111 protein-coding genes and 2 pseudogenes (1 of these 113 running past the window's edge) are annotated in these 112904 nt (G+C 64.0%); 32 read left to right on the forward strand and 81 right to left on the reverse strand.

Annotated features, from left to right (window positions below; all coding sequences use genetic code 11):
- On the forward strand, nt 1-279 hold a 279-nt coding region (locus tag AB7849_RS09275; protein ID WP_369500945.1), incomplete at its 5' end, for a hypothetical protein.
- Between the two features lie 121 nt (nt 280-400).
- Here AB7849_RS09275 and AB7849_RS09280 read toward each other — a convergent pair.
- The 7 genes from AB7849_RS09280 to AB7849_RS09310 form a co-directional block, all read right to left on the reverse strand.
- The gene (locus tag AB7849_RS09280) at nt 401-724 is read right to left on the reverse strand and encodes a hypothetical protein (RefSeq protein WP_369500946.1); all 324 of its coding nucleotides are present in this window, start codon (nt 722-724) and stop codon (nt 401-403) included.
- Nucleotides 725-783: 59 nt separating this feature from the next.
- Nucleotides 784-1176 (reverse strand): hypothetical protein, encoded by a 393-nt coding sequence (locus tag AB7849_RS09285; RefSeq protein ID WP_369500947.1) that lies wholly within the window; start codon nt 1174-1176, stop codon nt 784-786.
- Between the two features lie 300 nt (nt 1177-1476).
- Nucleotides 1477-2019 carry a hypothetical protein gene (locus AB7849_RS09290; RefSeq protein ID WP_369500948.1) on the reverse strand — a complete coding sequence of 181 codons (543 nt, stop codon included), beginning with the start codon at nt 2017-2019 and terminating at the stop codon, nt 1477-1479.
- A gap of 82 nt (nt 2020-2101) precedes the next feature.
- A complete protein-coding gene (locus AB7849_RS09295; protein WP_369500949.1) occupies nt 2102-4906 on the reverse strand; it encodes an autotransporter domain-containing protein in 2805 nt (934 codons plus the stop codon).
- Nucleotides 4907-5103: 197 nt separating this feature from the next.
- Nucleotides 5104-5571, reverse strand: a complete 468-nt coding sequence (locus AB7849_RS09300) for an H-NS histone family protein (RefSeq protein ID WP_369500951.1) — start codon at nt 5569-5571, stop codon at nt 5104-5106.
- Nucleotides 5572-5648: 77 nt separating this feature from the next.
- A complete protein-coding gene (locus tag AB7849_RS09305) occupies nt 5649-6014 on the reverse strand; it encodes a hypothetical protein (protein WP_369500952.1) in 366 nt (121 codons plus the stop codon).
- Between the two features lie 160 nt (nt 6015-6174).
- Nucleotides 6175-7572: a DNA cytosine methyltransferase gene (locus AB7849_RS09310; protein ID WP_369500953.1), complete on the reverse strand. Its 1398-nt coding sequence runs from the start codon at nt 7570-7572 to the stop codon at nt 6175-6177.
- Between the two features lie 164 nt (nt 7573-7736).
- On the opposite strand from AB7849_RS09310, the gene recD2 reads away from it, so the two are divergent.
- Genes recD2 through AB7849_RS09325 form a run of 3 tightly spaced genes read left to right on the forward strand, consistent with a single transcriptional unit; the run spans nt 7737 to nt 11536 of the window.
- Nucleotides 7737-9974, forward strand: a complete 2238-nt coding sequence (recD2, locus tag AB7849_RS09315) for an SF1B family DNA helicase RecD2 (protein WP_369500954.1) — start codon at nt 7737-7739, stop codon at nt 9972-9974.
- Nucleotides 9975-9996: 22 nt separating this feature from the next.
- Complete coding sequence (locus tag AB7849_RS09320; protein ID WP_369500955.1) at nt 9997-10995, forward strand: hypothetical protein; 999 nt, start codon at nt 9997-9999, stop codon at nt 10993-10995.
- Nucleotides 10985-11536, forward strand: a complete 552-nt coding sequence (locus AB7849_RS09325) for a hypothetical protein (protein ID WP_369500956.1) — start codon at nt 10985-10987, stop codon at nt 11534-11536. Before AB7849_RS09320 ends, AB7849_RS09325 begins: the two co-directional genes overlap by 11 nt.
- A gap of 28 nt (nt 11537-11564) precedes the next feature.
- Here AB7849_RS09325 and repC read toward each other — a convergent pair whose 3' ends face one another.
- Both repC and AB7849_RS09335 read right to left on the reverse strand, forming a co-directional pair.
- Nucleotides 11565-12596 (reverse strand): replication protein C, IncQ-type, encoded by a 1032-nt coding sequence (repC, locus tag AB7849_RS09330; protein ID WP_369501032.1) that lies wholly within the window; start codon nt 12594-12596, stop codon nt 11565-11567.
- Nucleotides 12494-13696, reverse strand: a complete 1203-nt coding sequence (locus tag AB7849_RS09335) for a hypothetical protein (protein WP_369501035.1) — start codon at nt 13694-13696, stop codon at nt 12494-12496. The genes repC and AB7849_RS09335 overlap by 103 nt, the downstream gene beginning before the upstream one ends.
- Between AB7849_RS09335 and AB7849_RS09340 the strand changes: the two genes are divergently transcribed.
- Nucleotides 13668-14603, forward strand: a complete 936-nt coding sequence (locus tag AB7849_RS09340) for an EAL domain-containing protein (protein ID WP_369500957.1) — start codon at nt 13668-13670, stop codon at nt 14601-14603. The two genes, AB7849_RS09335 and AB7849_RS09340, sit on opposite strands and share 29 nt — an antisense overlap.
- 371 nt (nt 14604-14974) lie before the next feature.
- On the opposite strand, the gene AB7849_RS09345 is transcribed toward AB7849_RS09340, so the two are convergent.
- The gene (locus AB7849_RS09345) at nt 14975-15802 is read right to left on the reverse strand and encodes a hypothetical protein (protein WP_369500958.1); all 828 of its coding nucleotides are present in this window, start codon (nt 15800-15802) and stop codon (nt 14975-14977) included.
- Nucleotides 15803-15999: 197 nt separating this feature from the next.
- On the opposite strand from AB7849_RS09345, the gene AB7849_RS09350 reads away from it, so the two are divergent.
- Nucleotides 16000-17178, forward strand: a complete 1179-nt coding sequence (locus tag AB7849_RS09350; protein WP_369500959.1) for a DUF1071 domain-containing protein — start codon at nt 16000-16002, stop codon at nt 17176-17178.
- 376 nt (nt 17179-17554) lie between these two features.
- Here AB7849_RS09350 and AB7849_RS09355 read toward each other — a convergent pair whose 3' ends face one another.
- From AB7849_RS09355 to AB7849_RS09380, 6 genes are all read right to left on the reverse strand, one after another.
- Nucleotides 17555-17764: a hypothetical protein gene (locus AB7849_RS09355; RefSeq protein WP_369500960.1), complete on the reverse strand. Its 210-nt coding sequence runs from the start codon at nt 17762-17764 to the stop codon at nt 17555-17557.
- The gene (locus tag AB7849_RS09360) at nt 17761-18117 is read right to left on the reverse strand and encodes a hypothetical protein (RefSeq protein WP_369500961.1); all 357 of its coding nucleotides are present in this window, start codon (nt 18115-18117) and stop codon (nt 17761-17763) included. Before AB7849_RS09360 ends, AB7849_RS09355 begins: the two co-directional genes overlap by 4 nt.
- 15 nt (nt 18118-18132) lie before the next feature.
- Nucleotides 18133-18408, reverse strand: a complete 276-nt coding sequence (locus AB7849_RS09365; protein WP_369500962.1) for a hypothetical protein — start codon at nt 18406-18408, stop codon at nt 18133-18135.
- Entirely contained in the window at nt 18405-18734 is a 330-nt protein-coding gene (locus AB7849_RS09370) for a hypothetical protein (RefSeq protein ID WP_369500963.1), read from the reverse strand. The genes AB7849_RS09365 and AB7849_RS09370 overlap by 4 nt, the downstream gene beginning before the upstream one ends.
- Before the next feature lie 61 nt (nt 18735-18795).
- Nucleotides 18796-19275, reverse strand: a complete 480-nt coding sequence (locus AB7849_RS09375; RefSeq protein ID WP_369500964.1) for a hypothetical protein — start codon at nt 19273-19275, stop codon at nt 18796-18798.
- Nucleotides 19276-19323: 48 nt separating this feature from the next.
- Nucleotides 19324-19554: a hypothetical protein gene (locus AB7849_RS09380; protein ID WP_369500965.1), complete on the reverse strand. Its 231-nt coding sequence runs from the start codon at nt 19552-19554 to the stop codon at nt 19324-19326.
- A gap of 105 nt (nt 19555-19659) precedes the next feature.
- Here AB7849_RS09380 and AB7849_RS09385 point away from each other — a divergent pair, with 105 nt between their 5' ends.
- A complete protein-coding gene (locus AB7849_RS09385; protein WP_369500966.1) occupies nt 19660-19995 on the forward strand; it encodes a hypothetical protein in 336 nt (111 codons plus the stop codon).
- A gap of 3 nt (nt 19996-19998) precedes the next feature.
- A complete protein-coding gene (locus AB7849_RS09390; RefSeq protein ID WP_369500967.1) occupies nt 19999-20739 on the forward strand; it encodes a hypothetical protein in 741 nt (246 codons plus the stop codon).
- A 100-nt stretch (nt 20740-20839) separates the two neighbouring features.
- Here the strand turns inward: AB7849_RS09390 and AB7849_RS09395 are convergent, their stop codons facing one another.
- Both AB7849_RS09395 and AB7849_RS09400 read right to left on the reverse strand, forming a co-directional pair.
- On the reverse strand, nt 20840-22009 hold the full coding sequence (locus AB7849_RS09395) for a tyrosine-type recombinase/integrase (RefSeq protein WP_369500968.1): 1170 nt from the start codon (nt 22007-22009) through the stop codon (nt 20840-20842).
- Between the two features lie 39 nt (nt 22010-22048).
- Nucleotides 22049-22600, reverse strand: a complete 552-nt coding sequence (locus tag AB7849_RS09400) for a JAB domain-containing protein (protein ID WP_439822713.1) — start codon at nt 22598-22600, stop codon at nt 22049-22051.
- A gap of 169 nt (nt 22601-22769) precedes the next feature.
- Here AB7849_RS09400 and AB7849_RS09405 point away from each other — a divergent pair, with 169 nt between their 5' ends.
- Nucleotides 22770-22994, forward strand: coding sequence for a hypothetical protein (locus AB7849_RS09405; RefSeq protein ID WP_369500969.1), 225 nt, complete (start codon nt 22770-22772; stop codon nt 22992-22994).
- Nucleotides 22995-23097: 103 nt separating this feature from the next.
- Here AB7849_RS09405 and AB7849_RS09410 read toward each other — a convergent pair whose 3' ends face one another.
- From AB7849_RS09410 to AB7849_RS09435, 6 genes are all read right to left on the reverse strand, one after another.
- Nucleotides 23098-23643, reverse strand: coding sequence for a hypothetical protein (locus AB7849_RS09410; protein ID WP_369500970.1), 546 nt, complete (start codon nt 23641-23643; stop codon nt 23098-23100).
- A gap of 116 nt (nt 23644-23759) precedes the next feature.
- Nucleotides 23760-25154, reverse strand: coding sequence for a replicative DNA helicase (locus AB7849_RS09415; protein WP_369500971.1), 1395 nt, complete (start codon nt 25152-25154; stop codon nt 23760-23762).
- Nucleotides 25151-25714: a PH domain-containing protein gene (locus AB7849_RS09420; protein WP_369500972.1), complete on the reverse strand. Its 564-nt coding sequence runs from the start codon at nt 25712-25714 to the stop codon at nt 25151-25153. The genes AB7849_RS09415 and AB7849_RS09420 overlap by 4 nt, the downstream gene beginning before the upstream one ends.
- Nucleotides 25715-25716: 2 nt before the next feature.
- Entirely contained in the window at nt 25717-26028 is a 312-nt protein-coding gene (locus AB7849_RS09425; RefSeq protein WP_369500973.1) for a hypothetical protein, read from the reverse strand.
- 28 nt (nt 26029-26056) lie between these two features.
- Nucleotides 26057-26506, reverse strand: a complete 450-nt coding sequence (locus tag AB7849_RS09430) for a hypothetical protein (RefSeq protein WP_369500974.1) — start codon at nt 26504-26506, stop codon at nt 26057-26059.
- Between the two features lie 65 nt (nt 26507-26571).
- Complete coding sequence (locus AB7849_RS09435; RefSeq protein WP_369500975.1) at nt 26572-26991, reverse strand: hypothetical protein; 420 nt, start codon at nt 26989-26991, stop codon at nt 26572-26574.
- A gap of 126 nt (nt 26992-27117) precedes the next feature.
- Here AB7849_RS09435 and AB7849_RS09440 point away from each other — a divergent pair, with 126 nt between their 5' ends.
- The 6 genes from AB7849_RS09440 to AB7849_RS09465 all read left to right on the forward strand — a co-directional run bounded on the left by AB7849_RS09440 (nt 27118) and on the right by AB7849_RS09465 (nt 29528).
- Nucleotides 27118-27420 carry a hypothetical protein gene (locus tag AB7849_RS09440; RefSeq protein ID WP_369500976.1) on the forward strand — a complete coding sequence of 101 codons (303 nt, stop codon included), beginning with the start codon at nt 27118-27120 and terminating at the stop codon, nt 27418-27420.
- Between the two features lie 11 nt (nt 27421-27431).
- The gene (locus AB7849_RS09445; protein ID WP_369500977.1) at nt 27432-27692 is read left to right on the forward strand and encodes a hypothetical protein; all 261 of its coding nucleotides are present in this window, start codon (nt 27432-27434) and stop codon (nt 27690-27692) included.
- Nucleotides 27682-27900, forward strand: coding sequence for a hypothetical protein (locus tag AB7849_RS09450; RefSeq protein WP_369500978.1), 219 nt, complete (start codon nt 27682-27684; stop codon nt 27898-27900). The genes AB7849_RS09445 and AB7849_RS09450 overlap by 11 nt, the downstream gene beginning before the upstream one ends.
- Complete coding sequence (locus AB7849_RS09455; protein ID WP_369500979.1) at nt 27887-28087, forward strand: hypothetical protein; 201 nt, start codon at nt 27887-27889, stop codon at nt 28085-28087. Before AB7849_RS09450 ends, AB7849_RS09455 begins: the two co-directional genes overlap by 14 nt.
- Before the next feature lie 666 nt (nt 28088-28753).
- Nucleotides 28754-29008, forward strand: coding sequence for a hypothetical protein (locus AB7849_RS09460; RefSeq protein ID WP_369500980.1), 255 nt, complete (start codon nt 28754-28756; stop codon nt 29006-29008).
- Between the two features lie 43 nt (nt 29009-29051).
- Nucleotides 29052-29528, forward strand: a complete 477-nt coding sequence (locus AB7849_RS09465) for a hypothetical protein (protein WP_369500981.1) — start codon at nt 29052-29054, stop codon at nt 29526-29528.
- Here AB7849_RS09465 and AB7849_RS09470 read toward each other — a convergent pair.
- The 27 genes from AB7849_RS09470 to AB7849_RS09600 all read right to left on the reverse strand — a co-directional run bounded on the left by AB7849_RS09470 (nt 29515) and on the right by AB7849_RS09600 (nt 57498).
- Nucleotides 29515-29748, reverse strand: coding sequence for a hypothetical protein (locus AB7849_RS09470; protein ID WP_369500982.1), 234 nt, complete (start codon nt 29746-29748; stop codon nt 29515-29517). The genes AB7849_RS09465 and AB7849_RS09470 overlap by 14 nt on opposite strands.
- A 25-nt stretch (nt 29749-29773) precedes the next feature.
- Nucleotides 29774-30088, reverse strand: coding sequence for a hypothetical protein (locus tag AB7849_RS09475; RefSeq protein ID WP_369500983.1), 315 nt, complete (start codon nt 30086-30088; stop codon nt 29774-29776).
- Nucleotides 30085-32055 (reverse strand): PcfJ domain-containing protein, encoded by a 1971-nt coding sequence (locus tag AB7849_RS09480; RefSeq protein ID WP_369500984.1) that lies wholly within the window; start codon nt 32053-32055, stop codon nt 30085-30087. Before AB7849_RS09480 ends, AB7849_RS09475 begins: the two co-directional genes overlap by 4 nt.
- A 291-nt stretch (nt 32056-32346) precedes the next feature.
- Entirely contained in the window at nt 32347-32655 is a 309-nt protein-coding gene (locus AB7849_RS09485) for a DUF4031 domain-containing protein (RefSeq protein WP_369500985.1), read from the reverse strand.
- A gap of 6 nt (nt 32656-32661) precedes the next feature.
- Nucleotides 32662-34683, reverse strand: coding sequence for a type I DNA topoisomerase (gene topA / locus AB7849_RS09490; protein WP_369500986.1), 2022 nt, complete (start codon nt 34681-34683; stop codon nt 32662-32664).
- 64 nt (nt 34684-34747) lie between these two features.
- Nucleotides 34748-35164, reverse strand: a complete 417-nt coding sequence (locus AB7849_RS09495) for a hypothetical protein (protein ID WP_369500987.1) — start codon at nt 35162-35164, stop codon at nt 34748-34750.
- Nucleotides 35165-35268: 104 nt separating this feature from the next.
- Nucleotides 35269-36189 carry a recombination-associated protein RdgC gene (locus AB7849_RS09500; protein ID WP_369500988.1) on the reverse strand — a complete coding sequence of 307 codons (921 nt, stop codon included), beginning with the start codon at nt 36187-36189 and terminating at the stop codon, nt 35269-35271.
- Between the two features lie 37 nt (nt 36190-36226).
- The gene (locus AB7849_RS09505; protein ID WP_369500989.1) at nt 36227-36496 is read right to left on the reverse strand and encodes a hypothetical protein; all 270 of its coding nucleotides are present in this window, start codon (nt 36494-36496) and stop codon (nt 36227-36229) included.
- Between the two features lie 10 nt (nt 36497-36506).
- Nucleotides 36507-36872, reverse strand: a complete 366-nt coding sequence (locus tag AB7849_RS09510; protein ID WP_369500990.1) for a hypothetical protein — start codon at nt 36870-36872, stop codon at nt 36507-36509.
- Nucleotides 36869-37075 (reverse strand): hypothetical protein, encoded by a 207-nt coding sequence (locus AB7849_RS09515; RefSeq protein WP_369500991.1) that lies wholly within the window; start codon nt 37073-37075, stop codon nt 36869-36871. The genes AB7849_RS09510 and AB7849_RS09515 overlap by 4 nt, the downstream gene beginning before the upstream one ends.
- A gap of 88 nt (nt 37076-37163) precedes the next feature.
- Nucleotides 37164-37640, reverse strand: a complete 477-nt coding sequence (locus tag AB7849_RS09520; RefSeq protein ID WP_369500992.1) for a hypothetical protein — start codon at nt 37638-37640, stop codon at nt 37164-37166.
- A 2-nt stretch (nt 37641-37642) separates the two neighbouring features.
- Nucleotides 37643-38104: a hypothetical protein gene (locus AB7849_RS09525; protein WP_369500993.1), complete on the reverse strand. Its 462-nt coding sequence runs from the start codon at nt 38102-38104 to the stop codon at nt 37643-37645.
- Nucleotides 38097-38834, reverse strand: coding sequence for a hypothetical protein (locus AB7849_RS09530; RefSeq protein ID WP_369500994.1), 738 nt, complete (start codon nt 38832-38834; stop codon nt 38097-38099). Before AB7849_RS09530 ends, AB7849_RS09525 begins: the two co-directional genes overlap by 8 nt.
- Nucleotides 38831-40060 carry a DNA-methyltransferase gene (locus AB7849_RS09535; protein ID WP_369500995.1) on the reverse strand — a complete coding sequence of 410 codons (1230 nt, stop codon included), beginning with the start codon at nt 40058-40060 and terminating at the stop codon, nt 38831-38833. Before AB7849_RS09535 ends, AB7849_RS09530 begins: the two co-directional genes overlap by 4 nt.
- Nucleotides 40061-40256: 196 nt before the next feature.
- Nucleotides 40257-40538 carry a hypothetical protein gene (locus AB7849_RS09540; protein ID WP_369500996.1) on the reverse strand — a complete coding sequence of 94 codons (282 nt, stop codon included), beginning with the start codon at nt 40536-40538 and terminating at the stop codon, nt 40257-40259.
- Between the two features lie 77 nt (nt 40539-40615).
- Nucleotides 40616-41734, reverse strand: coding sequence for a DUF5131 family protein (locus AB7849_RS09545; protein WP_369500997.1), 1119 nt, complete (start codon nt 41732-41734; stop codon nt 40616-40618).
- Complete coding sequence (locus AB7849_RS09550) at nt 41727-42113, reverse strand: hypothetical protein (protein WP_369500998.1); 387 nt, start codon at nt 42111-42113, stop codon at nt 41727-41729. Before AB7849_RS09550 ends, AB7849_RS09545 begins: the two co-directional genes overlap by 8 nt.
- On the reverse strand, nt 42110-43273 hold the full coding sequence (locus AB7849_RS09555) for a phosphoadenosine phosphosulfate reductase domain-containing protein (RefSeq protein WP_369500999.1): 1164 nt from the start codon (nt 43271-43273) through the stop codon (nt 42110-42112). Before AB7849_RS09555 ends, AB7849_RS09550 begins: the two co-directional genes overlap by 4 nt.
- Before the next feature lie 123 nt (nt 43274-43396).
- A complete protein-coding gene (locus tag AB7849_RS09560; protein WP_369501000.1) occupies nt 43397-43747 on the reverse strand; it encodes a hypothetical protein in 351 nt (116 codons plus the stop codon).
- A gap of 731 nt (nt 43748-44478) precedes the next feature.
- Complete coding sequence (locus AB7849_RS09565; RefSeq protein ID WP_369492417.1) at nt 44479-47472, reverse strand: Tn3 family transposase; 2994 nt, start codon at nt 47470-47472, stop codon at nt 44479-44481.
- 108 nt (nt 47473-47580) lie between these two features.
- On the reverse strand, nt 47581-50667 hold the full coding sequence (locus AB7849_RS09570; RefSeq protein WP_369501001.1) for an efflux RND transporter permease subunit: 3087 nt from the start codon (nt 50665-50667) through the stop codon (nt 47581-47583).
- Between the two features lie 102 nt (nt 50668-50769).
- Nucleotides 50770-51777, reverse strand: coding sequence for a hypothetical protein (locus AB7849_RS09575; RefSeq protein WP_369501002.1), 1008 nt, complete (start codon nt 51775-51777; stop codon nt 50770-50772).
- Nucleotides 51767-53263 (reverse strand): TolC family protein, encoded by a 1497-nt coding sequence (locus tag AB7849_RS09580; RefSeq protein ID WP_369501003.1) that lies wholly within the window; start codon nt 53261-53263, stop codon nt 51767-51769. Before AB7849_RS09580 ends, AB7849_RS09575 begins: the two co-directional genes overlap by 11 nt.
- 141 nt (nt 53264-53404) lie before the next feature.
- Entirely contained in the window at nt 53405-54871 is a 1467-nt protein-coding gene (locus tag AB7849_RS09585; protein WP_369501004.1) for a heavy metal sensor histidine kinase, read from the reverse strand.
- Entirely contained in the window at nt 54861-55541 is a 681-nt protein-coding gene (locus tag AB7849_RS09590; protein WP_369501005.1) for a heavy metal response regulator transcription factor, read from the reverse strand. Before AB7849_RS09590 ends, AB7849_RS09585 begins: the two co-directional genes overlap by 11 nt.
- 68 nt (nt 55542-55609) lie before the next feature.
- A complete protein-coding gene (locus tag AB7849_RS09595; protein WP_369501006.1) occupies nt 55610-56227 on the reverse strand; it encodes a cation transporter in 618 nt (205 codons plus the stop codon).
- Nucleotides 56228-56334: 107 nt separating this feature from the next.
- The gene (locus tag AB7849_RS09600; protein WP_369501007.1) at nt 56335-57498 is read right to left on the reverse strand and encodes a tyrosine-type recombinase/integrase; all 1164 of its coding nucleotides are present in this window, start codon (nt 57496-57498) and stop codon (nt 56335-56337) included.
- A 170-nt stretch (nt 57499-57668) separates the two neighbouring features.
- On the opposite strand from AB7849_RS09600, the gene AB7849_RS09605 reads away from it, so the two are divergent.
- Nucleotides 57669-58652 carry a DNA-binding protein gene (locus AB7849_RS09605; RefSeq protein WP_008214616.1) on the forward strand — a complete coding sequence of 328 codons (984 nt, stop codon included), beginning with the start codon at nt 57669-57671 and terminating at the stop codon, nt 58650-58652.
- Nucleotides 58653-58760: 108 nt separating this feature from the next.
- Here AB7849_RS09605 and guaA read toward each other — a convergent pair whose 3' ends face one another.
- The 3 genes from guaA to folD all read right to left on the reverse strand — a co-directional run bounded on the left by guaA (nt 58761) and on the right by folD (nt 63022).
- Nucleotides 58761-60341, reverse strand: a complete 1581-nt coding sequence (gene guaA / locus AB7849_RS09610) for a glutamine-hydrolyzing GMP synthase (RefSeq protein WP_008214614.1) — start codon at nt 60339-60341, stop codon at nt 58761-58763.
- Nucleotides 60342-60566: 225 nt separating this feature from the next.
- Nucleotides 60567-62024 (reverse strand): IMP dehydrogenase, encoded by a 1458-nt coding sequence (gene guaB, locus AB7849_RS09615; protein WP_092700859.1) that lies wholly within the window; start codon nt 62022-62024, stop codon nt 60567-60569.
- Between the two features lie 143 nt (nt 62025-62167).
- On the reverse strand, nt 62168-63022 hold the full coding sequence (gene folD, locus AB7849_RS09620; RefSeq protein WP_008214609.1) for a bifunctional methylenetetrahydrofolate dehydrogenase/methenyltetrahydrofolate cyclohydrolase FolD: 855 nt from the start codon (nt 63020-63022) through the stop codon (nt 62168-62170).
- A 73-nt stretch (nt 63023-63095) separates the two neighbouring features.
- Between folD and AB7849_RS09625 the strand changes: the two genes are divergently transcribed.
- Nucleotides 63096-63698 carry a GNAT family N-acetyltransferase gene (locus tag AB7849_RS09625; protein ID WP_008214607.1) on the forward strand — a complete coding sequence of 201 codons (603 nt, stop codon included), beginning with the start codon at nt 63096-63098 and terminating at the stop codon, nt 63696-63698.
- Here AB7849_RS09625 and moeB read toward each other — a convergent pair.
- From moeB to ndk, 8 genes are all read right to left on the reverse strand, one after another.
- On the reverse strand, nt 63659-64828 hold the full coding sequence (gene moeB / locus AB7849_RS09630) for a molybdopterin-synthase adenylyltransferase MoeB (RefSeq protein WP_369501008.1): 1170 nt from the start codon (nt 64826-64828) through the stop codon (nt 63659-63661). The genes AB7849_RS09625 and moeB overlap by 40 nt on opposite strands.
- A gap of 128 nt (nt 64829-64956) precedes the next feature.
- On the reverse strand, nt 64957-66357 hold the full coding sequence (der, locus tag AB7849_RS09635) for a ribosome biogenesis GTPase Der (protein WP_008214605.1): 1401 nt from the start codon (nt 66355-66357) through the stop codon (nt 64957-64959).
- Between the two features lie 36 nt (nt 66358-66393).
- Complete coding sequence (gene bamB / locus AB7849_RS09640) at nt 66394-67611, reverse strand: outer membrane protein assembly factor BamB (protein WP_037101595.1); 1218 nt, start codon at nt 67609-67611, stop codon at nt 66394-66396.
- Nucleotides 67608-68258 carry a YfgM family protein gene (locus AB7849_RS09645; protein ID WP_008214601.1) on the reverse strand — a complete coding sequence of 217 codons (651 nt, stop codon included), beginning with the start codon at nt 68256-68258 and terminating at the stop codon, nt 67608-67610. Before AB7849_RS09645 ends, bamB begins: the two co-directional genes overlap by 4 nt.
- A 166-nt stretch (nt 68259-68424) precedes the next feature.
- A complete protein-coding gene (locus AB7849_RS09650; protein ID WP_081491834.1) occupies nt 68425-69390 on the reverse strand; it encodes a helix-turn-helix domain-containing protein in 966 nt (321 codons plus the stop codon).
- 26 nt (nt 69391-69416) lie between these two features.
- The gene (gene pilW, locus AB7849_RS09655; protein WP_369501009.1) at nt 69417-70193 is read right to left on the reverse strand and encodes a type IV pilus biogenesis/stability protein PilW; all 777 of its coding nucleotides are present in this window, start codon (nt 70191-70193) and stop codon (nt 69417-69419) included.
- The gene (gene rlmN, locus AB7849_RS09660) at nt 70183-71337 is read right to left on the reverse strand and encodes a 23S rRNA (adenine(2503)-C(2))-methyltransferase RlmN (protein ID WP_092700841.1); all 1155 of its coding nucleotides are present in this window, start codon (nt 71335-71337) and stop codon (nt 70183-70185) included. The genes pilW and rlmN overlap by 11 nt, the downstream gene beginning before the upstream one ends.
- A 2-nt stretch (nt 71338-71339) precedes the next feature.
- Entirely contained in the window at nt 71340-71765 is a 426-nt protein-coding gene (ndk, locus tag AB7849_RS09665) for a nucleoside-diphosphate kinase (RefSeq protein ID WP_092700839.1), read from the reverse strand.
- Between the two features lie 217 nt (nt 71766-71982).
- On the opposite strand from ndk, the gene AB7849_RS09670 reads away from it, so the two are divergent.
- The 6 genes from AB7849_RS09670 (at nt 71983) to AB7849_RS09695 (ending at nt 79307) form a co-directional block, all read left to right on the forward strand.
- Nucleotides 71983-72618 carry a TetR/AcrR family transcriptional regulator gene (locus tag AB7849_RS09670; RefSeq protein WP_037101613.1) on the forward strand — a complete coding sequence of 212 codons (636 nt, stop codon included), beginning with the start codon at nt 71983-71985 and terminating at the stop codon, nt 72616-72618.
- A 90-nt stretch (nt 72619-72708) separates the two neighbouring features.
- The gene (locus AB7849_RS09675) at nt 72709-75099 is read left to right on the forward strand and encodes a 3-hydroxyacyl-CoA dehydrogenase/enoyl-CoA hydratase family protein (RefSeq protein ID WP_008214588.1); all 2391 of its coding nucleotides are present in this window, start codon (nt 72709-72711) and stop codon (nt 75097-75099) included.
- A gap of 151 nt (nt 75100-75250) precedes the next feature.
- On the forward strand, nt 75251-76456 hold the full coding sequence (locus AB7849_RS09680; protein ID WP_369501010.1) for an acetyl-CoA C-acyltransferase: 1206 nt from the start codon (nt 75251-75253) through the stop codon (nt 76454-76456).
- Nucleotides 76457-76829: 373 nt separating this feature from the next.
- On the forward strand, nt 76830-78416 hold the full coding sequence (locus tag AB7849_RS09685) for an SDR family NAD(P)-dependent oxidoreductase (protein WP_008214584.1): 1587 nt from the start codon (nt 76830-76832) through the stop codon (nt 78414-78416).
- Between the two features lie 303 nt (nt 78417-78719).
- Entirely contained in the window at nt 78720-78998 is a 279-nt protein-coding gene (locus tag AB7849_RS09690; protein ID WP_008214582.1) for a type II toxin-antitoxin system RelE/ParE family toxin, read from the forward strand.
- Nucleotides 78999-79007: 9 nt separating this feature from the next.
- Nucleotides 79008-79307 (forward strand): HigA family addiction module antitoxin, encoded by a 300-nt coding sequence (locus AB7849_RS09695; protein WP_008214581.1) that lies wholly within the window; start codon nt 79008-79010, stop codon nt 79305-79307.
- Nucleotides 79308-79523: 216 nt separating this feature from the next.
- Here AB7849_RS09695 and AB7849_RS09700 read toward each other — a convergent pair whose 3' ends face one another.
- Nucleotides 79524-80525 carry an MBL fold metallo-hydrolase gene (locus tag AB7849_RS09700; RefSeq protein WP_369501012.1) on the reverse strand — a complete coding sequence of 334 codons (1002 nt, stop codon included), beginning with the start codon at nt 80523-80525 and terminating at the stop codon, nt 79524-79526.
- A gap of 311 nt (nt 80526-80836) precedes the next feature.
- On the opposite strand from AB7849_RS09700, the gene AB7849_RS09705 reads away from it, so the two are divergent.
- From AB7849_RS09705 to AB7849_RS09715, 3 genes are all read left to right on the forward strand, one after another.
- A complete protein-coding gene (locus AB7849_RS09705) occupies nt 80837-81751 on the forward strand; it encodes a LysR family transcriptional regulator (RefSeq protein WP_369501013.1) in 915 nt (304 codons plus the stop codon).
- A gap of 103 nt (nt 81752-81854) precedes the next feature.
- A complete protein-coding gene (locus AB7849_RS09710) occupies nt 81855-83639 on the forward strand; it encodes an Eco57I restriction-modification methylase domain-containing protein (protein ID WP_369501014.1) in 1785 nt (594 codons plus the stop codon).
- Nucleotides 83636-84424: a PaeR7I family type II restriction endonuclease gene (locus tag AB7849_RS09715; RefSeq protein ID WP_081491832.1), complete on the forward strand. Its 789-nt coding sequence runs from the start codon at nt 83636-83638 to the stop codon at nt 84422-84424. The genes AB7849_RS09710 and AB7849_RS09715 overlap by 4 nt, the downstream gene beginning before the upstream one ends.
- 8 nt (nt 84425-84432) lie before the next feature.
- On the opposite strand, the gene AB7849_RS09720 is transcribed toward AB7849_RS09715, so the two are convergent.
- The 4 genes and pseudogenes from AB7849_RS09720 to AB7849_RS09735 all read right to left on the reverse strand — a co-directional run bounded on the left by AB7849_RS09720 (nt 84433) and on the right by AB7849_RS09735 (nt 88238).
- Complete coding sequence (locus tag AB7849_RS09720; protein ID WP_157618184.1) at nt 84433-85530, reverse strand: hypothetical protein; 1098 nt, start codon at nt 85528-85530, stop codon at nt 84433-84435.
- Nucleotides 85531-85735: 205 nt separating this feature from the next.
- Nucleotides 85736-87019 (reverse strand): type II toxin-antitoxin system HipA family toxin, encoded by a 1284-nt coding sequence (locus tag AB7849_RS09725; RefSeq protein WP_008214571.1) that lies wholly within the window; start codon nt 87017-87019, stop codon nt 85736-85738.
- Complete coding sequence (locus AB7849_RS09730; RefSeq protein WP_008214569.1) at nt 87016-87273, reverse strand: helix-turn-helix transcriptional regulator; 258 nt, start codon at nt 87271-87273, stop codon at nt 87016-87018. Before AB7849_RS09730 ends, AB7849_RS09725 begins: the two co-directional genes overlap by 4 nt.
- 109 nt (nt 87274-87382) lie before the next feature.
- Nucleotides 87383-88238, reverse strand: a pseudogene (locus AB7849_RS09735) (LysR family transcriptional regulator).
- Between the two features lie 110 nt (nt 88239-88348).
- Between AB7849_RS09735 and AB7849_RS09740 the strand changes: the two are divergent.
- Both AB7849_RS09740 and AB7849_RS09745 read left to right on the forward strand, forming a co-directional pair.
- Entirely contained in the window at nt 88349-89224 is an 876-nt protein-coding gene (locus AB7849_RS09740; RefSeq protein WP_008214562.1) for an aldo/keto reductase family oxidoreductase, read from the forward strand.
- Nucleotides 89225-89626: 402 nt separating this feature from the next.
- Nucleotides 89627-91090 (forward strand): DHA2 family efflux MFS transporter permease subunit, encoded by a 1464-nt coding sequence (locus AB7849_RS09745; protein ID WP_008212864.1) that lies wholly within the window; start codon nt 89627-89629, stop codon nt 91088-91090.
- A 71-nt stretch (nt 91091-91161) separates the two neighbouring features.
- On the opposite strand, the gene AB7849_RS09750 is transcribed toward AB7849_RS09745, so the two are convergent.
- Entirely contained in the window at nt 91162-91425 is a 264-nt protein-coding gene (locus tag AB7849_RS09750) for a DksA/TraR family C4-type zinc finger protein (RefSeq protein WP_008212863.1), read from the reverse strand.
- Nucleotides 91426-91642: 217 nt separating this feature from the next.
- On the opposite strand from AB7849_RS09750, the gene AB7849_RS09755 reads away from it, so the two are divergent.
- The 3 genes from AB7849_RS09755 to AB7849_RS09765 all read left to right on the forward strand — a co-directional run bounded on the left by AB7849_RS09755 (nt 91643) and on the right by AB7849_RS09765 (nt 94395).
- Nucleotides 91643-92344: a pirin family protein gene (locus AB7849_RS09755; RefSeq protein WP_008212862.1), complete on the forward strand. Its 702-nt coding sequence runs from the start codon at nt 91643-91645 to the stop codon at nt 92342-92344.
- Between the two features lie 275 nt (nt 92345-92619).
- Nucleotides 92620-93627, forward strand: a complete 1008-nt coding sequence (locus tag AB7849_RS09760; protein WP_008212860.1) for an NAD(P)H-quinone oxidoreductase — start codon at nt 92620-92622, stop codon at nt 93625-93627.
- Nucleotides 93628-93741: 114 nt separating this feature from the next.
- Nucleotides 93742-94395: a thiopurine S-methyltransferase gene (locus AB7849_RS09765; protein WP_008212858.1), complete on the forward strand. Its 654-nt coding sequence runs from the start codon at nt 93742-93744 to the stop codon at nt 94393-94395.
- 94 nt (nt 94396-94489) lie between these two features.
- Here the strand turns inward: AB7849_RS09765 and AB7849_RS09770 are convergent, their stop codons facing one another.
- From AB7849_RS09770 to AB7849_RS09785, 5 genes and pseudogenes are all read right to left on the reverse strand, one after another.
- Nucleotides 94490-96925 (reverse strand): GH92 family glycosyl hydrolase, encoded by a 2436-nt coding sequence (locus tag AB7849_RS09770; protein WP_008212857.1) that lies wholly within the window; start codon nt 96923-96925, stop codon nt 94490-94492.
- Nucleotides 96926-96983: 58 nt separating this feature from the next.
- On the reverse strand, nt 96984-98438 hold the full coding sequence (locus tag AB7849_RS09775) for a glycoside hydrolase family 125 protein (protein ID WP_037100451.1): 1455 nt from the start codon (nt 98436-98438) through the stop codon (nt 96984-96986).
- Nucleotides 98439-98466: 28 nt separating this feature from the next.
- Entirely contained in the window at nt 98467-99927 is a 1461-nt protein-coding gene (locus AB7849_RS19535) for a glycoside hydrolase family 3 C-terminal domain-containing protein (RefSeq protein WP_439822715.1), read from the reverse strand.
- Between the two features lie 228 nt (nt 99928-100155).
- A pseudogene (locus tag AB7849_RS19540) lies at nt 100156-101073 on the reverse strand (glycoside hydrolase family 3 protein); the annotation flags it as partial.
- On the reverse strand, nt 101070-103670 hold the full coding sequence (locus tag AB7849_RS09785; RefSeq protein WP_439822716.1) for a beta-mannosidase: 2601 nt from the start codon (nt 103668-103670) through the stop codon (nt 101070-101072). The gene AB7849_RS09785 and the pseudogene AB7849_RS19540, both read right to left, overlap by 4 nt.
- 416 nt (nt 103671-104086) lie before the next feature.
- On the opposite strand from AB7849_RS09785, the gene AB7849_RS09790 reads away from it, so the two are divergent.
- A complete protein-coding gene (locus tag AB7849_RS09790) occupies nt 104087-105007 on the forward strand; it encodes an MBL fold metallo-hydrolase (RefSeq protein ID WP_008212853.1) in 921 nt (306 codons plus the stop codon).
- Nucleotides 105008-105020: 13 nt separating this feature from the next.
- On the opposite strand, the gene bla is transcribed toward AB7849_RS09790, so the two are convergent.
- The 8 genes from bla to AB7849_RS09830 form a co-directional block, all read right to left on the reverse strand.
- Nucleotides 105021-105854: a subclass B3 metallo-beta-lactamase gene (gene bla, locus AB7849_RS09795; RefSeq protein WP_008212851.1), complete on the reverse strand. Its 834-nt coding sequence runs from the start codon at nt 105852-105854 to the stop codon at nt 105021-105023.
- A gap of 250 nt (nt 105855-106104) precedes the next feature.
- The gene (locus tag AB7849_RS09800) at nt 106105-106464 is read right to left on the reverse strand and encodes a tRNA-binding protein (protein ID WP_369501016.1); all 360 of its coding nucleotides are present in this window, start codon (nt 106462-106464) and stop codon (nt 106105-106107) included.
- Nucleotides 106461-107750 carry an NAD(P)/FAD-dependent oxidoreductase gene (locus AB7849_RS09805; protein WP_008212846.1) on the reverse strand — a complete coding sequence of 430 codons (1290 nt, stop codon included), beginning with the start codon at nt 107748-107750 and terminating at the stop codon, nt 106461-106463. Before AB7849_RS09805 ends, AB7849_RS09800 begins: the two co-directional genes overlap by 4 nt.
- A 111-nt stretch (nt 107751-107861) precedes the next feature.
- Nucleotides 107862-108734 carry a UTP--glucose-1-phosphate uridylyltransferase GalU gene (gene galU, locus AB7849_RS09810; protein ID WP_008212843.1) on the reverse strand — a complete coding sequence of 291 codons (873 nt, stop codon included), beginning with the start codon at nt 108732-108734 and terminating at the stop codon, nt 107862-107864.
- Nucleotides 108731-110629, reverse strand: coding sequence for a polysaccharide biosynthesis protein (locus AB7849_RS09815; protein ID WP_008212841.1), 1899 nt, complete (start codon nt 110627-110629; stop codon nt 108731-108733). Before AB7849_RS09815 ends, galU begins: the two co-directional genes overlap by 4 nt.
- The gene (locus AB7849_RS09820) at nt 110616-111647 is read right to left on the reverse strand and encodes an MraY family glycosyltransferase (RefSeq protein ID WP_037100447.1); all 1032 of its coding nucleotides are present in this window, start codon (nt 111645-111647) and stop codon (nt 110616-110618) included. Before AB7849_RS09820 ends, AB7849_RS09815 begins: the two co-directional genes overlap by 14 nt.
- A 7-nt stretch (nt 111648-111654) precedes the next feature.
- On the reverse strand, nt 111655-112827 hold the full coding sequence (gene lapB, locus AB7849_RS09825; RefSeq protein ID WP_008212838.1) for a lipopolysaccharide assembly protein LapB: 1173 nt from the start codon (nt 112825-112827) through the stop codon (nt 111655-111657).
- Nucleotides 112824-112904, reverse strand: the 3' end of a protein-coding gene (locus AB7849_RS09830; RefSeq protein ID WP_008212836.1) for a LapA family protein. It continues 180 nt past the right edge of the window; only the last 81 of its 261 coding nucleotides appear in the window; its start codon lies off the right edge, out of view; it ends in the stop codon at nt 112824-112826. Before AB7849_RS09830 ends, lapB begins: the two co-directional genes overlap by 4 nt.

A 112904-nucleotide genomic window follows, 5' to 3' on the forward strand; every position in this document is an offset into this window, starting at 1 on the left:
GAGAGCAAGGTGATGTGGAAGAACCTCGACGGATGGTTGCGGCGTCGGCTGCGTTGTCTGCTATGGCGACAGGCCAAAACGCATCAGCGGCGTACCGCGATGCTACACAAACGAGGGCTGGCGGAGGCGCGGGCCTGGCACTCGGGACACAACGGGCAAGGCCCGTGGTGGAACAGTGGTGCCAGTCACATGAATCACGCCTTCCCGAAAGCCTTCTTCGACCGGTGTGGGTTGGTCTCCATGATCGACACCAGCCGATACCTCCAGCGTCACTCGTGAACCGCCGTATGCGGAACCGCACGTACGGTGGTGTGGGAGGGGGCCGGATGATTCCGGCTCCCTACCCGATGTGCGATGCACTCGCCGGAGCCGAGCACGATGCACTCGCCGGAGCCGAGCACTAGGCTCGGAAGATTTTCCATAAAAGCGCGCAGGTGAGCGCACATGCGCACGCGGCGAAGGTCGGGCTGACCAGGCCAGGCAAGTACCACGCAGTCGCGCCCCAGGCCACGGCATTGAAGGCCATGCCAGCAACCAGGGCCGGCATCATTTCTTTGTTCGCCGCAGCGGCGTATTCAACACGTTGACGCTGCAACTCTGGGTCGCTTGCGAGGCGAGCTTCTATTTTCTCAGCCTGGCCGAGAAGCGTGCCTTCATCGAAGGCATGTTTGTCCCCTGCGAGGATGATGGCTTTCGTTACTTTCTGGCGCAGTGTCTGTGGCATTGGAATATCCCTTTAGCGGCGTTCAGCGGGGTTAATGTGGATTGCGGTGCAGTCCGCCTTTATACGGCCCACGATGGCCCGTAGCGGGCCTCCCGCTCTGCCCGTGCGGTTTCCAGCTCGTCGACGTGCCCGATGACGTGGCGTGCCTCGACGCTCCCGAGCACTGCCCACGCCAACGTCATGCGGTTACGAGGTGCTTTGGGTCGATCCACCTGCAATGCGTCCAGAAGTGCGCAGGTGGCCATGCCATTGAAGCTGTTACGGCGCCCCGTGCTGAGCGCCAAGCCAGGCTTACGAGAGCCCTTGGCCCGCCACTTTCCAAGTTCCTCCAGCACCCACTGCTTGCTCGTAGGAGACCAATCCATTTCAGGGTAGAGCGCCTGCATTGCCAGCAGGAGCCGGTCATTGGTGCAGTGGTCGATCACCTGCGCCAGGTACGGATCAAGAAGCATGTGCAGCAACCTCTCTGCGCGGGAAGGGGTGGATTGGGATGGGTGGTGGCTTGTGTGCCTTCGGCTGCACTATCGCGGTGTCATGATGCGAGCGCTGTAGTGCAACCATCTTATGAGCTTCCACGCATGGCGCAACACATCTGCGCAACACATCTGCAATGGCGGGTGGTACGGGTCTCTGCCAAACACACAAGGTCTCATCGAGGGTTGCCGAGAAGCCATAAAAAAGCCGCCCGAAGGCGGCTCAAGTGGACTGCAACGTCCGTGGGCGGTTGAAGCCTCCAACCAAAGTGAAGCGCGTTATGCCTTGCTGATGGTGATCGTCACCACCTTGTCGCCGGCCTTGAAGGTCAGCGGCGAACCGACGCCGACGATGCCGGCTCCGTTGCCGTTCGCGTAGTCGATCGTCGGGAGCTGGATGGTTTTTCCCTTCACGGTGATCGACTTCATCGCTACGAGGCTGGACAAGTCATACGCGTACTCGACCTTGACGGCACCGTTCGGCATCGTGATCGGCGTCACGCTCATTTTGAGTCCGGCTTCCGCATGACCGGGGACAATGCTTTCGCCGATGTTTTTGCCTTTGGCATCGATGGTGGCCGTGACGGACGCGACGTAGGCGGTGTCCTGCAGCATCTTGAAGGGAACGGCTTTGCCGCTCAGCGTTGAAAGGTTCGCATCGCTCAAGACCGCGACCTTTCCGCTGTTGCTATCGACCTTGATGATGTGGACGTGGACGCTGTACTCGGTCGGGGCGGCATGGGCTTCGTTGGCTGACGCGATGGACATGGAGCCGAAGGCGAGCAAAGCGGAAGCGATGATCGCGAGCGAAGTGTGTTTCATCCTGGAACTCCTTTGGGTTGGTTTGGTGGGTGAAAAGCCGGGGCGGTCGCCCGCCCCGTCATACTCCTTGCGTTGCGCTTCGTCAGAAGCGGTAGGTCAGCCCGGCGTTCGCCGTCACGTCGTGCTCGCGGCCACGCGCGGCCTGCGCGTCGGCGTTGATGTACCAGCTCCAGCGGCCATTGATCTGCGTGGAGAGCGTCGCGCCGATCTCGCCGGTGTTGCGGGCCAGGCCCTGGCCAATCGCGTTGAAGTCCGAGCCCGGCGCGCCCACGAAGGCGGCGGTCATGCCGAGGTTCACGCCCGAGAGGGTGCGGCGCCACGCGAGGTAGCCGGTCAGCACACTCTGACCACCCGACCAGGTGAAGCCGTGGCCGAAGCGGGCGCCCAGCGTGGCGAACGAGGCCGTGTGCGACTGGCGGGCCACCGAGAGGCCGAAGCCGCCGGCGCCGTTCTCGGTGAAGCTGTCCGTGTCCAGCCGCAGGCCGGTCACGCTCAGGTACGGCGTGATGGTGGTCTGCCCGGTGGCGAAGTTCTTGCCCAACTCCAGCGTGCCGCGGTACAGGTCATCGGTACGGTTGCCCGTGATGGTCTGCGCCGAGCCGCCCAGCAGTGCAGTGCGGCTCACATCCATCTTGTCGCTCGTCCACGAGGCGCGGCCGGACAGGTAAGCGCCGTTGCCGAAGCTGGCCTTGCCGTACAGCGCGAACGTGTTGGCCTGGCCGTTGGTGTGGCCGGCAAGACCCGCCAGGGTGGCGTTCATCGCCGTATGGCCGAAGGCCACGCCACCGGACAGGTTGCCGTAGATCGGGGCGTCGATGCCGAGCAGGGCGCCGCCCATCGTGTACTTCGCCGAAGCGAAGCTGGTCTGCGACAGGCCACCGTCCGAACCCAGCACCTGCACCCACGCGCCGGGCTGCTTGTTGGACGCAAGGGTCTGGTGCAGGGCGATCGCATCGTCGGTCACCTGCGACTGCTGCGCCTCGATGGCGTTGGACGTGCCGTAGATCTCGCCGTTCAGGCTGGCCACGCTGGTGATCGCCTGCGACATCGTGCGCGCCGAAAGCAGCTGCGCCGCCGAGCCGAGGAATTGGCTGTGCGCCGCGGCGCTGGCCGGGCTGCTGCTCCACTGGTCGGCGGTGTTGAGCGCGCTGTCCAGACCTTGTGCGACGTTGACCGTGGCGGCGGTGAGCGGGATGGACTGTGCCACCGCGGCACGCGTCACATTCGCGGTGAGGGAGGTCGCGCCGTAGGTCAGGCCCGAGACCTGGTAGAACACGTTGGAGCCGTAGGTCTGGCTGGCGAACGTACCCGAGACGCTGCCGTAGTTCAGCAGCGTTTCGGTGCTGCTGGGCGTGTACGTCGATGCCGGCGCGTCAATCTCCAGCGTGCCATCCAGCGTGGCCTTGCCACCGATCTTGAGCGGCTGGCCCAGTGGCACGGCCGTGGTGGCATTCACGCCAGCAGTGTAGTTGCCGGTGATGGTCAGACCCTTGCCCTGGGCGGCGCCCCACAGGTTGCTCACTTCGCCGCCGGTGTTCGACACGTTGCCATTGATCGTGCCCGTACCCCACAGCGTGCCGCCGAGGATCGACACGTCCGACGCCAGCGAGCCGGTCAGCACCAGCTGAGGGCCATTGACCGTCGTGCCGCCGGTGTAGGTGTTGGCGCCGGAGAGCGTCAGCGAGCCCGTGGTTCCCGTCAGCGACAGGGAGCCGCTGCCGCTGATGGCGTTGGCGAAGGTGCTGTTGTAGGTGCCCACGTTGGCGTCGAACTCGCCGAAGGCGAACTGTGCCGGGCCGTAGACGGCCTTGTCCGCGTTGACGATGCCCCAGCCGAAAGTGGCGTTAGGGCCGGAACCGCCCAGCGGCGTGGCGGTGGTCAGCAGGGTCTGCTGCACGTCGGTGCCACTCATCCACGGATACGCCTGCCACACGAGCGCTGCGGCGCCGGAGACAATCGCCGTCGCCGCCGACGTACCATCGGAGAGGCCGGAGGAGAAGATCGTACCCGGCACGCCGAGCGTTTGGACGGTGCCCGGTGCCGCCAGACACCACATTTCAGCGACGCCGCAGGCGGCCGAGGTCGAGTCCAGCGTGGTCGGATTGCCGTTGCTATCCACCTGCACGTTGACCACGGCCAGCCAGCCCTTCTGGAGGGAGGACGCGTAGGACGGCAGGGCGGCCTCGTAATCCAGGTTGTTCGCGCCGGAATTGCCGCCAGCGAACACGAACAGGTCGCCGGCGGCCACCATCGGGCCGTAAAGGGACGTCGAGCCCTGGATGTCGAACGTGGAAGGGGAGGATAGCTGCGCGCCCCACGACTGGTTGTAGAGCTTGACGCCGGCGTTCGACAGATCCGCGTATGCCTGTGCATAGGGCAGGCAGTTATCGGACTTGTCGCAGATCTGTGCGACAGCCATGCTCGCACCGGGCGCCACGCCACCCACGAAACCGCCGGCGGCAGCGCCGGTCATCACCTGCTCGATCGTGCTGCCGTGGCCGGAGGCATCGTTCGGCGTCTGGCTACCGCCCGTGATGTAGGACTTGAACGACACCACGTTGCTGGCCAACGGCGCCAGGGATTCATCCACGCCCGAATCCAGGACGCCGATCGTCACGCCCTTGCCGGTGAAGCCGGCCTTCTGCGCAGCAAGGGCGCCAGTCGGCACGAGGTGGCTGTACTGCGGATAGGTGTACGTCGGCGTGGTGGTGCCGCCACTGGTGCCGCCACCGCCACCGCCGCCACCACCCGCGGGTGCAGGGGTCGGGCGGACGTTGCCGCCGCCACCGCCGCCGCTGCAGGCGGACAGGGCGAGAGCCGCCGAGAGGGCGATGGCCGTAGCGACGGCCTTGGAGAGAGTCTGGTGACGTTGCAGGGGGTGGTTCATGTGGAGTCCTTTTTCTGATTGTGAGAGCAAGTCGATGCGTTGCCCGAGATCCATGATCCCGACTTGTTCCGCGGCGTCATTACAAGAACGACGGTAACGGATGTTACACGTTTACACGTCATTCATATTACGGGCACAACAAAAAGCCCGCCGCGGCAAGGCCGCGGGCGGGCAGACGGTGATGCGTGCTGGAGGGGTTACTTGCGGGGCTTGGAACCGTGCGGGGAAGCGAGCAGCTCGCTCATCTTGCCGCCGGGGTGCGCTGCGAGCCAATCGGTCACCCAGGTCGGGCGATTGCCGCGGCCCGTCCACATCTGCGCGGGGTTCGCAGGATTCCGGTACTTGGGCGGAACGACCTGATGCTTCTTCACGCTGCCGCCGGGCCTATCGGCATCCTGCGAGGCGAAGGTCTTCATCTGCGACAGCAGCTGCGCGGGGGTACTCGCCAGCATGCGATTGAGCGTGATGCCGTATTCCGCGCCGATGGCGGTCATCTGCCCGATGACGCGAGCATATTCGGAGCGAAGCTGCTCCGCGCGTTCGGCGGCTTTTTCAGCCAGGCTAACGGCGGCGGCTTTCTGCAATTCGCGCAACTGCGACGTACTCATCTCTGAGACGTTTACGTTGATCGCGCCACGTTGCTCTTTACTCGCCTTGGACACCATATCCGTTATTCGCCTGTCGGAGACTCATCCTGAGTCTACCAAAAAAAAGAGCACCCTTTGGAGGGTGCTCTTTCGGTTCATGCTGCCAGTGGCAGGCGGCGGAGTGCCATTCGTGCGCAACGCATGGACGCAGCCATGCCCTTCACGCGAGAGAGCACCTTGTCGGCCAGTGCTTCCATTTCAGCGACGCGCGAGGGTGCGCTTGTCGCGTCGTAGGCGTAGCACAAGCGCTCCGCGTCACCGCAACGTACCCACTGCGCCGCATCCACGGCTACGCCGATTTGGCGCGAGGTGGGCGACGTGCGATTGGTGACACCGCGCAAGTCAATCATTGCCTGTGCGACAACGGCTGCCGCAATTTGCCCCACAATGGAATCACGAAGGACGGTGGAGGAATCGCGGCCTTCGATGGCCAGCGAAGTGTTCTGTGTATCGAAAGCCATGATGCTTCTCCTCGTTGCCGGCTCCTGGCCGGGTTCGAGGGGTAGCGAGGCAAGGGGTTCGGGGCGCTTGTTGCACGTTCGTGCCGTGGATCTGTAGGGGTAAAAATCTGGGTGGGGGAAAGAAAAACCCCGCCGTTTCCGGCGGGGCTGTAAGGCATGGTCAAGCAGCGGCCAGCGCGAGCTGGGGCTGCTGTCGCAGCAAGGCCAACATGGCACCCAGCGCCCTGCCGAGGGCCTTGAAGGTCTGGACGGACACGCCGTTTCCAAGCAGGTGATGCGCACGCGTGGCCGGGAGCCCCGCGATCATCGACTCAGGGACACCCTTGATACGAGCGTGCTCACGTGGCGTGAGCAGTCGAAGCAGGGCGTCGCCTTCGATCGGGTGCCGCACCTTGACCTCAGTGCTCCTGCACTTGCTATAGGCGGCCCCCACCGTGCCGATCTTGGTCGACGACGCATCCGCGATCTGCATGCGGAAGCCTTTCCCGGCTTCCTTGTCGCGGAGTTCCTTTTCACGCAGGTAATCCATCGCCCTCCACGAAGGATCGTCCACAGGCACGTCCTCCAGCACGTCGCCGAGCGTGTGCTGCCCGCCGGCCAACGACGGGCGCACCGTCTCGAAGTCGAACGCGAGGCCCGCCGTGGTGGCCACCAGGGCCAGGCGCTTGCGCGCCTCGATGGAGCCGAAGTCCTGTGCGTCCAGCACGGCTTCGCTGATCGTGTAGCCCCAGTCGCGGAGCGTGTTGCGGATCAGGTGCGCACTTGCCGTGTTCTGGTATGGCGGCACGTTCTCGACCACCACCACTGCCGGCTGGAAGGCTTCCACCAGCCCGAGGAAGGCCACCACTAGGTGACCCGCGTTCGGATCGGCTTCGGCCATGTCGAGTCCTTTCTTTGCTCGACCCGCGAGGCTGGCCGCTACGCAAGGAATGCCCGCTTCGAGTATGTCCATGCGGCCCAGGCTCGACAGTAGCCAGTTGTCGGCGACCATCTCCTGCATCGGTGCTGCGATCGCCGCGGTGTCGGTACGCCACACCGGGTTGTTTGCCTGCGCGTGGTGCAGTACGTCGGGATCGATGTCCGCTGCGAAAGCCAGCCGTGTCGGCACGCCTGCCTCGGCCATGCCCGTCTCCACCGCGAACGACGTGGTGCCGCCCCCATGGCAAAGGGAGCCCACCGTCAGCGGTTCGCCGCGCCGCATCTTGTTGGTGATGCGTGCGAGGCGTTCCCGGGCTTTCACCTGCGTGGCCAGCGGGAGCAGGGTGATCTCGTTGGCCCGCACGATGACCCGGATACGCTCCAGGCCGTCGAACACACCCAGCGCCTTGGCGCTGTTGAGGTCGATCACCGGCAGCTCCGCCTCGCCGCGGCGCTTGAGGCTCACCGAGCGCTCGCCACTCTCGGCGATACGGAGGACAACGCGCACGCCGGCCACCTCGATGGCGTACTTGGTGCCGGGCATGAACCCGGCACGAGCCAGCTTCATACCCTCCATCCACACCCGCGGTGCACCGTGCGCCGAGCCCACCTTCACCTCACCCACTTCATAGTCCAGCATGGTCTTGCCCTCTCAAATGCGGCCTCGCCGCGTCTGCCAGGGGGTGGGGTTTTGCCGAGGCATGGACTGTTGCGCCAGGGTGCCAGGTGCCGCGAAAGGCGGCATGGAATGGGTTCCATTTCTGTATAGCGGTAGCGTTACCGTGTAAGTATGATGTTTGCGCAATGGATACGCTCACGAGCCCACCCGAAGCCACCGTCGCGCCCACCGGCGCGCCGGTGTCGTTTACAGGGACGATTCTCGCGATCTCGTATCGGAACGAGGAAACCGGGTACACGATCATGCGGGTGCAGCCCGCGGATCTGACCATGGGGGCATCCGTCGCCGTCGTCGGCCTCACGCTCGCCGATCTGGGCGATGAGGTGAATGTGGTTGGCGCCTGGAACAACCACCCGAAGTTCGGCAGCCAGGTCAAGGCGGACACGATCACGGCCGTGCGCCCGTCGACACCAGAGACGATCGAGAAGTATCTGGCATCAGGCGTGCTGCCCGGCGTGGGCGCGGGCCTCGCCAAGCGCATCGTCAAGGTCTTCGGCGCCGAGACGCTCGACGTGCTCGATGCCGACCCCGAGCGGCTGCTGGAAGTGCAGGGCATTGGCGAGCGCAAGATCGACGCGATCGCCGAAGCGTGGAAGGAACAGAAGTCCGCGCAGGACATCATGGTGTTTCTCGCGGGACAGGACATCTCGCCCGCCATGGCCATCCGCATTTTCAAGCGCTACGGCCCCATGGCGCCGGAAGTGATCCGGCAGAATCCCTACCGCCTGGCCACGGATGTGCGCGGCATTGGTTTTCTGATGGCGGACAAGATCGCCGCGAGCCTGGGAATACCCAAGAACAGTCCCCAGCGCATTGAGGCGGGGCTGCGCTACGTCGTCCAGCAGGCCACTGGCCGCGGGCACTGCGGCATCACGCACGCGGATGCGCTCAAGGCCGCCGGCGTGGTACTGGGACAGCCGGAGCACCTCATTGGCGAGACGCTGGACAACCTGCTCGCCGCCGGCGACCAGGAATTGACCAGCAAGGCGATTGCGTCCGGTGTGCCGTGCGTGTTCTCTCGCAAGCTCTTTGTGGCGGAAAACGAGATCGCCAAGCGCGTCGCTGCCTTGGCGAAGCTGGCCGGGCCGTGGCCCGATGCCAGCGAGGCGGATCTGGACGCTTTGGTGGCGAGGGCCGAGGAGCGGGCAGGGATGACCCTGGCCAGCGCCCAGCGCGCCGCTGTGCGGCTCGCGCTGACGCGGAGAGTGAGCATCCTGACCGGTGGGCCTGGTACCGGCAAGACCTCCACCTTGGGCGCGATCCTGGCGTCACTCCTTGAGCGGCGCCTGCGGATCAAGCTGGCCGCTCCGACTGGAAAAGCGGCCAAGCGCATGCGCGAGGCCACGGGCTACGATGCTCAGACCGTGGCGCGTCTGATCGGCATGGGCGCGGGCGAGCCGCAGCCCATCGAGTGCGACGTGCTGGTCATCGACGAAGCCTCCATGATCGATGTGCCCATGATGGACGCGGTGCTGACTCAGCTCGACCCGAACGCCTCGCTGCTGCTGGTCGGCGACGTCGACCAGCTGCCGTCCGTAGGGCCGGGACGCGTGCTGGCCGACCTTATCGAATCAGGGGCCGTGCCCGTCACGCGGCTGACCGAGATCTTCCGGCAAGCCGCGCAGAGCGCGATCATCCGCAATTCGCATCGAATCAACCGGGGCCAAGGCATCGAGGACGCGCCGCCGCCGGACGCGCCGGCACCGGACTTCTACTTCATCGCCTGCGACAGTCCGGCCGAGGTGTCGCGACGGATCGTGAGACTGGTCACCCAGAGCATCCCGGAGCGCCGTGGCATCGCCGCTGGCGACGTGCAGGTGCTTTCGCCCATGCGTCGGACGGAAACCGGTACGGATGCGCTGAACCTCGCCCTGCGGGCGGCCCTCAATCCGCATCCGGTCGACGAAATCAAGCGGGGCACATTCACCTTTGGCGTCGGCGACAAGGTGCTGCAGACCGTCAACAACTACGAACTGGGCGTGATGAACGGCGAAAGCGGTACGATCGCCAGCATTGACCACGAGGCGCGGACGATGAGGGTGTCCGTGGACGGCAAGGACGTGGATTATCCGGTGGCTGATCTTGACCAGCTGACCCTGGCATACGCCATGACGATCCACAAGGCGCAGGGCAGCCAGTTTCCGGCCGTGGTGATCCCGGTGACAACGCAGCATTACATGATGCTGCTGCGTTCGATACTGTATACGGGGGTCACCCGCGCCACGAAGTTTTGCGTCATCGTGGGGCAGCGTAGGGCGCTGGACATGGCGATCCGAAACGATCGCCTTGAGCCGCGCCTGACGCGACTGGAACCGCTCCTTGCGCCACTGCCGGGACGCGTTTTAACCGGAGAAGTGGCCTGAAACGGCCGGAGAACAGAGCAGCATGGGCAAGCGCGACGACGACGACTGGATCAAGCTCCGTACCAGCTTGGAGGATCACCCGAAGGTGGTGGGCATGGCCGCGCTCGTCGGGGTAGATCCGCTGCACGTGGTGGGCGCCTTGGCGGCGACCTGGAGCACGTTCAAGAAGCACGCCGTGGACAACCGCCTGGTCGGCTATACCCCTCAAGCGCTCAACACCAAGGTGAAGATGCCGGGCTTCGCAGAGGCCATGGCCGCGTTCGACTGGCTGACCGTTGAGCCGGCGGAGAGCCCGGGCACGCTCCCCGCGCTCTCCCTGCCCAGGGCCGAGAACCACAACACGGCGGAGGCCAGGCGTCGCGCCGTGGACAAGGCCCGGAAGCGGGCCGGGAGGGAGGCGGGCGCCGAGCGGGCGGCCGTCAACGCGACTCCCGTCGCATCGCCCGCCGCAGCCGGTGAATCGGCCGCGGCGGCAGAAGGCGGGGCAGGAGCGAACAAGTCCGGCGTCATCCAGCTGGCGGAAGCCACGACGGCGGCCAATCGTCTGCGCGCCATAGGCATGAATGTCCACGCCGGCATGCCGGCGATCACGCGGATGGTCTCGGCGGGCGTTACGCCCGATCAGATGGCACTCACGGCCGCTGAAATGGCCATTCGTGCGGCGGGCGCCGAGAACAACCCGAACTGGCCGGCGATTCCGATCGATCTGTTTGCCCGAGGGGCTTCGGCAGCGCAAATGCGCATCACGGACAAGTTCTACTGCATGCTGCGGGCGGCTCTGCCGAAGGTGAACCACCTGTCGGCGACGATCCTTGGCCGCATGCAGGATGCCGCCGCCGCAGCGGCAGCCGACGCCATCGCCGCCACCGCGTCCGGGGAGGCGGTCGAGACCGGTACGGGGATCATGCTTTCGCGCGGCACGCGGCGCCAAGGTACGCAACCCAGCCGTGGCATACAGGCCATGAACGCTCTTGATGAACTGCGTGATCGGGTCAGCGCAGGCAAGCGCCGTGAAGACTAAGTACACACCGCCTCCTCCGTGGCTCGTGGATGCCATCATTACGGGCCTGAAGACGCTGATCGCCCTGAGCAGCCTTGAACGCACGCCTGCCGTTGACATGATCCAGCACACCGCAATGGTGTGGGCCAAGGCTGTTAATCGAGGCCGACAGCTTGAAGAAGAACGCGATGCGCCGCGGATCGATGAAGCGTTCGCAGTTATTGCAGCGACCTACAGGACGTGGCCGTTGCCGATCGACTTGATCGAAGCGTTACCGCCTCTGGAGCGGCCTGCAAAGGCGCTAAGGCTCACCAGCGAGGAAAGCATCCGGTCGGGGCAGGTGGCGATCAGGGATATCCTGGAGGGCATCCAGAAAAAGCACGAGGAAGCGCAGGCGGCGACTGCCAAAGCGCGCCTCGCGAATGCCGATCGTGAGGCCGCGACGCGGGCAGAGCAGCAGGAATCCATCCGGGCGGAGCTGGATGAGCGTCGGCGCCGGCGCGAGGCCCGAGAGGCCCAGGTGAGTGATCCCAAGGCCAGTAGCGGCGAGGGCGGCGCGTAGCGTCGCCGAAAGCTCAGGGGTCGTACACCTACAGCAGCGAGCCTTGGGCGCCCTGGCGCTCCACGTCCGATTCCGAGGACTTGCGCAGGTTGTCCCGGCGGAGCGGGCGGGAGACGGTGACGCCCTGCTGCGGCTTGGCCTTGAACTGGCATGTCCAGCCAAGGCTGGCGATCTCCTCCATGGCGCCCCGGACAGTGGAAAGCCGCTTGCGCATGGCGCGGTCGGACACTTCCTCGCCCACGTAGATCCACTCGATCATGGTCGAGAGCTGGAACGGACGCGTTTCGCCAGGGAACACCAGGGTACATAGGCGCTGGTGGATCAGGCGGGCGGCATCGGACTGCAGGGCGCGTACCTCGTCCATGTCGATACGGGCGTGCGGCCCGCCGGCGATCGCCGCGGACAGCCGCGGATTGAGTAGCACCCACAGTTCGTTGCGGCGAGCACTGGTGGCCAGCTTGCTGATGAGCCGGAAGCCGGCGCGCTCACCGTTGTTGTCCACCAGGATCGAGGTCGCGAACATCCGTTCGAGGCTGGCCCGGATCGTGGTGGCGTAGTAGCCGCCGTAGTGGCCGCCCTCGGCCGTCGCGGACTTCTGGGCACGCATGCCGATCTCGGCGGCGACGCGTGCGTAGCTCTCGTGGATGTAGAGGGTTTCGCCCGTATCGACGGGCACCATGACGTTGGGCGTGGCCGCTTCCAGCAAGGCCAGACGCTGCTTGGCGTCGCCGGTCACCACCGGATCGTTCACCATACGGCCGCGCGGCCCAGCCAGCGCCACCAGCCCCTGCAGCAGACGCAGATCGAAGGCTGTGAGCGGGAACGGGCCGAGATAACGCACCTTGAGCCCGTTGCCCATGTCCTGGGTCACGTCCAGGCGCGCCATGTGCTTGGGCGGTGCGAGAACGAACAGACCCGTGGCGAGGCAGTGTGCGCGGTCATGCCGCGCAAAGCTGGTCAGGTGTTTTCCGCCACCACCAGCGGTACTCCCGCCATCCGCGCCAATTGCTGCGCCGAGAGTGTCTGAATCCGCAGGGAAAAAGTCCCCCTCAGCGCCCAGTCGTTCCTCATCGACACCATCGCCGCCGGGTGGCCGAACAGAAGAAACCCGTGAGACCATAGTTCGGTGTCCTCATAGCAAACCGACCAAGCGATTGGTAATCCTGCCAGAACGCCGCGGTCAGTTGAAAAAGGGTGGGGTGTAGCCCCACCGGAAAGACCAAGATGCCAGTTTCCGACCGGCATCAAAAGCCTTGGATCGTCGATCACCCGGGGTGAACCGTTACTTGCCAGGGTTCCCGTGCCCATGACGGCATCGCGCCAAGACGTACCGTCAGCGTCCTGCAGCAGGATGGCACCAAACACCACGGAGACGCCGAGATGGGCGGCCTGCCGCCCGGCATCGAACAGGATGGCGTCATCCACGGGCCGGTAGGGGCTGACGATGGACTCGGGCAACACAATGGCCCGGACGCCTGGCACGCCCAGCGCGGCGCGGATCATCCGGGCGATCCGATGCGTGTCGTTGGACTCATCGTGAGCGGAGCGGCCCGGCCCCGCGGCCGTGTTGATGGTCACGAAGCCGGGAAGCGCCGCGGGAGCGGGTACGAAGCGGGTGGCCACCAGGCCCAGAATGGCCGGGAGCAGGGCGGCCCCGGCGGCGACTCTGCTCGGAAGGGCCGCCAAACCAGCGAAGACCAGGGCGGCAGCGATCACGCCGGCGCCGCCGGCGCCGGGGAACAAGGTGCCGGCGACCATGAGGGGGTTCATCCACGCGAGCATGCCTACCGGCGGGACGGTGAGCGTCGCCAGTGCGGCGAGATAGCCGGCGGCACGCCACGGCCACCGCGCCGCAGGTGCGTACAGCAGGAAAGGCAGGGCCAGCACGAACGCTAGCGCGGTGGGTGCGCCGTAAGCCATCCATGCCGCCGCGCCGCCGTGGAAAAACACCCCGACCACGCCTGGAAGCGACGCGCTTCCGGCTCCAAAGTAACCGAACATCAAGGCGAACACGTGATGACGGCGCCGGGCCATTCCGGCCGCCACCGGGAGGGCCAGCAGGCAGAGCTGTGCCGACTGGCCGCACCAGGCCGCCAAGCCCACCGCGAGACCGGTGAATGCGAAACCCGCAATGGGGAAAGCATCCGATGCGAATGACATCGGTGAAATCGCACGGATACGCTCGAATGGACGAGATAACGTCATACGCGCTATTGTACCCAAAATAATCGACAAAGCCGACACGGTTTGCCGGTCTGGATCACAGCATGACAATCCTCTACACAAGGGCGGCGACACAGACATGCATCCTGCAGCCGTGAAGTGCCATGAAGCGGACATTCGCTCGCTCACCGACCATGAAACGACCGTGGTCTACTTCCAGCCGAAGGTGCATCTGCAGACTGGCGAGATCGCGGGCTTCGAGGCGCTGTTGAGGCTCTTGCGTGACGACGGCTCGGTAGCCTCTCCGCTGGAGCGCTTCGAGGCACTGGAGGAACTGCCGCGCCCTTTGCGTACCATCATCCATCACGACGTGATGGTGCGCGTCTTGCCCGACGCTTACCTGGTGCAGCGTGCGATGGATCTGCCGGTGGCGGTCAACATCCATCCCGACTTGCTTGGCCATGAGCCGTCGATGCGGTGGCTCCTGCAGCAGGAAGCCGGCGGCATGATCCTCGAACTGACCGAAACGGGCCGGATCACGGACTTCAGCGTCGCCAACGAGGCGACGCGCAAGCTCCGCCGGCGTGGCTACAAGATCTCGATCGACGACTTCGGCAAGGGATACTCGACGGCAAGCGTGCTTGCCCACTTGGCCTGCGTCGATGAAGTGAAGATCGACGCCAACTTCCTGCGCTCGCCTCGTGCACCGAAGATGCTGCCAGGGATGTGCCACGTCGTGCACGAAGCGGGCGCCGTGGTCACCATCGAAGGCGTTGAGTCTCCCGATGACCATGATCTCTGCAGGGCGGCCCGCGCCAACTACGCCCAGGGCTACTGGTACGGCGTGCCCGCCCCGGCCGATGTGGTTACGCACATGGAGTCGCTGCGCATTGGTGCGGCATAGAAATTGGTCGAAGTGCAGCGAAAACGCGCACAGACAGGTTACACTTTCATGCGAATGAGGCGTGGCGCCTCTCGCATAGGTCGGTCGCACTCAGTGCATCCGACTCGCCTCCCACCAGGCTTACCGTGTTCGCACGGATTCCCCCGGTGATGGCGTTAAAACTGCAAGCGTGATCTCCAGCGCGAGCAGAATGGAAGGCTGGTGGACACCACACGCCAGCCACGGCAACCAAGCCGATGTCGGAAACCCCCGGGAGCAATCCCGGGGGTTTCTCTTTTTCGTTGTCCACAGGAAATGTGGATAACTCGTGTATACCGGCTGCGACGCGAGGCGGCGCAGGGCGTATGACGGAATGGCTAAAAGTTCGCCAGTCAGGCGATCTTGTGCGCCCAGTCCGGCACGCCGTTCGGCATGTCTTCCTGGGTGGCCGAAAGGGCATCGAGGAGGCGCACGTGGTAGTCGATGCGCAGGATGCCGTCGCCTTCGTCGACGGGTATGACCTTGGCGCGGAACTCACCACACAGGGTGATCGGATTGCCCGTCTTGCGGGTCTGCTGCAGCAGCTTGGCCATGTAGACGAAGCGATGCACGTCCGCCGTGAGGCGGCAGACCACGGGCGGCGCCGGCGCCGGCTCGGTGCGTATAAGCACGTCGAAGTAGCGGGCGCGTTCAGGCCGCGTGGCGTAGAGGTTGTCGCAGGTGATGACGTTCTCCACCATGCCGGTCAGCATGATGCGATTGGGCAGATGGATAGGCTCGCGCAGCCCCTCATCGACCCAGGCGGCGAGATCCATGTCGGCGTCGCACTGGCGCCGCACCGCGTCAGGAATAGTGCGCTGGGGCAGCAGCATGTCGGCAATGGCCGGGGCGATCAGGCCCTCGACGTGGCGATCCGTGACGTTCTTCACGCCGTCCTTGTCGCGCGTAGGAATGCCCCGCACAGCCCACTTGAGCTTCTGGGGGAAGGAGGACTTGGCGGCCCGCGAAAGGTGCGTGACCGCGATGTGGAGGCCGTCGTGGGCGTCCACGCGGCCGATGACGTCGATCGGCTCGCCCATTTCGGGCTCGCGCACACCCTCACTGAGACGCAAGGGGAGCGCCATCGGCAGCGGGGCGCGTTGCTGCAGCACCCACTGGCCGTCCTGTTTCCAGGCGAAGCCGGTGAGCATGGCGATATTGCGCAGTGGCGTGTCGAGCATGGTGTACTCCAGTTCGTTCCATGAAATCGTACCACCGGATACCGACACCGCTATACATCGAGCGGCGTTTCCGCTATTCGCGGGCATTCGGTGAAGGCTTTGCGCCGATCATGCCACGGCCATGCAACGGCCGCGGGGCGGCTACCGATGCTCTCCGTGCTGAAAGCCGTCTGTCGACGGCTACAACGGAGAGCATCATGAGCAGTTCCAGCAGCAGGAAGGGTGACGCTTTCACAATCGACCGCGATGTGAGCGATTTCGTCAAGACGTACAAGGCCAATGGCAAGGAGCTTTGCTTCATGCCGTGGGCGCAGAGTCTGAGGCTCGCCGGCCGTCCGTCGATGAAGCTCGTCGAGTTCGACGGGCCGGGCGGCACCAAGTTGCCGTTCCGTGAGATCTTCGGCGGCGCCGCGGTGGCCGTCGAAATCGCGGGCCAGCGTGTCTACCTGCCGGTGCAGAACGCGAGCTTTGCCGCGATGGCGGCGGGCGAGGTCGATGCACGCAACCTCAGCGATACGCAGGCACGTTGTCGCGCCAAGGCGATTGCCATGGTGACCGGCGTGGGTCTGTCGATCTACGCCGATTTCAAGGGCGACGGCGCAGCGTTCGCGAAGGCGGTGGGCGCCGGCATCACGCACGAGACGGATCTCGGCCTGATACCGCCGCTGGTGTCGGGGAAGAAGCGTGGCAAGTCGGAGTCCTCTGACACCACCGACTTTCTCGGGTGGCCGGCGGCGATCGCTGCTGCGAACCTGGCCGACCCGGCGTTCGGATGGTCGATCGAGGAGTGGGATGTGCTCGACACGGCCACCGGCGAGGTGACTGCTCAGCCGTACATGCGCTATGGCACGGGCTGGGCGGTGGGCGTTACGGTCACCTACCGTGGTCATGAGCACACCGAGATCCTGCCCATCATGGGCATGGCCGAGGTGGACACGGCCAACGGCAAGAAGAAGATGGACAACCAGCCGCTGGTCAACCCTGACGTGAACGACTGGAACAAGGCGGTCATGCGTTGCCTGGCCAAAGCGATCGCCGTGGAAACCGGCTACGGGTTGTCCATCTACGCGAAAATGGACTTCGTGGAAGAAGACGGTTCCGAGCAGGAGCCGGCCGCTGCGCGTGGCACGGTCACGCCGATCACGCAGAAGGCGTCCAGTGTGACGGCGGCCCAGCCCGCCGCGTCGGGTGCCGTACAGAGCCGGGAGGAAGCGATCAGGGAGATCGAGGAGCTGCTGAAGTCCACCGGGGCAGATCGCGCCGGCATGCTGGCCTGGATCGAGGTCAGCAGTCTGGACGATGCCACGGACACTGCGCTCGTGCAGGTGGTCAAGGTGTTGCGCGGCAAGGCCGCACGTGGCGAGAAGGCCGCATAGGGCGCGTAGCTCAACTACGCTTCGATGAAACAAAACGCCCCGCAGTAATGCGGGGCGTTTTCTCTTTGGATCTCCGCAACTCAGGCTGGACTCGATGGCGGCGTTGGCGCGAGCGGGCGGCAGCAGTGCGTCGGCCAAGGCTCGCCCTTGGCGCCAACCTGCTCACCAGAGGGGTAGATCCAGTCGCCCATCTTGTCATCATCAGGCGAAGCGAGTGCAAGACGCGGCTCCTTCCAGGACGCGCCCCACAACCAAAGGATTGCCCCCGGAATCCACATTTCTCCGTCGTCGAAAGGCTCCCAATACGAGGCCCGGTCAGTGTGAGCGTTCATGTGCACTCCTGGTGAATCTATGCGCAAGAGCGTTGCTCGTACAGTCAGAACTTGAGGGGATTGACGCCGTTGCCGCCAAAGCGAGCCCCTCGCTCTGCGGCGCGCATGATTCGCTTTTTTCGCGACGAAGGTATAAAGCGCAGGCGGCGGTGCGACATGTACTGCAGTATGGCGTCATACACGGGGCGCATCAGCGAGCTGGCTGACACTCCCTGATCGATGACGAGTAATTTCGCTCCAGGGCGAGCGTTCATCGGTATTCCCCGACTTCAATGGCCTTGGAGAGGAAGAAGAACGTGTGAAGCGCGGCTCCGAACGAGATGCCAAGGCAGATGCTCATCACGTGCGAAGCCCACATATGCCCACACAAAAACTGCAGGAACGCAATCATGGCCAGAAAGGCGAACAGGAAGCCAATCACTCCATAGATCTTCGCCATTCGCTTGGGACTCACATTGCCCGGGCGAAGGCAGTAAGCGAGAAAAGCGTCGATGTGCTCCTGGTGTCGACGTGGCATAGGAAGGAGGGATGAAAGATCGTAATGAAACAGCACCAGAGGGAAGGCGACGATCACGAAGGCGCACAGGCCAAGCAGTAGAGCGGTCATGAATAAGCTTCCAGGTCAGTCGGAAAGCATCGCTGTCATACGAGCGAGGACATGTCGGGCGAATTCCGCCGCCGCGAGCTTTGCGCTCTCCATCGTCTTGAAATCCCCGGTGGTGAAGTTGAGGTAGCGAAGGCGAAAGCCTCCAGCATCGTCGGCGATCGCCATCAGCTCTTGGCCGGCAAAGTAGGCGACTTCGAGCACGCCTTTGTTCTCGCTACGCGGCCCCGAGTTCCAGCGTTGCTGAGGTGCCTCGAAGATGAATTTTCCGCCGCCATCCAGGTCGATATTCATGCCGGGATGCTTTCGGCCGAATGCTCAGTCAGCACATACGCCCGTGAGAACCCGCGAACATCCGAAGGCACGGGCTGCAGCACCTGCTTTTTCACGAGAGCATTGACCGTCCCCCACTCGAAATACCACTCAGGCACACCCGGACGTACCTCGGGCACGCCGGGGCTCGTGTAGAAACCGCCCTTGCGGTATTCGATCCGACCACCAGCACTTCTGACCTTGCCAACGAGGTCGGCCTGCGTGGGCGTCAGCTGCTTGAGCATCATGAAGAAGGTGCCGAGGATTGAGGTTTCGACGCAGAATATCGCCAGGAAAAGCCAGTACATCGCATCACCTATTGATAAGTTTTCGCATGGCGTCATTCGCTCGGTGGCATGGAAGACTTCATTAGAGACTTCCTTTGCTTGCACGCACGCGGTACTCAGCCAGCGCCGCCGCGTAGCGCGCTTTGGCCGCCTTCGACGTGCCGCCGTAGATATCCCGATGGGTGCGGTAGAGGGCGAAGAAGGGCATGCTCAGGCCCGCAAAGGCGAGCCCGCCGAAGGTTGCCAGCATCGCACCCGTCTTGAACGCTGCCACCACGTAATCGCCGCCGGTGAGGGCGCCGACCGCCGCAGCGATCAGCAGGACGCTGCCGATCACCAGTGGCACGAGGTACTGCCGGGCCTTGTAGTAGAGGCGCACCGCGGCGCGCCGATCAGCAGGGGTCACGCCGCCGAACATCGGGAAAAGGCGATCGGGCAGGTAGCCGAGACGGGCATGGGTGGCCAGCTTCGACTCGTGGATCTCGTCCAGTCGAAGGGCAAGGTGAGCCCACTCGACAAAGGAGAGGGAAGGGCCGCTGTGGTGGTGGTTTTTCGTGGTCATGGATCTTTTATAGCACCGTGAGTGATCCATCCAAATACAAGAACGCGATCAGTCGTTGCGCTTGCTGGTGGCCCGTTCACGCATGCGCTGTAGCGACGCTTCCGTGCTGATGGCGCGGGCTACGCGTTCCGCGGCACGCAGTGCCGCCCGATCCAGGCCCAGCACGTTGGAGTCCACCACGTCACTGTAGGAGCGGCTGACCAGGGCAGCCAGCGCCGCCAGCTCCTCCGTGTCCATTTTGGCGATGACCTGTCCGAGTCGGTTGGTTTCAATGCGCATGATGCAGGGTACTTTAACGGTAAATGACGAAGGCTTACACGGTAACGCGCCGAATTGGCCTGAAATGTGCGATGATTGGCCCTGGTCGCAGCGTCGGAGCGGGTTATGCAGACACAAGCAGCCAGCCGAATCATGCCAGCCGATGAGCTGGCGGAGTATGAGGCGGCACGGCGGGACGCGGCCGTTGCCGGAGCCATGCTGGCCGAGAGCGAAAGCGCGTGCCGGCGCATGGCGGCCCAGCTGGTCGCCGCAAGAGCCGAAATCGACTATCTCCGCGGCTTCCTGACGAAGGATGCCGCGACCAGTGGGCCATTCCATGTCTGGATCGCCGGATACGGCGACCGACGATTCGTTGGGTACCGTCGAGGCGACCGGTTCTTCGTGCCTGGCGTATGTGTGGTCGAAGACGTCGACGTGCTTCGCACCGAAGCCATTGCATGACCCATGCGACAGCAACTTCATTACGCCGCTTTCCTCTGCTGCGCCCGTCCGGTCTCGTTTCGATATCCCTCGCCGTACCACGAGGAATACGCCGCCTACGCAGAGCAACTGGTACAGGGGGAGATCCTGCTGCGTCGCTTGGTCGAAGCGCACGCAGCAGGCGTTCTTCCGGCGCATCGCCGGCTGACTTTGCTGCATGAGGCGTTGTTCTGGCACCGGCCGCTCGTTGCTCCTGACGGCCACCAGCTGGCCGAATATGCTCGCTGGTTCTCCAGGGCGGGAATGCCGCGGTACCGACCACTCTCTGTGCCGCAGCTCACGGTGGAGCTGATGGAGCACTACGGGCTGGGTGAGCGCATGGTGGCCATGTTGCTGACCCGCCAGTCGCACGGGCTGCAGGCGGGCGACCAGACGTGGCTGGAGCGGCGGCGAAGCCTCCCGGTGCTGAGCCGGCCGCTGTTGCGCACCGAATACTCCGAGCTTGGAGATTGCGTTGAGGCCGCCTACCTCGGCCCGCCGTTCGGTGTGAACCGAAGCATGAACCGCGAGCCTGCGATCGAGGCGGCGGCGCTGATGGGCTCGATAGCGTCGTCGCGATGGGTGCCGTTCCGGCAGCCGGTGCTCCGCTCAGCTTTCGAGCGGGCATTCCAGCGTCCCACGCCGGCGCGGGTGACGAAGCCCGGGGTCGCGGGGGTCTGCATGGGCTCGGGCGGGCCGGAATGGGCGGAAGCTTCAATCACCTGAAAAGCGGGTTTGCCGGGGTAAAAGAAGGGGCCAAAGCACGACGGGCTCCCGCCCTCGCAGGGGCTCCGCCCCCACACCCCCAACCAAGCCAGGCATGGAGTTACGCCGGAACCCTGCGGCCGAGGGTTTCGGCGCGCTCGATGTCGTCGTGTATCCGATCCAGCTCGTCGTGCACGTACTGACTGGTGGTAGTCAGGCTGGCGTGCCCAAGCAGCTCCTGCACGGTCTTCAGGCTTGCATCGTCAGCGACCAGGTGGGTGCCGCGACTGTGCCGCATCCAGTGCGGTGAGGCGAGGCGAATGTTCGCCGCATCTCGCTGGTCGCTGCAGCGCTCTGCAGCGCGGGCGAAGATCGCTTCGAGAGCGCGGTAGGCGCCCGTCCGGGTCAGGTGGCCACCACCGCGAAGCGACGGCAGCAGTGGCGTGGATTCGAGGGCGAAAGGAAGCGGGGATAGGCCCCACGCCACTCGAAAGGTGTGCAGCGCCTCCATGAAAGCCTTGGTGGCGGGGATTTCGCGTTCCTTGTCGCCTTTCCCAACGACGCACAGCTTCCAGCGTGTCCCTGTTGGGGTTTGGCGGCGCACCAGGTGGCCCATGGTGTGGCCAACCGCCTCGCTGACGCGAAGGCCGGTCAGGTACAGGAGTCGGATCAACCAACGATCGCGCGCCGCACGGCGTTCGTCACCATCGGCGGGAACATCGTCCACGGTGTCGAGCACTATCTGCAACTGGCTGGGGGTCAGGAAGCGCGCGACTTTGCGTGTGCGCACGTCGCGCGGTCGTCGGGAGAGCGCGAATGGGTTGAGTGCCAGGTAGCGGGCTTCGGTGAGCCAGGTGAACATGCCCGAAAGCACGATCTCGGCCTGCCGAATGGACGCCGGCGACAGCGGGCCGCGGAAAGGACGCCACGCGAGGTCGTTGCGTGAGTGCGAGATGCGGCTGACCCATCCCTGTGGCGGATTGGCAAGGAACTCCCGGTAGCCCATCACGTCCTCGTGGCGAACATCGGCCAGGGCCTTGCCTTGGCTGCCGATCCACAGCATGAAGCGCTCGGCTTCTTTCCGGCAATTGGCAAAGGTGTTGGCTTTGCTGGCGAACTGCGACAACCAGGCAACAACCGCATCGGCATCGGTTTTGGCCTCGATGGCAGCGCCGGACTCGACGGGTGCACGACGGATTGTCGTGGGAAAGATTTCGGCGGCCGGGAAGGCTCGCATGGGCTTCAAGGCAGTCATGGACAGAGTATGCCGCGATTCGGTGTGCTCGCGCATGAAAGAAGCCCCACCGCGAACGGTGGGGCTTGAAAGGCATCAGATCAGACCACGAACGGCCATGGAGACCGGCTCACCTTTGCCGATCACCAAGTGATCGATCACCCGAACGTCGATTAGCTTCAGGGCATCACGCAATGTACGCGTGATCGTGCAATCGGCGGCACTTGGCTCCGCGATGCCGCTAGGATGTTGATGCGAAAAGATTACTGCGCAGGCGTTGTACTCCATGCAGACGCGCACAACCTCGCGTGCATGGACTTCCGTGCCATTCACTGTGCCTCGAAATAGCTCGACCCACCCGAGTACGGCATGGCGGTTGTCCAGGAGCAAGCAACCAAAGACCTCGTAGGGAAACCTTCCCAGCTTGAGCTTGAAGTAATCGGCACTGTCACGCGGACTGCTCAGGACTTCGCCGCGGTGGAAGCGTCGCTCAATGATCGCGATCGCGTCCGCAATGATGCGATCCTCAGCGATCCGCGCCATCTCGTGCGGATCGAGATCGTTATGAACGAAGCGGACATTGCCATCGGCGATACCGCGGGCGGTGAAGCCAGGGAACTCGTACTGCTGCTCGTGTGCGTGCTGCATGGTGCTCTCCAGTAGGGTCACCAGACCCCTTCGGAGGGAAGTGGCGCGTCGTCCGCTGGCGAGCGGTTGCACCTGCTTGCCAATCCGGTGAATCGACGCAACACGCCGAGCGAGCATGAAAAGGCGCCTCCAGCGAAGCCAGGCCGTCGCCTGGCATGTGGAGAGAACAATGGAGAAGCCGCAGAGTGTCCGTTGCGCGGACGGCAAGGTGTTCGAGCGTGGCGAGGCCGTGTGCGTGGGCAGCGTCAACAAGATCAGGTCGCGGGATGTGCACCATCCCGCCGTCGTGGGTGAGTACCCGGTGATGGTCGACCAGTCCGGCAGCTGCCAGCTGTTCACCTATACGAAGAAGATCGCCGAGGTCGACTACGGTGACGTCGCCCAGGCGGCGTAACACGAATGTGTCGGCTGTTGGCTGACATGCGCGTCACGCGATGAAACAAAAACCCCGGCTTCGGCCGGGGTTTTTCATTGTGAGCGGTGACCTGGTGCATCCATCAACGCGTTTGGGCCGCTGAAGGGCGCAAGCCGGTAGGGAGACTCAATTGCTCCAGCGCTAGCTCGCGTTCGACACGCGGCCCTTCCTTGAGCGCGTAGACGCGGCAGGCGGCCAGATCTCGCTCACGGATGGTCTTGCCATCGCTCAGCCACTCCATGCACGCCTCTTTGATCGCAGGGAATCGGTTGGCGAGTTCATTCAAGGCTGCAAGGCCATGGTTATCCAGCGGACTGTAGACCGTGCGGGCGTCGATGCGCCGCTGCCGCCGCGCGAGGACGTTTGCGCGAGCGTTGCGAATTCCGACGAAGCCAACCAGGCAGGCGAACGCCAGAAACACCAGAAGGAGACCGATGACTGGCATGTCGCTACATGCCAAGCCAATGAAAAAGAGAGTAGCTCCAATGCCGATGACCAAGAGAGCGAAGATCTCCAATTTCCGCTCCTTTCCTGCGTCCACATCGGGGGAAGGTAGCTGTGCGATTGCGGTACGCACTTCCGAATCGCTGAGGCAAGCATGCGTGAAAAGTATCGGCGAGGAGGTCATGGGCAAGTCCGTGGATGAGGTGGTGATGGAGACGCAGGGGTGTGGTCAGGGATGCCTGCCGCTCGGGCAGTGCATCGATCTCGATGCCGGTCAACCTGCTGAGGAAGTGGAAGGGCTCATTCAAAGCCTCCAACGAAGGAGTCCGGCGCGTAGTTCTCGAACTTCGTGTAGTGGCCGAGGAAGGTCAGCTTCACGGTGTCGGTGGGGCCGTTGCGCTGCTTGCCGATGATGATTTCGGCCAGGCCCTTGTCCGCCGATTCCTTGTTGTAATACTCGTCGCGGTAGATGAACATGATGACGTCGGCATCCTGCTCGATCGCTCCCGATTCACGAAGGTCGGACATCATCGGTCGCTTCTCGGCGCGCTGTTCCAGCGAGCGGTTAAGCTGCGAAAGCGCGACCACGGGCACATTGAGTTCCTTGGCAAGCCCTTTCAGCGAACGCGAGATTTCCGAGATCTCGGTGGCGCGGTTCTCCTTGCTTCCCGGCACCTGCATCAACTGCAGGTAGTCGATCACGATCAGGCCCAGCCCGCCGTGCTCGCGGTGCAGGCGTCTCGCGCGAGAGCGCAGCTCCACCGGCGACAGACCGGGGGTATCGTCAATGAAGATCTTGGCGTCGGTCAGGATGGATATGGCGTTCGAGACGCGAGGCCAGTCTTCCTCAGCAAGATCGCCGTTGCGCAGCGCGTGCTGATTGACGCGACCGACCGAGGAAATCAGGCGGAACGCCAGCTGCGAGGCGGACATTTCCATCGAGAAGACCACCACCGCCTTATTCGCCTTTAGTGCAGCGCTCTCGGCGATATTCAGTGCGAAAGCCGTCTTGCCCATCGAGGGGCGGGCGGCCACGATGATGAGGTCGGAGGGCTGCAAGCCCGAGGTGAGGTTGTCGAGATCCGTGAAGCCGGTAGTGATCCCCGTGAGCTGGCCGCGGTTCTCGTAGCGCTCGGACAGCAGCCGAAAAGCATCCTTCACCGCCTCGCGCATGGAGACGGTTTCCTTCTTGCCGCGGGCGCCGGACTCGGCGATGTGGAACACGCGCTGCTCAGCGCTTTCCAGCACCTCGTTCACGCTCTTGCCTTCCGGGCGGTAGCCGTCCTCGGTGATCGAGGTGCCCGCATCGATCAGCTGGCGTAGCACGGATTTCTCGCGCACGATTTCCGCGTAGGCAGCGATGTTCGCTGCGCTCGGCGTGCTGTTGGCCAGCTCGATGAGGTAGCTCGCGCCGCCCATCAGCTCACCGAGGCCGTTGGCCTCGAACCAGTCGCCGAGGGTTACCGCGTCGCAGGGCATGCCCTTGTTCGCAAGCTCGTTGATCGCGCGCCAGATCAGTCGATGGTCACGGCGGTAGAAATCATCCTCGCCCAGGCGGTCGGCCACCTTGTCCAGCGCATCGGGCGCAAGCATCAGGCCGCCCAGCACCGCCTGCTCGGCATCGATGGAGTGCGGCGGTACGCGCAGCGCATCGACGGCCGACGACGAAGATTTGCGTTCGGGCACGAATGTCATGGTTCGCCCACTACCGGATGACATGCGGGTAGATCGCCAGGCCGATCAGGATGGCGAGCATGCTCACGAACAGCGCGATGTCGAGCTTCGACCGGAAGGGTAGTCATGCATGCCTCGGTGACTGCAGGGTCGTCGACTGCATCGTAGCGGCTTGGTGGGCGCATGCGTCGAGCAGGGCGTTTCGGAATGCCAGGGGGGTTCGCGATACCCGTGAGTACCACCTGCGGGGCGCCGCCGCCGGCGACGATCACGTTGCCGAACCGGAACAGGTGCGCGATCACGCTTTGCCTGACCTGCACCGTTTCGATGGATGCCAGGGCGATCTCGGTGGCCTGCCGGGCGAAGATCCCGTACTTCGCGATGAGTCGCTGATTCGTGATGGCGAACTCGGTCGCCCGCCAGGAAGCGGCGGCGAACAGGATCAGGAGTAGGCCGAAGCCATAGACGGGGAGAGTGAACAGGCCCAGCACCACGTAGGGGGTGAGTGCCAGCGGCGTGATGCAGGCTTCACGGATGATTCGCTCGCCGGGACGAAGGGAGGATTCGATGTATTGGCCCATGGTCAGCGCCTCGCGGGAAGGGGGGTGTTATAGAGAATGGCCACGTTGGATTCGGCCAGATCCGTGGCCAACCGCTTTGCCAGTGCAGCTCGGCTGCGGAGTTCCCCGCTCACTACGTAGGTGCCGATCTTCTCGAAGCGCGGAGGCGGCTCGGCCTCCGACGAAGCGAGGCGCACAGCGCCGGTGTCGGAGACGATGACCGCGACCAGCTGATCCTTGCCTTTGGCGCGGATGGCGTCCGCGGCGCGCTGCGCACAGACGGTGATCGACTCATCCAGAAGGTTTCCGCAGGCTGAGGCGTGGAAAATATGCATGTTCGTTACCCGTCCTTTTCTCGTGGGCTTAAAACTTCTTGCCGCCGGCAGCCAGGCGCGCCTCGCGCGTGTGGTCGCTACGGTGGGTGTTGTAGTCGAGCTTGTCGGCGATGGCGCCGGGCAGATCAAGGCCGATCCCGGCTCCCAGGCTGAAGATGCGCATCACCGCATCAGCCAGCTCCACTTCGAGCGCCGGTCGATCAGGAAGGCACTCGTCGGGAGAGCCCGTGCGGAAGCCATCCAGTGCCTCGGAAACCTCCGAGTGGATCAGGCAGAGCAACTCGGGGACGTTGCACCGGGGCTTTTCGCCGGGGGCTGAGCGGAGATCCGCACCGGTAAAGAGGTCGTGCCACCAGCCTGCGCGGAGTGCGGCTTCGTGGCACTGCGTACCGAGCAATGCGGCGGCCTGGTGTACGCCCGCCTTGTCCAGCCAGTCGGCAGGGGCTTCCTGCGGGTGTTCGTGTTGTGCGTGCTGCATGGGCTTGCCTCCTCTACGCGTTACCAGTATACGCGTTGGTAGGCGTTACCGTTATACAAGAACGGTCAGCCTGCTCCGAGGGACGCCAACAGGTCATCCTGCGTTGTTACCTTGTCGATGATCGCCCTGCGGATGAGCTGGCGAATCTTGGCGGTGGTGTTCGGCGCCTCGATACCTGACTTACGCCAGTTGGGACATTCGTCATCCAGGGTGACGCAGAGATCGTCCCAAGCATCAACGAAGGTGCTCCAGACCTTGGAGGCGTTGGGCATGACCTTGCGGAACTGCTCAGCAATGGGCGGCATGCGCTCCAGCATGAGCCTGCAGCGCGCAAAGTCCTCGGCGTCCATCGGGTGATCGAAGCCTCCAGCACCGCGGGGCATAGGCGTTTCGCCGGCGGGCCACATGGCCTGCGCCATCAGGCGCCGTACAAGAAACGCGTCCGAGCTGGTTCCGATAGGGGCTGCGGTTGACTGCGCTTGCATGGTCTCGGGACTCCCTCCGAAGGTCATGCAAAGCATACCGTGAAACGTCACTAAAACGCATTAGAAACTGTATAGCGGTAACACATTGGCCGGACTAAACTGGAATCCTGACTCAAGGAGAACCCCATGCTGCCATCCATCCTCGAAAAGCAGGCCGGCGAAGCTGTTGCCCACGCCCGCGCCGTCCTTCGCGACGTGCGCACCCAGTGCAACAGAGGTGCGAATTACGACCCCGCAAAGGTCTCCGTGGTCGAAAAGCAGCTGGCTCACCTGGTGGGCGTGGCGCGCGACACTGGCATGGCCAGTGTGATTTTTTGGCGTGGCCGGTGGTTGACCTACAAGCAGGCCATGGCGGCACTCGGCGAGGTTCGTTCGGTGCTGGCTCGGATCAGGCCCGACACGGGCTCGCAGCTGCGCATGGCAGCGTGAGTCGACCCCTCATGAGTGGGCTGACCTACCACGCTCCAACGAAGCAGTTCACCGTGACCCAGAGCGCACTGGAAGGCGTTGCCCTCCATCTGCGCTACGTCATCAAGCATATCCGGCAGCAAGCTGGCTTGCCCCTGACCGCCCACCAGCACGAGGGGCCGATGAGTGGGCCGCAGTTTGCGGAAAAGGCAGTGCTTGATGCCGCGGCCGAGCTGGGCATCGACCTTGGCGCGAGCCGTCCCGGTAAACTGGATGTGTCCGATGCAGGATGAGCCGATGGCCAGAGCCATGCCGAAGCCAATTGATACGACCATCGCTGAACATGTGGCCAATCAGATTCATGGCCATCGCTACGGCATCGACTGGATTTACCACGACGACGTTCTCGGTTACCTGCCCGCCAAACCGGTCAAAACGTTGGAAGAAGCTGTTCGCGCGAATCGTCAGGGCGATAAGGAGTTCAACAATGATGCTACCTGAAGGTGTGGATTTGGGGCGCGGGCTAGAGGCAGCCGGCAAGATTGCCGATGCACTCGGCATCTTGTTCATTATCGCGCTGCCCTTCGCCTGGCTTGCTTGGAGCAGGCCCGAAGTTAAGGGAGGGAGCAAGCAGCTGCAGGAGAAGGGGGATGAAGAACGATCAGTGGAGAATGAGAGCCATGAATAGGGTTCAAGCTCTAGCAATTTCTGCAGCCGTTATGGGTGCCATCACAGTATCGAGTGCGCTCGTCCTTTTGACGTCTGTGACGATGATGGCCAGTTCACGTCCTTCGTCTCATCCTCTGGACTATGGCCATGGTTCGGCTTTGTTTGCCTTGACGCTGGCTTCTATTGCAGGGGCTGCCACTGTGTACCTGAGCATCATGGCGATCTGCGAAGGAAGGAACGAAGTTGCGGGTGCCGGTGCTAGTTAGCCCCTTCGATGGTTACGATGAGACAGTCGCGCTGGCGTATTCTGTGCGCCACTTTCACTCTGGCGGAAACATCGTCATGTCCGTTGAACTACCGTCATCGTCGCACCCACCCTCCCTGCGGGAGCTGCTGCAGAGCGACCTATGGGCACGGTATGGAAGTCCCTTATTGCAAGGCGAGCGGCTGCGCGAGGCTCTTGGCTATCCAACGTCGGAGGCTCTGCGGCAAGCGATTCACCGCGGAACTGTTCCTGTGCCCGTGTTTGAGATCAAGCATAGGCGAGGGCACCACGCTCTGCTGATTGACGTTGCGGAATGGCTAGCCAGGGCGAGAACGATGCCTAGTCTCTCGGAATGACAAAGGCTGATTGATGCGTAACGCCTACTCATGCACGAACAGCAGTCACTAAGGAAACGTCGTCATGCAAATTACGATTCAACCCGGGGTACTCAAGGAATTCGAGTACATGGTGAAGCTCCATAGCGAGCACGGCGCGCCCAACAAGGTCGAGAGCGTGGAGGAACTGGTGGGTTTCGTTCTTGCCAGCGTTGCCGATGGCAGCCGGCGCCCGGGCGCCTGGGAACGCGGCATGTTGGAGCAGATGGGCTTGATCGCAGAAACGCCCGAACATCAGGTGCACCGGGCAAGCTACGGTGAACCCGGAAAGAGTGATTGAGCGCGATCGGTTTCGTGAACGTCCACCACGAGATATCGACCTTATGAAAGTACGTCGTTTCTATCCGCGCCAGGTGCTGCTCCGTCTGCGAGACCGCCATGTCGATTCGCTTTCGCGCAGCGAGCGAAGCGCGCTGGACTTCTTCATCAAGCGCAGTCGGCGCTATCAGCTGCAGGTGACTATCGATGAGGAGCGCGTCGTCCGATCCACGGATGTTCGCTACGTGATGAGGATCACTCCCGAGGGCGGCCTGCAGATCACTTCCGAGCCCGTGAAGTGGCCGAAGGCCACGACGATGGAGCGCGTGGCGGCCGGTCGTTCGATTCACCTAGGCAAACTGGGGCACTCGTCCAAGCAAGCCGCAGTCATGTTTAACCCGATGCTTGACGCTGACTCGGATGAGATTGCAGAACGCTGCATCGGCTTGTTCAGTGCGGGCGGATGGGTGCAACCGCGGCTGACACGCCCCGACGTACAGGCCGCCGCAGCCTTGGTCGCGGCGAAGCTCACAGAGTCGTAGGCGCCCAGCGTTCCGCGCCGTCGTAGTCGTTGCCGCCCTCGGCGACAAACACGTGGCCATCGGGATCGACAGCCTGCACGCCAGGGACATTCTGGTGTGGATCGCACAGGCAATCCTTCCAGTCCGTGACCCTATCGTTCCAGATCAGAACAACCCCGCTCGTGCGGGTGGTGTCATCCTGTGTGGCACGCCATCCGGCGGCGATCTCCTGCGGGGTCATGGCCTTGTTTCCTCCTGATGGGCCGTTAGCGATCCATTGGCGCGAGCACCGGGAAGGGTGAGGGCGGCGTCGGTAATGGTACGTCCGGGCCACCGCCACCGTCATCGTCAGGCGGGCGCGGGAAGTTATAGCGATAGGGCACGTCGTCTGACAAAGCCCGAAGCTGCATGCGCGCCGCCTCTCCGCCTGTCATCGCGTAGCGTTGCCAGTGCTTCTTGGCCAGATCCCAATCGATCAGCACCTGCGGCGGCATAGGTGTGTGAGAAGAGCAGCCCCTATTCCAGATGGCAAGAAAGCCATCGTGGAAGGTGATCCAGGTGCAGCAAGCCTTCAATTTCACGTGTGCTTGGTCTCCTTGATGAATCGTTTCAGGGCGGGCCAGCGGCGAAACAGCTCCGCCGCCACCGCTTCATGCACGCGTTGCGCTAGCTCGCCGCGCCTACGATCCTCGGGCATGAGGCCCTGTGGCCAATCCATGTTGATCGGCACGGCGCCGCGACGGGCGGCATGAAGAAAGGCGTCCACCGCGGCGGTACAAGCCGCAGACGGAGGACGATTGCGGGCCGCGAGATGTTGCCGCTGCATGATTTCCGGCGTGCTGTTCTTCTTGGACTTTGGCTGCTGACCAACCTCCAGTGTGCTTAGAATCTCTCCCGCTATTGTGCGCACCGAGAAGATCCGGCAGCGGCCGGCGACGCATGCAGGGCCATACGTGCCAACGCAGTGGCGTAGCCATTCCCCCTCATCGTCTAACCCTTCGGCCGTGGTCAGTTCTACGATAACGCGATCCTGGTGCACAAACCTGCCACTAGGAAGGGCGCCGTTCCAGCGGATCACGTTATCGTCGTCCCTCGCCTGCTCCTGCCGGAATCCGGCCGTAACTGCATCGCGGAGCCGGTGCGCACTGTCCGCAAAATTCATGATCTGCAGAAGCGTGGCATGTTGTGCCAACCAGCGTTGCAGATGTTGAACGTCTTCGCTGTCCACGTAGGCGCCGATGGCCCAGCACAAGGCATCGGTCAACGTACCGTTCAAACGGTCGCGAGCGTCGCTCCAGGCTGCGTCCGTCCACGCGCATGGCATGCCCTTGAGCAGGGAAGGTGCGAAATTCGGCAGTAGGCGGGTGACTTGCTCAAACACTTGCCAGGCAGCCCAGGTCACAGGGCGACGGTTTCCGGGGAGCCGTTCGGCGGTGTCCAGCACCATACCGAGCTTGTCCTGGAAAACCTCCCCGCCTGACCGCGACCAGGAAAGGAATCGGGGTGAGCGCCCCGCCAACCATCGGACATTGGCCAGCGAGAGTGGGACACTCCCAACGGCTATTTCCAGGAAGCCATGCAACGCTGCGAACCAGGGCCGGCCCGCATCGATCGCTTCCCGGAGTTCGATGGCAGCGGCACGCTTTTTCTGGAACGCAAGTTCGCATTGCGTAGCGAGGAATTCAATGGGTTCGAGTTCGCGGTCGAAGGCTGGGGGAAAGATCTCGTGCGGCGTCAAGCCTCTTGCAGGCGCAAGCGCGCTTATGGGCGCGTCAGCGTCGTAGGGTTGGCCGAGTAGGGCGAGGGGCAGCAATAGAGGCTGCACGCGGAGAGCCTGGGCGCGGTAACGTCGACGGGTTTCGCATTCCATCAGCCAATTGGCTAGCCGAAAATCATACACACCTATGCCCCATAGTGTCTTTTGCACCTCGGGAGGCATAACCGTGCGTAGTGCACGGAGGGTCGCTCCGAGTTGTCTCAGATAAAAGCTATGACGGGCTCGGGCATACGCGTTCGTCGCCTTCACGCTGGCGTGCGTGAGGCGCTGACGTACTTCACCGCGCGGGAGGACGGCAGATAGCGCCGTCGCCAAATCCTCATAGGCCAGCGCTGTCGCGGTGCTGCGCGCCCAGGAGGCGAACGAGGTCAGCAGTACAGGATGCTTCTTGAAGGGTGCGCTCGCGTGGATGCGCGCTACATAGTCAGCGGCATCCGTGAACCGCTCATCGAGCTGTTCAAGCTGCAGAGGCCAGTGCAACCATCGAGGGCGACGAAGACCGCGGCCGGCCGGCACTTCTGCAGCAAGGTGGTAGCCGTTGGCTGTGGCCAGCACATGCACATCGCCGAGGCGGGCGAGGACGGTCGGAACCCCTTTCCAGATGCCTTCGCGAGCCCAGACGCGTCGCATCTGCACCTGCTCCGCATAGGCATGGCTGACGGCGCGCACGTGCTGCGGCGGCACGTTGTATAGGCGAGCCCACGTCTCGCCCACGCTTGCCGGTGTCGAGGGTGTGGGTGCGGAGATCTGCTCTACAACGTTCTTGCGCATCAGGGGCCAGCCAAGGAGCGTGTAAGGTGAAAGAAGCTCACTTCAAAGTCCTGTCTTGACCCAGCGCCGTATGGACAGCTCGCACCCGCTGAGCAGGCAGACGCCGTTGGCCATACCGCGATGCGAGGCGCGGCGTCCGCAGCCGCAGCTGCAGCGCCTTCGCGAGCGGGGTGGCGCAGGAAGGGCATAGCGCACGTGCTCGCGGGACGATCCGTGGGCGCTCCAGTTTTCGGTACCGCCGCGCATGGCGGCAGATCGAGCGGCAGGAGGGAGTTTGGTCAGATCCATCGCTTATTCCTCACTTTTGGATGCCACGAACTCCGGCGAGCGCAGCTGCTCGCGAGCCCGGCGGATCACCGCCTTGAGGGTTTCGCTATCGCCCGGGCGCACCAGAGCCACGGCGCCCAGTGCCAGCGCCCGCGCTCGCACGGTGTCCGTGACGTCGTAATGCGCGGCGCCACCAGGTTTGGCCTGGAACCAGGCGCGCTTGAGGCCGAGCCTGAAGGCGAAGGCGTGCAGCTCATTCAGAGAGTCGGCCATGAGGTGCGCCCAGCGCCGTCCGCGCCATGACCAGTCCGCTTCGTCGACGTAAACAGCCATGGCCGGTCAGCGCACCGGCAGGCCGTCAGGCCCGGTGCGGTAGGTGGTGCGGCACTTCGGGTAGCCGGTGCAGCCCCAGAAGTCGTAGGCACCTTTGTCGCTCTTGCCCTGCCGGTGCTGCAGCGGCTTGCCACAGTCGTTGCAGTGGTGCTCGCCGGCGGCCGGCGCGGCCTTCGGTACGGCAACCTCGCTCGCGGGGCGCGGGGCGCCTGGCTTGCCGTCGTCGTCCGGGAGGGTGGTTGTGCACTCGGGGTAACCTGAGCATCCCCAGAAATGGCCCGTCTTCTTGCCAGCACGCCGGCGCATTGGCTTGCCGCACGACGGGCAGGGGTGAGCAGGTGCCGCGCCCTGGCCGAGCGTGACCAGCTCGCCGGCGAGCTGCTGATGCGCGTCGCCGACCACCGAGAGGTACCGGGATTTGCCTTGCGCGATCGCATCCAGGTGATCTTCCAGCGCACGGGTGTAGTCCAGTTCGATGAAGCGGCACTTGCCGACCAGCGCGTCCACCAGTGCCTCGCCGTCAGGGCAGGCGTGCAGGAAGTCCTTCTTGTCCTCGGTGATGTAGCCGCGATCGAAGACGTTCTGGAGGATGGCGGCATAGGTCGACGGGCGGCCGATGCCAAGGCGTTCCATTTCCTCAACCAGGGAGGTCTGGTTGTAGCGCTTGGGTGCCTTGGTGGAGAGGCGCTCGACCTTGCCCTTGACGGCGGTAGCGGCGCCGCCGACTTGCAATGCCGGCACGGGGTTGTCGTCCGGGACGTCATCCCCTTCGGCTGTATTGGCCTTGCCATCGCCAGCGGGCTCCTTGGCCTCCTCGTAGACCGCCTTCCAGCCTGGCGACGTGAGCGTCTTCCCGCGCGCGAGGAACGTCACGGGCTGGCCCGTGGGGCCAGTGAGGCGTGTCGCGGTTAGCTGGGCCGTGCGCACGGCATACACGGCGTCCGGCATTTGGCACGCAACGGCTCGCGCCCAGATGAGGCGGTAGAGCGCCTTCTGCTCGGGCGTTTCGCCCGCTTCGCGTTCCTCGAAGTGCGTGGGCCGGCAGGCTTCGTGCGCTTCCTGCGCACTCTCCTTGGCCTTCCAGGTGCGCTGCTTGTCCACCAGCGGAATGCCGGCGGTCGCAGCGTAGGCGACCAGTGCCTTGTAGCCGTCCGTCGACAGATTGGGGGTGTCGGTGCGATGGTAGGTGATCGCGCCCTGCTCGTAGAGCTTCTGCGCGAGATCCATGGTGGCTTTTGGCTTGAGCTTCAGGGCGGCCTGGGCGGCCTTCTGCATCGTGGTGGTGGTGAAGGGTGGCTTCGGAGCTGCTTTGCTCTGGCTGTCCTTGAAGGCGGTGACCCGCACTTCCCGGACGGCCGCCACCTGCTTCGCAAACTCACCATCGAGAAAGTAGGACTCATCCTTGGCCAGGTGCGGCTTGGTCTCCCACTGGGCCGTCCACTCGCCGGCGAAGGTCAGCACAGCACCGAAGTGGATGGTGGGTTTGAAATCGCGGATCTCTCGCTCTCGCAGCACCACCAGCAACACCGCGGGCGACTGGACACGGCCGGCCGACATCTTGCGGCCGATCTTGTCCGAGAGCGCGGGGCTCACCATGTAACCCACGAGTCGATCAAGCACCCGGCGCGCTTCTTGGGCGTGCACCAGCTGCATGTCGATCGCACGGGGCGATGCCAGCGCGGCCTTCACCGGGCCGGCTTCGATAGCCTGGAAGGTGATGCGCTTGGCTTGTGGGATCTTGAGGGCATCGGCCAGGTGCCACGCGATTGCCTCACCTTCGCGATCCGGGTCGGTGGCCAGCAACACGCGGTCGCATGATGAAGCCGCCGCGGCGAGCTTCTGTAGCACCTCCTTGCCGCGCACGGTCTTCTCGTAGAGGGGCTTGAAGGTGGTTAGCTCCACGCCCAGGTCATTTCGGGGCAGATCGCGCACATGCCCCACGGAAGCCTCCACGCGGTAGCCGTTACCGAGGATGGAGCGGATCTTCTTGAGCTTGCCGGGGGATTCAACGATGACGAGTGTGGTCATGGGGATTTCCAGTGTGATTCGGATATCAAGCGGTGCGTCATGCTTCCAGTGGCGCAAGGCGTCTTCATGAGCAGGCTGCTGCCGGTTCCCACGTCTCGACTTCGACCACCTTGGTACGAATGGCCTTGTGCTGTTCAGCACCACACCATCGGCATGAGCGGTGATCGCCGCGGACAATGAAGCGGTCGCCGTCGTCGATGAAATGCTCGGTGTGCTGGGGATCGATCACACAGCGGCCGATGGCCGCATAGCGCTCCCAGAAGTCAGCAACGTGCTCCAGCCCCTCCGCGCCGCCGAGGTGGCACATCGTGTCGACCTCGCTGCCCAGAACCAGTACCTGGATAAGTCGCACGCCGCCGAAATCCTTCGCGAAAGGCGGATCTTTGTAGGGGAGGCCGATGACCAGCTCGCCAACGGCGAATCCGTAGCGCCGGCACAGCGCGCTCTCGGCGGTTACGCGGAACACGTGGTCGGCGATCATGCCGCCAGTCACGCATTGCCGCGATCGCATACGCAGCCAGCGATGAAGATTCGTGGAATACGCTCGCGCTCGGCTGGGATGGAGCTGTGCGACGTCCATGGCCATCAACCGTCTGCGGGACGCGGGAGGCCAAACCACCCCTGCAACTTGTCCAGCAGCCGCTCCAGCTCGCTCGCGAGCAGGGCAAAGGTGGCATCCGCCTCAGCCTTGGCATCCTCGAAGCTTTCACCCAGGCCGTCGAGGGCGACGTCGAGGAACTTCAGCTTGCGCACCACCAGGTCTTCGCCGAGCACGAAGCTGAGTCGTTCGTCGAACACGAGGCCGAGACGGAACACCTGCTTGCCGTTGCGCAGGTGCTCCTTGATCTCCTCGGCACCCAGATCCTGCCGGCGCGAGATCGAGATGGCGCCGGTTGCCGTCGCCGGGTCGCGCAGCTCGCATTCGTCGCCGAGAGCGAGGCCGGCCGGCAGCGTGCCGTTGGCCAGCCAGTCGGTCAGCAGTACGCGCGGGCCTTCTTCCGGCGCCAGTGGGACGGCCGGGAAACTGCCCAGCGCCTCGCGGATCTGCGAAATGGCGTCCTCGGCCGACTTGCGGCTCGATGTATCCAGCACGAGCCAGCCGCTCTTGGTGTCGACGTAGGCGGGCAGGCGGGAGCTGCGCACGAAGGCTCGTGGCAGCAGCTCGGTGAGGATGTCTTCCTTCAGGCGCTTGCGCTCACGTCCGACCACTTTGCGGCCTTCCTGCTCGGTGATTTTCCGAATCTTGCGCTGTAGCTCCTCGTTCACCACCGCGGCCGGCAGCATCTTGTCCTCGCCACCCACGGTGAGCAGGGTGAAGTGCCTCACCGACTGGGTGATTGGATCGTGCTCCTCGCGGCCCACCGGCGGCACGAAGCCCTTCGTGAACATTTCCAGCGGGCCGCAGGGTCGCAGGCGGTGGTCGTTGAGCGTTTCATCAAGGCGCTGCAGATCCTTGGCGACGGCGGGAGAGAAGCGGAACAAGGTGAGGTTCTTGAAGAAGGGCATAGTGATCCTTGGCAGCGAGGCTGCATGCGAGGAGGGTTTAGACGAAGGGAAGGAATCCGATGCTCTGCCAGTCCTTGGGCGTAGGGACGAAGCCGTCCCGCCACGGCCAGGCCGGAAGTGCGTTGCGTGGAACATCCGTGTCCTGAGAGGCAAAACCTGTGCTTTCCCAGAAGCCTGCTCTTTCCCAAGCAACGAAATCAGGCCGCCACGAGGAGGAATTTTCCGCATCCATGACAGCAACAGGCTCGTCGTAACCTTGAGGCGTCGCCGGCATCGTCCAGTTGGGTAGCTGTTGCGGATGAGGCATCGAGTGATCCTCAGCAGCCGATCTGTTTCATGCGGTTGTAGGTTTTCGGGCAGGTGCCTCTACCCTTGCGCCAATCAGGCGCTTCGAGATCCATCATTTCGCTCAGCAGGCCCCATTCGTCGACCAAGCGACTCCAGATGGGCGAGACGTCGCGCATGCGGCTGAATGCATGGCGCAGCTCAGGCACCTGCTCAAGCAGGCGCCGGCAACGCCCGAGGTCGGCGGGATCGTGTGGGTGACTTTCATACCCGCTCGTTGCAACGATGCCGGTCAAGTGCGTGAAGATGGTCTCGCTGCTGGTTCCTCGTTGGCCATTTGCCAGCCACTTCACGGCGGCCGAGCTGACGGGGACTAACGCTGGCTTGGCGGGGCTCATGACGAACTCCTGAGCGTGGTGAACATCGGGTTGGCCAGGGCGGGGTGCCGGCCGGCGTAGCGCGGCGGGATGGTGGGCGCCAACTCCCACCGCCGCCGCTTGCGGAAAGGCTTGGCCGCCGGTGCGGACGCAGGCGTTGTGATGTCCTCGCCCTGGGCCGCGCGTCGAATGAGCTGCAGGCGGTCTTGCTTGTTGGCGGTCATGCTTTCGTTTTCTCCCGTTCGATCTGAAGCTGGTATGTGCACTTGAAGACGGTGGTGAGGAATGCTCAGTGGTGCTGTGGCTATGGGCTCAGTCGTCGTCGTATTGGCCATGGAATGCCAACCCATCAGCCACGTATTCGGCCTCGCACTGGTTCCAGTCGCGAATGAACGTGTTGAAGATGGTCTCGGCATCCCTGTAGGTCTCAGCGGAGGCAAGGCGCTCACGTCGAGTGCCGGATGGATCGCCGTACTCAACACAGAGGCGGCTATCCAGCCCGCGGACGATCTGGATGACGTGAGGGAAGCGCCCCTCGCGAAGTACGTGCCTGGTAATCACGTTTGTCTGGCGGGCGCCCCTGCTAAATGCGGCGGCAAGCCGAGGAATGTCTGCCAATAACGCGGGTATCTCGGGGACGTCCCCGACCCAGCCTTGCTTGCAGCGCGCAACGAAGGCGAGGTGCCCCGATCTGGAAGCATGTTCATCGCACGACGCGAAACCGAGCGGATTGTTCGTCGCTTTGCACCAGGCGACACGAGCCTTGACCGCATATTCGAGGTGTTCCAAGTTCACTGGCCCGTCCTTTTGGACTCCGCCTCGCGCTCTCGGCGAAGCTGTTCCATCCGCTTACTGACTTGCGTCGAGCCGAAGTGGTCAGTCGGAAAAATGCCGCGGCTGCAATGGGGGCACGTCGGCACGGTGTCGTGTTTCCGCCACGCGTCTTCGACCTTGCGCGCGGCGATCAGCACGATGGATTTGGACGTTCGTTCCTGCAGTTCGTGCTCCCTCGCGCGTAGCTTCTCGAACTCGTGGCTGTAATCGTCGAGGATGTATTTCAGCGCCCATGCGGGATCGATCTGCTTGCCGCAGTCATCGCATGTGACGATGTTCCCGTGCTCGTCGAATGTCAGCCGCTTGTGCAGACAGTCGCCGTTCTGCAGACAGTGCTTCCCTGGCCAGTAGCGTCCTGCTTTGCGGGCGATGCGGAAATCGCCAACCTCGATGACGTTGGAGTTGTCCGTGCTATCCATGGAATGCCTCTGCCAAGGTCGGTAAGTCCTTACGCTCCGCACATTTCGCGGTGAGCGCGTAGATCTGCGCTTGCAGCCGGCCGATCTCCTCGCGCTGCTTGTCGAAGCGCTTGGCGAGAGATGTGTAGCGAGCTTCCGCAGTGCGGATGCGCAGGTTGGCCGCGTCGACGTCGCCGACGCGACTCAGGATGGATGTGAGTAGCAGAGTTTCTCGCGCCGCATCCCGGGAGTGCTCCCACTCGTGCTGGGTGGCCGTGAAATCAGACCAGCTCGCTGTAGCCGTGTGATACGGAATCGCAGCCACGGCTCCGCAGAGAGCGTGCACAGTGCCGCGCTTGTTGACGGTCAAAAGTCCCCAGCGGTCAGGAACCTCATCGGGCTTGATGATCCCTTCGGGGCACAGGTAGTAGCGATACAGGCCCATGCCTTCCGCGGCGCGGTGCGGCTTCTTCGCGTCCGCGAGGAAGTCTCCACGCGATGTCTTGCACTCGACCACGACGCTACCTGCACCTGGCATGGAGACACGGAATCCGATGGCGTCAGGGATCTCGCCGGCAAGGTAGCCTGTCCGCGGCTCGCAAAGCGCGACTTGGCAACCGTGACCACCTCTGGAGTTGGGGAGTCGCAGCCACCGTGCCGCAATCGCGCACAGCGCTGCATGCGTGAAGCGTCCAGTGCCGGGTCGCGTCATGGATGTGGCCTCAGCGGGCGGTGGATCTTGGTCACTCATGCGGTTACTTCCAAGGGAAGCCCGGGTTGGATGGCGGCGATACGGCGCCGCGCAATGTCTGCATAGGTAGGGCTTAGCTCGATGCCAAGAAAGCGATAACCCTCAGCCACGGCACCACGGCCGGTTGAGCCCGAACCCGCAAACGGATCGAGCACAAGCCCGCCCGCAGGTGTCACCAGCCTGCAGAGGTAGCGCATCAGATCGGTGGGCTTCACTGTGGGGTGGTGGTTTCTCGCAGCACGCATGGTGCCCTCGGATTGGAAGCTGCCCGGATTGGCGTCACCGTCCGACCAGCGCAGCGCCTGCGGGGGAAGTCCTTCGCAACCGTCATCTCGGTCAGCACGATCGGCTTTGGCGCAGTAGAAGAAGCGTGCAGCACTCCCCCTGTCTCCATGGAATGCGTTCGCCGCGTGCCTGTTGATTTGGCCGAAAACAGATTTGTTGGCCGCGGAAGGTTCGCAGCCAAGCACAGGTGCGAATGCACCAGCCTCGCGCGGAAAGTTGGCCACCACACCATCGCTTCCGTCATGGATCACGTTGGCAGGCCACCGGCCAGCGGCGCCCCCGCCACGCGGGCCAGGCATTGCCGCAATATTGGTGGCTCCTCGGGTGGTGTACCTGCGAGCGCTGCTCGGCTCCCCCGCGCGTCCCCGCGGCTCAACCTCGGTGGCATCCGATGCAATGCGCGAGGCATCGATATTTAGCGCACCGGTGCCGAAGGCTGCGTGGTTGGCGGCCACCGTGCCCATCAGTGGCTTGCGTGCGACCACGATGGGCTCGTGAGCGGGTTTCAGTGCGGTTCCGCCCCAGGGGCCGTTGTGCGATTTCGGGAAGCCGGAGCCGTATACCCAGTGCACCGTGCTTGGGCGACCGAAAGCCGCCAAGAAAGCTTCACGCTGCCTTTCGTCTAGGCTGTCCAGGAACGCATCGCGCTCGGTGCCGTCATAGAAATAGGCAATCTCGTCGCGGATCTCCCAGCCTGCATCCTCGATCGCGCACACCATCCGGTGATATGTGCGACTGCCACCGAAGGCCAGCATGTAAGCACCGGGCTTGGCCACGCGCAGCATTTCAGCCCAGTAGGCGACACCAGGCACGCCGCGATCCCAATCCTTGCCCATAAAGCCCAACCCGTAAGGCGGGTCGGTTACGACAGCATCCACGCTGCTGTCCTGCATCCCGTGCATCACGTCCATGCAGTTGCCAACCCGGATCTCCGCAGTCATGTCGAAGCTCCATGCCCAGATGTCCGATCCCCGGAATCCCATCGCGCGGAGTGGCTACCGCACTCACTGCAGACGCCGAGTCCCGCGGTGCGATCGAGACGAATCCACCAGCAGGGCTCGCCTGTCTGCTCGTTCATGCAGGCGGCGTAGTCGTGACAACCGCAGCCGATACACGTAGCGAGGCGAGGCTGCTGCTTCATGCCGCAGCTCCCTGTGGTACCGCCTCGGTGCTGGGGTCGATCGACTCCACGTAGGCCGCCATGACGGCGATCACCGCATACGCGTCGTCCTCCGCGATCTTGGCCAGTCGGATCGCCGCCTGGAGCGGTTTGAGATGCATACGCTCTGCCGTCTTGGCGATCGTCTGCTGCCAGGCCCCGATCTTCACGGGGTATTTCTCGCCCCACACGAAGCGCATGTGCTCACGCATGTTGCGCATCTGCGTCGTGAGCTGCTGTGCCTTATCGAGTTCAACCATGGAGTACCTCCGCGCTGGCCATATCCGCGGACGCGTTGAAGCAGCCCAGTTGTCCGCGCAGTGATCGGAAGGGCAGCCTAGACATTGCAAACCTCCGGGTATGCGTCATGCAGCTGCCCGTCGAGTAGTCGGCCGGCTCGCTTCTTGCCAAGACGAACAGCGCCCATGCCGTCGCCGAAGTCGTGGGTGTCCTTGCCGGCGGCGCGTGGGGCAAATGGCGCGCCTTCATCGAGCATGTAGAACCACATGCCAGCCACAGCCGGCGCCCACTCGCCCCATTGCTTGAAGAAGTAAGGGACGTTCGCGCCATCAGCGGCGCATTGATCGCGAAGTGAGCGCGCCCAGTAGGCATGCATGGGGCGTGACTTCGACCCGGACTCGCCTCCCACCACCACCCAGTCGATGGTCTCCATGTCCGAGTGGTTCGTGAAGAATCCGCGATTCGCGCCAAGGCCGGCACTTGGCCCCCACGCGGGGTAGCCTTTCGCCACCCAGTACCCTCCGCGCAGAACGTCCACGCGGTGGCCGCCTTTCCTGGGCCACTCGACGCTGGTGAGGTCGATCGGGCCGAGTAGGGGTTCGCAGGACAGCCAGCGCAGGGCGGCCGGCGTCTGCAGGAGCAGCGCAATGCGCTCATCTGCGGCGGCCTGGTTCTCCACGCTCACGCCCAACCAGATGCGCGGGTGCGGCCCCCGGCGCGCTACTTCCATGGTCTGGTCGAAGATCCCATCAGGATCGATTCCACCTCCGTGCCGCACGGCTGCGTCGGCCCACTGGCGCCTGCGATCCTGCTGCAGGTAGTCGCGCATGCGCTCCGGCCGCTTGGTGAGGATCTGGAACACATGGCCAGGCTGTTCGTGCCGCGTGTAGAGGCACGCCCACATGATCCCGAAGATGGTGTCGATCCACTCGTCGGACACCGACTCATGGAACAGATCGGACATGGAGTTCACGAAGATGCGGCGGGGCCGTTGCCAGCGAATGGGCTGGTTCAGCACCTCGGGAACCAGGCGCACGGTGCCGTTCCAGCCGCCGGTGCTGGGGTGGATCAAGCCCTCGTAAGGCTGGCCGGGGCCGTCGAATCGCGCAGCGACGCGCTCGGCATAGCAGTTCGAGCATCCCGTGGAGGCTCGGCTGCAGCCGCGCAGCGGGTTCCAGGTGGCTTCCGTCCATTCGATGAGCGTGCCGTCAGCCATAACGCCTCCCGCTGCGTGGAACGCCGATCCATTCCGCGAAGCTGCAGCCGCAGTCGGCGTCTAGCCATTCCTGGTAGCGGCGCTGCGATCGCGTGAGCTTCGGTGCCGCTGGGCTCTGCAGGGCCACGAAATCGACGCCCTCGGGCGTCACATGAAAGAAGTCATCCCCTCCGGTGATCGCGTTGCCCGGCCTGCGCGTCATCAGCCCGGCATCCACCAAGGCCATACAGCCGTCGAAATCCTTGGAGCCTTTGCCGGTGACGAAGTGGTTGCGGTACTGCTTGCCCTGGCCATAGCGATCGACGCCGAGCGAGTGCTGCAGGATGTGGAGGTGTTCGGAAAGCTGGGCCGAAGCGGAGGACTGCTGAGGCATGTTCATGACTTGCCCCTCTTTTCAGCCTTCTTCTTTGCGGCCTTCTTCGCCTCTTTGGCGATACGGAGATCCAGCAGTTCCTGGTAGCGATCGCGGATCGCCTCCGCATCAGTGAAGCGCATAGGCAAGCCGACGACTTCGCCCACACGGCGGCGCACGTGGGCAAGCAGGCTTGCCTGCCGCACGTCGGGAACGAAGCTGGGCCAGCCTTCCTTGTCGAACAGCAGTTCGACCGGAATCATTGCCTCCAGATTACGGCGTTCCACTGCCTGAGCCTTAGCCCTGGCCAAGCGATCTCGTAGATCGGCGGTGAGCCGGTGAGGTGCAACGTCGCCCAGCCAACGACTGCCCTGGAATGCAAAAGTGGAGCGGCACTCAAGATCCACCAGCATTCGGTAGGTATCCAGGTGCTCATCGAGGTTTGCTGCAATCGTCAGGTCGGGAAGCGAGCCCATGATGCACATCGAACAACTCACCCTACTGGAGCCATGCCCGCGGTAAGCCACGTGTGGGGCTAGGCCCGAGGCGTCGATGCCGCCGAACACCTCCTCGACCGACCAGGGGAGGATGGCGTGCCAGTTGACGCCTGCATGCTCCTTACGCGTGAGTTTCTTGGCGGCTGAGCTGATCGTCTTCTTCGCCCGGGCCGGGCTTTCCTGGGCACGCACACCATCCACGGAAAGGATTGGCCCTGTCGGGAAACGCTTGCGGAGTGCGCGGCTGATCGGATCGACCTTCATCTCCGACGTACAGAAGCGCATGCCCGGCGTCGCCCAGGGCAGGGTGAGCTTCACCGTTTCGAGGTTGATGTACGCCTGCGAACGACTGACCCACCGTGATTCCCAGCGATCCATCATGTCGCCGGCAGGCCGGCGGACGACGATCAGCTCCCAGCCGAGGTGCTCGGCGAGCCGTTGGCACACGGCCATGGAATCCCGCCACTCCACACGGCCAAGATCCGCGTGTACCAGTACGCGGGCGCCTTGGTGACCGATGGCATCGAGGTGCTGCGCAACCGCGATGGCAACAGCCTGGCTGTCCTTGCCACCGCTGACGCCTACGCAAACCGTGGCGTTCAGGGCAAGCAAGCTGTCGACCGTGGCATCGGTCACGACGGCACGCTGTTTCGCGTCCGCGTTGTTGATGCTCCTCAAGCCATCTGCCATTGCCTGACCTCCTCGTTCCGTATTCCGTGCGGGACGGGTCTTTCAACCCATGCCACATAGAATAACGGTAACACTTTCCGCGTAAATACAGAAAGTGCCTTTTGCGAGGGAAATCACGCTATGTCATACGGTTGACGACTGCGTACCCTTGATGTGGTTTCCAACCCACTCGCGCATCAGCTCCCATCGCCGCGCATCCGGGTCGGCAGCCTGGCGGCATTCCCACGAATAGGCTTCGTCGTTCAGGAACATGATTTCGCGGGCCATGGCCTCGGCGATGCCGAAGGCTTCGCCGACTTCCGTGGTGTCCAGATAGTCCGAATCATCGAACCCCGCCATGTCGATGCCGCGCGCCGCACCCAGCACGCCCAGCGTGCAGTAGCAACCGTTGTCGTGCTTGAACGATCCTGCCGAGAGACGTTTCGGGCATGGCGTCCAGAGCGTCCACAAGGGCGCGGAGGAACGCTTGGCCACGTTTGCCTTGGATGGCTGATTTCACGGCCCCGCGCCAGTTAATGAGGGCAAGGTTGTCGATGTCGTCGACGTATCCGCTTCGGCTCATTCTTTGGGGTCTCCGGCAGGGGCTGAAAGGAGTCGGTCGATCTCAGCGGCGAGCAGCGCTCCCGACTTTTCCAGCTCACGAACACGCGATGCGTTCGAGTCGTCAGGCCCGGGCTTGAACGCAGATTGAACCCACGGCCACCAGTCTCGACTCAATGTGCGAACGTGTGAGCCCTTCCTAGCGCGTTGGCGATCTACATCATCGGCTCTGGCGAGCATCGCATAAGCAATGGCAGCATCGGCGAGTTCCCGCTTCCGGTATTGCAGGTCGGATTGAGGTGAGTAGCCCTCTACCTTCAGGTGTCGGCGACGCTCCCTGGCGATTCGCGATGCCCCATCCAACACGCGCACACTGGTTGGCTCGAACGTGTCCGCCTTTCCACGCGTTGCGATGCTGGCGACGCCAACCGTAGGTACGTCGGCGGGCCGCCAGACACAACCGCATGCGTGGCAAAGGTGCGAGCGGTGAGCTTCGTTGGGCCAGCGCAGATGCTGCTCGTTGACGGCGAAATGACCTGGCGGCAGTTCCAGATCCTTGAAGAAATAGGGGTTTGGGGAGCAATGGAACGAAAAACCGGGATAAGGTCAATTTATCCATAGAAACCATATGGATAGCGGAGCGCGCCTCCCGAGGCAGCCCCTTCTCAATCGCCTTCCCTATCATCAGGATCCCGTAGCGGGCGCAGTTCCCCGCGCGCAACTGCTTCGGGTACGGCAAAGGAATATCGACCGTGCATGTTGATGTGGTCATGGGTAAGCGGCGAGAGTCGCGCGACATCTTCATCGCGCACGGGAAAACCTTCTTGACGTAACTGTTCCAATGCAGCCTCCATATAGATGGTGTTCCACAAGACAACGATGTTGAGCACTAGGCCGAGCGCGCCCAGTTGATCTTCCTGACCTTCTTGGTAGCGCTGCCGTAGTTCGCCGCGTTTCCCGTGAAAAATGGCGCGCGCCACACTGTGGCGCCCTTCGCCACGGTTGAGTTGGGTCAACGTGCTACGTCGCTTTGCTTCATCATCGATATAGGTCAGCGTGTGCAGGGTCTTTTCGATCCTTCCGAACTCAGCCAAGGCCTGGGCCAGACGGGTCGGACGGTCGCCGATCTGCAAGGTTCGCATGATGCCGTTGGCCGGCACACGACCCAGTTTCAGCGAGCCCACCAGTCGCAGGATGTCGTCCCACTGCTCCTCGATCAATGACAATTTCACCCGCTGGCGGGCAACGGCATTAAGGGCGCCGTAATCGGCTTCGGGATCGATGCGCCAGAATCGCGTGCCGCCGACGTCAGCCAATCGAGGACAGAACCGGTACCCCAGGAGTCGGAACAACCCGAACACCACGTCGCTGTACGCGCCGGTGTCGGTCATGATTTGGGTTGGCTGCAATTCGGTAGGCTGTTCGAGCACCACGCCCAGCAAGATCAAGCTGTCGCGCAGCGTGCCCGGTACGGCGATGTGATTGAGGCCGCTGAACTGGTCGGAGATCAGGTTATACCAAGTGATGCCGCGTTCCCGGCCAAAATACTTCGGATTGGGGGCCGCATGCACGGTACGCACGGGAACGACGAAACGCATGCCGTCGGCTGACGCCACGTCGCCACCGCCCCACTGATGGGCCAGCGCCGACCGGTTCTGGGCCGCCACCAGGATGGCATTTGCCGAGACCAGGGTGTCGTTGCGGAGGTAGTTTTGGTCGACCCACGACAGACGTGATCGTTTCAGGGCGGCGATGTCAGCACGAACGAGGGGTTCGAAGCCCGTGTTGCTCGCCTCAGCCAGCAGTACGGCACAGAGGCTAATCGGAAGATCCGCAGCACGAGCAGACCGCTCGGTGAGATGGGTGAACGCATCGGTGAAACCGGTACGGGCCGCAATCTCCAGCAATACCTCTTCAATGTCCACGCGTGGCAGACGCTCATTAACCGCAGCACGCAAGGCCAGCAAAGACGCTGGTTCTTCGAGCTTGTCGAGGGAGCTGACGACCAGATCGTTCTCGCCTTCGAAGCGTACCGCAGGATTGTCCGGGAGTCGGGACACTACTGCGCGATAGGTATCGTCCAGTTCTTTGGTGATCGCGACCAGTGCCGATGAGGGCGTCGGAGACAAGCTGAGCGTGCGGCAAATGATAGGGCGCGCTGTCTCCCACTCGTTGCCGCTCAACAAGCCTGCACGCGGGTCGGCATACTTCCAACTGGGTGTGACGAACACATCGCGTCGGCGCAATGATGTATGCAATTCATCGAGCACGCAGAAAGTGTAAGCACGGTGATCGATGGTGTCGTCGTCGCGAATCGCGTAGCGCTGCCAGCGCTTGCGAATGACATCGCGCGGGACATCATCGTCGGCCTTGAATCGCCCGGGGTGCGAGCGAAGCCATTCATAGGCGGCGACCACGGCCTCACCTGCGGGGCTCGCCCCAAAGCGCAGGTTCTCCAAGACAAAGGGTAGAAAGCGACGGATGCGCCGATAGCGCTCACTCAGCTCGCTGTAAAAGACATCGTCGGGTGGTCGCACCAGGTTACTCACTTCCTGAAGGGCCTGGGCGAGGATGTCGCGAGGCACCTTGGCGAACAAGGTCTTGCGCAGCGTCTTGTCAGGGAGCGAGGTATCCAACACCACTTGGCAGGCATCAGCCAGCAGTGTGGCTGCACGATCGAGGTCTTTCAGCGTGCGCAAGCGCGTTTTCCGGTCTTCCTTTCGTGCCGTGGCAAAGACATCCCGCAGCAGCATCTCAAGGACTTCGACGGCGTCATCATGTGCGGTGGCTTCCAGGCAGTGCACGAATGCCACAAGGGTCGCGAGGCGACGTACTTCGGGCAAGCGGCTCACCGCGCTGGCTTTGGCGGCCCCCGCAAAGCGGGCCAGCGCTGTGACGCGACTAGCCGGAAGATGCGACACGGTGGGTAGGTCGATCCCGAGCTCCCGAACCTCCCGAAGCCGCATCAGCGTTTGAATGAGCGATGGGCCACTGACTCGGGTGGGGCCTGAGCGCAATTGATCCAGAAGCGAATAGCGGCTGCCAGTCGGCACGGCCAGCAACTGTTCCAGACGCTCATGCTGCGCATCCGAGAGCCGGGTACCCAGACGGCGCCATAGACGCTCTTCGGCGCGACTTTTTATACTCGCGACAAATCGTTCGAGCGTGCTGCGACCGGGGAGCAGTACCTTGTGCGTCAGGAGCCATGTTGTGGCTCGCTCGAATAGAGCGCTGGGCCGCTCCGTTCCCGTCCAGCACAACGCATACAGCCAGCGCCCCAACCGAAAGCCGATGGGCGGTTTGGTGATTTCGACGAAGCCATACTGACGACAAATATCGCGCTGATGATCCCACCTGAGTTCACCAGTCCGGTAGTCATCGAGAGAGGGATCTGTGTCCGTAATACCCAACTGTCTAGCAACGATGGATAGCACCAGTGGCGGCAGATCCAGCGGATCGTCGAGGAATGTTCCCAGGTATCGGAGTGTCGTAAGCTGCAGCGCGATGCCCAAGCGATTGGCATGGCCGCGCTTGCGCGCGATGTACGCGCGGTCAGCATCGTCGAGATGGAAATAGCGTGCCAGCTCGTCGCTAGACGGTTCGCCGTTGTATCGGCCATAGCTGTCGCGCTGCTCCTCGGTGACATAGCTGACAGGCATAGGGATTTTCTTCCGTAGAAGGCTTGTTCACAGCGAAGTTTGTAAGTCCACGCGTCGAAACGCCACCAAATCGAGCTGAACGCGCAACCGCCAACGCGCACGTCTGCCTCACGGCGTCGCTGGGGCAAAATGGAGCCAGCGTACGGCCATCACCGGCAGCACCAGCAGGTTGAGGATTGTCGAGGTCAGCAGTCCGCCCAAGATCACCGCGGCCATCGCGCCCTCGATCTCGTTGCCCGGCGCGCCGGCCGTGAGGGCCAGCGGCAACAGCCCGAGTGCGGTCACCAGCGCCGTCATCAGAATCGGCACTAGCCGCTCGGCGGCGCCGCGTTGCGCGGTGTCCATGTTCCATGGCAGGCCTTCGACCTCAACCAGATGGCGGTAGTGCGACACCAACATGATCGAGTTGCGCACGCTGATGCCGAACAGGGTGACGAAACCGACCAGTCCGCCCAAGCTCAGCGTGCCACCCATCAGCAGCGCTACCGCCACGCCGCCGACCAGCGCGAACGGCAGATTGACCAGCACCAGCGTCACCGAACGCAGGCTGCGCAGGGCCAGATAGAGCAGCACAATCACCCCGGCCAGCGCCAGCGCGGCGTGCGCCAGCAACTGGTTGGTCGCCGCCGACTGCGCGGCCGCATCGCCGCCGAACACTGGATAGGTGCCGGGTGGCCACGTGATGTCATGCGCCAGCGCCTGCTGCGCCTGGCGCGTGAACGTCGCGGCGTTGGCCCCGCGCAGATTCACCGTGACCACCTGCACGCGTTGGCCGTCTTCGTGCAGCACCATCACGCGCCCCTGGCTCATCGTCAGATCGGTCAGTGCCGACAGCGGCCACTGGCGCCCGTCGGGTGCACTGATCGGGAGTGCCCCCACACTGGCCGGATCCAGTCGCAGCGATGGCGGAAGGATTACCTCGACGTCGAACACACGGTTGCCGTCCAGCACCTGGCCCACCCGCGTGCCGGCGTACGCGGCCTGCAGGGTGTCGAGCACATCGGCTGGGGCGATGCCGTCGCGCGACAGCACGTCCTGGCGCAGACGGATCGACAGCTGTGGCTCGCCCTGCGCCGCCTGCACCTGCACGTTCGCGGCGCCTGGCAGGCGGGACAGTACCGTGGCCGACTGCTGCGCCAAGCGGTCGAGCTGATCGAGCTGGTTGCCATAGATCTTCACCACCACCGGCGCGGTGTAGCCGGACAGGGTTTCGTGGATGCGTTCGGTCAGAAAGGTATTGACCGAAAACGCGCCGCCCACGAACGGTTTCAGTGCCTGCTGAATGCCGTTGAGCGCACGCTGCTGGCCGGAACCGGAAAGCGGCTTCAGATCCACCTCGAATTCGGTGGCGAAGATCGGCGAAGGGTCGACCACGCGTGCGCTGCGGCCAGTACGTTGCGCCACCGAGCGCACGCCCGGCACCGCCAGCAGCGCCTGGCTGACACGCTCACCCAGATCCTGTGAGGCTTGTAGCGAAGCGCCGGGCGCCAGCCGCATGTGCACGATGTAGTGGCCTTCGCGCAACTGCGGCAGGAAGCTGCCTTGCAGGAACGGCAACACCGCTAGCGCCACCACACAAACCACCGCCACCCCGATCGGCAGCGCGCGCGGATGCCGTTCGACGCGTGCCAGCAGGCTGGCGTAGCGCTGCTTGATGCGCTGCTGCAGCGCCGGCTCGGGCGCGTCGTCGGTGCCACGCAACAGGGTCAGCGCCAGCGCTGGCGTCACCGTCAGCGCCACTACCAGCGAGGCCATGATCGCGGCGATGTAGGCGATGCCCAGCGGCGCGAACAGGCTGCCGGCCACGCCGGATAGCGTGATCACCGGCACGAACACCAGCGCCACGATGAAGGTGGCGTAGATCACCGCGCCGCGCACCTCCAGCGAGGCCGCCAGCACCACCTGCGCGGCGGGCAGCGGCGCGGCTTCGAGCCGGTTCAGGCGCAGCCGGCGCACAATGTTTTCCACGTCGATGATGGCGTCGTCCACCACTTCGCCGATGGCGATCGCCAAGCCGCCAAGGGTCATCGTGTTCAGCCCCAGCCCGAAGTGCTCCAGCACCACCACGGCCGCCAGCAGCGACAGCGGAATGGCCACTGCCGAGATCAGCGCCGCCCGCGCATTGCGCAGGAACAGGAACAGCACCAGCAGGACCAGCGCCGCGCCGATCAGCAGCGCATCGCGCAGGTGGCCGACCGCCGCGTCGATGAAGTTGGCCGGCCGGAACAGCGCGGGGTACAGCGCTACGTGCTGCGCGGTGAGCGCCGGCTTCAAGGATTGCAGCCGCGCATCCAGCGCCTGGGTCAGGCGCACAGTGTCAGCGCCGTACTGCTCGGCGATCACCAGCACCACGCCGGGCTTGCCCACGATGGAGGCCGCCCCGGCCGCCGGCGCCGCGGCGTTGCTCACCGTGGCCACGTCGCCCAGCCGCAGCACGCCGCCGTCATGCGCCTTCAGGGCCACCTCGGCGATCTGCGCCGGCGTGGTGGCCAGCCCGGTGGGTGCCAGCACGATGCGCTGGCTGGCGTTCTCGACGAAGCCACCACCGGCCTGGCCGGTGGCACGACGTGCCGCCGCCATCACCTGCGGCATCGACAGGCCGTAGCGTGCCAGTGCCTGCGGATGCACCTGGATCTGCAACTGGCGCTGGTCACCACCGAAAACGCTGACATCGGATACGCCGGGCACCGACAGCAACTGCGGCTTCAGCGTCCAGTCGGCCAGCGTGCGCAGCTGCAACGCATCCAGCTTGTTCGAGGTCACGCCGATCGTCAGCACGATGCCGGATGACGACGACAGCGGCAGCAGCACCGGCGTGTGCGCACCGGTGGGCAGCGTGCTGGCCACCCGCTGCAACCGCTCGCTCACGGTCTGGCGCACGCGTTGCAGATCGCTGCCGTTGCGAAACGTCAGGGTGATCATCGACAGACCCTGCAGCGACTTGGAGCGCATGCTGGTCAGTTCACCAGCGCCAGCCAGCGCGTTTTCCAGCGGCTGCGTTACCAGCGTCTCGACCTGGCTGGGCGCGAAGCCCGGCACCTCGGTCTGCACGATCGCCTGCGGCGGTGCAAATTCCGGAAACACGTCCAGCCGACTGCGACCCAACGCGAGCACGCCATAGGCCGTGGCCAGCACCGCCAGCGCGATCATGACCCCACGCAGACGCACCGCAAAACCGACAATCGCATTCAACATGGGTGGGCGCCTGCAGCGCAGCGGACGTCCACTGCCGGATGAATCGAGAGGGCCGCAACAGCGCGGCGCGATGCAGGACTGATGGCCGCGGCCAAGCGGGTCTCAGCCGTCATCGTCGTCGCCTCCGGCGGGCTTCACGCCGGGCGGCGGCAGCAGCTCCTGCGAGATCAGCAACTCGCCGCCGCGCACCACCACCCGCTCGCCAGCGCGAAAACCGCTCGCCTCGAACCAGCCGCTGGCGTCGCGCGCATCCACTCGCAACGGGCGCCGTTGATAGTGACCCGCGGCGGTTTCGACATAGACCCACGGCTGCCCGGCGTACCAGATCACCGCCATCGCCGGTACCGTCACGCCGCTCTGCGCGGCGCCGCCCAGCGGCACCGTGACAGTCAGCCGTTGATCCGTACGCAGGCCGGTGCCGTCGGCGCGGTAGAAGAAGGTTGCGCCCTGAACCACCGGGTCGGCGCGCGGTGAGGCGCCGATCAGGTGGGCCGACAGTGGGCCGCGATCAGGCAGCGACATCTCGATGCTGTCGCCGGTCGGTGCCGGTGAACCCGCCGGCAAGACCACGGCCAGCAGCGCGCTGTGACCGTCCGCATAGACCTTCAGCGCCAACGGTCCGCGCGCCGCCAGCGAGGCCAGGGACGCTCCCCACTGTGCCCGCGCGCTGCTGCGCGCGGCCGCTTCCTGTGCCTGCGCGATCCGCTGCTGTGCTTGCGCCTGTGCGGCCGCAGCCTCAGCCGCCTGCACCTGCTGCAGCGAGGTATTTTCACCATCGTGATAGAGCGCTGCCGAGCGTTTCGCCTCGGCATGGGCGCTGTGGGCGGCGACGGCGGCGGCCATCGCATTCGCGTGCGCGGCCTGCAACTGTACCGCCAGCGCCAGCAGCGGCTGCGGATCCAACACGCTGGCGGTGGCCTGCGCCTGAGTGGTCTGTTTGGTCGCCTGCAGGGCGACGGTGGTGATGCCACTGGCGTTGACGCTCGCTGCGGGCAGCGTCACGCCGCCGCTGGTGTCGGTGGTGGCATACAGGGATGGCATATGCAGTGCCAGCGCCACCGCGCAGGCGCTGACGAGAGCGACGCGACCCCAACCGGAATCAATGCGCATGGGCGGTCTCGGTCAGTGAGGAGGATGGCAGCGGATTCGCCGCCGAAGGGGGCGCCAGCGCGGAGATTGGCCACAGCGGGCGCTGCAACACGTCTTCCAGCCGGCCGAGTGACTTCAGCGTGGCGCCCAGTGCATCGGTGGAGGCCAGTTCGGCATGCGTTGCGGCCACCTCGGCGATCGTTTCGCGACCGCGATCAATCTGCCCGGCACGACGCTGGATGCGGGCACGCGTAGCGGTCTGGCGGGCAGCAGCGGCCACGTCGAGCATGCGCTGCCAGGCGGCATAGCGTGCGGCATAGTCGGCGCGGGCGGCATCGAGCGCGTTGAGAATCTCTGCTTGCCGCGCCTGCACCGCGGCGGCGGCCTCGTCGCGCGCCGCGGCGGCGGCGCGGATGCGTGCGCCGGCACCGTGGAACAGCGGTAGCTCGACGTTGATGCCGAAAGCGAACTTGCGCTGACCCTGGTCGTAGATGTAGCCCGGCGCCACTGAGGTGGTCGGGTAACGCGTGCCGGCGGCCATGCGCAGCCGCGCAGCGCTGGCCCGGTATTGCGCCAGCAGCGCGGCCAGGTCGAGTCGGTTCCAGGCGGCCTCCTGGGCCAGCGCCCCCACGGGCAGGGCTGTCGGCGGAGGCGGTGTATCCCACTGCGGCCAGTCCAGCGGCACGCCGCCTAGCGCCGACCACGGCACGCCGATCGCACCGGCCAGCGCATGGTCCGCCGCACTGCGTTGGGCTGTGCGGTCGGCCAGATCGGCCGCTGCACGCTGTGCATCGAGTTCCGCCACCAACTCGGCATCGCGGCCACTGGCACCGGCAGCCACACGCCGCCTCACACTGTCGTGATAGCCGGCCTGGGCGCTGGCGACAGTCAATGCCAACGCCTGCGCACGGCGCGTCAGCAGCACCTCACGCAGCGCAGCCATGGCGCGCGAGCGACTCTGCCAGACCGCCAGCGCCGCTTGATCGCGGGCCTGTTCGGTGTCGGCGGCGGCGATGTCGCGGCGCGCGGCCGACTCCCCGGGGTGTAGCAGCGGCAGCAGTAGTGCTGCACCGATCGTCCAGGGCGAAGCGACATCGGCGCCGCTGAAGACTTTTTCCGGGCTCAGCTGCAGGGTGGGATTGGCGCGCTGGGCGGCCAGCGCAGCGTCGGCCTCGGCGCGCCGCGCACCGGCACGCGCCTGCGCCAGGGCGGGGTCGAAGTACCAGGCCGCCACGGTGATGCGATCCGGCGTCCATGCCGCATGAGCGGAGGTGGGCAGATGCAACCGCGCCTCGGCGGCAACCAGGCCCGGATCATCCAGCCGGCGCGCCCCCAGCGTCTGCGCCTGGCGTTGCAGGTCGGGGGCCGGCGCATGGGATACCGCCGCACAACCTGCAACGCTCAGCGCCAGCAACGCACTGACTGCGGTGCGTATGACACCGGCACGTGAACCACCTCGGGAATTCGCTGCGGGCACGGTGGCAGCGTTGGGCGCAGGTCTTTTCATCCCCCGAGCATAGTCGGCGGTTCGTGATGAACCGCGCTCGGTTGGATGTCAATTCTGTCATTCGACGCGCGGCTGTTTGGCAGACACATGCCGCCATTCGCGCACGATCAAGCAAACGCGCAATGCGCGACATGGGCCCGGTCAGGCTTCATGTTTGAATGATTCTGCCTTGAGCGAATCCAGTGGCGGTGACGACAGGCCCGACGGCACATGCATGCTCACCGTGGTGCCGCGGCCGCGCACGCTTTCGACGCGCACTGTGCCTTGATGCAGCTCGACGATCGTCTTGACGATGGACAGTCCCAAACCGGTGCCCTGGCCGATGCCGCGTCGGCGCGCCGCGTCCACCTGGTAAAAGCGGTCGAACAGGTGCGCCAGGTGCGCCGCCTCGATACCTTCGCCGTCGTCCTGCACGCGAATGTCCACGCCGTCAGCCACTTCTTGCAAGGTGATCCGCACCTCGCCACCGTTGCATGAATGGCGGATCGCATTGCTCAGCAGGTTCGCCAACGCCTGCCTCAGCAACAGCGAATCGGCCGTCAGTGTGGCGGTGCTATCCAGCCGGATGCGGATGCCGCGTGCGTCCGCGCCGGGCGCATGCTGGGCGATCACCCAGGCGCAAGCCTGCGCCATATCGAACCGCTCGCAGCGCAGTGCCTGCTCGGCGTGCTCGGCGCGCGCCATGAACAGCAGGTTCTCGATCAGCACGTTGAGCCGCCGGCATTCTTCCAGGCCGGACTCCAGCGCCGCTCGGTAATCCACCGCCTCACGCGGGCGCATCAGACACACCTCCAGTTCGCCACTGAGGTTGGCCAGCGGCGTGCGCAGCTCGTGCGCCAGATCCACCGAAAAGCGCGACAGACGCGCAAACGCCTCCTCGATCCGTGCCAGCATCGCGTTGAAGACGTGCACTAGGTCGTGCAACTCGTCCGGCCACGGTGGCGTCAGCGGCAATCGAGCCGAGAGGTCGGCTGGCGTAATCGAGCGCGCGGCGCCAGCGATGCGCGTGAGCGGTGCCAGCCCCTGCGCCGCGACCCAGCGCCCGGTGAACGCCAGCAGTGGCACCAGCAGCAAAAACGCCAGCGCCAGTGCACGACGCAGGCTGCTCTGCAGCGCCGCATCGCGGGTCACGTCCATCGCCAGTTGCAGCACCGGCGCTGTGTCGTCGTTGACGCTGGCCAGCCGCACCGTCGCCAGCATGTAGATGCGCTGGCCTACGCGATGCAGCCGCAACGGCGCTGCCGGCAGGCCATCAACGGCGGGAGGGAATATCGCGCCGGGCAGCTCACGGGTCATGCCCGGCGTCTCGCCCACCTGGCTGCCATGGGTCAGTACACGGGCCTCGTACTGGCGCAGCCGCGAGCCCTCGGTTTCCTTCACGATCTCGCCCAGCAACGCTTGGGGATTGCCCCCGGCTTCGCGCAGATCCACCTGCAACTCAGCTACCTTGGCCTGCACGAAGCGAAGATGCTCGGCATCGAAGTTGGTCGACAGCCGCCAATCCGTGATGCCGGCAAACAGGGCCACCGCGGTCAGCGCCGCGAGCGTATAGAGCAGGCTCAGCCGCGCGCCGATTGAGCGCCGCCGCCACGGCAGCTCAATCGTCATGGCTATCCAGCATGTAACCGACACCGCGCACCGTGTGCAGCAGCGGTGCGGCAAACGGCGCATCCAGTTTGCTGCGTAAACGCCGGATCACCACGTCGACCACGTTCGTTTGCGATTCAAAGCAAATGCCCCACACGCTCTCGGCAATCAACGTGCGCGAGAGCACCCGCCCACGATGGCGGGCCAGCAACAGCAGCAGGGCATATTCCTTCGGCGTGAGCTGCAGTGGCTGGCTGTCCCGGGTAACCTGGTGACGCAGCGCATCGATCAGAAGTGGCCCCACGCGCAGCAACGCCACGTCGCCCGTCGACTCGTCCCGCCGTAGCAGGTTGCGCAGCCGCGCCAGCAGCTCGGCAAACGCGAAAGGCTTCACCAGGTAGTCGTTGGCACCGATCTCAAAACCGCGTACGCGATCTTCCACGTGATCGCGTGCGGTGAGAAACAGCACCGGGGTGTGAATCGCCTCGCTGCGCATGGTCTGCACGATGCTCCAGCCATCGCGGCCCGGCAGCATTACGTCCAGCACCGCCGCGTCGAAGGCGTGCTCGCGCAGCAGTGTCAACGCCACGTTGCCATCCTCGGCGAGTTCGACCGAGTAGCCCTGTTCTCCCAGGCCTCGAGCCAGGTAGCGCCGGGCTTTGGCCTCATCTTCGGCAACGAGTATTCGCATGATTGGGTGGGTCTCCGGTGAGGTCATTCGCCGGGCAGCGGGCATCATTTGGTGACGCCGTACCTTCGTCAGCATTCTGCGGCAACAGCGATGCGGTGTTCGTCTCTGGCTGCGCGCCACACTTCACGCGCGGCGTCGGCATTCAACGCCATGATGCCAAGGCCCACGACAAGATCAGGCCAGGCCGAGGGATACAAAGCTGTCACGAGAGCGGCGACGATCATGGCGACATTCGCCAAGGTGTCGTTGCGAGCTGATAGGAAGGCGGCACGCGTCAAGCTTCCTCGATGGGCGCGGTAACGCACGAGCATCAGCGCGCAGGAGAGATTGATAACGAGCGCACCTAGCGCTGTGATCGACAAGGGGATTGGCGCCGGCGGGAGCGGCGCCTGGAATTTGCTCCATGCCGTCCAGAGTGTGGCGAGTGCAGGGATGAGCAGAATGCCGGCCAGCCCCATCCCGACTCGGGCTCGTGCTTTGAGCGACCACGCGAAGGCTGCCCAGATCAGCAGGTTGACCGACGCGTCTTCCAGAAAGTCGACGCTGTCGGCGAACAGAGAAACGGAGCCAATGTGCAAGGCAACGGCAAACTCGACCCCGAAGTAAGCGAGGTTGAGCAACGCCACGATGAGCACGGTACGACGTAAGTGGCGATGGTCTCTCGGATCATGGGATTCTTTATTCACGGGACGTGTATCTCGCTGCAGGCGTTACTACATGATACGTTCGGCGGGCCTCAACCTGACACGGAGTGCACCGGCAGGCATGTGGGAACGATGACCGGATGGATCAATCACGCGCGTTCTCCAAGTGGTGACGAGACATCGTCGCGAGCCTGCGTAGTACTGTCGTGCCGTGCATCGTCCTCCGCGTGCAGGTAGATCGAGGTGGTGGCGATCGAGCTGTGTCGAAGGTTGCGTTGGATATGATGCACAGGGTTGCCGGCTTCGGCTTGATGCGTCGCGGCCGTATGCCGGAGCCAGTGGGTCGATGCCTGCCGTAATCGAGCGGCGCGTGCGTCATCGGTCGGTGCCAATGCGTCGGCGACCCGTCCCAGGGCATCCTTGACAACCAAGTACACGGCGGTCGCGGTCAACGGCGCTGTCCGGCCGGCGATGCCGAGAATCAGCGGCCGAGCGCTATCACCCTCCGGTAGCGCAGATAACCCGTGGAAGCTCCGGTACCGTGCGAAATCCGCCATCAAGGCATCGCTGACCGGCACCTCACCCTCCACGCCGCCTTTGCCGGTCACGTGCAACCACCAGCGGCCTCGCCGATGCACGAAGTCACCCTCACTGGCCTTCGCCGCTTCCGTGGCACGCAGAGCGGTTTCGTAGAGGAAACGCAATACCCATCGGGCGCGTTCATAGCGTTGCCGCTCCCTGGGTGTGGTTTGCGGCCACTGCTCCACCTGCGCGAGCGTGTCCTGCCATAGCGCGCGATCCAGGTAGCGCTCGATCGTCCGGCGGGTGCCGCGCGAACCACGCCGGCGAGGCTGTAGCGCGAAGGGCGTGCCGGCGAGATAGCCGGCACGCACGAGGTAATTGAACAGGCCGGCCAGGATGCCAAGCGCTTGGCGCCGGCTGCGCTCCGCCAACGGACCCGCGAAGAGTCGCCGATGGTCGCCGCGTCGCGCCAAAGCTTCGTCGCACCAGGTCGGCAGGGGGGCGGCCAAGAAGGCCTCGTACGCCAAGACATCCTCGCGCGTCAGGCTGGAGACCGCCTTACCGCGCAGTTGGGTTGCCCATAGCAGCAGCCGTTCGGCTTCCTTGCGGTAGCTACGGAAGGTGTGCGGCGAACCGTGGTATTCGGCCAGCCATAAGCCAATGGCAGCGACATCGTCGTTTGCGGCGATTTGCCGGGTCACACCGACTGAGGCGCGATTGGTACCCGAGATTCCCGACAGGGCGGCCGGGAGCGCTTGGGGTACTACGGTGCTCAGCGGGTGGTCGCTCACAGGCTTTCCGATGTTGAGGTGGGCGCGAGATTGGAGCGTACACCCGAAAGATTTTTGATTATGGGAGTTATCGTAAATTTCCTGATCTTATCGTTATGAATATAACGTAATACTGTGATATACATGCTGCGAGTTCTGCAAAATTGACCCGCCGAGCGACTGGAGCCGCCATGAGCCGTGTCAGTGATACCCGCCAACGTACCCGCGAAACCGCCGCTGCCTTGGTCGCGGACGGTAGACGCCCCCACGAGCTGACCGTCGACCTGATCTATGCCGCCATCCAGCAAGGTAGCCGCACCACCATCAACGACGAGCTGAAGCTGTGGAAGGACGAACGGGCCAAGGCTGATGCGGTCGGCGCCGATCTACCGCCGGCGATCGCCGATGCCATGCGCTCACTCTGGGTGGCCGCTGTGGAACAGGGGGAGAAGGTATTCAACGAGCACCGCCAGGCGCTGGAATCTGATCTGGACGCACAGAAGCGTGCGTACGATGACGTTGCTGTCGAACGGGATGCGGCACAGGCCACGGTTCATCAGCTGCAGCACGAGGTCAGTCAACTACGCGAGCAAGGCATCGAGGTGCAGCAGCAGCTCACCCGGGAAACCGAGGCCAAGCGCGATGCCCTTGGCCAGGTTCAATCGTTGCAGCACGAGGTGGCGGCCGTTCGTACCGACATGGCTCAGCAACTAGAGGCCGCACGGCAGGCCCACGACCGATTGACCACCGAATTCCAAGCGACCGTTGCAGCCCGCGATGCTACCTTTCAGGTGGAACGGGACAAAGCCAACGCGCGCGTGGAGGCCGCTCAAGCCCGCATGCTGCAAGAAACCGATGCAGCACGGGAAGGACAGCGGCAGGCAGAGCAGCAATTGGCCAAGCTGCGGCAACGTAGCGAAGACCAGCAGACCAGCCTCACGGAATTGCGATTGAACATGGCGCGCATTCGTCGAGAATTGGCCGATGGCGAAGCGCGCTTGGCGGCGATGACCAGCGTCACCGGCGAGCGTGACCAGCTCGCCTTGGAGCTGGCTGCCACGCGAGGACAGGTCAGTGGCCTGACTTTGGCGCTTCAATCAGCGGAAGCCCGCGCAGTGGCCGCAGAGAGTCAGTTGACTGTGGGCCACAAACGCCGTCAATCCAAGCAAAAATGAGAACATGGTCAATACGAAATACTATGATCCGTAACGACTTTTCGTTCTTATCCCGGTTTTCCGTTCCATTGCTCCCCAAACCCCGATACGCACAAGTGGCTGATTTTTCTATTCCCACTCGATCGTGGCCGGCGGTTTGCCGCTGATGTCATACACGACACGAGAAATGCCACGTATCTCATTGATAATACGGTTGGAAACCTTGCCAAGAAACTCATACGGCAAGTGCGCCCAATGGGCCGTCATGAAGTCGATGGTTTCCACCGCACGCAGTGCCACCACCCATTCGTAGGCGCGCGCGTCACCTACCACACCCACCGATTTCACCGGCAGGAACACCGCGAAGGCCTGGCTGGTCTTGTCGTACAGGTCGGCCTTGCGTAGCTCGTCGATAAAGATGGCATCGGCGCGGGCCAGCAGTTCGGCGTATTCGCGCTTCACTTCACCCAGGATGCGCACGCCGAGGCCGGGGCCGGGGAACGGATGGCGATAGACCATCTCGCGCGGCAAGCCCAGCGCCACGCCGATACGGCGCACTTCGTCCTTGAACAGCTCGCGCAGCGGCTCGACCAGCTTGAGCTTCATGTGCTCGGGCAGGCCACCCACGTTGTGGTGGCTCTTGATGACGTGGGCCTTGCCGGTCTTGCTGCCGGCCGACTCGATCACGTCGGGGTAGATGGTGCCCTGTGCCAGCCACTTCACCTTGCCGCCGTGGGCGATCAGCTTTTCCGATTCCTCGTCGAAGATCTCCACGAACAGGCGTCCGATGATCTTGCGCTTGGCTTCCGGGTCGGCCTCGCCCTCGAGTGCGGTGAAGTAGCGGTCCGCAGCATTCACGCGGATCACCTTGACGCCCATGTGCTCGGCCATGGTGGCCATCACCTGGTCGCCTTCCTGCCAGCGCAGCAGGCCGGTATCGACGAACACGCAGGTCAGTCGATCACCGATGGCCTTGTGCAGCAGCGCGGCCACCACCGAGGAATCCACGCCACCAGACAAACCCAGCAGCACATGATCCTCGCCCACCTGTTCGCGCACGCGGGCGATCTGGTCGTCGATGATGTTGGCCGCCGTCCACAACGTGGCGCAGCCGCAGATGTCGGTGATGAAGCGCTTGAGCAGCGCACTGCCCTGCTTGGTGTGGGTCACTTCCGGATGGAACTGCACGCCGTACCAGCGTTTGTCCGCGTTTTCCATCACCGCGACGGGAATGCGCTCGGTGGTGCCGGTGACGACGAAGCCCGGGGGCGCCTTGCTGACGTGATCGCCGTGGCTCATCCAGACGTCCAGACGATGGGCGTCGGCATGATCGCTGAGGCCATCGAACAACTGGCTGGAGGCCACGATGTCCACGCTGGCGTGGCCGAACTCGCGCGCCTCGGCCGCCTCGGTGGCGCCGCCAAGCTGGGCCGCCAGGGTTTGCATGCCGTAGCAGATACCGAGGATCGGCACGCCCGCATCGAACGCCTGTTGCGGCGCCTTGGGCGCGTCGACCAGCGTGGTCGACTCCGGACCGCCGGAGAAGATGATGCCCTTGGGTGCGAACGCCGCGATTTCGGTCGGGTCGTGGTCCCAGGCCCAGATCTCGCAATACACGCCGAGCTCGCGTACGCGGCGCGCAATCAACTGCGTGTACTGCGCGCCGAAGTCGAGGATGAGGATCTTGTCGGAATGGATATTGGCTGTCATGGGCGGCTGGCCGGAAGGCTGGAGAGTTCGGTCGTCGTCATTCCGGCGCAGGCCGGAGGTGCTTTACAACAGCTGCAAGCTGGTCATCCAGTGACTGCACGCTCCGCTCGTCGCGGGTGTATTCCGGAGGTACCCGGCCCGGTCGGGCAGGCCCTCTTCGGCATCGCTACTGGATTCCGGCCTGCGCCGGAATGACGCGCGGGGAGCGCAAGCGCCCCGCACTGGTCAGGAATTGAGCCGGTAGTTCGGCGCTTCCTTGGTGATCTGGATATCGTGCGGATGCGCTTCGGTAACGCCGGCCGAGGTCACCTTCACGAACTGCGCCTTGCTGCGCACGTCCTCGATGGTGGCTGCGCCCACGTAGCCCATCGAGGCGCGCAGGCCGCCGATCAGCTGGTGGATGATGTTGCTCAGCGGTCCACGGTACGGCACGCGACCCTCGATGCCTTCGGGCACCAGCTTGTCGGCATCGGCTTCGTCCTGGAAGTAGCGATCCTTGGAGCCAAGCTGCATCGCGCCGATCGAGCCCATGCCGCGATAGCTCTTGTACGAGCGGCCCTGGAACAATTCCACCTCGCCGGGCGATTCCTCGGTGCCGGCAAACATCGAGCCGAGCATCACCGACGACGCACCAGCGGCCAGCGCCTTGGGAATGTCGCCAGAATAGCGGATGCCACCATCGGCGATCAGCGGAATGGAATCCTTCAGCGCCGTGGCTACCATGTCGATCGCGGTGATCTGCGGCACGCCCACGCCGGCCACCACGCGGGTGGTGCAGATGGAACCCGGGCCCACGCCCACCTTCACCGCGTCGGCGCCGGCGTCGCGCAAGGCCAGTGCGGCATCACCGGTAACGATGTTGCCGGCGATCACCTGCACCTGCGGGAAGTTCTTCTTCACCCAGGCCACGCGATCGATCACGCCCTGCGAATGGCCGTGCGCCGTGTCCACCACCAGCACGTCCACGCCGGCCTCGACCAGCGCATGGACACGCAGCTCGGTATCGCCGCCCACGCCCACCGCCGCGCCGACCAGCAGCGCCTCGTTGGCGTCCTTGGCGGAATTGGGGTTGTCGCGGGCTTTCTGGATGTCCTTCACGGTGATCAGGCCGCGCAGCTGGAAGGCGTCGTTGACCACCAGCACCTTCTCGATGCGGTGCTTGTGCAGCAACTGCAGCACTTCGTCCTGGCTGGCGCCTTCCTTCACCGTGACCAGCTTGTCCTGGCGGGTCATGATGTTGCGCACCGGATCATCGGGCTTGCGCTCGAAGCGCATGTCGCGGCTGGTGACGATGCCGACCAGTTGCTCGCCCTCGACCACCGGCACGCCGGAAATGTTGTGTGCGTGGGTGAGCTTGAGCACTTCGCGGATCGAGGTGTCCGGGCTCACGCTGAACGGACTGCGGATCACGCCGGCTTCGAACTTCTTCACCAGCCGCACTTCCGCGGCCTGCTGCTCGGCGGTCATGTTCTTGTGGATGATGCCGATGCCACCCTGCTGGGCCATGGTGATGGCCAGGCGCGCTTCGGTCACCGTGTCCATGGCAGCGGACACGATGGGAATGTTCAAACGCAGGCCGCGGGTGAATCGGGTGGAGGTGTCGACGTCGCGTGGCAGCACGACGGAGTGGCCCGGGACGAGGTAAACGTCGTCGTAGGTCAGGGCCTCGGCGAGGATGCGCATCGGAAAGTTCCCTGCAAAGAGGGGATTATACGCGCCTCGCAGGTCCTCTCGCCAGACATGCAGCGTTCTGCAGGAGCCCGCTTGCGGGCGATGCTCCAGTTTCGATGCAAACCGGAGCAGAAGCATCGCCCGCGAGCGGGTTCCTACGGGGTGCTTGCCTCGGCCGCTTCCAGCGTGTTCTCCAGCAAGGTGGCCACGGTCATCGGGCCGACGCCGCCGGGCACCGGAGTGATCCAGCTCGCGCGTTCGGCCGCCGGCTTGAAATCCACGTCACCGACCAGGCGGCCGTCATCGAGCCGGTTGATGCCGACATCGATCACCACTGCGCCGGGCTTGATCCATTCGCCCTTCACCAGACCCGCCTTGCCCACCGCTACGATCAAAATGTCGGCCTGGCGCACGAAGCCTTCCAGGTCCCGCGTGAAACGATGGCAACAGGTGGTGGTGCAGCCGGCAATCAGCAGTTCCAGCGCCAGTGGCCGCCCGACATGATTGGACACGCCCACCACCACGGCATGCTGGCCGCGCACCGGACGATCGGTATGGCCCAGCAAGGTCATCACGCCCTTGGGCGTACACGGGCGCAAACCGAATCGGCGCAGCGCCAGACGGCCCACGTTCACCGCCTGGAAACCGTCCACGTCCTTGTTCGCATCGATGCGGTCGACCAGTGCATCCTCGTCGATATGCGATGGCAGCGGCGATTGCACCAGGATGCCGTGTACGGCCGGATCGGCATTGAGCTGGTCGATCAGTGCGAACAGCTCGGCTTGCGTGGTGCTGCTCGGCAAGTCGTGGTCGAACGAGCGGAACCCCACCTGATGGCAGGCTTCGCGCTTCTTGCGCACGTACACCGAGGAAGCTGCATCGTCGCCCACCAGCACCACGGCCAGACCGGGCTCGGGCAGGTTCTGCGCCTTGCGTTCGACTACGCGTCGCTTGATTCGCGACAGCAGTTCCTGTGCGATCCGTTTGCCGTCGAGAATGCGTGCGCTCATGATCGCCCTAGTCCTGCAAAGGCGCACATTATCGCGGTTGGCTGCCAACCACACAAACGAAAAAGGAGCGACGATGCCGGTCGAACCCATCGATCCCGGGCTGGAACTGGTCAACGGAGAATGGCTGCTTCGGCCCTGGCGCCTTTCCGACGCCGCCGCGTTGCTGGAAGCCGTGCAGGCATCCCTGCCAAGCCTTGGACGCTGGCTGGACTGGTGTCATGCCGGGTACGGCGAAAAAGAAGCCCAGGCCTGGGTGCGCGAGTGCCGGCAAGGCTGGCTCGAACAGCGGCATTTCGCGTTTGCGATCTGCGACCGGGACAGCGGTGAACTACGCGGGAGCGCCGGACTCAACCAGTTCAACCCGCAGCACCGGATCGCCAGCCTGGGTTACTGGGTCCGCCAATCGCATCAGGGCCAGGGCATTGCCTCGCGAGCGGCAGCGACGGTGGCGCGCTTCGGTTTCGAACAGCTGGCACTGGCGCGTATCGAGATCGTCGTCCTGCCCGACAACCATGCCAGCCGCAGCACCGCCGAAAAGGCCGGAGCCAAGCTGGAAGGCCTCGCCCGGCACCGGTTGTGGACGCGCAATCGAGCGACAGACGCCCTGGTCTACTCGCTGATTCCCGAGGATCTTGTTCAACCGCCGCTTGCGCAGAGTCGGGCCACATCCTCGTAACCACGGAATGCGGCATGCCTGCCGCAGCCGGGGCAATCCGGGTCGCGCGGCAAACGTGTCTCGCGAAAGCGCATGGCGAGGGCATCGAAGGACAGCAGCTGGCCCGTCAGGGGTTCGCCCAGGCCAAGGATCAGCTTCAGCGTCTCGGTGGCCTGCAGCAGACCCACGATGCCGGGCAACACGCCAAGTACGCCGGCTTCGCTGCAGTTGGGCGCATCGGCGGCGGCCGGCGGTTCGGGGAACAGGCAGCGATAGCACGGCGATGCGTCGCATCGCGGATCAAACACGCTCACCTGCCCCGTGAAGCGCTCCACGGCGCCGTACACCATGGGCAACTTCAGCCGCAGCGAAGCGGCGGCCAGCAGGTAGCGTGCAGGGAAATTGTCGGCGCCGTCGATCACCACGTCGTGACCGGCCAGCAGCCGCTCCACGTTGTCGGCACGCAGGCGTTCGTCGCGCGTATCCACCTGCACACGCGGATTCAACGCGTGCAGCGCCAGGCGCGCCGACTCGGTCTTGGCCATGCCCACGCGAGCATCGGCGTGGATGACCTGGCGATGCAGGTTGGAACGTTCGACCCGGTCATCGTCGATCAGGGTCAACCGACCCACCCCGGCTGCGGCGAGATACAACGCAGCCGGGGCACCGAGGCCACCGGCGCCCAGCAGGACGACACTCGCCGCTGCCAGTTTGGCCTGCCCGGCCTCGCCCACCTGCGGCAGGCGCAACTGGCGGGCATAGCGCTCGCTGGCGTCGGCGTCGAGCGCACCCCGCACCACCGGCAAGCCCTCGGTCTTCCAGCGCTCAAAACCGCCGGCGACCGATTGCACGTGCCGATAACCGAGTCGCTGCAGGGTTTCGGCCGCCAACAATGAACGCGTGCCACTGCCGCACAACGCGAGAATGGGACGCTCGCGATCCGCCTCAGCCTGTTCGATGCGCAATTCCAGGAAACCGCGCGACAAACCCAACGCGCCCGCGGGCGAACCGGCTGCGCGTTCGCCGTCTTCGCGCACATCGATCAGCAAGGCGCCCTGCGACTGCTGCGCCAAGGCGGCGGCAGGAGGGACTTCCTGGATGCGGCTGCGCAGCTCGGCCAGCCAGGTTTCGCTATCGGGGAGAGGAGACATGGCGGGAAGTGTAGCTTTTCTCCCGTGTTCTTCCGTCGACCTCAAAGCGGGTTTCGATGGGTGCTATCGCGAGCACCCGCCCCTCACCGCGGTCCTCTCCCCGGCGGGGAGAGGAAGCAAGCGTGCCGTTACTTGCGCTTTTTCATCTCGCGGATCATGCGCTGGCGCTTGCGCTGCTGGGCTTCGGTCAGCACGTTCTTCTTGCCGGCGTACGGATTCTCGCCTTCGCGGAATTCGATGCGGATCGGCGTGCCTTCCAGCTTGTAGCGCTTGCGGAAGAAGTTCTCGAGGTAGCGACGATACGCCGGCGCGATGTGCTTGGTGCGGCTGCCGTGGATCACCACGGTGGGCGGGTTGCTGCCGCCGGGATGGGCAAAGCGCAGCTTCGGCGCATGGCCGCGCACCAGCGGCGGCTGGTAGCTCTCGTAGGCCTTTTCCAGCGTGCGGGTCAGGTCGGACGAGTTCAGTTCTTTCGTGGCCGAGGCATGTGCCCGCATCACGGCACGCATCAGCTCACGCAGGCCGGAGCCATGCAGCGCGGAGATGTACACCTGCTTGGCCCAGTCGACGAACACCAGTCGACGATCCAGCGCACGTTGGCACTGCTCGCGCTGGTAGGCGTCCAGGCCGTCCCACTTGTTGACCGCAATGACCAGCGCCCGCCCCTCTTCCATGGCATGGCCGATCAGGGTGAGATCCTGGTCGGCCAGGTTTTCGCGGGCGTCGATCATGATCACCACCACCTGCGCGGCAGCGATGGATTGCAACGTCTTGATGACGCTGAATTTCTCCACCGCTTCCTCGACGCGGGCCTTGCGGCGTACGCCGGCCGTGTCGATCAGGGTGTAACGCTTGCCGTCGCGTTCCAGCGGCACGCGGATCGGATCGCGGGTGGTGCCGGCCACGTCGGAGACGATCAGGCGATCCTCGCCCAGCAGGCGATTGATCAGGGTGGACTTGCCCGCGTTCGGACGGCCGACAATGGCCACGCGAATGCTGCCGTCCTCGACCTGCTCTTCCGCCTCGTCCGGCTCGGCCGGCAGCAACGGCAACAGCATGTCGACCAGGTCTTCGGTGCCACGGTTGTGCGCAGCGGACAGCGGCAAGGTGGCCGCAATGCCGAACACGGCGAACTCGGCCAGCGCGGTCTCTTCGTCCAGTCCATCGGTCTTGTTGACCGCGGCGATGATCGGCTTGCCGCTGCGACGCAGCTCGTCGAGGATGGTGCGATCCTGCGGCAGCAGGCCATCGCGCGCATCGACCACGAACACCAGTACCTGGGCTTCCTCGATGGCCAGGCGCACCTGGCGTGCGGTCAGGCCATCGAGACCGTCATCGATACCGGACAAGCCGCCGGTGTCGACCACCACGAAGGGACGTTCCTCGTTCGTGCGGCAGATGCCGTAGTGGCGATCGCGGGTGACGCCCGGCATATCGGCCACCAGGGCGTCACGGCTGCGCGTCAGTACATTGAAAAGGGTCGATTTACCGACATTGGGGCGACCGACCAGAGCGACGACGGGCAGCATGGGGAGGCATGTTTCCTTGAATCAGCGCGGCAGCGATCAGTGGCCGCCGAGACGGTAGGCGCCAATATGGCCCTCCACGTCCTCGACGTACACCACATCACCCACCACCACCGGCTGGGCACGAATCGCCACCTTCCGCGACAGGCGTTCGCGCGCGGCCAGCGCACCGTCGCCGGTCTGCAGCCAGTGCACGTAACCGTACATGTCACCGACCACCACGTAGTCGCCCTGCACCGCCGGGCCGCTGAGCCAGCGATAACGCAGCTTGCTGTTCTTCCACATGTCGCTGCCGCTGCTCTTGTCGAACGCCCACACCTGCGAGGAATCGTCGACGCCATAGACGGCGCTGCCGTTCACCGCCAGCGAGGTGTAGCTGGAGAACGGGTGCGACCACATCGGGCGACCGCTGGGGCCGTCCACTGCGAGCAGGTTGCCGTGATAGGCGGCGGCATAGAGCGTGCTGCCATCGAGCAGGATGCTGCCGTCGGCATCATCGAGGCGGTCGATGTCGGTACGACCCTCGCCACTGGCCAGCGGCTGTTCCCACAGCTTTTCGCCATTGTCTTCACGCAGGGCGACCAGCTTGCCGTTGTCGCTGCCGAAGAACACCACGCCATTGGCCGCCAGAATCGGGCCATTGCCACGCAGGCTGAGGCTGGGCACGGTGCCTTGGTCATAGACCCAGCGACGCTCGCCGGTGGCGCTGTCCAGGCCGTACAGGTTGCCGTCCTGGGTGCGCACGATGACCAGGCCATTCGAGATCACCGGCGAATCGATCACTTCGGACGTCAGTGCGGCGGTCCAGCGCGGCTTGCCATCCTTCGCATCGAAGCCGTAGACGTGGCCGTCGAGCGTGCCGATCACCAGCAGGTCACCGGCCACCGCCGGACCACCGGAGTAGAAGGAATCCTTGCGCTTCTTGTCACCCCAGCCGAACCAGCCGTGCTGGCGCGAATGCTCGGACCACAGCTTCTTGCCGCTGGTGGCGTCGATCGCGGCAATGGTGCCGTCGGTGCTGGCCGCGTAGAGCACGCCGTCGACCACGGTCGGACGCATGCGGATACCGCTTTCGCCCGCGCCCTTGCCAACCCGGTCCTTCCACAGGCGGGTGACCTGCACGGTGGGCGTGAAATGCTTGGCCAGCGGCGTCGGCGGCTGGATGTTTTCCTTCTTGAAGGAATGGCAGCCTGCCAGCGCCACAAGGGAAGCCGTCAAAGCGACCGCGCATGCCCGTTTCGTGAATCCTGCTTTCATGCACCCTGCTTTCCGGCCACGGCCAGATCGTCGATTTTCATTTGCAGGTCACCGCCCTGCAGCTCGGATTTGCCCAAGGCGGCCTCGGCGGCCTGGTATGCCTTGCGCGCGTCATCAGGACGCTTGAGCTTGACCAGCGCATCGCCGCGTAGTTCCTCGACAAGGCCCGGATAATCATTCGCGGAAATCTGCCCGAGCGTGGTGATGGCCTGCTGGGCGTTGCCCTGCGCCAGCTGCACGCGCGCGATCCGCAAGTTGACCAGCGCCTTCAGCGCAGGCGATTTGGCGTGTTGCTGCGCCCAGTCCAGCGATACCAGCGCCTTGTCCAGGTGCTTGGCACGCACGTCGTCCACGGCGCGATCGCTCACCGCGAACAGTGCGTACGGGCTGTCGGCATAGTCCTTCATCAACTGCGTGATCAGCGCATTGGCCTGGTCGGTCTGGCCCGCGGCCTGCGCGGTGCGCAGGTTCACGTAAAGCTGCGAAGCGGCGGCCTGATGGTTGACCTGGTGCTTGCGCCACTGCTGCCAGCCGAAAATCGCCACCAGGCCAATCACGATGCCGACCACGATCGACAAGCCGTTCTGGCGCAGCCACTGCTGTACGCGTTCGCCCTGTTCGTAGTCGTCGTATGCGTCAAATGCCATGCAATCACCGTGTGGGGGAATACGCCCGGAGGCGCTGTTGTAAGCCGTCCCGACGATCAGCCACGGCCGCAGTCGGGATCATCCGCCCAACCATGGGGCGGAGAATGGGCAAGCATAACCGATTGCACCGGCCGCGCGGGCCGATGCGGGCATTCGATATCGCCGTTCAGACGCCGGCGGGTGCAGCCTTGCCATCCTGGATGGCCACGCGGAAGTGCGCGACGTTGGCGTGGCGGTAATCGCCAAGCGCCACCGGCTGCCCGTCAATGCTGACCTTGGCGCCGGCGGCGTTGCCGATGCGCACGTTCAGCGGCTCGTTGCTGCGGTACGTCTTGACGGTTCCGGCGGGGAGCAGACTGTATTCCAGCCGGTCACCATCGGTATTGGTCACTTCGACCCAGCTGTTGTTGTCCAGCGTCAGCACCAGCGAATGGTCGCCGCTCCCAACGGCCGTGGCGGCCGGCGGTGCCGGAGTCGCTGCCGTGTCACCGCCCAGGTTGGGCACCGGCATCATCGAGGCCATCAAGGGCTGGTCGACCTGCGGCGGCTCCACCGTGGGCAGCGGCAAGGTTGCTGCAAGCGCATGGCCGGATTTCTGCACGGGAGACGCGGCGTCCTGCTGCGCGACCGGAGCGGAATCCAGCGGTGCCAGGCGGCTCATGTCGCTGCTCAGCGTGCCATGCACGCCCAGCCAGATGGTGGGCACGGCAATCACCACCGTCAGCACCACGTAGGTGGCCGCGGTGGCATAGCGCTCAAGCAGGTAGCGGGAATGCGAAATGCCGCCGGTCACCACCAGCTCGGGGCTGGCCTGCACCGAATCGCTGCGCTTGATGCGCGCGATCTCGGCGTCGATCTCGGCGTCGTCGACGCCCAGGTGACGACCGTATTTGCGGATGTATCCGGTCAGATAGACCTGGTAATCGATACCCTGGCGGTCATCGCTTTCAATCTGGCGCAGCACGCGCACCGGCAGGTGCATGGCGTGGCCGCAACTCTCCAGATCGAGGCCCCTGGCCTCGCGGGCGGCGCGCAAGCGACTGCCGAAACCGGGTGCGGAGTCGGTCAGGTCGATGGCAGGCTGCTGCCCCCCGGCAGCATCAAGGGTCGGGTCGGGGACTCCAGACGTCATATCCCCCGGGTGGGACGGCTGAACATTCATGGCTTTGCGTTGGTATTGAGGGCCTGCGCCTGTTCCGAATCAGGAAACTGGTTTTGCAGACGCTTGTTGTAGTTGCGAGCGGCATCCGTGTCACCCAGCCGAAGTTCAATCTCATAACCCAGCTTGAGCGACGCCGGGGTAGCTTTCCCCAATGCCTCGTAGCGCTGCAGGAAAGCGCTGGCATGGAAGGGATCGTTGTTCAGGTACATCACGTTGGCGAGCTGGTAAAGCGCCTCGTCATTGTTGCCGTTGATGGCGATGGCATGCCGGAAACTGGCTTCGGCGCCAACACGATCATTCATGTGCATGCGGCAGATGCCGTCGTTCGTCCAGGCCACGTCAGGCGTGGCATAGAACGGATCGGCGACGGCCCGCTGGAAATAGGTGAGCGCCTCGGCCGATTTGCCGATACGGCACAGGAACGCCCCGAGGTTGTTGTTCGGCGCGCCCTTCTTCGGCTCCAACTGCTCGGCCTTGCGATAGTTCACTTCGGCGTCGGGCAGATCGTGGATGCGCTCGTAGATCACCGCGATCACGGTATGTGCGGGCGCGTAGTTGTCGTCGAATTGCAACGCCAGCTTGAGCTTGCCCAGCGCGGACTGCAGATCACCGAGCTGCATGTAGTGCTGGCCCAGCTCGGTGTGGATGCGCGCAGCGTCCTCTGCGCTCTGCGACTTGCTGGTCTTCGGCAGGCTTTCGCCGCTGTGGGTCGTGACACAACCGCCGAGAAGGGCGCAAAAGCCCACTCCCAGCAAAATACGTTCAAGCCGCATGGATGCCCCCCTCTTCCAGTCGCTTGCGGAACGCTGCCTGGCGACGCGTCCGGTCCAGCACCTGCCCCTTCAACTGGCCGCAGGCCGCGTCGATGTCGTCGCCGCGGGTCCGTCGCAGCATGGTCAGCACCCCGGCGTTGAGCAGCAACGTCTGGAATGCATGGATGGCCTGCGCGTCCGAACGCTCGTAGCGAGTGCCCGGGAACGGGTTGAACGGAATCAGGTTCACCTTGCACGTGGGCAGCTTGCGCATGAACTTGATCAGCTGGCGCGCATGCTCCGGCTGGTCGTTGATGCCCTTCATCAAGGTGTATTCGAAGGTGATCGAGGTACGCGGCTTGCGCGCGACCCAGCGCTGGCAGGCAGCGGTCAATTCGGCCAGCGGGTAGCGCTTGTTCAGCGGCACCAGCTCGGTGCGCAGCTCATCGTTGGCCGCATGCAGCGACACGGCCAGCGAGACGTCGATGGTTTCCGACAGCTTGTCGATCATCGGCACCAGGCCAGCGGTGGACAGCGTGACGCGCTTGGACGCCAGGCCGAAGCCCAGGTCGTCGCGCATCAGGCTCATCGCCGTGGTCACGTTGTCGAAGTTCAGCAGCGGCTCGCCCATGCCCATCATCACCACGTTGGTGATGCGACGGTTCTGGTGGGTGATGTTGCCGAGCTGCTTCGCCGCCACCCACATCTGGCCGATCACCTCGGAGGGCGCCAGGTTGCGGTTGAAGCCCTGCGTGCCGGTCGAGCAGAAGGTGCAAGCCAGTGCGCAGCCGATCTGCGAAGACACGCACAACGTGCCGCGCGTGGGCTCGGGAATGTAGACCGCCTCGACCGCGTTGCCGCGATCCATGCCCAGCAGCCACTTGTGCGTGCCGTCGGTGGCCACTTTTTCCAGCAGCGTCTTCGGCGGACCGACGTAGCACGAGGCCTCGAGCTTGGCGCGCAGCGCCTTGCCCACGTCGGTCATCTTCTCGAAGTCGTCTTCCAGGTGGTGGTAGATCCACTTCATCACCTGCTCAGCGCGATACGGCTTCTCGCCGATCTGCGTGAAGAAATCACGCAGGCCTTCGCGATCGAAGTCCAGCAGGTTGACCTTGTCCGCCGGAGCGGTCGGGTCGGATGTCGTGGCGGCTACCTGGTTCACCATGCTTACCTGGACGCGATCTCGGTCTCGGCGAAGTAGTACGCGATCTCGACGCGCGCCGTCTCGGCGGCATCGGAACCGTGCACTGCATTGGCGTCGATGGAATCGGCGAAGTCGGCGCGGATCGTGCCCGGCGCGGCTTCCTTCGGATTGGTGGCACCCATCAGCTCGCGATGCTTCGCCACGGCGTTCTCGCCTTCCAGCACCTGGATCATCACCGGGCCGGAGATCATGAATTCAACCAGCGCCTTGAAGAACGGGCGCTCGCTGTGCACGGCGTAAAAGCCTTCGGCTTCCGCGCGCGACAACTGCTTCTGCTTGGCGGCCACGATCTTCAGACCGGACTTCTCGAAACGAGCGTAAATTTCGCCGATCACGTTCTTGGCAACGGCGTCGGGCTTGATGATGGAAAGGGTGCGCTCCAGCGCCATGGGAATCTGCTCCGGGAGAAGGTTCGTCAGGAATGTGAAGAATCGGTCGAGATGTCCGATTGTGAGCTAAAACCGACACGAAATACGGATTTAGCTCACGAAAGTTTGACAGATTCTAACTCAGAAGCAAGTCACAAGCCCTTCTTAACAAACGTTCGTTTGACTCGCGGGAAGCCCCGCGCGTATGCTCAAACGATCGTTTGATTCGATGCCGACCATGCCCACGACGGGAACGCCTCCGAACAGCACCGCCTCGACCAAGGATCGCATCCTCGCGGCCGCCGAAACCCTGTTTGCACAACGCGGTTTCGATGGTGCGTCGTTGCGTCAGCTGACCGCCGCCGCAGGGGTCAATCTGGCGGCCGTGAACTACCACTTCGGCTCCAAGGAAAAGCTGGTCGACGAGGTGTTTCGCCGCCGTCTGGACGCCCTGAACCAAGGCCGACTGGCCGCATTGGCGACCGTTGCCGGCCGCGACAGCACCACCCTGGAAGACGTGCTCGAGGCGTATATCCGCCCCGCGCTGGAGCTGACCCACGACGACAACGGCGCCTTGTTCATGCGCGTACTGGCGCGCGCCTTCGCCGAGCACGACGACCATCTGCGCCAGTTCCTGTCGGAGAACTACGGCCACGTGATGCGCCAGTTCACCGCCGAATTCACCCACTTGCTGCCGCACCTGAGTCGCGCCGAGCTGTACTGGCGCATCGACCTGGTCACTGGCGCGCTGACCCACGCCATGTCCGGCTTCGGCATGATCCAGCGCAAGGGGGACGTCAGTGCCACCGCGCATCGCGAGCAAACCGTCGCCCATCTCGTCCGCTTCGCGGCAGCAGGCCTCAGTTCCCCATGAATTGACCCCGGATCTTTCACCGGCGGGTAACCGCCGCCCCTGTTCCATACCCGTTTTGCCCTACGTGTCCGCCTCACTTTGGAGAAGCCAATGACCGCTGCATCCTCCTCACCCAACCCGGCACTGCGCATTCGCAAGGCCGCCGTGCTGGGCGCCGGCGTCATGGGCGCGCAGATTGCCGCCCACCTGACCAATGCCGGTGTCGAAACCGTGCTGTTCGACCTGCCCGCGAAAGAAGGCCCCAAGAGCGGCATTGCGCTCAAGGCCATCGCCAACCTCAAGAAGCTTTCCCCTGCCCCGCTGGCCGACCAGACTCTGGCCAACGCGATCATCCCGGCCAACTACGACGACGATCTCGACCATCTGAAGGATGTCGACCTGGTCATCGAAGCCATCGCCGAACGGATGGACTGGAAGCTCGACCTGTACAAGAAGATCGCCGGCCATCTGTCGAAGACGGCCGTGATCGCTTCAAATACCTCGGGCCTGTCGATCACCAAGCTCGCCGAGGCGCTGCCGGAAGAAATGCGCCACCGCTTCTGCGGCGTGCACTTCTTCAACCCGCCGCGCTACATGCACCTGGTCGAGCTGATTCCGACCAAGCTCACCGACAAGAAGGTGCTGGACGGCCTCGAAGCCTTCCTGGTCACCACCGTCGGCAAGGGCGTGGTGATTGCCAAGGACACCCCGAACTTCATCGGCAACCGCATCGGCGTGTTCTCGATGCTGTCGGCGATGCATCACACCGACCAGTTCAAGCTGGGCTTCGACACCGTCGATGCGCTGACCGGCCCGGCACTGGGTCGGCCCAAGAGTGCCACCTATCGCACCGCCGACGTGGTCGGCCTGGACACCATGGCCCACGTCATCAAGACCATGGCCGACACCCTGCCCGACGATCCGTGGCACAAGTATTTCAAGGCGCCGGTGTGGCTGCAGGGCCTGATCGACAAGGGCGCGCTGGGCCAGAAGACCGGCGGCGGGTTCTACAAGAAAGTCGGTAAAGACATTGTTGTACTGGATGTGGCCAAGCAGGATTTCCGTCCGTCGGAACAGAAGCCGTCCGATGAAGTGGCCGCCATCCTGGCGATCAAGGATCCGGCCGAGAAGTTCGGCAAGCTGCGCGCCTCCAGCGACCCGCAGGCGCAGTTCCTGTGGGCCAGCTTCCGCGACCTGTTCCATTACAGCGCCTACCACCTGGCCGACATCGCCGACACCGCGCGCGATGTCGACTTCGCGATCCGCTGGGGTTACGGCTGGAAGCTGGGGCCGTTCGAGACCTGGCAGGCCGCCGGCTGGCAGCAGATTGCCGCGTGGATCAACGAAGACATCAAGGCCGGCAAGGCGATGAGCGACGCACCCCTGCCCGCCTGGGTCACCGACGGTCGCAAGGGCGTGCACGGCAAGGACGGTTCGTACTCGGCCAGCGCCAACGCCGACAAGCCGCGTTCGCAGCATCCGGTGTATCAGCGCCAGCTGTTCCCCGATCCGATCCTGGGCGAGAAATTCGATACCGGCACTACGGTGTGGGAGAACGATGGCGTGCGCCTGTGGACGCTCGGCGACGACGGCATTGGCATCCTTTCGTTCAAGACCAAGATGCATACGGTCAACGACCACGTGCTCGATGGCATCCAGCACGCCATCGGCGTGGCCGAGGAAAAGCTCAAGGCCGTGGTGATCTGGCAGACCAGCGAACCGTTCTCCGCCGGTGCGGACCTGAAGGGCGCGCTGGGCCTGCTGAAGGAAGGCAAGTTCGACGACTTCGAGCACATGGTCGCCAACTTCCAGCGCACCAGCATGCGCATCAAGCACTCGCTGGTGCCGGTGGTCTCCGCCGTGCGCGGCCTGGCGCTGGGCGGCGGTTGCGAATTCCAGATGCACTCGGCGCGCACCGTGGCCGCACTGGAAAGCTATATCGGCCTGGTCGAGGCTGGCGTCGGTCTGCTGCCGGCCGGTGGCGGCCTGCATGAGCTGGCCGTGCGCGCGGCGCATTCCAACCCGTCCGATCCGTTCGAGGCGCTGAAGAAAGTGTTCGAGACGGTGGCCATGGCAAAGGTCTCGCCCAGCGCGATGGAAGCGAAGAACATGGGCTTGCTGCGCGACAGCGACGTGGTCGTGTTCAACGCCTACGAGCTGCTCTACGTCGCCAAGCAGGTGGCCAACGCGCTGGCCGAGTCCGGCTATCGCCCGCCGTTGTACCAGCGTGCCATTCCGGTCGCCGGCGACGTCGGCACCGCCACCTTCAAGGCCTCGCTGGCCAACCTGCAAGCCGGCTACTTCGCCTCGCCGCATGACGTGGAAATTGCCACCCGCATCGCCGACACCCTGTGCGGCGGCGTGATCGAACGCGGCTCCACGGTGGACGAGGAATGGCTGCTGGCACTGGAGCGCAAGCACTTCGTGGAACTGGCCAAGATGGAAAAAACCCAGGCCCGCATCGCCCACACCATGACCACCGGCAAGCCACTCAGGAACTGACCGCAGCCCTCCACACCGTCATCCCAGCGAAAGCTGGGATCCAGTGACTTCAGACTCACACCCAAGACACTGGATTCCAGCTTTCGCTGGAATGACGATCAAAAACCAAGACGCGTCGCCGCGAATCGCGCGACGCAACGGAGCAAGAACCATGACCAAGCAAGTGCAAGACGCCTACATCGTCGCCGCCACCCGCACCCCGGTCGGCAAAGCGCCACGCGGCGTGTTCCGCAATACCCGTCCGGACGACATGCTCGCCCACGTGATCCGCGCCGTGATGGCACAGGCGCCGGGCATCGATCCGCACCGCATCGGTGACGTCATCATCGGCTGCGCCATGCCCGAGGCCGAGCAAGGCATGAACGTGGCGCGCATCGGCGCGCTGCTGGCCGGTCTGCCCGACACCGTGCCCGGCGTCACCGTCAACCGCTTCTGCTCGTCCGGCCTGCAGTCGGTGGCAATGGCCGCCGACCGCATTCGCCTCGGCGAAGACGACCTGATGATCGCTGGCGGCACCGAGAGCATGAGCATGGTGCCGATGATGGGCCACAAGATCGCGATGAACCCCGCGATTTTCACCGACGAGAACATCGGCATCGCCTACGGCATGGGCATCACCGCCGAAAACGTGGCCAAGCAGTGGAAGGTCAGCCGCGAGCAGCAGGATGCGTTCTCGGTGGAAAGCCACCGCCGCGCGCTGGCCGCCCAGGCCGCCGGCGAGTTCGACGACGAGATCAGCCCGTTCGCACTGGACGATCACTACCCGAACTTGGCCACCCGCAAGATCATCACCGACAGCCGTACCATCAGCACCGATGAAGGTCCGCGTGCCGGCACCACGATGGAAGTGCTGGCCAAGCTGAAAACCGTGTTCCGCAACGGCCAGTTCGGCGGCACCGTTACCGCCGGCAACTCCAGCCAGATGTCCGATGGCGCCGGCGCCGTGCTGCTGGCCAGCGAAAAAGCGATCAAGGAATATAACCTGCAGCCGCTGGCCCGCTTCGTCGGCTTCTCCGTCGCCGGCGTGCCGCCCGAGGTGATGGGCATCGGCCCGAAGGAAGCGATTCCCAAGGCACTCAAGCAGACCGGTATCAGCCAGGATCAACTGGACTGGATCGAACTCAACGAAGCATTCGCCGCGCAGTCGCTGGCCGTCATCCACGACCTCGGCCTGGACACAGCCAAGGTCAACCCGCTGGGCGGCGCCATCGCGCTCGGTCATCCACTCGGCGCCACCGGCGCGGTGCGCATCGCCACGCTGGTGCACGGCATGCGTCGCAGGAAGCAGAAGTACGGCATGGTGACCATGTGCATCGGCACCGGCATGGGCGCGGCAGGCGTGTTCGAAGCGCTCTGAGCCACGCCACTCCAGCAAAACAGAACGGCGCCGTTGCGAAACGGCGCCGTTCTTGTATGGAAACATCGAAAAGCCTCCCTCACCTCGGCGAAGGCTGGAGCCCGGCGCCTTCAACGCATTGAAATGCAAAAGCACGGGATGACCAGACACCCGCCTGTTGAAAAGCACCTCGCTGGAATGACGAACAAAACAGGGTTATTCGAGGCGTCCGCATGCGCTGTCGAACGGACGCGCAGACTTCGACGCACGGGCAGCAGGAAGGCCGAAATACCCGCTGCAAGGCCAGAACAGGCAGAATAAGCGGTTAACTACATGTGATGCGCCTGTTCCGGCATCTCACATCGCTCTGCCCAACTCGATACAGATCATGCTTATGAACACCACCACGCCACTGTCTGGTGACACGGTCACCGATGACGCGGACACCGCATTGCTACAACGTGTGCGCGCCGCCGCGGAACTGCTGGAATCGTTCGCCGCCGATCGACAATCGCTGGACCGGCTGCCCGCGGATGACCGCCAGCGCCTGCACCGAGCTGTGGCGCAGGCCTATCACCCCGATCCTGGCGCGCGTCGGATCAAGATGAAGGCAGCCGAGAAAGCGCGGCATGCGCTGAAGATCCAGGCCGAGGATGCCGTGCTCAATCAGACCGGCATCCGCGAGCTGCGCCGCCGACCGGTGTTCACCACGCCGAATGTGCATGCCCCGCTGGGCTTCGAAGCGCACGACATCGCGCCGGATGCCGATGCCGCGCAACCGCGTGAATCGATCGAGCCCAAGCACTGCTACGTGTGCAAGCAGAAGTATTCGACGATCCACTTTTTCTACGACCAACTGTGCCCCACCTGTGCGGCATTCAACTACGCCAAGCGCACCGAGCTGGTCGATCTGCACGGTCGCGTCGCGCTGCTGACTGGTGGGCGCGTGAAGATCGGCTACCAGGCCGGCCTGAAATTGCTGCGCGCTGGCGCGGAACTGATCGTCACCACGCGTTTCCCGCGCGATTCGGCGGCTCGCTATGCCGAGGAACCGGACTTCGGCGAATGGGGCCATCGCCTGCAGATCTATGGACTCGACCTGCGCCACACGCCGAGCGTGGAAGCGTTCTGCCAGGAACTGGTGGCCACCCGGCCTCGGCTGGACTTCATCATCAACAACGCCTGCCAGACCGTGCGCCGCCCGCCAGACTTCTACGCGCACATGATGGAAGGCGAGACCGCGGCGTTGCACGACATGCCCGGGCACGTGCGCCAACTGGTCGGTCACTACGAAGGCCTGCGCGGCTCGAACATCCTGCCCGAAGCGGGTGCCTCGGCGAACCTGCTGGCCAGCCGCACATCAGAGCTGCCCGGCCTGACCCACGCTGCCGAACTGTCCCAGATGCCGCTGCTGCCAGAGGAACTGCTGGCGCAAAGTCATCTGTTCCCCGAAGGCAAGCTCGACCAGGATCTGCAGCAGATCGACCTGCGCCAGCGCAACTCGTGGCGACTGCTGATGGCTGAGGTGCCATCGGTGGAATTGCTCGAAGTGCAACTGGTGAACGCGATCGCACCTTTCATCATCAACGCGCGCCTGAAGCCGCTGATGCTGCGCACGCCCGAACGCGACAAGCACATCGTCAACGTGTCGGCGATGGAAGGCCAGTTCTACCGGAACTTCAAGACCACCCGGCATCCACATACCAACATGGCCAAGGCCGCGTTGAACATGATGACGCGCACCTCCGCCACCGATTACCACAACGACGGCATCCACATGAACAGCGTCGACACCGGCTGGGTGACCGACGAGGATCCCGCCGAGCTGGCCGCGAGGAAAGTGCTGGAAGAACGCTTCCACCCGCCACTGGACATCGTCGATGGCGCCGCGCGCATCGTCGACCCGATCATCAGCGGCATCAACACCGGCGAACACGTGTGGGGCAAGTTCCTGAAGGATTACCAGCCAACCGACTGGTAAGGCTTCTGCATCGTCATCCCGGCGCAGGCCGGAGGTCCCCTTCAACAGCCAAAGGGCTGGTCATCCAGTAGCGATCACGCCTGCTCAGGCCACACAGTCACTGGATTCCGGCCTGCGCCGGAATGACGAGCAAAGGCCTGATTTCGATGCGTGTGCGCGTTACACATAATTTCGAGTGTTCAAACCGCGCATCCAGTAACTTGAAACAACAACGGCGTCGCAACCATGCGGCGCCGTTTTCATTGGGCCTACTTCCACCTCCCAACGCTTTACGTATTACGCTAGACGTAATATGATCGATTCATGGTTCGGAGCTTCCGCTGCAAGGACACGCAGGCGTTGTTCGAAGGCGGTGACCCGCGACGGTTCCGCGCCATCAAGGATGCTGCCATACGCAAGCTGTCCCAACTCGATGCCGCGCACACGCTGGAGTTTCTGCGTTCGCCACCGGGCAACCAGCTCGAAGCCCTCAAGCATGATCGCACTGGCCAGTACAGCATCCGCATCAATAGGCAATGGCGTGTGTGCTTTGTGTGGACGACCAGTGGGCCGGAAAGCGTCGAAATCGTGGATTATCACTGAGAGGGTCTTATGAAACTCCCCGTCAACCGCATGCGTCCCGTGCATCCCGGCGAAATTCTGCGCGAGGATTACCTTGTGCCGCTCGACATGAGCGCCCATGCATTGGCCGTCGCCCTGAGCGTGCCAGCCACACGCATCCACGAAATCGTCAATGAGCGCCGCGGTATCAGCGCCGACACTGCCGAGCGTCTGGCGCGCTACTTCAGCGGCGATGCACTGTCATGGCTGAACCTGCAGGCGACCTACGATCTCAAGACACTCGCCACGCGCAAGGAGATCCTGCGCCGGGTAGAGCCTCGCGCTGCCTGACAAGGTCATCTCGGCTTGATTGTCCGTACCCGCCACTCTCCTGATTCACCATGGCGCAGCAGGCATCTTCGAAACGTTCCGATCTACCTCACCGTCATGCCAGCGCAAGCTGGCATCCAGTGACTTCTGCGAGAACAAACAACGGCGCCATATCGCTACGGCGCCGTTGCTGTTTCCACGCATTCGTCCTGCCTCACGGCAAGCGCGTGTGCCGCATCACTTCCCCGCGCGGTTGCGGTAATCCACCGGCACGAATGTCCAGCCAACCGCCGCCTTGCGGATATGTCCAAGGCCCGGAAAAGGCAGGTGCGCGGCAGCGATCAACTCGCGCTTGCCGGCCAGGTTCGCGAACTGCTTGATGCGTTGCGCGGCCGCCCCGCTCTGGTTGAAATCGAAGCTGGTGGTGATGCCGGGTTGCGGGAACTGCACCGCTTCGGAATTGACCAAGTCGCCCACGAATTCGATCGAATGTCCCTGGCTTTGCACCAAGTAGAAACTGTGGCCCGGCGTGTGCCCCGGCGTGGGGATGGCTTCGATGCCGGGGAGGATTTGTGTCACGCCGCTGAACGGCTTCAGCTTGCCGGCCTTCGCATACGGCCCCAAGGTCAGCACCGCTTCGTGGAAATACGACTTGTCGTAGCCATCCACGCCATTCTGGTGGGCCGGGTCCATGAACAGGTCCACGTCCGGCTTGCCCACGAACACCGTCGCGTTGGGAAACACCCGCTGCCCGTCGTGAACCAGGCCGCCACTGTGGTCCGGATGGATATGGGTGATCAGCACATCGTCGATGCGTGCCGGGTCATAGCCGGCGGCTTTCAGGTTGGCGACCAGCTTGCCGCCGGCGCCGGGGCCGAACAGGTCACCCGCACCGGTATCCACCAGGATCAGCCGCGTGCCCGTGTCGATCAGGAAGCCGTTGATCGACGATTCCACCGGATTGGTGAGGAACGACCGATGCAGCAGCTTGTCGACCACGCCCTTCGGCGCATCCTTCATTAGTGCATGCAGATCCAGCGGCACGGTGCCGTCGGAAAGCGCCACGATCTCGAAATTGCCCACGCGGTAAGGATAGAAATCCGGCATCGGCACGGTGGCCGCAACTGCGGTGCTGGCTGACGCGGCATAAGCAGGGACGACGGGTGCGAAGGTACCGCCGATGGCGGCCGACAGCGTTAGCACGGCAGCAAGAACGAGATGTTGCTTGGAGGTATTCATGAGCATGTTCCGATAGATGGCAGAAGGAGAGCCTCGAAAAACCGCTTTTCCCGTCATTCCTGCAAAAGCAGAAACCCAGTGCTTTTGCCTTCAAGAGCGCAGGAAGGCGCTGGACCCCAGCGTTCGCCGGGATGACGGCAGTTTTCGAAACCCTGATGGAGTACGGAGCCCACCACAGCGCGTCATGAAGGAATGACATTGGTGCCGTGGGGGTGTGTCCCACTACGCTGCGGTCTGCTCCGACATCGAAACGATAGGCGCGCCATCGGCCTCAGCGTGAGTCGGCATTCCCTATACGAGGTATCACCCGCGTGGATATCAAGCGTTCCGACCTGCCCCTGCTGATCTCGCTGGACGCCATGCTGGACACGCTCAACGTCACCCGCGCGGCCCGCCGCCTGAATATCAGCCAGCCGGCGCTATCCGGGCAGCTGAGCCGCCTGCGCGAGCTGTTCGATGACCCGCTGCTGGTGCCCTCCGAACAAGGCCGCGGCATGGTGCCCACGCCGCGCGCACTGGAACTCCAACCACGACTCAGCCAGGCGCTGAGCAGCTTGCGCAGCGCGGTAAACACCCAATCCGGATTCGATCCGGCCACCGCGCAACGCACCTTTGTGGTCGCCAGCAACGACAGCATCTTCACCATCATCGGCGTTACCGCGCTCAGCACCATGCTGGCGCAGCAAGCCCCGGGCCTGCGCATCAGCTTCGTGGCGCCGCCGCGCGAAGGCCTCACCGCACGCATGGAGCGTGGCGAGATCGATCTCTACATCGGCGCCTCCGAAAAAGTGCCCGAAGCACTGAAAGCGCGCTTTCTGCTGCGCGACGGCTTCAGCATGGCGCAGGGAAAACACCACCCGCGCGGCAAGGGCCACGCCAGCCTCGACGACTACTGCGGCCTGCGCCACATCATGGTGTCGCAGAACGGCGACTTCAGCAGCTCCGTCGACGACACGCTGGCCGCGCTGTCGAAAACGCGCAAAGTGGTGGTCACCGTCTCCAGCTACAACCAGGTCGCCCTGGTGCTCTCCGACAGCGACTGCATCGCTACCCTACCCAGCCGATTGCTACAGAAATACACCACCCTGCTCGACATCCTGCCCCTGCCGTTTGCGATGGAACCCTTCGAAATCGCCATGGCCTGGCATCCGAGTGCGCAGCATGATGCGAGGCATCAGTGGTTGAGGGAGAGGTTTGCGGAAGTGGCGGTGGAGGGAGCATCCTAGCCCCGTTCATGCTGTTTCTGGACTCCATCTCAACGTAAGAGACAGCCACAGATGAATATGGAGTCGTCCACACGACTATAAGCGCCGCTGGACAGGCGCTTACGTGCACCTCACCATTGCTCTCATGAATCTTTTGTTTGACCTCTTTGATCACACCGAAAGGGCACCTGAAATCGAGGCCGCCATTTCACGCATGGCCGTGCATGATGAGACAGGACGAGGTGCCGTGTTCACCCGTACTGAAGTCGTTGACGCCATCCTCGATCTCTGCGGTTACAGTTACGACCGCCCCTTGCATCGGATGCACTTGCTGGAACCATCCTTCGGGGCAGGCGATTTCCTGCTGTGTGCGGTGCAGCGCTTGTGGACGGCGTTTCTCAACGATGGTGGCCATCCAGAAAAAGCGCTTGAGACATTGCACAACGCAATCACCGGGGTGGAGCTGCATACGGCGACGTTCGACAGGACGGCAGAAAAGCTGCGTATTCAACTCGTCGGATATGGCATGTCCGTGGACGAGGCCGACGCGCTCTGCAAATCATGGCTAATTCGTGACGATTTCCTGTTGACGCGAATCGAGGGTAGCTTCGACTTCGTCGTTGGCAACCCGCCTTACGTTCGTCAGGAGCGGATTCCGACGGCTCTTCTGAGCGAGTATCGCCGACGCTTCCGCACGCTATACGATCGCGCAGACCTTTACGTGCCGTTTTTTGAACGGGCGCTGGACCTGCTGACTGACGGTGGCACCCTTGGTTACATCTGTGCCAATCGCTGGCTGAAAAACCGCTATGGGGGGCCGCTCCGCGAAAAGATCACGAATGACTACTGGCTGAAATATTTCATCGACATGGAAGGTGCCGATGCATTTCACTCGGACGTAATCGCCTACCCAGCCATTACTGTGCTGCAACGCGTGGCGGCACATGAATCCGCAGTCAGCAATCTGACCCTCGCCGCCAGAGTCGAGGCGGTGGCAGCACAATCATTGCCAGAACTTGTCGCTGAACTACTTGCTGGTACTACTGAGGGGTCTGTTGCGATAGCGAAATTCAAACTCGGCGCCGCTGGATCGGCGCCACTTTTGCTCGATGACATCCCTCGTCTGGCATTGCTGCGCCGGATCGAGCGCGAGTTTCCGACACTCGAACAAACTGGCTGCAAAGTCGGCATTGGTGTGGCCACCGGTTGTGATCGGGTATTCATCGGCGCACTGGACGCACTGCCAGTGGAATCTAACCGCAAGCTTCCTCTGGTGATGGCGCGTGATCTCGTTGATGGCACCATTTGCTGGGGTGGCAAAGGGGTGCTGAACCCATTCGAGCCATCAGGACAACTCGTTTCGCTGGATGCCTTTCCACAGTTCAAGCATTATTTGGATGTACACCGAGACAGCGTGTCCAATCGCCATATCGCCCAGCGCAATCCGGATAGTTGGTATCGCACCATCGACCGTATCCAACCCGGCCTGCTTGAAACACCCAAATTGCTGGTGCCTGACATCAAGGGCGAAGGTGTCTTCGTCATCGACGATGGAAAGTACTACCCACACCACAACCTCTACTTCATCACTTCTGAAGAGTGGGACCTGCGAGCATTGCAGACTGTGCTCCGTTCATCCCTGACACTGATGACCGTAGCGACTTACTGCACCCGCATGGCAGGGGGCTTCCTGCGATTCCAAGCGCAGTACCTGCGTCGTATACGCATTCCCCACTGGCGCAACGTCAACGGGTTGATGCGCGAACGGCTGATCGCCGTATCCTCGACAAGGCTTCAGGATGAAATAGACATGCCGGTATTTGAACTGTACGAGTTGGATGTCGCGGAGGCGCGACGTACGCGCGAGATTGCCGACACTGCACGGGTCGGAAAGGGACTGGCCCGATGACCATCAGCCTGCTGCCACCCTCGTTTGATCAGCTCACCCAACAAGCAGTCCATGCGTTCTGGCACACCCGCAATGGCAACGCCGCCAACTCCGACTTGGGAGACGGTCGAAGCGCCGTAATCGGCGGCAAGAACATGGATGGCTTCATTGAAATTGTCCGTGCCGTCGTGAAGCACTGTGGCCTGCCCGAAGATACAGTGCATGTGCGCAAGTCGAAGGTGGTTCTTCCCGGTTTTTTCCGTGCTACCAAGAACTGGGATGTGCTGGTTGTCCAAAAAAAACGGCTTCTAGGCGTCTTCGAGTTCAAGTCGCAGGTAGGCTCGTTCGGAAACAACTTCAACAATCGCAGTGAGGAAGTAATCGGGTCGGCTGCCGATCTTTGGGTTGCCCATCATCATGGCGCCTACGGCGGTATCCCAAGAAGCCGTCAACAGGTGAAGGAACATTCGCCGGCGCTGCTGAATCCGGTGATCCAGTCAGACCCGCGGCCTCCCTTTCTGGCGTGGCTCATGCTCCTCGAAGAATGCGACGCATCCATGCGATCTGTCCGTTGTGACGAACCACACTTTCCAGTATTCGAGGAATTTCGGGATGCCTCATATGCCCGCCGATACCAAATACTTTGCGAACGACTGGTAGAGCGTCAGTTGTACAGTGCAGCAGCCTTGGAATTGACACCCACGAGAACTGCCAGCCACCGGGCCCTATCTCCCGCGACAAGCATTCGAAACATGTTCTCGGAGTTTGCGGGTCGCATTCTTGCTGCTGTGCAAGCGGCTCCCTGAAATCAGACTTACTTGAACACGCCCTTGATTCGCTTCCATAGCGAACGCTTGGCCGGCTTGGTTTCTGGCGGAGGCGGCACGTAACCAGGCTGCAGTGCCTGGCAATCGGCGTAGAACGCGCGGGTCTGCGGTGCTACCACGCTGGGGTCCAGCCAGAAACCGAGGCGCACGGGACTGCCCATCACTTCGATCCGCGCGGCCAGCAAGGGCGCGCGCAGCACGGTATCCAGCTCCGTGAAGGGCAGCTCGCGGGTGAAAACCAGCGCATCGCCATCCGCTTTCGGCCGCGCGCCCTGGCGCATGCCCAGCGCCTGTTTGCCGACTTCGAAATAGGCGTACATGGTGCGTGGAGCGAGGCGTTCGGCGGACGAGTCACTCTGCACGTAACGGGCCGTCAACGAGAACTTGCCGGATGCGCATTGCAGCACCATCAGGCTGCGATTGCCGCGCACCTCCTGGGTCAAGGTCAGCACCGGTACGCCGGGGGCTTTCCGGTACGACGCGGTGGGCGGCAGGCGGCCGTTATTGGCCACCAGCCACGGCGCCATTTTTTCGGTGTTCCACCAGGCGATGCCGTTCATCACCAGCTGGCTGACCTGCGCGAAGTACACCGGACGCACGCCCATCGACGCCATGTAGTCGCGCAACTGTTGCGGCGGGGGTGTGCCGGGCGCCGTGGTGGTGCGATCCGGCAACAGGTTTTCGTGCAGGCCGATGCGATCGGCACCGCTGGGCGACCAGCGGTACACGCCGCCGAGATACGCGTAGGCGCAGGCATCCAGGCAGGTAGCCGGGAGCGCGGATGATCCGCTCGCGCGCCAACTCCCGCTGCGCCAGGCGCCCAGATGGGTGTTGAAGCGGGCATTCCGGAACAGCTTGCCCAACGCCATGCCCGAGGCGACATCGCCATGGGACGAATCCAGATAGACATCCGTCCCCGGCGACAAGCGCCCGGACTGCAACAGTTGTTGCACCTGCGCCACGGCAGCGGCATTGATCGTGCCCGCAAGATAAAGCTGCGGCGCCTTGGCCATGCGCAGCGTCATGCGGTCGCTGCGCAGGTGGACGGTGAGCGGGCCAGCGAAACCCGGGGACGTTTTCGCCATGGCAGGGATCGCCAGCATGCAGCCGGCCGCGGCCAACAGCCGTTGCAGGCGCCGATTTACGAACAAGTGGGGCAAGGTCGTGCGCCTTGTGGGGGCAAAGAGATGAAGTGTCGCGCAATCGCACCGTGCGCTGCATGAATGCGTGGTGGCCGCATCTCTGCGTGCAAAGGAAAGGCCATGCGATGCGGGGCCTTCAGCCAGGAGATCAGTTGTTCACTGAGACCAGCGTGGCGCGCAAGCGTTCGGTGTTCTGCTGGATGACCTGAAGCACGTTCGCGATACGCGAGACATCGGCGCCCTGTTCCATCAACTCCTGGCCTACGGACTCGCTGTGCTGCTGTGCCAGGCCCGCCAGTTTGATAACCCGCGCCAGTACAAAGCGCGGCGCGTAGCCAGTGGCTTGAGCGAACAGGCGCCAGTCATCGTGACTGATGGCATCAATGCGTTCGGCGTGGCCGATGCGCAGCGCCGGCGCACGTTCCACCAGTTGTTCGGAGATAGCCAGCGTCGGAACCAGATCGTAGAACGGGGCAAGCTGGCGACGGCCATCCGGGCCGCACAACAGCGCGAGGTTCTTCGCGTGGGCATCGGCATTGCCGATCACCGCGTTGAAGACCACCCAGTCGAGCAAGCCTTGCAAGGCAACCGGACCGAGCCGCAATTCCTGCCGAATGAGCTGTGCGCAACGCGCCAGACTTGGGCCGCCATGGCTTTCGTATTTCATCTCGCCCGGATAACCCAACGCCTGACAGAAATCTTCCTGATGCAAACGTGCGCGATGGCCGTGTGCATCGTTTTGCCGGTCGTAACGCTCGACCAATAACGCCTTGTGGCCCGCCAGCATAAGGATCGACGACGACGCAACACGCAAGCCACAGGCCCGCGCCAGTGCCAGACCAAAGGCTTCCAGATCACGCAGGCCGCGAATACGCAGGCTCTCAGGCTTGAGGATATGCGTGGTGATTTCACCGATCTCGGGTAGCCGTATCGAGCCATCGGCCTCCTGCACCACGGCGATCTTGTCTTGTGCGCCGGCCAGTGACAGACGCTGCGGCGCGCCGATAAGCGCCAGCGATGCCTCGCCCACGTCATTTCCCACGGCAGCAAGCAGTGTTTCCAGATCTTTCGCCGACTCCGATGCGGCCGGTGCTGCGGCACCCGGTACGGTAACGCTGACCGCACCAGCGCACTCACCGCCAATGGCTGCAAGCAGCTCGAAATCGTCCCATACCTGGATACGCAATCGCGCCGCAACGGCTTCGCGTACCGCCCCCTCGGGCAACAGATTGCCGAACCAGTTGCGCACGACTGCACCAATGAACGGCTCGGCCTGCAATGGCAGGCTGACCGACAATGGCACCGGTGCATCGCCGTCCAGATAATCCGGCGCATAGGCAAAACGCCAGTCTTCGGGCGCGCGAACTTCACCGACCATCGCCAATTCACCGACATGGCGACCGAACAGGCGCACATGCAACCGCGTGGTCACGGCTCGTCACCTGCATGGGTTTCGCAAACCAGGACCTGCAAGCCCAGCACCGCCAAGACTGCCAGCACCTTGTTCATGGCAACGCTAGGCTTGCCGCGCTCAAGTTCGCTGATAAAGCGCAGCCCGGTTCCCGAGAGGCCCGCCAACTGGGATTGGGTCAGGCCATGCCGGCGCCGGGCTTCGCGAATGGCGTGTGCAATAGGCGCCATGTCCCGCGACATCGATTTTCCCGACCGGGATAAAACCGTGCTCATGACGGTATTCCTACCGAATATTCCCGACCGGGAACATAGCGCTGCCAAAGCCAGAAATCAACGCATATTTTCCCTATCGGGATAATTCGACCTCCGCTGTAAATCGCCCTCACTGCGAGCGGATGAAATCAACAAAGGCCCGCAGTGGCGACGGAAGATGCCGACGGCCCGGGTAATAGAGGAACGGGCCCGAGAACGTCTGCCACCACGGTTCCAGCACAGGCTCCAGCGCACCGCTGTCGAAATGCGGACGCAACCATTCTTCGAACAGATGGATGATGCCGAGGCCATCCATGGCAGCTGCAATGGCTAGATCCACCGCCGCGCCAATACGCACCAATAACGGTCCGCTGGGGTCGACTCGTAGCACCTTACCATCGCGCTCGAATTCCCAAGTGGGAATGGATCCACTGGGAAACTGCCCTCGCAGGCACGCGTGGTCAAGCAAGTCGCGGGGATGTTCCGGTCGGCCTCGCACATCGAGATAGGCCGGTGCGGCAGCGGTAGCCATGCGTTGGAAGCGCGGGCCGATGGGCACGGCGATCATGTCCTGCTCCAGCCGCTCGTCATAGCGAATGCCGGCATCGCAGCCCGACGCCAGCATGTCCACGAAACTGTCTTCCACGATCACTTCCAGCCGGATGTCGGGATAGGCTTTGAGGAACGGCGTGACGATGGCAGGAAGCACGAGCCGGTCGATCGCGGAAACCGTTGACCACATCCAGCGATGCCTCCACCTCACCGAGCGCAGGCACCAGCCGCTCGACCAGGCGCGTGCCGGCCTCGGTCGGCATCACGCTGCGGGTGCTGCGGTTGAGCAAGCGCACACCCAGACGCGTTTCCAGGCGTCGCACGGCTTCGCTCAGGCTCGACGCAGAACGGCCACTCTTGCGCGCCGCTTCGCGAAAACCGCCCGCCTGCACCACGGCGAGGAAGGCGAAAAGCTCCTGGAGGTCGATTGCCATTGTGCGAAATTCCGTACAACCCGTGCTGATTTGAGCGGATTATCGTGCAGGCGGTCAACGCCTATAGTGATGCTGTACTTGCGCTCCTTCCCCACCTCACTGGAACCACCATGACTGACATCAGCAAATCCGGAAGCTATTCCCTGGGCGATCGCCGGGTGACCCGCATGGGCTACGGCGCGATGCAGCTCGCCGGGCCCGGCGTGTTCGGGCCGCCGAAAGATCATGCCACCGCGCTGGCCGTGCTGCGTGAGGCCGTGGCCTCGGGCGTGAACCACATCGACACCAGCGACTTCTACGGTCCCCACGTAACCAACCAGCTGATCCGCGAGGCCCTGCATCCGTATGCGGACGAGCTGGTGATCGTGACCAAGGTGGGCGCCACGCGCGGTGCCGATGCGTCGTGGAATGCGGCACAGAGTCCGGCCGAACTGACGAAGGCGGTACACGACAATCTGCGCAACCTCGGCGTCGACGTGCTCGACGTGGTGAACCTGCGCATCATGGGAAACATCCACGAACCCAGCGAGGAATCGATCGAGGAACGCTTCACGGTATTGGCCAAGCTTCAGCAGCAGGGCCTGATCCGGCAGCTTGGCCTGAGCAACGTCACGCCAACCCAGGTGGCCGAAGCGCAGCGCATCGCCAAAGTGGCCTGCGTGCAGAACCACTACAACCTCGCGCACCGCGACGACGACGCGTTGATCGACACGCTGGGCCAGCAAGGCATCGCCTACGTGCCGTTCTTCCCGCTGGGCGGGTTCACGCCGTTGCAGTCCGGCACTTTGTCGGCCGTGGCCGAAAAGCTGGGCGTGACGCCGATGCAGGTGGCGCTGGCCTGGCTGCTGGCACGCGCGCCGAACATCGTGCTGATCCCGGGCACGTCGTCACTGGGGCATCTGCGGGAAAACCTTGCCGCGGCCGAGCTGGTGCTTGCGGACGAGGTGCTGGCCGAGCTGGACGGGATTGGCAGCGAGGGCGAATAAGGAATTGGCACTGGAAACGGCATTCGCCACGCTTTGGCTTGTCATACCGGAGCAGGCTGTCCACGTGCCTCGAAGGGCGAGCTGAACGCCCCCTCCCCTGCGCGCAGGGGAGGGTTGGGGAGGGGTGCTTTTGGCTTGGGGATAAAAGCGTCACCCCCTCCCAACCTCCCCCTGCGGGCAGGGGGAGGAGCCAATCCAGCGCCATCCATCTGAACGGCAGCCAGACGCCCTGCTGAAACATGCCCTCTTCGCCTTTGGTCGTACTTGTCGCGGACATGACAACGGTGGACAATTCGTTATGTTGCAGCGCACCACCCCGATGCGTTGTGGCATTCGCACGTTTCCGTATGCCGACCACCCCAGTCGGTGACGGCTCTCTGCGGCTGTTTCCAGGAACCTTTCGTGAGTCTGCACACCGAGGAAAAGGCGAACGCCACGGCTCTCCCCACGCCGGCGTTTCCCGATTACCGCGTGATTTCCCTGATCGTGGCCTGCGCCATCTTCATGGAGCAGATGGACGCGACCGTGCTGGCCACGGCGCTGCCCACGATGGCCCGCGATTTCCACGTGCGCGCCCCGGCCATGAGCATCGCCATGACCAGCTACCTGCTGGCGCTGGCCGTGCTCATTCCGATCAGCGGCAAGGTGGCCGATCGCTTCGGCACCAAGCGCGTGTTCAGCGGGTCGATCATCGTGTTCGTGCTGGGCTCGATCCTGTGCTCGCTGACCCACAGCCTGCCGTTGATGGTGGCCGCGCGCCTGCTGCAAGGTGCAGGCGGCGCGATGATGGCGCCGATCGGGCGGCTGGTGTTGCTCAGCGCGGTGGAGCGCAAGCATTTCGTCTCGGCGATGTCGTGGACCCTGGTGCCGGCCTTCCTCGGGCCATTGATCGGTCCGCCGCTGGGCGGCTTCATCGTGCAGTATCTCGACTGGCGCTGGATCTTCTACATCAACGTGCCGATCGGCATGCTCGGCTTCTGGCTGGTGCGCCGGTTCATTCCGTACATCCCCAGCGCCGCGCGTCCGTCGCGTTTCGACCTGGGCGGATTCGCGCTGTGCAGCGTGGGCCTGGGCTGCCTGCTGTTCGGTTTCGAGGAAGTGGGCCAGAGCGCCAACCTGCCGCATGCGCTGAGCCTGATGACGGTCGGAGCGGCGGCCTGCATGGGTTACCTGTGGCATGCCCGGCGACGCAGCGATCCGTTGATCGATCTTTCGCTGCTGCGCATCGATTCGTTCCGGCTGTCGGTGATTTCCGGCGCGCTGATGCGCATCACCCAGGGCGCGCAACCGTTCCTGCTGCCATTGATGTTCCAGATCGGCTTCGGCATGTCGGCCGTGCGCAGCGGCCAGCTGATCCTGGCGACATCGCTGGGCGCGCTGCTCATCCGCAGCGCCACGCCGGCCCTGCTCAAGCGCACCGGTTTTCGTCGCGGCATGGTGATCAACGGCGTGCTGTCCAGCATGAGTTATGCCGTGTGTGCGTTCTTCCAGCCGGACTGGCCGTTCGCGCTGATGTTCGTGCTGCTGATGGTGTGCGGTGCGTCGATGTCGTTCCAGTTCGGCGCCTACAACACGGTGGCCTACGAGGCGGTGCCGGCCGAGCGCATGAGCGCAGCCAACAGCTTCTACACCACGCTGCAGCAGCTGATGCTGTCGGTCGGTGTGTGCAGCGGGGCGATGATCCTCAAGCTGAGCATGGCGACCGAACACCACAGCCAGCTCGGCCAGCGCGACTTTGCCATCGCCTTCCTGGTGGTCACCCTGATCTCGCTGTGCGCCACGCGCTGGCACCTCAAGTTCGCCCACGATGCCGGTAGCGAGATGAGCGGGCATCGCGGACGCCGTACCGCACGCGGGTCGGCCTGAAAGCCTGATGCCTCACTGATGCAGGAGCCATGACTTGGCTCTTGGCTGAACCGAGCAAGCCCGAAAGCGCTTCAGCGCAGCTGGCTGTCCTTGCTGCCGCGACGGTTGTAGAGGCCGGCACTGCGTTCGGCATCCTGCGCCTGCTGGCAGGCCACGCACAGGCGCACGCCGGGCACCGCCTTGCGGCGGGCTTCGGGAATCGGGGCGTCGCATTCCTCGCAATGGGCCAGCCCGGGCCCTTGGCGCAGCTGTTGCCGCGCACGCTGCACCGCATCGCTGACGGTGGCGTCGATCTGGTCCTGTACGGCGCCGTCGCCGGCCCAACCGGTAGCCATGGGAACCTCCGCAAAACGCTGAATGGCCGATCTCTGAATATGCGGCTCCGCGGAGGGAATTTCCAGCTTCGCGCCCGTCACCGTTCAGTCCCGTGATGACGGGCGACGTAGCCGCCGGGAATGGCGCGATTCGCGCAACAATCCGTTCGTCCCGTGTCCGTTCCCTCGCACGACACCGAGCCTCATGCTGTGGCGAAGCATCCACGGAGGTTTTCCCATGATTGATCGTCGCCCCTTTGACCGCCTCGGCGGAGCCGACCACGGCTGGCTCAACGCCAAGCATCATTTCTCGTTTGCCGGCTACCACGATCCCGCGCGCATGGGCTGGGGTGCATTGCGCGTGTGGAACGACGACACCATCGCGCCGCACACTGGCTTCCCGCCGCACCCGCATGCGGACATGGAAATCATCACCTATGTGCGCGAAGGCGCCATCAGCCACAAGGACAGCCTGGGCAACGTCGGTCGCACGGTCGCCGGCGATGTGCAGGTGATGAGCGCGGGCAGTGGCATCACCCACGCCGAATACAACGACGAAGCGGAAGCCACGCGCATCTTCCAGATCTGGATCATCCCCGACAGCGCAGGCCAGCCGCCGTCATGGGGAACGCGACCGTTCCCGAAGGGCGAGCGTTCCGGCCGCTTCGTGGTACTGGCCAGCGGATTCAAACAAGACGCCGACGCCCTGCCCCTGCGCACCGATGCGCGCGTGCTCGGCGCCACGTTGAAAGCCGGCGAAACGGTCGAATATGCGATGGCGGAAGGTCGCTACGGCTATCTGGTACCTGCCAGCGGGGTGGTGGAAGTCAACGGTGTGCGGATCGATGCACGCGACGGCGCCGCGATTCGCAACGAGCCCGTGTTGCGCGTGACCGCGCTGGAAGATGCCGAACTGGTGCTGGTGGATACGGCAGCATGACCTAACCCCACCCCTGCGTGCAGGGAAGGGAGAGTGAACGCTGCGATACCGTCGCCCCTCCTCCTGCAAGCAGGGGGAGGCTGGGAGGGGGTGAGCTTTGCGGCGAACTGGTTTTACCCCACCCCAACCCTCCCCTGCGCGCAGGGAAGGAGAATGAACGCCCGCACATCAAACGAAGCGTTCGACACATCGGCATGATGTCGGGCTTGATACGGTCGCCGCTGCCACCAGACTGATCTGAATCACCGAGCCGACCAGGAATCCCCATGCCCACCATGCAAGCCATCGAGATCACCCGCTTCGGCACACCTGACGTGCTTCAACCCGTGCAGCGACCCAGACCGCAACCGGGACCGGGCGAGGTGTTGATCAAGGTCGCAGCCTCCGGGGTCAATCGGCCGGATGTCTTCCAGCGACGCGGGCATTACGCGCCGCCGCCGGGTGCGTCCGACCTGCCGGGATTGGAAGTGGCGGGCACGCTGGTCGAAGGCGATTTCGCTGCGGCCAACCCGTTCGGCCTGAAACCCGGCGATGCCGTGTGCGCCTTGCTCGCCGGCGGCGGTTACGCGGAATACGCGGTTGCGCCGTTGGTGCAATGCCTGCCAGTGCCGAAGGGTTTCTCGATGATCGAGGCCGCGGCGTTGCCGGAAAACTTTTTCACCGTGTGGAGCAACGTATTCGTGCGTGGCCAGCTTGGCCATGGCGAAGGCGGTTCGCACGAAAGCCTGCTGGTGCAGGGCGGCTCCAGCGGCATCGGCGCCACCGCGATCCAGTTGGCCCATGCACTGGGCCATCGCGTGTTCGCCACCGCCGGCAATGCGGAGAAATGCGCCGCTTGCGAGCAGCTGGGCGCGGAGCTGGCGATCAATTACCGCGAGCAGGACTTCGTCGAGGTGGTGAAACAGGCCACCGATCGCCGTGGCGTGGATGTGATCCTGGACATGGTCGCCGGCGATTACATCCCGCGCGAAATCGATGCCCTCGCCGAAGGCGGGCGGCTGGTATTCATCGCCACGCTGGGCGGCGCCAAGGGCGAGATCGATGCCGGCACGATCATGCGGCGCCGGCTCACCCTCACCGGCTCCACGCTGCGTGCACGCCCGGTGGCCTTCAAGGCTGAACTCGCCCGGCAACTGCATGCGCAGGTCTGGCCACTGCTGGAGACCGGCAAGGTGCGCCCGGTCATCCATGCCGTGCTGCCTGCGGGCGAGGCCGCACAGGCCCATGCCTTGATGGAAAGCAGCGAGCATATCGGCAAGATCATGCTTGCTTGGGAAGCCTGACGCAGGCTTCGGCGAAGGGCTGAATGAAGCCCGTCTCCCCTCAACACAAACACACGCGTTTGCCGGACGCATTGATAAGGTGGCCGACAATTTCCCCACGCCTCGGAGTAACCCATGCAAACGGAATTCTGGCTGCAACGCTGGCGCGAAGGCCAAACCGGCTTTCATCGCGACCAGCCGATGCCACTGCTGGTGAGACATTGGCCGACCCTGGCACTGCCGCCGGACAGCCGCGTGCTGGTGCCACTGTGCGGCAAGACATTGGACATGCCGTGGCTGGCGGCGCAAGGCCACCACGTGCTGGGTGTGGAGTTGTCGCCGTTGGCGATCGAGCAGTTCTTCGCCGAACAACGACTGACGCCGGAACGACACGAGTCGCTACTGGGCGTGCATCATGTGGCCGGTCGCATCGAGATCATCCAGGGCGACGTGTTTGCGCTGGATGACGCCACCCTCGCCAGTTGCCATGCGGTGTATGACCGCGCCGCCGTGATCGCCCTGCCCCCGCCCTTGCGCGAACGCTATGCACGTGAGGTTTACGGCCGACTACCCAGGGGCTGTCGCGGCCTGATGATCACCCTGGACTACCCGCAACAGGAAATGGACGGGCCGCCGTTTTCTGTCGATGCCGGCAACGTCGACGCACTGTTTGGTCACAGTTGGAACGTGGGCCTGATCGAACGACGCGACATTCTCGTCTCGCAGCCGAAGTTCGTTGAGGCTGGCGTGAGCTCGCTGCATACCAGTGTTTATCGGTTGCAGAGGTAAGCGCATCTTGCAGGAGCGCACCCTGTGCGCGAAAGGCTTTTGGCGATAACCAGCCAAGAGCTTTTCGCGCACAGGCTGCGCTCCTACGGGGGATTCACGCGGTAGCGGCGGCACCGAACGATGGCGGACGGTCCGCCGGTGCGGCGCCGAACTTCTTGTTCGGCGTGGCGCCCATGGTGAAGGCCAGCGTGCCGCCTTGCGCCAGCTCGGCATGGCTGATCCAGCTCTTCGTCCAGGGCTTGCCGTTCCAGGTGATCGACTGAATGTAAGGCTTGTCCGGACCGTTGCCATGCGCCACCACCGCCAGCGTGCGGCCGCGACCCAGATCAACCTCGGCGCTGTCGAGCAAGGGGCTGCCGAATACGTAGTGCGCGCTGACTGGATCGACGGCGTACAGGCCCAGCGCGCTGATCACGTACCACGCACTCATCTGCCCGCAGTCCTCGTTGCCGGCCAGGCCGTCGGGAGCGGCGCGGTACATGGTGTCCAGCAACATGCGCACGCGCGACTGCGTCTTGTAGTGCGCGCCGGTGTAGGCGTAGAGGTAAGCCACGTGATGGCTGGGCTCGTTGCCGTGGGCGTACTGGCCGACCATGCCGGCGATGTCCGGTGGCGCATCCGGCGGCAACTCGGAGCTGGTGGTGAACAAGGTGTCCAGCTTCTTCTCGAACGCCGCTTCGCTGCCGAACAACTTCATGTAGTCGTACAGGTCGTGCTGGTTGAGGAAGGTGGCTTCCCAGGCATTGGATTCGGTGAAATCGCGCCACTTGCTGGAGTGGCCCATGCCGCGTGGATCGAACGGTTCCAGCCATTTCCCGTTCTCGCCGCGCGGACGCGTGAAGGTCATCTTGCGATCGAACACGTTGCGATAATTCTGCGAACGCTTGCGCAGCACCTTGGCGTCGTCGTGCGCACCGACGGCCTCGGCCAGGTGCGCCATGGCCCAGTCGTCGTAGGCATATTCCAGGGTCTTGCTGACCGCCTCGTCCACCTTGTCGCTGGGGATGTAACCGAGCTTGCGGTAATACGGCAGGCCGCGGTAATCCTCATCCATCGCCAGCTTGCGATACACCGGCCACGCCTTGGCGTAGTCGATGCCCTTGAAGCCCTTGGCGTGTGCTTCGGCCAGCACCACCACCGAGTGGTAGCCGATCATGCAGTAGGTTTCCACGCCTTGCAGCGGCCACACCGGCGGACCGGCCGGGCTTTCCAGTGACATGCGCACCAGGCCGTTGACCAGGTCCGGTACGCGCTCGCTCTGGTACAGGGTGAGCAGCGGATGCTGCGCGCGATAGGTGTCCCACAGCGAGTAGGTGCTGTAGTTGTGCTCGCCTTCGGCCAACTGGTGCACCTTCAGGTCCATGCCGCGATAGCGCCCATCCACATCGCTGAACAAGGTGGGCGCGAGCATGGTGTGGTACAGCGCGCTGTAGAAGGTGCTGCGCACCGTTGCGGAGGAGGTATCGAAGCGGATGCGGCCCAGCTCGCGTTCCCACGCATCGGCGGCGGCACGCTGCACGCGCTCGAAGTTCCAGTCGGGGATTTCGGCGTCGACGTTGCGCATGGCGCCGTCGATGTCCACTGCCGAAATGCCGACCTTGGCCAGCAACGGCGCGTCACCTGCATCGCTGAAATGCAGCGCGGCCTTGAGGTTGGTTCCGGCGGCCTGTCCGCCGGATACCTGCGCATCGTTCGAGAAGAGCTCGGCCTTGGTAAACGGACGCGACAGCTTCATCGCGAAGTGGATGTAGCGACCGTTCGCCCACTGATGCACGCGGCGACTGCCGACCAGGGTGTCGTTGCCGACCAGCTTGAGCGTGGCATCGGTGACCTTGCACGGCACCTTCGCGTTGTCATGGAAGCCGTGCGCAAAATCCACCAGCAGATGGCCGGAACCTTTCTTGCCGAAAGTGTAGCGATGCAAACCCGCGCGCAAGGTGGCGGTGAGCTCGGCGAGGATGTCGTGGTCGGTCAGGCGCACGCGGTAATAACCCGGCTGCGCCTGCTCGCTGGCACGATCGTAGCGCGAGCGATAACCGGGACCGGGAATACCGACGAGATCGGGCGGCAATCGTTCAGCGGCTACCGCGGCACTGTCGTAACGCGAGCGATAGTTCTTGTCCGGCAGGCCACGTGCGCCCGGCTGCAGCAACACCGGCCCCTGTGCCGGCATCACCAGCACGTCGAGCATGTCGCTGGCACCGGTGCCGCTGAGATGGGTATGCGAGAAACCCATGATCGAGCCGTCGTTCTGGTGGTAGCCCGAGCAGGCATCCCAACCGGCATCGTTGGTATCCGGGCTGAGCTGCACCATGCCGAACGGCATCGTGGCGCCCGGATAGGTATGGCCATGACCGCCAGTGCCGACGAACACGTCGACGTAGCGCGATACGCCCTGGGTCGCAGGTATCGCCGACGATGACGTGCCGCGCATGCCGGCCACGGCCGCGGCCAGGGCGCGTTGCTGGCCAACGCCGCCGATCAGTGTGAGGGCTGCCGCGCCTTGCAGGAATTGTCTGCGGGTCACCATGCTGAGTTCTCCTGTTCCTGGATGGGTTGTTGTATCGGGGGAAGAAACCGTGGTGCGCTCAGGCGCGCCGCAGCAGATCGGGGTGGCGTCCAGCCAGGTCGACGATGAGTTCGCCTAACAGCGAGTTGGCCCAGGCAAACCAGGGCCGGGTGAAATGGGTCGGATCGTCCTGATCGAAAGCTTCATGCATGAAACCGGTACCGGCATGCGTGGTCTTGAGCCAGTGCAGGCACTGGCGGATTTCGCCGGCGTCATTGCTGGTCAGTGCACGCACCATGATCGACATGGGCCAGATCATGCGCAGCCCCTCGTGCGGGCCACCGATGCCCTGCGCTGCGGTGCCGCTGAAGAAGTACGGGTTGCGCGTGCTCCAGGCCTGCGAGCGAGTGCGCTGGTAACGCGCATCGTCGCGCTTGCAGAAGCCCAGGTAGGCCATCGCGGACAGGCTGGGAATGTTCGCGTCATCCATGAACAGCTGGTTGCCGTAGCCATCCACCTCGTAAGCCCATACGTCGGTGCCGTCCGCATCGCGGATCAACGCATGCTGCTGCAGCGCCGTTTCCACTTCGCTGGCCAGCGCTTCGCAATCGGCGGCGAAAGCGTGGTCGCCATGCAGCGCGTGCGACATCTGCGCGAGCTGACGCAGCGAAACCACCGCGAATGCATTCGCCGGCACAAACAGCGGATAGATGCAGGCATCGTCGGAGGGGCGGAACATCGAGAAAATCAGACCGACCGGTCGTGCCGGGTTGCCGTAACCACCCAGCGGCACGGTATCCGTGGGGATCGCCGAGCTGCGCTGGAAATGGTACGGGCCGTGTCCGTGCTTGCGCTGTTGCTCGCGGAAGGTGGCCAACACCTTGTGCATCGACGCACGCCAGTCGTCGTCGAACGGGGTGCGATCGCCGGTGGCCTGCCAGTAGCCGTGCATCATCCGGATCGGCCAGCACAGCGAATCGATTTCCCATTTGCGCTCGGCCACGCCGGGCTTCATGTCGGTGAGATCGTGCTGTGCCCAGTCCAGCGTGGTCTTGCCGTGCGGATCGGGCAGGAAGGCATTGGCGTAGGGATCGATCGAAATGCACAGCGCCTGACGCCGGATCAGTCCCTGGAACAAGCGGCGCAGCGATTTGTCCTTTGCCGCCAGCGGCAGGTAAGGCCATACCTGCGCCGAGGAATCGCGCAGCCACATTGCATCGATGTCACCGGTGACCACGAACGTGTCCGGCTTGCCGTGCAGCGTGTCCAGATGCACGGTGGTGTCCAGTGTGTTCGGGTAGCAATTGCCGAACAGCCACGCCAGCTCGGGATCGCCGATCTTCGACTGGATGCGCGCAATCTCCTGCTCCACCGCCGCGCTGGTGAACTTGCGCTTGGCCGGCGGCGGTCGGTGGCTGATCAGCGCTCCCGATGCCGACGACACTGCAGCCGCCATGCCTCGCGTGGTGAGCGCAAAGGCGCTGGTGGCGGCAGTGCTGCCGATCAGTTTGAGCATGTCTCGACGTGTAAGCATGGCAGGACTCGTGGGAGGATTTTCGTGGTCACGGCGCCAGCGCCTCGCGACCGTCGATGGAAAAATGTGCCGCGACGCCAGCGGCATGCCCGGGTTGACCCGCGCCAATGAAAACGCGGTACTGACCGGGCTCGACTGCCCTCGCACCAGCCGCATCGACGCTACTCAACTGCCGCGGCGCCAACGTGAAACGCACCAGGCGCTGCTCGCCCGCGGCAAGGTGGATACGACGAAAACCGACCAGTGCATGACGTGGTGCCAGCGGCGATGGCGGAGTGTCCAGATAGACCTGCACCACTTCGTCGCCGGCACGCTGACCGGCATTGCGCACTTCGGCGCTGACTTGCAGGGTGCCGCCCGCTTTCAGCGTCGCTGCCGACAACGTCGGCGCCGCATACGTGAACCGCGTATAGCTCAGCCCGTAGCCGAACGGGTACAACGGCCTGCCATCGAAATAGCGATAAGTGCGCCCCTGCATGGCGTAACTGACATACGGCGGCAAGTCGCGGGTCGACCGGTAGAAGGTCACCGGCAGGCGGCCGCCCGGGTTGTAGTCGCCCGCCAGCACCTGCGCGATGGCAGTGCCACCGGCCTGCCCCGGATACCACGCTGCGAGGATGGCATCGGCATGTTGCTGCGCCCAGTCCAACGCCACGGCACTGCCTGACAGCAACACCACGATCAACGGCTTGCCGGAAGCCCTGGCGCGTTCCAGCAGTGCGCGCTGCGGTGCCGGCAAACCGATATCGGTGCGATCGCCGCCATCGAAACCCGGCACGTCGATGCGCAATTGCTCGCCTTCGACATCCGGCGACAGACCGATGAAGGCGACCACGGCATCGGCGTCGTGTAGTACGCGTTCCGCGGCCGCCAATTGCGCGGCCGGTGGCGCCTGCCACTGCAGGCGCACGCCTTGGTCCTGACCGCTGTGCACCAGTTCCAGGCGCAGGGTGTGGGGATGGCTGTCGGCAAAATGCAGTTGGACCTTGAGATCGCTTGCGTCGCTGTGATCGGCGATCACCGGCTTGCCATCCACGTACAGGCGCACGGGATCGTGGCCGCTGCAGTCGAAGCAGCGATCGACATGCACGGCCAGCACGTAATCACCTGGTCCTGGCGGGATCAACTGTCCAGTCCAGCGCACGGCATAGTGATTGGCATGAAGGCCTGCTGCTGGAGCGACGCGATCCCAATCGAAATCGATCACGCGATCGGTACGTGTGAGCTTCGGCGTGCCGCTGAAATCGAGGTTGCCGTAGTACGCCCCGGTCAGACCCACCGCGCCGCCATCTGTGCGCAATGCGGTCTCGGGTACCGGTATCGACACGCCGAGCGCGATCGGCGCGCCTTGCGCATAGGCCACATGGTCGGCCCCAAAACGTGCGCGCAACCCCTGCAACGGTGTCACCGGATGGCGCGCGGTACCGTGGTAATTCGCCTCCAGTGTTTCCAGTGCATCCGCGTCCGGACCGATCACCGCCAGACGCATGCCGGCATGCAATGGCAAGGTGCTGTGCGCATTCTTCAGCAGCACCAGCGACTCCAACGCCGCCTGCAAGGCCAGCTTGCGATGCGCCGGACTGTCGATCTGATCCGCACCGATGCGGGCATACGGATCATTGCCGCGGCTGCCGAGTTCACCGAGGCGATAACGGGCGGTGAACAAGCGCACCAGCGAGGCATCCAGCGCGGACTCGGCGATGTCGCCCTGGCGCACCGCCTGCGCCAGGCTGGCATAGGTGTGGCCGCAGTCGAGATCGGTGCCCGCTTGCACGGCAGCCACCGAGGCCTGCACGTCATCCGGTTTGAAATAATGGTACGAGGCGATGTCGCCAACGGCATCGCAGTCGGACACGACATAGCCGGCAAAGCCCCAGTCCTTGCGCAGGCGCGTGTCCAGCAACCCCGCATTGGCGCAGGCCGGCGTGCCATGCAAGGCGTTGTACGCGCACATCACCGAACCGGCATGGCCATCGACGACCGCAGTGCGGAACGCCGGCAGGTAGGTGTCTTCCAGATCATGCGGAGAGACATCGACGTCGAAGCTGTCGCGCCCGGCTTCCGGTCCGCTGTGTGCGACGAAATGCTTGGGCGTGGCGATGGCGCGCGGATGCTGCGGATCATCGCCCTGGATGCCGCGCACGAAGGCCACGGCGAGCTGGCCAGTCAGGTACGGATCTTCGCCATAGGTTTCCTGCCCACGGCCCCAGCGCGGATCACGGAAAATGTTGATGTTCGGCGACCACAAGGTCAGCCCCTGGAACAGACCGTGGGCACGGCCGCTGCCCGATGCGTTGAACTTGGCCCGTGCCTCGGTCGAGATCACCGTACCCACTGCATGCAGCAGCGAGGTGTCCCAGCTTGCGGCCAGTCCGATCGCCTGCGGAAACACGGTGGCGTAACCGTTGCGGGCGATGCCGTGCAAGCCTTCGCTCCACCAGTCGTAGGCCGGCACACCCAGGCGCGGGATCGCCGGCGCGTCGTTCTGCATCTGCGCCACTTTCTCCGGCAGCGTCATCTTCGCCACCAGTGCCACCGCACGTGAATGCGCGTCCGGCGTCCGTGCATCGACACACCCCGCCACCAGCGCGAAACCAAACGCGCAAGTCATGGCGAGGGCGCCGACCGGCATCATGGCCGCGTATCTACCGTGGCCCCGGCGAGGCTGCGCACATGCAAGGCATGGCGCAACGCGGCTGGATCGGCATCGCTGTGGACCTGCAAAGTGACCTTCTGCCCGGGCAGCAGGGTGAATGCATTGTCGGAAAGCCGCGCATCCAGCTTGCCGAAATCGACCCACACTTCGCGCGCAAGGTTCCTGGCGCTGACCGTAAGCTGATGGCCGTCCGACGAAAGCGTTGCGTGCAGGCCAGGATCGGGCAGGTCCAATGCCTTGGCCACGTCGAAGTACAGCACGTGACGACTCAGCAACTTGCCGTGATCGAGCAGATCGAACACCGCCATGCTGCGATGCGAATCGGCGCCATGCAGCAGCTGCGCATCGGCCAGGTCGGCGACCCGCGTGCTGGCTAGCGCGGCGACGTGCACATCCTGCACGTGCTGCTGCAGCAGTTTGCCGTGCATGTCCAATACGCGCGTGCGCAATTGCGCATCGAACGGCGTGGTGCGATCGGACACCAGCGACACCTGCGTGCGGCCATTCTGGCGGATCGGCACCACCCGCAGCGGCGCGTAGAAGCGCTTCGCGTGGTACTGCAACGCCTTCCAGCGACCGTCGTAGTCGATGCTGGCCCAGGTGATGCCGGGCCACACGTCGTTGAGCTGCCAATACAGCGAGCCCATGGTCTGCGGACGCGAGGCGCGCAGGTGCTCGGCGGCCAGCTCGATGCCCTCGGCCTGCATCACCTGGCTGAGATAGACCAGCGCAGCGAAATTCTTCGGCTTGCCGTACTCGCGCTCGACGTACATCAGCAGGCGCTGGTTGCCCTTGCCCTTGTCGAACTTCTGGTGCGCGCGCAACACGGGCGAATCGAGGGAGAGATCGGCCGGCTTGAGCACGCTACGCAATGTCGCCAGCGCGGGGAACGACTGCAGGCCGTATTCGGACTGGAAGCGCGGTGTCACACCCAGATAGGCGGTGGCCGGCAGCGCGTCACCCGACCACACGTTCCAGTAATGGTAGTCGCCGTTGTCCAGCACGTTGGCCTTGGTGTCGTAGTCGCTGCTGGGGGTGCTCGGCCAATACGGCACGTCGGGTGATTGCGATGCGACCACGTCGCGCAAGGTGTGGTCGAACAACTCACGCATGCCTTGCTCGACGCGCTGGCTTTCGGCCTTGCCCTGCGCTTTCTTGAAATCCAGGCTTGTGCCCCAGGACTCCCACGCGGTTTCGACCTCGTTGTTGCCGACCCAAACGACGATGGACGGATGGTCGCGCAACCGATCCACCTGCTGGATCGCCTCGATCCGGGTGTTGTCGCGGAAAGCCTCGTCGTAAGGCGGGATCGCACCGCCGAACATGAAGTCCTGCCAGATCATCAGGCCCAGCTTGTCGGCCTCGGCATAGAACGCATCATCGAAGTAATAACCACCGCCCCAGACGCGCAGCATGTTCATGTTGGCATCGCGCGCGGACTGCAGCATCGCGTCGATGCGGGCTGGCGTGACGCGATTCGGGAACATGTCCTGCGGAATCACGTTCGCGCCCTTGGCGAAGATCGGCACACCGTTCACCACGAACTCAAAGCTCTTGCCCCACTGATCCTTTTGCCGACGCAGCTCCACGCTGCGCAAGCCGGTTTCGCGATCCGCGCTGGCCAGCGTCTTGCCGCCGCGGGCGATATCCACGTGGAAGTCGTACAGGTTGGGTGCGCCGTAGCCGACCGGCCACCAGCGCTGCGGATGGTCGATGCGCAGCGGCAACGCAACGTGGTTGTCGCCGACCTTCAGCACGACCTCGTGCTGCAACGACTGCGTACTGCCATCCGGCGCGCGCCAGTGCAGCGTCACCTGCACCGGACCGGCTGAGTCGGAGTCGATGTCCAGTTGTGCCTGCAGTTCCGCGACGTCGGCGGTGACGTGCGGTTGCGCCATGTGGAAATCCGCCAGCCGCAGGCTGTCCCAGCCCTGCAGTCGCACGTCATGCCAGATGCCTTCGGTGACGATGCGCGGGCCCCAGTCCCAGCCGTACTGGTAGGCCGCCTTGCGCACGTAGTTGGCGGTCTGCTTGCCCACGGGTTCGTCGCCGAACGCCGAGTCGAACTCGCCGGGCAACGCATACGCCTGCTTGAGCAGCCATGGCTGCAGCCGCTTGATCGGCGAATGCAGGGTGACGGTAAGCGTGTTCGCGCCGGCATGCAGCAGTTTCTTCACCGGCACCCGCCAACGCCGGAACATGTTGTCGGCAGACAGGATCGGATGGCCATTGAGGCTGACGTCGGCAAAGGTATCCAGGCCATCGAACACCAGATCCACGTGGCCTTGCTGCAGCGTCGCGGCATCCACCTGCAACGTGGTCCGGTATTGCCAATCGGCCAGGCCGACCCACTGCACCTTGGCTTCGTTGTCGCGGTAGTACGGCGCCGGGATCAGGCCGGCCGCCAGCAAGTCGGTCTGCACCGCACCCGGCACCTGGGCGGGATGCCAGATGCTGGCACCGGGGTGTTCAACCGCCGCGGTCGACCCGGGCACCAGGCGGAATTGCCAGCCGTGGTCAACGGTTTGCGTCGCGGCCATGGCCGGAAGGGTCAGGCTCGCAGCAAACAACAGCATGGCGCCGAGCAGGGTCAGGTTACGTCCGAAGGCGAAGCGGCCATGGGCGTTGCCACGTTCGGCAAGCGCGGGCGCAGGCTGTCCGACAGTCTGCGTGGACGCGGGCGGCGCAAGGCCGTCGTTGCCGTTTCGGTATCCGTCCACAGTCACACTGCGCTTCATCATCCGATCTCCCCCGCCCCGCCAGACCTGTCCCATGCCGTTCGAGCCCGTCCAGCCGCAGCTCTTCAACGGATAATTTAAATCGATCTAAACGTACTCCACGAAAGATACCGTCGTTTGGGTTTTGTACGCAAGCCGGGCCGACCAGGCGCGCACGGGCTACGGCGGATATTCGACTTATCGCCAATCCTTACTCTCCACTCGGGTTCAGTTGGCCTTGTTATCCTCGTCTTTCACCCATGTGCGAGCAGACCATGTCCCTACCCGACATCATCACCATCGACACCGGTTTCGTGCGCCCGCATTTCGACGCGGCCTATCTGCTGGTGGAAAACGGTCGGGGCGCCTTCGTCGATTGCGGCACCAACCATTCGGTACCGCGCATGCTGGCGGCGCTGGACAAGGCCGGGCTGACGCCAGCCCAGGTCGACTGGCTGATCCTCACCCATGTGCACCTCGACCATGCCGGCGGCGCGGGCGAGCTGATCGCGCAATTGCCGAACGCGAAACTGGTGGTGCATCCGCGTGGCGCGCGGCACATGATCGATCCCTCGAAACTGTGGGCCGGTGCCAGTGCGGTGTATGGCGACGAGGTGATGGAAAAAACCTATGGCCGGCTGAAACCGATTCCCGCCGAACGCGTGATCGAGGCAACCGACGGCTACGAGGTGGACCTGGCCGGACGCACGCTGCGCTGCCTGGACACCCCGGGCCATGCACGCCACCACAACACCGTGCACGACGTGCGCAACAACGTGTGCTTCACCGGCGACGTGTTCGGCCTGTCCTATCGTGATTTCGACACCGCGAACGGCCCGTTCATCCTGCCGACCACCTCACCGGTGCAGTTCGATCCCGAGGCCCTGCACGCCTCGATCCATCGCCTGCTCGCATTGAACCCCGCGGCGATGTACCTGACCCATTACGGCCGCGTGGAAGACGTTGAACGGCTCGCCGCCGACCTGCATACGCAGATCGATGCGATGGTGGCCATCGCGCTGGCGGCCAACAGCAAGCATGATCGGCATGCCGTCCTGCTCGACGATCTGGCCAATTTCTATGCCGGCCGCGCCGCCGCCCACGGCTGGACGAAAGGCCGTGAGGCGCTGGGCGAGCTGATCGGCATGGACATCGAGTTGAACGCGCAAGGGCTGGAGGTATGGCTGGGGCGCTGAGGCGTAACCCGGTTCAGTGCACCGCACGTTCCTTCGCCAGCACTGCATCGAAAGCGCGGCTTGCTGAAGCCGCGAAGCGCTTGCAGGCATCGGCATCGACCAGTGGATCAGGCCGCACGCCACGATCACGCGCAGCCACCTTGGCCATGAAGTCGATGGCGTCAGGATGCGGCGTCAGCAGGATGTCGCACGGCAACGCCGCCACCGTCCGGAACGAATGCCGAAATGACGCCACCACCTGCGGGTGTGCACTGAAACGGTATCCCGGGCGACCGATCGCGGTGAGGCTTCCGACATACGCCATCGCCCGACAACGCGAACCCTCGCACGAGTGCCAGGTGAACGAAACATTCCCCGGTGTGTGGCCCGGCGTGTCATGCACTGCGACGGCCAACGGTCCGACGTGTACGACACCTCCATCACGCACCGTTTCCACATGCGCGACGGCAGGATAGCGCGGCACATCCCCATACAACGGATCGCCAGGATCGTTGCCGCCGGCCTCCAGTTCGCGTGCACCCTCGACGCTGGCAACGACGCGCGCACCGCTGTCCCGCGCCAGTGCGGCGATGGCCCCGGCATGGTCATGGTGGGCATGCGAATTCAGGATCACGCGGATATCGTGCAGATGGAACCCGAGAGCACGGATGTTCGTCTCGATCATCGGTGCATTCCGGGTCAGCGTCCCGTCGATCAGGATATGCCCCTGCGACGAGGTGATCAGGATCGCGCTCAACCCCTCCGAGCCGACGTACCAGGTATTGGCGTAGATGCGGAAGGGTTTCCGCGGCTGGCTCCAGCTGGCGTCCATCGCCATGCTGGCGCCGGCCATCGACAGCAATGCCATCGCGAGAAGAAATCGAGCGGATCGTGCCACAGTGCACTCCACGGAAAGACAGGACCCTCCATGCTGGGCCGCATCACTGCTCGCGGAATGACCTGGCAAGCAAAACCCGTAGCCATCGAATGGCCATTTCATGGCAACACGCCGGGCGGCCACTCAGAGCCTGCCCACGATCTCGTTCATGCCCTCATCTTTCCGATGCGGGAGCCACTCGTAGGCGCCCGTTCAACAGGGAAAGATCGTGAACAGACTCTCAGGCCAGTCGCGTACCGTTCGGCACAGGGCGCTCGATGGCGGTGAGCACCACGCCTTCGTCGGTGGGAAAGCCGGTGAGCAGGAACTGCGAACGGAACGGGCCGATCTGTTTCTCCGGAAAATTGATCACGCCCACGATCTGCCGGCCGACAAGTTCCTCGGCACTGTACAGGGCGACGATCTGCGCACTGGTTTTCCTTTCGCCGTAAGGGCCAAAGTCCGCCCATACCTTCCACGCCGGCTTGCGCGCTTCGGGGAAAGCTTCCGCCTTCACCACGGTACCGGCCACGATCAATACCTTTTCGAAATCGTGCCAGCTGATTTCAGCGAAGTCTGTCTGCGTCATTGTGTGGTTCATCCTTCCAGTCTCGTCTTCAACCAGTCATTGCCTTCCTGCCACCAGTAATTGGCCTGCGCGGCGAGAAAACCCAGCGGTTTGTGCGTGCTGGCCAGGCCGTAATCGGCAAACTGTTTCCAGCCCTCGTCACCCTCGGCAATGGCCGCGGCCAGCAACTCGCCGGCGGCACAGGTGGGCGCCAGGCCATGGCCACCGAAGGCCTGCGCCCACCACAATCCCTGGCCATCGCTGCCGAGTTGCGGCATCTGGTGCCGCGCGTAACTCATCAGGCCGGACCAGGCGTAATCGATCTTTACACCATCCATCTGCGGAAACACGCGCAGCAGATCCCGCCGCAACAAGCGCTGCACGGCATGCGGCGAGCGATTGCGAATGGAGATGCGTCCGCCCCACAACAGCCGCGTATCCGGCAGTGGGCGGTAATAGTCGAAGGCGAAGCGGGTGTCATAGATCGCCGCACGCGTGCGCAGGCAATCCGCCAGACGATCGCCCAGCGGCTCGGTGGCCATCACGTAAGTGGCAATCGGCAGGACCGAGCGGTCGATGGTCCGATTCAAACCGGCCAGATAGCCGCCACAAGCCAGCACCACCTGTTCGGCCTGCAGCTCACCGTGCGGCGTATCGAGGCACCAATGCGCGCCTTCGCGACGCAGGCGCCAGACCTCGCTGTTCTCGTGGATGCGCACGCCCTGCCCGACCGCCGCGGCCGCCAGGCCAATGGCATAGTTGAGCGGATGCAGGTGCAAGGCGTTGCGTTCGTACAGACCGTCGGCATAGCGCTGGCTGCGGATGCGCTCGCGCAGTTCATCCTGCCCCAGCCATTCCCAGTGCGTGTCGTAGTGCTCGGCCAGCAATTGCTGGCGTCGGCGCAACACGGCCGGATCACGGAACCAGTTGGCCCAGATCACGCCTTCGTCCACTGCATCGCACGCAATGGCATGGGTGGCGATGCGTTCGCGGATGCGCTGCACTGCTGCCGTGGTCAATCCGAACAAGGCCCGCGCACGGGCCTCGCCCAGTTGATCAAGCAGGGCCTGTTCGCCCAGCGAATAACCGGCGAAGACGAAGCCACCATTGCGACCCGAGGCACCGAAACCGACCTGTTCGCGCTCCAGCAACACCACGTCGCGCACGCCACGCTCCGCCAGACCCAATGCGGTATTGAGACCGGCATAACCACCACCGATGACGACCACGCGCGCTTCATGCCGCCCTTGCAGGGGCGCATGCGGTGCGTACGGCGTGGCCGTGGCGCGATAGTACGAAGGAACCGGTGGCTGCTTCATGGGTGAGGTGAATGGACCGGGCGACAGTCGAGCATAGCGCGATCCATCGCGCCACCGAATCCGGCGAGCCTGCCGGGTGGCACACAACGCCACCCGAGGCGGGTCGTCAGCTCAGAGCTGGCTGACGAACTCGCGCACAGTCGGCGCCAGGGCCGGATCCTGCATCGCCATGTGCATGGTGGCGCGCACCAGGCCAGCCTTGTTGCCGCAATCGAAGCGCGTGCCCTCGAAGCGATAGGCCAGCACCTTGCCCTGTTCCTTCAGCAAGGCTTCGATGGCATCGGTCAGCTGGATCTCGCCGCCGGCGCCCGGCGTGGTTTGTTCGAGCAACTGGAAGATGCGACCGGGCAATACGTAACGGCCCACCACCGCGAGGTTGGACGGCGCGTCGGCCGGCTTCGGCTTTTCCACCATGAAACGGATGCGTGCGCTGCGTTCGTCGATGCGTTCCGCGTCGACGATGCCGTACTTGTCGGTCTGGTCGTGCGGCACCTCTTCCACCGCGATCACGCCAGCCTGTTCGGCGTCGCCCAGCTCGGCCATCTGGCGCAGGGCGCCATGGCCCTTGTTCCAGATCAGGTCATCGGGAAGCACCACGCCGAATGGTTCGTCACCCACCACCGGTTTGGCGCACAGCACCGCATGGCCGAGGCCAAGTGCCTCCGGCTGGGTCACGAAGATGGCGCGCACGTTGCGCGGCAAGGTGCCCTGCACCAACGCCAGCAATTCGTCCTTGCCCTTTTTTTCCAGTTTCGCTTCCAGCTCATAGGCCTTGTCGAAATAATCGGCAATGGCGTGCTTGTAGCGATTGGTGACGAAAATCAATGTGTCGGCGCCGGCATCCACCGCCTCGTCCACGGCGTACTGGATCAGCGGCCGATCCAGCACCGGCAACATTTCCTTGGCCACCACCTTGGTGGCCGGCAGGAAGCGCGTGCCGAGACCGGCTACCGGGAACACCACCTTGCGCAACGGTTTGCTCACACACTTTCTCCTGATTCATGACGGCGCATCGAGATCACGTTGTCCGGCTGCACCGCATCGCTCCAGCGGAACGAGGGCAGCAGGCCGGATACGCATTGCCGCAAATGGTCTTCATCGAATTCCACGACCGCCTCGGCGGCCTTGGCAAACTGCACCTGCAGCAACTCCCACGACACCTGGCGATGCTGCGCCAGAAAGATCTTGGCGTGCCGCGTCGCGGTGTAGTTTTCCAGCGGGTGGAACAGTTCCTCGAACAGTTTTTCGCCGGAGCGCAAACCGGTGTAGACGATCGGGATCTCGCTGCCGGGCTTCTTGCCGGCGAGGCGGATCATCTGCTCGGCCAGGTCGCGGATCTTGATCGGCTCGCCCATGTCCAGCGCGAAGATCTCGCCGCCCTCGCCCAGCGTCGCGGCCTGCAGGATCAACTGGCTGGCCTCGGGGATGGTCATGAAATAGCGCGAGATTTCCGGATGGGTGATGGTGACCGGGCCACCACCGCGAATCTGTTCGCGGAACAGCGGAACCACCGAGCCGGCCGAATCGAGCACGTTGCCGAAGCGCACGGTAATGAAGCGCGTGGCCGAATGCGCATTGAGATTCTGGCACCAGATTTCGGCGATGCGCTTGCAGGCGCCCATCACGCTGGTCGGGTTGACGGCCTTGTCGGTGGAAATCAGCACGAAGCATTCCACGCCGTAGCGATCGGACAGGTCAGCCACGATGCGCGTGCCCAGCACGTTGTTGCGGAAACCGGCACGCAGTTGCCCTTGCAGCATCGGCACATGCTTGTAGGCCGCCGCGTGGAACACTACCTGCGGCTTGGTTTCGGCGAACAATCGGCGCATCGCCACCTCGTCGCCGCAATCGGCGAGGATCCCGTTGAAGATCATTTCCGGGTAGGCAGCGCGCAATTCACGCCCGATCTTGTACAGGTTGTACTCGCTGCGCTCGACCACGGTGAGCGAATGCGCGCCCAGTCGCGCCACCTGACGGCACAGTTCCGAACCGATCGAGCCACCACCCCCGGTCACCAGCACGCGGCGCCCGGTCAGGGTTTCGCGAATGGCCGTCCAGTCCAGTTCGACCGTATCCCGGCCGAGCAGGTCCTCGATGGCCACTTCCTTGATCTCGTTGAACTGCGCGCGCCCGGCGACGACGTCTTCCAGCTTGGGCACGGTGCGATAAGGCAGGCCTGTGCCGTCGCACAGTTCGACCACGCGCCGCACGTCGGCAGGACTGGCCGCAGGCAAGGCAATCAGCAGCATTTGCACGGCTGCCTCGCGCGCCACGTCGGGCAATTGCTCCAGCGAGCCCAGTACCGGGCAGCCGTTGATGCGGGCACCGCGCAGGCTGGGTCGATCATCCACGAAACCGACCACCGCGTAGCGGGCGTCACGCTGCAGGTCCCGCAACAGGGCCTCGCCTGCGCTTTCCGCCCCCAGGATCAGCACGCGCTGCCCTCCCTGGTTCGGGAACAAGGCCAGACGGCTATCCTTCCATACGCGATAGGCCACGCGCGGGGTACCCAGGCACATCGCCAGCACGAACGGATACAGCAGCAGCACCGAACGCGGCACGCCATCCAGGCGGTTGTAGACGAACAGGGCGAGATAGATGGCAATCGCGCCCAGCACCGCGGCGCGCAGGATGTTCCACAGGTCCGGCAGGCTGGCGAAGCGCCACACGCCCTTGTAGAGGCCGGTCCAGGCAAAGATCAGCCCCTGCACCGCCAGCACCACCGGAAATTCCAGTTGGGCGAAGCCGATCTGCAGCGAGGGATCCAGCGCGTAGCGAAGTTCCTTCGCCGCCCACCACGCCAGCGCTGTCATCAGAAGGTCGTGCGCAATGATGGCGACACGAGGGTGGACGATGCCGATGGTTTTACGGAGCGACATGACGAGCCTTGTGCAGATTGCGCCGCAAGAGTCGGCGTTTCAGCGCCAGCCATGTTGCTGCCGCAGCCAGGTAGGCCACGACGCAGAACGGCAACGCCATCCCTGGGACAAACAGGGAAGCTGCCGCCAACGGCAACGCTACCAGGAGATTCCATCCCAGATAACGCGCAACACCCCCTGTATGCGAACAGCCCTTTCTCACCATCCACTGATAAAGGTGTTCGCGGTGCGCACTATACCAGCGGCGTCGACGTTGCATCCGGCTCAACAAGGTTAGACTGGCGTCTGCGACAAAGGCTGAACAGAGAATCAAGGCCGGCCAGAGCAAACGGGGCTCGATCCGCCACAGCATGGCGATCAGCATGAACAGCAGCAAACCGAGGCTACCGCTTCCCGCATCGCCCATGAAAATGCGGGCCGGCGAAACGTTGTAGCGCCAGAAGCCGAGACAGGCCGCTGCCGTACAGGCACATGCCGCACACAAGGCCGGCTGTCCGACCAGCCATGCGATGACGCCCAGCCCGCTGGCCACGAAGATGCCCTGCTGCGCCAGCAGGCCATCGATGCCGTCCATGAAATTGTGCAGGTTGACGCTCCAGGCCCCGGCCAGGATCAACAGCGCCCACCACCCCCATGACAGACCGCTGGCCAGCAGCAGGCCCGAAAACAGCGCGGCGGCAATCAACTGGATGCCAAATCGCGGCAGGATCGGCAGCGAATGATGGTCGTCCAGCCAGCCGACCAGGGCCACCAGCGCAAAGGCCACGGCCAGCCCGATGACCACCGTCACGGGCCATGCCTGGGGTAGCAGATACAGACTTGCCGGCACCGTCACCAGCACGGCAGCCACGATGCCGACGCCCCCGCCACGCGGCGTGGGCACGGTGTGCGAGCGACGATAGCCCGGCTGATCAAGCATGCCGCGACGATGCGCATAACCGATGGCCGCGCGCACCACGCCAGCCGACAGCAGCAGCGATGCCAGCACCATCCCTATCGCCAGCACGAAAGGTGACATCAGCGCCTCACTCGTTGGCAACGCCGTGGATCGGGCGGATCGTGCTCCAGTTCTTGCAGCTCGGGCACTGCCAGTGATGTGCCTTGGCGCCGAAGCCGCAACGGCTGCAGCGGTACATCGCCTGCCCTTCCAGAAGCTTGCGCGTCAGGTCGCGCAGGATCAGGAAGTTCTCGCGCGCCTCGCCCTGGATCTTGTCCATGGTGGCATCGATCAAGGCCATCAGGCCGCGCACCGAAGGCCGCTGGCGCAACTGCGAGGTCAGGAATTCGATGGCCGGCTTCTCGCCATCGCGCTGCTGGTACAGCCGGGTCAGTGCCAGTACCGGGGAAATACCGTTGTAGCGGGCCAGGATGTCGCAAAGGAACCGTTCCGCACGCTCCATCTGGCCGGAGCGTGCATAGCCATCCAGCAACGGTGGAAGGATTTCCGGGACGAAGGCGATGTCGGCGTTCACCGCTTGCTCGTAGGCATCCACGGCGTCGGCCTGGCGGCCCTCATCCATATACAGGCGGCCGGTGAGCATGAAGGCGCGCACGCACTCGGGTTGACACTCGAACGCCTGCTTCAGGTACTCGCGCGCATCGGCTCGTGCCCCATGCTGGCGCGATTGCTCGGCCAGTTCGCAATAGAACTGGGCGATGGTGGTCGACTCGTCCTCGCCGGCCATCGCCTCCAGCCGACGCGCATGCTCGATCGCCTTGTGCCAGTCCCGCTCGTGCTGGTAGATCGCAATCAGGTGACGCAAGGCCGACGGCGCGTGCGCATTCATCGCCACCAGGTCGGAGAACAGTGTTTCGGCGCGATCGAGCAGGCCCGCACGCATGTAGTCTTCGCCCAGTTCGAGCAGGGCTACCGTCTTCATCGCCTCGGTCAGGCCGGGGCGCGACACCAGGTGCTGGTGCAGGCGGATGGCACGATCGACTTCGCCGCGACGGCGAAACAGGTTACCCAATGCCAGATGCGTTTCGACGGTATCGCGGTTGTATTCGGCCAGGCGCAGGAAGACTTCGATGGCCTTGTCCTGCTCCTCGTTGAGCAGATAGTTCAGGCCGCGGAAATAGTCCGAAGACAGCTCGCTCACGCGCGCTCCCGAGCGCCGCGCACCGGCCCGGCGCGCCGTCCACCAGCCGCTGATGAAGGCCGCGGGAATCAGCAGGGCCAACAGGTAGATCGGAGTCATGCGTCAGCCGACGCCTTGGGATCGCGCTTGCGCGCCTGCAGCCGGCGTTGCCGGCGGTGTTTCGACGACACGCCCAG

The sequence above is a fragment of the Rhodanobacter sp. FW021-MT20 genome, from assembly GCF_041107475.1.
GTDB classification, from domain to species: Bacteria; Pseudomonadota; Gammaproteobacteria; order Xanthomonadales; family Rhodanobacteraceae; genus Rhodanobacter_A; species Rhodanobacter_A glycinis.

Excerpts from the sequence above, each read along its gene's own strand:
- AB7849_RS09670 (WP_037101613.1), top strand. The coding sequence starts at position 71,983 with ATGCCCACGACGGGAACGCCTCCGAACAGCACCGCCTCGACCAAGGAT.
- AB7849_RS09580 (WP_369501003.1), bottom strand. The coding sequence starts at position 53,263 with ATGAAAAGACCTGCGCCCAACGCTGCCACCGTGCCCGCAGCGAATTCC.
- AB7849_RS09480 (WP_369500984.1), bottom strand. The coding sequence starts at position 32,055 with ATGCGCAAGAACGTTGTAGAGCAGATCTCCGCACCCACACCCTCGACA.
- AB7849_RS09770 (WP_008212857.1), bottom strand. The coding sequence starts at position 96,925 with ATGGTGACCCGCAGACAATTCCTGCAAGGCGCGGCAGCCCTCACACTG.
- AB7849_RS09565 (WP_369492417.1), bottom strand. The coding sequence starts at position 47,472 with ATGCCTGTCAGCTATGTCACCGAGGAGCAGCGCGACAGCTATGGCCGA.
- AB7849_RS09370 (WP_369500963.1), bottom strand. The coding sequence starts at position 18,734 with ATGTACTGGCTTTTCCTGGCGATATTCTGCGTCGAAACCTCAATCCTC.
- AB7849_RS09755 (WP_008212862.1), top strand. The coding sequence starts at position 91,643 with ATGATTGATCGTCGCCCCTTTGACCGCCTCGGCGGAGCCGACCACGGC.
- AB7849_RS09685 (WP_008214584.1), top strand. The coding sequence starts at position 76,830 with ATGAACACCACCACGCCACTGTCTGGTGACACGGTCACCGATGACGCG.
- AB7849_RS09730 (WP_008214569.1), bottom strand. The coding sequence starts at position 87,273 with ATGAGCACGGTTTTATCCCGGTCGGGAAAATCGATGTCGCGGGACATG.
- AB7849_RS09550 (WP_369500998.1), bottom strand. The coding sequence starts at position 42,113 with ATGAACATGCCTCAGCAGTCCTCCGCTTCGGCCCAGCTTTCCGAACAC.
- AB7849_RS09420 (WP_369500972.1), bottom strand. The coding sequence starts at position 25,714 with ATGGGCCAATACATCGAATCCTCCCTTCGTCCCGGCGAGCGAATCATC.
- AB7849_RS09720 (WP_157618184.1), bottom strand. The coding sequence starts at position 85,530 with ATGGCGAAAACGTCCCCGGGTTTCGCTGGCCCGCTCACCGTCCACCTG.
- AB7849_RS09320 (WP_369500955.1), top strand. The coding sequence starts at position 9,997 with ATGGGCAAGCGCGACGACGACGACTGGATCAAGCTCCGTACCAGCTTG.
- AB7849_RS09690 (WP_008214582.1), top strand. The coding sequence starts at position 78,720 with ATGGTTCGGAGCTTCCGCTGCAAGGACACGCAGGCGTTGTTCGAAGGC.
- AB7849_RS09305 (WP_369500952.1), bottom strand. The coding sequence starts at position 6,014 with ATGGCTTTCGATACACAGAACACTTCGCTGGCCATCGAAGGCCGCGAT.
- AB7849_RS09570 (WP_369501001.1), bottom strand. The coding sequence starts at position 50,667 with ATGTTGAATGCGATTGTCGGTTTTGCGGTGCGTCTGCGTGGGGTCATG.
- AB7849_RS09485 (WP_369500985.1), bottom strand. The coding sequence starts at position 32,655 with ATGGCTGTTTACGTCGACGAAGCGGACTGGTCATGGCGCGGACGGCGC.
- AB7849_RS09695 (WP_008214581.1), top strand. The coding sequence starts at position 79,008 with ATGAAACTCCCCGTCAACCGCATGCGTCCCGTGCATCCCGGCGAAATT.
- AB7849_RS09815 (WP_008212841.1), bottom strand. The coding sequence starts at position 110,629 with ATGTCGCTCCGTAAAACCATCGGCATCGTCCACCCTCGTGTCGCCATC.
- AB7849_RS09590 (WP_369501005.1), bottom strand. The coding sequence starts at position 55,541 with ATGCGAATACTCGTTGCCGAAGATGAGGCCAAAGCCCGGCGCTACCTG.
- AB7849_RS09585 (WP_369501004.1), bottom strand. The coding sequence starts at position 54,871 with ATGACGATTGAGCTGCCGTGGCGGCGGCGCTCAATCGGCGCGCGGCTG.
- AB7849_RS09625 (WP_008214607.1), top strand. The coding sequence starts at position 63,096 with ATGCCGGTCGAACCCATCGATCCCGGGCTGGAACTGGTCAACGGAGAA.
- guaA (WP_008214614.1), bottom strand. The coding sequence starts at position 60,341 with ATGACAGCCAATATCCATTCCGACAAGATCCTCATCCTCGACTTCGGC.
- AB7849_RS09515 (WP_369500991.1), bottom strand. The coding sequence starts at position 37,075 with ATGACCGCCAACAAGCAAGACCGCCTGCAGCTCATTCGACGCGCGGCC.
- AB7849_RS09800 (WP_369501016.1), bottom strand. The coding sequence starts at position 106,464 with ATGAACCACACAATGACGCAGACAGACTTCGCTGAAATCAGCTGGCAC.
- AB7849_RS09545 (WP_369500997.1), bottom strand. The coding sequence starts at position 41,734 with ATGGCTGACGGCACGCTCATCGAATGGACGGAAGCCACCTGGAACCCG.
- AB7849_RS09360 (WP_369500961.1), bottom strand. The coding sequence starts at position 18,117 with ATGACCGCTCTACTGCTTGGCCTGTGCGCCTTCGTGATCGTCGCCTTC.
- AB7849_RS09775 (WP_037100451.1), bottom strand. The coding sequence starts at position 98,438 with ATGCTTACACGTCGAGACATGCTCAAACTGATCGGCAGCACTGCCGCC.
- AB7849_RS09445 (WP_369500977.1), top strand. The coding sequence starts at position 27,432 with ATGAGTGGGCTGACCTACCACGCTCCAACGAAGCAGTTCACCGTGACC.
- AB7849_RS09310 (WP_369500953.1), bottom strand. The coding sequence starts at position 7,572 with ATGCTGGACTATGAAGTGGGTGAGGTGAAGGTGGGCTCGGCGCACGGT.
- der (WP_008214605.1), bottom strand. The coding sequence starts at position 66,357 with ATGCTGCCCGTCGTCGCTCTGGTCGGTCGCCCCAATGTCGGTAAATCG.
- AB7849_RS09415 (WP_369500971.1), bottom strand. The coding sequence starts at position 25,154 with ATGACATTCGTGCCCGAACGCAAATCTTCGTCGTCGGCCGTCGATGCG.
- AB7849_RS09340 (WP_369500957.1), top strand. The coding sequence starts at position 13,668 with ATGGGGAAAGCATCCGATGCGAATGACATCGGTGAAATCGCACGGATA.
- AB7849_RS09425 (WP_369500973.1), bottom strand. The coding sequence starts at position 26,028 with ATGCATATTTTCCACGCCTCAGCCTGCGGAAACCTTCTGGATGAGTCG.
- ndk (WP_092700839.1), bottom strand. The coding sequence starts at position 71,765 with ATGGCGCTGGAGCGCACCCTTTCCATCATCAAGCCCGACGCCGTTGCC.
- AB7849_RS09525 (WP_369500993.1), bottom strand. The coding sequence starts at position 38,104 with ATGGATAGCACGGACAACTCCAACGTCATCGAGGTTGGCGATTTCCGC.
- AB7849_RS09400 (WP_439822713.1), bottom strand. The coding sequence starts at position 22,600 with ATGCAGCACGCACACGAGCAGCAGTACGAGTTCCCTGGCTTCACCGCC.
- AB7849_RS09530 (WP_369500994.1), bottom strand. The coding sequence starts at position 38,834 with ATGAGTGACCAAGATCCACCGCCCGCTGAGGCCACATCCATGACGCGA.
- AB7849_RS09375 (WP_369500964.1), bottom strand. The coding sequence starts at position 19,275 with ATGACCACGAAAAACCACCACCACAGCGGCCCTTCCCTCTCCTTTGTC.
- AB7849_RS09430 (WP_369500974.1), bottom strand. The coding sequence starts at position 26,506 with ATGCAGCACGCACAACACGAACACCCGCAGGAAGCCCCTGCCGACTGG.
- AB7849_RS09740 (WP_008214562.1), top strand. The coding sequence starts at position 88,349 with ATGACTGACATCAGCAAATCCGGAAGCTATTCCCTGGGCGATCGCCGG.
- AB7849_RS09355 (WP_369500960.1), bottom strand. The coding sequence starts at position 17,764 with ATGAACGCTCGCCCTGGAGCGAAATTACTCGTCATCGATCAGGGAGTG.
- AB7849_RS09290 (WP_369500948.1), bottom strand. The coding sequence starts at position 2,019 with ATGAAACACACTTCGCTCGCGATCATCGCTTCCGCTTTGCTCGCCTTC.
- AB7849_RS09790 (WP_008212853.1), top strand. The coding sequence starts at position 104,087 with ATGTCCCTACCCGACATCATCACCATCGACACCGGTTTCGTGCGCCCG.
- AB7849_RS09760 (WP_008212860.1), top strand. The coding sequence starts at position 92,620 with ATGCAAGCCATCGAGATCACCCGCTTCGGCACACCTGACGTGCTTCAA.
- AB7849_RS09680 (WP_369501010.1), top strand. The coding sequence starts at position 75,251 with ATGACCAAGCAAGTGCAAGACGCCTACATCGTCGCCGCCACCCGCACC.
- lapB (WP_008212838.1), bottom strand. The coding sequence starts at position 112,827 with ATGACTCCGATCTACCTGTTGGCCCTGCTGATTCCCGCGGCCTTCATC.
- AB7849_RS09500 (WP_369500988.1), bottom strand. The coding sequence starts at position 36,189 with ATGCCCTTCTTCAAGAACCTCACCTTGTTCCGCTTCTCTCCCGCCGTC.
- topA (WP_369500986.1), bottom strand. The coding sequence starts at position 34,683 with ATGACCACACTCGTCATCGTTGAATCCCCCGGCAAGCTCAAGAAGATC.
- AB7849_RS09295 (WP_369500949.1), bottom strand. The coding sequence starts at position 4,906 with ATGAACCACCCCCTGCAACGTCACCAGACTCTCTCCAAGGCCGTCGCT.
- AB7849_RS09385 (WP_369500966.1), top strand. The coding sequence starts at position 19,660 with ATGCAGACACAAGCAGCCAGCCGAATCATGCCAGCCGATGAGCTGGCG.
- AB7849_RS09390 (WP_369500967.1), top strand. The coding sequence starts at position 19,999 with ATGCGACAGCAACTTCATTACGCCGCTTTCCTCTGCTGCGCCCGTCCG.
- AB7849_RS09650 (WP_081491834.1), bottom strand. The coding sequence starts at position 69,390 with ATGACGTCTGGAGTCCCCGACCCGACCCTTGATGCTGCCGGGGGGCAG.
- AB7849_RS09365 (WP_369500962.1), bottom strand. The coding sequence starts at position 18,408 with ATGAATATCGACCTGGATGGCGGCGGAAAATTCATCTTCGAGGCACCT.
- AB7849_RS09495 (WP_369500987.1), bottom strand. The coding sequence starts at position 35,164 with ATGATCGCCGACCACGTGTTCCGCGTAACCGCCGAGAGCGCGCTGTGC.
- AB7849_RS09335 (WP_369501035.1), bottom strand. The coding sequence starts at position 13,696 with ATGTCATTCGCATCGGATGCTTTCCCCATTGCGGGTTTCGCATTCACC.
- pilW (WP_369501009.1), bottom strand. The coding sequence starts at position 70,193 with ATGCGGCTTGAACGTATTTTGCTGGGAGTGGGCTTTTGCGCCCTTCTC.
- AB7849_RS09785 (WP_439822716.1), bottom strand. The coding sequence starts at position 103,670 with ATGCTGTTGTTTGCTGCGAGCCTGACCCTTCCGGCCATGGCCGCGACG.
- AB7849_RS19535 (WP_439822715.1), bottom strand. The coding sequence starts at position 99,927 with ATGCGTCTGGCGGTGATCGGTCCGGACGCGGATGCACTGGAAACACTG.
- AB7849_RS09675 (WP_008214588.1), top strand. The coding sequence starts at position 72,709 with ATGACCGCTGCATCCTCCTCACCCAACCCGGCACTGCGCATTCGCAAG.
- AB7849_RS09350 (WP_369500959.1), top strand. The coding sequence starts at position 16,000 with ATGAGCAGTTCCAGCAGCAGGAAGGGTGACGCTTTCACAATCGACCGC.
- AB7849_RS09435 (WP_369500975.1), bottom strand. The coding sequence starts at position 26,991 with ATGCAAGCGCAGTCAACCGCAGCCCCTATCGGAACCAGCTCGGACGCG.
- bamB (WP_037101595.1), bottom strand. The coding sequence starts at position 67,611 with ATGAAAGCAGGATTCACGAAACGGGCATGCGCGGTCGCTTTGACGGCT.
- AB7849_RS09510 (WP_369500990.1), bottom strand. The coding sequence starts at position 36,872 with ATGAGCCCCGCCAAGCCAGCGTTAGTCCCCGTCAGCTCGGCCGCCGTG.
- AB7849_RS09645 (WP_008214601.1), bottom strand. The coding sequence starts at position 68,258 with ATGGCATTTGACGCATACGACGACTACGAACAGGGCGAACGCGTACAG.
- folD (WP_008214609.1), bottom strand. The coding sequence starts at position 63,022 with ATGAGCGCACGCATTCTCGACGGCAAACGGATCGCACAGGAACTGCTG.
- AB7849_RS09450 (WP_369500978.1), top strand. The coding sequence starts at position 27,682 with ATGCAGGATGAGCCGATGGCCAGAGCCATGCCGAAGCCAATTGATACG.
- AB7849_RS09465 (WP_369500981.1), top strand. The coding sequence starts at position 29,052 with ATGAAAGTACGTCGTTTCTATCCGCGCCAGGTGCTGCTCCGTCTGCGA.
- AB7849_RS09540 (WP_369500996.1), bottom strand. The coding sequence starts at position 40,538 with ATGGTTGAACTCGATAAGGCACAGCAGCTCACGACGCAGATGCGCAAC.
- AB7849_RS09460 (WP_369500980.1), top strand. The coding sequence starts at position 28,754 with ATGCAAATTACGATTCAACCCGGGGTACTCAAGGAATTCGAGTACATG.
- rlmN (WP_092700841.1), bottom strand. The coding sequence starts at position 71,337 with ATGGTGAACCAGGTAGCCGCCACGACATCCGACCCGACCGCTCCGGCG.
- guaB (WP_092700859.1), bottom strand. The coding sequence starts at position 62,024 with ATGCGCATCCTCGCCGAGGCCCTGACCTACGACGACGTTTACCTCGTC.
- AB7849_RS09535 (WP_369500995.1), bottom strand. The coding sequence starts at position 40,060 with ATGACTGCGGAGATCCGGGTTGGCAACTGCATGGACGTGATGCACGGG.
- AB7849_RS09605 (WP_008214616.1), top strand. The coding sequence starts at position 57,669 with ATGAGCCGTGTCAGTGATACCCGCCAACGTACCCGCGAAACCGCCGCT.
- AB7849_RS09505 (WP_369500989.1), bottom strand. The coding sequence starts at position 36,496 with ATGCCTCATCCGCAACAGCTACCCAACTGGACGATGCCGGCGACGCCT.
- AB7849_RS09575 (WP_369501002.1), bottom strand. The coding sequence starts at position 51,777 with ATGCGCATTGATTCCGGTTGGGGTCGCGTCGCTCTCGTCAGCGCCTGC.
- AB7849_RS09555 (WP_369500999.1), bottom strand. The coding sequence starts at position 43,273 with ATGGCAGATGGCTTGAGGAGCATCAACAACGCGGACGCGAAACAGCGT.
- moeB (WP_369501008.1), bottom strand. The coding sequence starts at position 64,828 with ATGTCTCCTCTCCCCGATAGCGAAACCTGGCTGGCCGAGCTGCGCAGC.
- AB7849_RS09805 (WP_008212846.1), bottom strand. The coding sequence starts at position 107,750 with ATGAAGCAGCCACCGGTTCCTTCGTACTATCGCGCCACGGCCACGCCG.
- AB7849_RS09380 (WP_369500965.1), bottom strand. The coding sequence starts at position 19,554 with ATGCGCATTGAAACCAACCGACTCGGACAGGTCATCGCCAAAATGGAC.
- AB7849_RS09285 (WP_369500947.1), bottom strand. The coding sequence starts at position 1,176 with ATGCTTCTTGATCCGTACCTGGCGCAGGTGATCGACCACTGCACCAAT.
- bla (WP_008212851.1), bottom strand. The coding sequence starts at position 105,854 with ATGGCATTGCTGTCGATGGCCGGCGCCAGCATGGCGATGGACGCCAGC.
- AB7849_RS09455 (WP_369500979.1), top strand. The coding sequence starts at position 27,887 with ATGATGCTACCTGAAGGTGTGGATTTGGGGCGCGGGCTAGAGGCAGCC.
- AB7849_RS09410 (WP_369500970.1), bottom strand. The coding sequence starts at position 23,643 with ATGACCTCCTCGCCGATACTTTTCACGCATGCTTGCCTCAGCGATTCG.
- AB7849_RS09300 (WP_369500951.1), bottom strand. The coding sequence starts at position 5,571 with ATGGTGTCCAAGGCGAGTAAAGAGCAACGTGGCGCGATCAACGTAAAC.
- AB7849_RS09700 (WP_369501012.1), bottom strand. The coding sequence starts at position 80,525 with ATGAATACCTCCAAGCAACATCTCGTTCTTGCTGCCGTGCTAACGCTG.
- AB7849_RS09440 (WP_369500976.1), top strand. The coding sequence starts at position 27,118 with ATGCTGCCATCCATCCTCGAAAAGCAGGCCGGCGAAGCTGTTGCCCAC.
- AB7849_RS09405 (WP_369500969.1), top strand. The coding sequence starts at position 22,770 with ATGGAGAAGCCGCAGAGTGTCCGTTGCGCGGACGGCAAGGTGTTCGAG.
- AB7849_RS09345 (WP_369500958.1), bottom strand. The coding sequence starts at position 15,802 with ATGCTCGACACGCCACTGCGCAATATCGCCATGCTCACCGGCTTCGCC.
- AB7849_RS09750 (WP_008212863.1), bottom strand. The coding sequence starts at position 91,425 with ATGGCTACCGGTTGGGCCGGCGACGGCGCCGTACAGGACCAGATCGAC.
- AB7849_RS09715 (WP_081491832.1), top strand. The coding sequence starts at position 83,636 with ATGACCATCAGCCTGCTGCCACCCTCGTTTGATCAGCTCACCCAACAA.
- AB7849_RS09395 (WP_369500968.1), bottom strand. The coding sequence starts at position 22,009 with ATGCGCGAGCACACCGAATCGCGGCATACTCTGTCCATGACTGCCTTG.
- AB7849_RS09470 (WP_369500982.1), bottom strand. The coding sequence starts at position 29,748 with ATGACCCCGCAGGAGATCGCCGCCGGATGGCGTGCCACACAGGATGAC.
- AB7849_RS09820 (WP_037100447.1), bottom strand. The coding sequence starts at position 111,647 with ATGTCACCTTTCGTGCTGGCGATAGGGATGGTGCTGGCATCGCTGCTG.
- AB7849_RS09280 (WP_369500946.1), bottom strand. The coding sequence starts at position 724 with ATGCCACAGACACTGCGCCAGAAAGTAACGAAAGCCATCATCCTCGCA.
- recD2 (WP_369500954.1), top strand. The coding sequence starts at position 7,737 with ATGGATACGCTCACGAGCCCACCCGAAGCCACCGTCGCGCCCACCGGC.
- AB7849_RS09765 (WP_008212858.1), top strand. The coding sequence starts at position 93,742 with ATGCAAACGGAATTCTGGCTGCAACGCTGGCGCGAAGGCCAAACCGGC.